The sequence below is a fragment of the Burkholderia sp. Tr-862 genome, from assembly GCF_011753085.1.
In the GTDB taxonomy this organism is placed as follows: Bacteria; Pseudomonadota; Gammaproteobacteria; order Burkholderiales; family Burkholderiaceae; genus Burkholderia; species Burkholderia ambifaria.
Map to the genome: position 1 here is coordinate 1 of NZ_VWWG01000010.1, position 83,788 is coordinate 83,788.

The 83,788-nt window shown below is 64.7% G+C and carries 68 protein-coding genes and 1 pseudogene; 43 read left to right on the forward strand and 26 right to left on the reverse strand.

Features of this window, described 5'->3' with window-relative positions:
* Positions 1-220, reverse strand: a pseudogene (locus tag F3J14_RS05580) (papd-like protein); the annotation flags it as partial.
* A 12-nt stretch (positions 221-232) separates the two neighbouring features.
* Positions 233-529 carry a hypothetical protein gene (locus F3J14_RS05585; RefSeq protein WP_166722151.1) on the reverse strand — a complete coding sequence of 99 codons (297 nt, stop codon included), beginning with the start codon at positions 527-529 and terminating at the stop codon, positions 233-235.
* Between the two features lie 1,013 nt (positions 530-1,542).
* Here F3J14_RS05585 and F3J14_RS05590 point away from each other — a divergent pair.
* Positions 1,543-3,444, forward strand: a complete 1,902-nt coding sequence (locus F3J14_RS05590) for a glycosyl transferase family protein (RefSeq protein ID WP_348771941.1) — start codon at positions 1,543-1,545, stop codon at positions 3,442-3,444.
* Positions 3,441-5,135, forward strand: a complete 1,695-nt coding sequence (locus F3J14_RS05595; RefSeq protein ID WP_166722152.1) for a tetratricopeptide repeat protein — start codon at positions 3,441-3,443, stop codon at positions 5,133-5,135. Before F3J14_RS05590 ends, F3J14_RS05595 begins: the two co-directional genes overlap by 4 nt.
* Before the next feature lie 41 nt (positions 5,136-5,176).
* On the opposite strand, the gene F3J14_RS05600 is transcribed toward F3J14_RS05595, so the two are convergent.
* Entirely contained in the window at positions 5,177-6,079 is a 903-nt protein-coding gene (locus tag F3J14_RS05600; RefSeq protein ID WP_166722153.1) for a hypothetical protein, read from the reverse strand.
* A gap of 528 nt (positions 6,080-6,607) precedes the next feature.
* Here F3J14_RS05600 and F3J14_RS05605 point away from each other — a divergent pair.
* The 5 genes from F3J14_RS05605 (at position 6,608) to F3J14_RS05625 (ending at position 12,233) form a co-directional block, all read left to right on the forward strand.
* On the forward strand, positions 6,608-7,843 hold the full coding sequence (locus tag F3J14_RS05605) for a cyclic nucleotide-binding domain-containing protein (protein WP_166722154.1): 1,236 nt from the start codon (positions 6,608-6,610) through the stop codon (positions 7,841-7,843).
* A 23-nt stretch (positions 7,844-7,866) separates the two neighbouring features.
* Positions 7,867-8,631, forward strand: coding sequence for a flagellar motor protein (locus tag F3J14_RS05610; RefSeq protein WP_006752608.1), 765 nt, complete (start codon positions 7,867-7,869; stop codon positions 8,629-8,631).
* Between the two features lie 18 nt (positions 8,632-8,649).
* Positions 8,650-9,330: an OmpA family protein gene (locus F3J14_RS05615; RefSeq protein ID WP_166722155.1), complete on the forward strand. Its 681-nt coding sequence runs from the start codon at positions 8,650-8,652 to the stop codon at positions 9,328-9,330.
* Positions 9,331-9,479: 149 nt separating this feature from the next.
* Complete coding sequence (locus tag F3J14_RS05620) at positions 9,480-11,342, forward strand: methyl-accepting chemotaxis protein (protein ID WP_166722156.1); 1,863 nt, start codon at positions 9,480-9,482, stop codon at positions 11,340-11,342.
* A gap of 102 nt (positions 11,343-11,444) precedes the next feature.
* Positions 11,445-12,233, forward strand: a complete 789-nt coding sequence (locus tag F3J14_RS05625; RefSeq protein WP_166722157.1) for a hypothetical protein — start codon at positions 11,445-11,447, stop codon at positions 12,231-12,233.
* Between the two features lie 126 nt (positions 12,234-12,359).
* Here F3J14_RS05625 and wecB read toward each other — a convergent pair whose 3' ends face one another.
* Positions 12,360-13,577 (reverse strand): UDP-N-acetylglucosamine 2-epimerase (non-hydrolyzing), encoded by a 1,218-nt coding sequence (gene wecB / locus F3J14_RS05630; RefSeq protein ID WP_166722158.1) that lies wholly within the window; start codon positions 13,575-13,577, stop codon positions 12,360-12,362.
* Between the two features lie 1,167 nt (positions 13,578-14,744).
* On the opposite strand from wecB, the gene F3J14_RS05635 reads away from it, so the two are divergent.
* Together F3J14_RS05635 and glmS are read left to right on the forward strand one after the other, a co-directional pair.
* On the forward strand, positions 14,745-15,833 hold the full coding sequence (locus F3J14_RS05635; protein WP_166722159.1) for a hypothetical protein: 1,089 nt from the start codon (positions 14,745-14,747) through the stop codon (positions 15,831-15,833).
* 47 nt (positions 15,834-15,880) lie between these two features.
* On the forward strand, positions 15,881-17,698 hold the full coding sequence (glmS, locus tag F3J14_RS05640) for a glutamine--fructose-6-phosphate transaminase (isomerizing) (protein WP_166722160.1): 1,818 nt from the start codon (positions 15,881-15,883) through the stop codon (positions 17,696-17,698).
* Positions 17,699-17,796: 98 nt separating this feature from the next.
* Here glmS and F3J14_RS05645 read toward each other — a convergent pair whose 3' ends face one another.
* A complete protein-coding gene (locus F3J14_RS05645; protein ID WP_166722161.1) occupies positions 17,797-18,774 on the reverse strand; it encodes a hypothetical protein in 978 nt (325 codons plus the stop codon).
* A 319-nt stretch (positions 18,775-19,093) separates the two neighbouring features.
* Between F3J14_RS05645 and F3J14_RS05650 the strand changes: the two genes are divergently transcribed.
* A complete protein-coding gene (locus F3J14_RS05650; RefSeq protein WP_166722204.1) occupies positions 19,094-19,504 on the forward strand; it encodes a TIGR02594 family protein in 411 nt (136 codons plus the stop codon).
* 66 nt (positions 19,505-19,570) lie between these two features.
* Here the strand turns inward: F3J14_RS05650 and F3J14_RS05655 are convergent, their stop codons facing one another.
* The 5 genes from F3J14_RS05655 to F3J14_RS05675 form a co-directional block, all read right to left on the reverse strand.
* Complete coding sequence (locus tag F3J14_RS05655) at positions 19,571-21,022, reverse strand: efflux transporter outer membrane subunit (protein WP_166722162.1); 1,452 nt, start codon at positions 21,020-21,022, stop codon at positions 19,571-19,573.
* A gap of 16 nt (positions 21,023-21,038) precedes the next feature.
* Complete coding sequence (locus tag F3J14_RS05660) at positions 21,039-22,613, reverse strand: DHA2 family efflux MFS transporter permease subunit (RefSeq protein ID WP_166722163.1); 1,575 nt, start codon at positions 22,611-22,613, stop codon at positions 21,039-21,041.
* A gap of 13 nt (positions 22,614-22,626) precedes the next feature.
* Positions 22,627-23,718 carry an HlyD family secretion protein gene (locus F3J14_RS05665; RefSeq protein WP_166722164.1) on the reverse strand — a complete coding sequence of 364 codons (1,092 nt, stop codon included), beginning with the start codon at positions 23,716-23,718 and terminating at the stop codon, positions 22,627-22,629.
* 64 nt (positions 23,719-23,782) lie between these two features.
* Positions 23,783-24,214 carry a MarR family winged helix-turn-helix transcriptional regulator gene (locus F3J14_RS05670; RefSeq protein ID WP_166722165.1) on the reverse strand — a complete coding sequence of 144 codons (432 nt, stop codon included), beginning with the start codon at positions 24,212-24,214 and terminating at the stop codon, positions 23,783-23,785.
* A 107-nt stretch (positions 24,215-24,321) separates the two neighbouring features.
* Complete coding sequence (locus tag F3J14_RS05675) at positions 24,322-25,242, reverse strand: LysR family transcriptional regulator (protein ID WP_166722166.1); 921 nt, start codon at positions 25,240-25,242, stop codon at positions 24,322-24,324.
* A 108-nt stretch (positions 25,243-25,350) separates the two neighbouring features.
* Between F3J14_RS05675 and F3J14_RS05680 the strand changes: the two genes are divergently transcribed.
* The 3 genes from F3J14_RS05680 (at position 25,351) to F3J14_RS05690 (ending at position 27,550) form a co-directional block, all read left to right on the forward strand.
* Positions 25,351-25,779, forward strand: coding sequence for a MarR family winged helix-turn-helix transcriptional regulator (locus F3J14_RS05680; protein ID WP_166722167.1), 429 nt, complete (start codon positions 25,351-25,353; stop codon positions 25,777-25,779).
* Between the two features lie 66 nt (positions 25,780-25,845).
* Complete coding sequence (locus F3J14_RS05685) at positions 25,846-27,093, forward strand: aconitase X (RefSeq protein ID WP_166722168.1); 1,248 nt, start codon at positions 25,846-25,848, stop codon at positions 27,091-27,093.
* Positions 27,086-27,550, forward strand: coding sequence for a DUF126 domain-containing protein (locus F3J14_RS05690; RefSeq protein WP_166722169.1), 465 nt, complete (start codon positions 27,086-27,088; stop codon positions 27,548-27,550). Before F3J14_RS05685 ends, F3J14_RS05690 begins: the two co-directional genes overlap by 8 nt.
* Before the next feature lie 58 nt (positions 27,551-27,608).
* On the opposite strand, the gene F3J14_RS05695 is transcribed toward F3J14_RS05690, so the two are convergent.
* On the reverse strand, positions 27,609-28,028 hold the full coding sequence (locus F3J14_RS05695; protein WP_166722170.1) for an ester cyclase: 420 nt from the start codon (positions 28,026-28,028) through the stop codon (positions 27,609-27,611).
* Positions 28,029-28,053: 25 nt separating this feature from the next.
* On the opposite strand from F3J14_RS05695, the gene F3J14_RS05700 reads away from it, so the two are divergent.
* Entirely contained in the window at positions 28,054-29,046 is a 993-nt protein-coding gene (locus tag F3J14_RS05700) for a LysR substrate-binding domain-containing protein (protein WP_247682137.1), read from the forward strand.
* A gap of 24 nt (positions 29,047-29,070) precedes the next feature.
* On the opposite strand, the gene F3J14_RS05705 is transcribed toward F3J14_RS05700, so the two are convergent.
* Positions 29,071-30,171, reverse strand: coding sequence for an AraC family transcriptional regulator (locus F3J14_RS05705; protein ID WP_166722171.1), 1,101 nt, complete (start codon positions 30,169-30,171; stop codon positions 29,071-29,073).
* Positions 30,172-30,246: 75 nt separating this feature from the next.
* Between F3J14_RS05705 and F3J14_RS05710 the strand changes: the two genes are divergently transcribed.
* Positions 30,247-32,280: an NADPH-dependent 2,4-dienoyl-CoA reductase gene (locus F3J14_RS05710; RefSeq protein WP_166722172.1), complete on the forward strand. Its 2,034-nt coding sequence runs from the start codon at positions 30,247-30,249 to the stop codon at positions 32,278-32,280.
* Positions 32,281-32,467: 187 nt separating this feature from the next.
* On the opposite strand, the gene F3J14_RS05715 is transcribed toward F3J14_RS05710, so the two are convergent.
* Positions 32,468-32,872, reverse strand: a complete 405-nt coding sequence (locus F3J14_RS05715) for a DUF2471 family protein (RefSeq protein WP_006750278.1) — start codon at positions 32,870-32,872, stop codon at positions 32,468-32,470.
* Between the two features lie 175 nt (positions 32,873-33,047).
* A complete protein-coding gene (locus F3J14_RS05720) occupies positions 33,048-33,941 on the reverse strand; it encodes a LysR family transcriptional regulator (protein WP_166722173.1) in 894 nt (297 codons plus the stop codon).
* 86 nt (positions 33,942-34,027) lie between these two features.
* On the opposite strand from F3J14_RS05720, the gene F3J14_RS05725 reads away from it, so the two are divergent.
* The gene (locus tag F3J14_RS05725) at positions 34,028-34,813 is read left to right on the forward strand and encodes an NAD(P)H-dependent oxidoreductase (protein WP_166722174.1); all 786 of its coding nucleotides are present in this window, start codon (positions 34,028-34,030) and stop codon (positions 34,811-34,813) included.
* Positions 34,814-34,823: 10 nt separating this feature from the next.
* Here the strand turns inward: F3J14_RS05725 and tssE are convergent, their stop codons facing one another.
* The 6 genes from tssE to tssK form a co-directional block, all read right to left on the reverse strand.
* Positions 34,824-35,246 carry a type VI secretion system baseplate subunit TssE gene (gene tssE, locus F3J14_RS05730; protein WP_105786623.1) on the reverse strand — a complete coding sequence of 141 codons (423 nt, stop codon included), beginning with the start codon at positions 35,244-35,246 and terminating at the stop codon, positions 34,824-34,826.
* Positions 35,243-37,951 (reverse strand): type VI secretion system ATPase TssH, encoded by a 2,709-nt coding sequence (tssH, locus tag F3J14_RS05735; protein ID WP_166722175.1) that lies wholly within the window; start codon positions 37,949-37,951, stop codon positions 35,243-35,245. Before tssH ends, tssE begins: the two co-directional genes overlap by 4 nt.
* A 94-nt stretch (positions 37,952-38,045) precedes the next feature.
* Positions 38,046-38,531: an Hcp family type VI secretion system effector gene (locus F3J14_RS05740; RefSeq protein WP_006750272.1), complete on the reverse strand. Its 486-nt coding sequence runs from the start codon at positions 38,529-38,531 to the stop codon at positions 38,046-38,048.
* A 94-nt stretch (positions 38,532-38,625) separates the two neighbouring features.
* Positions 38,626-40,389: an OmpA family protein gene (locus tag F3J14_RS05745; RefSeq protein ID WP_166722206.1), complete on the reverse strand. Its 1,764-nt coding sequence runs from the start codon at positions 40,387-40,389 to the stop codon at positions 38,626-38,628.
* 11 nt (positions 40,390-40,400) lie between these two features.
* Complete coding sequence (locus F3J14_RS05750) at positions 40,401-41,075, reverse strand: DotU family type IV/VI secretion system protein (protein ID WP_166722207.1); 675 nt, start codon at positions 41,073-41,075, stop codon at positions 40,401-40,403.
* Positions 41,076-41,155: 80 nt separating this feature from the next.
* Entirely contained in the window at positions 41,156-42,505 is a 1,350-nt protein-coding gene (tssK, locus tag F3J14_RS05755) for a type VI secretion system baseplate subunit TssK (RefSeq protein ID WP_166722176.1), read from the reverse strand.
* A gap of 579 nt (positions 42,506-43,084) precedes the next feature.
* Here tssK and tssB point away from each other — a divergent pair.
* The 14 genes from tssB (at position 43,085) to F3J14_RS05825 (ending at position 63,266) form a co-directional block, all read left to right on the forward strand.
* Positions 43,085-43,597, forward strand: coding sequence for a type VI secretion system contractile sheath small subunit (tssB, locus tag F3J14_RS05760; RefSeq protein WP_006750268.1), 513 nt, complete (start codon positions 43,085-43,087; stop codon positions 43,595-43,597).
* A gap of 73 nt (positions 43,598-43,670) precedes the next feature.
* Positions 43,671-45,221, forward strand: coding sequence for a type VI secretion system contractile sheath large subunit (gene tssC, locus F3J14_RS05765; RefSeq protein ID WP_006750267.1), 1,551 nt, complete (start codon positions 43,671-43,673; stop codon positions 45,219-45,221).
* Between the two features lie 79 nt (positions 45,222-45,300).
* Positions 45,301-47,640, forward strand: a complete 2,340-nt coding sequence (vgrG, locus tag F3J14_RS05770) for a type VI secretion system Vgr family protein (RefSeq protein ID WP_166722177.1) — start codon at positions 45,301-45,303, stop codon at positions 47,638-47,640.
* Between the two features lie 9 nt (positions 47,641-47,649).
* Positions 47,650-50,277, forward strand: a complete 2,628-nt coding sequence (locus F3J14_RS05775; RefSeq protein WP_166722178.1) for a glycoside hydrolase family 19 protein — start codon at positions 47,650-47,652, stop codon at positions 50,275-50,277.
* Between the two features lie 34 nt (positions 50,278-50,311).
* Positions 50,312-50,836 carry a hypothetical protein gene (locus F3J14_RS05780; protein ID WP_166722179.1) on the forward strand — a complete coding sequence of 175 codons (525 nt, stop codon included), beginning with the start codon at positions 50,312-50,314 and terminating at the stop codon, positions 50,834-50,836.
* Positions 50,837-51,164: 328 nt separating this feature from the next.
* Complete coding sequence (locus F3J14_RS05785) at positions 51,165-52,088, forward strand: hypothetical protein (RefSeq protein WP_166722180.1); 924 nt, start codon at positions 51,165-51,167, stop codon at positions 52,086-52,088.
* Positions 52,089-52,124: 36 nt separating this feature from the next.
* Positions 52,125-52,382 carry a PAAR domain-containing protein gene (locus F3J14_RS05790; RefSeq protein ID WP_105786631.1) on the forward strand — a complete coding sequence of 86 codons (258 nt, stop codon included), beginning with the start codon at positions 52,125-52,127 and terminating at the stop codon, positions 52,380-52,382.
* Positions 52,383-52,448: 66 nt separating this feature from the next.
* Entirely contained in the window at positions 52,449-53,621 is a 1,173-nt protein-coding gene (locus F3J14_RS05795) for a hypothetical protein (protein ID WP_247682138.1), read from the forward strand.
* Entirely contained in the window at positions 53,618-57,436 is a 3,819-nt protein-coding gene (locus F3J14_RS05800; RefSeq protein ID WP_166722182.1) for an ImcF-related family protein, read from the forward strand. Before F3J14_RS05795 ends, F3J14_RS05800 begins: the two co-directional genes overlap by 4 nt.
* An 8-nt stretch (positions 57,437-57,444) precedes the next feature.
* Entirely contained in the window at positions 57,445-59,028 is a 1,584-nt protein-coding gene (gene tssA, locus F3J14_RS05805; RefSeq protein ID WP_166722183.1) for a type VI secretion system protein TssA, read from the forward strand.
* Between the two features lie 9 nt (positions 59,029-59,037).
* Positions 59,038-60,852 (forward strand): type VI secretion system baseplate subunit TssF, encoded by a 1,815-nt coding sequence (gene tssF / locus F3J14_RS05810; RefSeq protein ID WP_166722184.1) that lies wholly within the window; start codon positions 59,038-59,040, stop codon positions 60,850-60,852.
* A 17-nt stretch (positions 60,853-60,869) separates the two neighbouring features.
* Positions 60,870-61,973 (forward strand): type VI secretion system baseplate subunit TssG, encoded by a 1,104-nt coding sequence (tssG, locus tag F3J14_RS05815; protein WP_247682141.1) that lies wholly within the window; start codon positions 60,870-60,872, stop codon positions 61,971-61,973.
* Positions 61,974-61,986: 13 nt separating this feature from the next.
* Positions 61,987-62,505 (forward strand): type VI secretion system lipoprotein TssJ, encoded by a 519-nt coding sequence (gene tssJ, locus F3J14_RS05820; RefSeq protein WP_166722186.1) that lies wholly within the window; start codon positions 61,987-61,989, stop codon positions 62,503-62,505.
* Complete coding sequence (locus F3J14_RS05825; RefSeq protein WP_211080327.1) at positions 62,502-63,266, forward strand: hypothetical protein; 765 nt, start codon at positions 62,502-62,504, stop codon at positions 63,264-63,266. Before tssJ ends, F3J14_RS05825 begins: the two co-directional genes overlap by 4 nt.
* 88 nt (positions 63,267-63,354) lie before the next feature.
* Here F3J14_RS05825 and catC read toward each other — a convergent pair whose 3' ends face one another.
* From catC to F3J14_RS05840, 3 genes are read right to left on the reverse strand one after another with little or no spacing between them, the layout of a single operon-like run.
* Entirely contained in the window at positions 63,355-63,645 is a 291-nt protein-coding gene (catC, locus tag F3J14_RS05830) for a muconolactone Delta-isomerase (protein ID WP_166722187.1), read from the reverse strand.
* Between the two features lie 43 nt (positions 63,646-63,688).
* Entirely contained in the window at positions 63,689-64,591 is a 903-nt protein-coding gene (gene catA / locus F3J14_RS05835) for a catechol 1,2-dioxygenase (RefSeq protein WP_166722188.1), read from the reverse strand.
* A 36-nt stretch (positions 64,592-64,627) separates the two neighbouring features.
* Positions 64,628-65,761, reverse strand: a complete 1,134-nt coding sequence (locus F3J14_RS05840) for a muconate/chloromuconate family cycloisomerase (protein WP_166722189.1) — start codon at positions 65,759-65,761, stop codon at positions 64,628-64,630.
* A gap of 91 nt (positions 65,762-65,852) precedes the next feature.
* On the opposite strand from F3J14_RS05840, the gene F3J14_RS05845 reads away from it, so the two are divergent.
* Positions 65,853-66,743, forward strand: a complete 891-nt coding sequence (locus tag F3J14_RS05845; protein WP_166722190.1) for a LysR family transcriptional regulator — start codon at positions 65,853-65,855, stop codon at positions 66,741-66,743.
* A gap of 331 nt (positions 66,744-67,074) precedes the next feature.
* Here F3J14_RS05845 and andR read toward each other — a convergent pair whose 3' ends face one another.
* Entirely contained in the window at positions 67,075-68,034 is a 960-nt protein-coding gene (andR, locus tag F3J14_RS05855) for an anthranilate 1,2-dioxygenase regulatory protein AndR (protein WP_166722191.1), read from the reverse strand.
* A 209-nt stretch (positions 68,035-68,243) separates the two neighbouring features.
* On the opposite strand from andR, the gene andAc reads away from it, so the two are divergent.
* From andAc to F3J14_RS05880, 5 genes are all read left to right on the forward strand, one after another.
* A complete protein-coding gene (gene andAc, locus F3J14_RS05860) occupies positions 68,244-69,515 on the forward strand; it encodes an anthranilate 1,2-dioxygenase large subunit AndAc (protein WP_166722192.1) in 1,272 nt (423 codons plus the stop codon).
* A 14-nt stretch (positions 69,516-69,529) separates the two neighbouring features.
* The gene (andAd, locus tag F3J14_RS05865; protein ID WP_105830064.1) at positions 69,530-70,018 is read left to right on the forward strand and encodes an anthranilate 1,2-dioxygenase small subunit AndAd; all 489 of its coding nucleotides are present in this window, start codon (positions 69,530-69,532) and stop codon (positions 70,016-70,018) included.
* 16 nt (positions 70,019-70,034) lie between these two features.
* Positions 70,035-70,361: an anthranilate 1,2-dioxygenase ferredoxin subunit AndAb gene (gene andAb, locus F3J14_RS05870; RefSeq protein WP_006756593.1), complete on the forward strand. Its 327-nt coding sequence runs from the start codon at positions 70,035-70,037 to the stop codon at positions 70,359-70,361.
* Positions 70,351-71,571, forward strand: coding sequence for an anthranilate 1,2-dioxygenase system ferredoxin--NAD(+) reductase (andAa, locus tag F3J14_RS05875; RefSeq protein ID WP_166722193.1), 1,221 nt, complete (start codon positions 70,351-70,353; stop codon positions 71,569-71,571). The genes andAb and andAa overlap by 11 nt, the downstream gene beginning before the upstream one ends.
* 181 nt (positions 71,572-71,752) lie before the next feature.
* Positions 71,753-73,039 (forward strand): DUF445 domain-containing protein, encoded by a 1,287-nt coding sequence (locus F3J14_RS05880; protein WP_166722194.1) that lies wholly within the window; start codon positions 71,753-71,755, stop codon positions 73,037-73,039.
* A 42-nt stretch (positions 73,040-73,081) separates the two neighbouring features.
* Here the strand turns inward: F3J14_RS05880 and F3J14_RS05885 are convergent, their stop codons facing one another.
* A complete protein-coding gene (locus F3J14_RS05885) occupies positions 73,082-73,381 on the reverse strand; it encodes an addiction module antidote protein (protein ID WP_166722195.1) in 300 nt (99 codons plus the stop codon).
* 3 nt (positions 73,382-73,384) lie between these two features.
* Positions 73,385-73,702, reverse strand: coding sequence for a type II toxin-antitoxin system RelE/ParE family toxin (locus F3J14_RS05890; RefSeq protein WP_166722209.1), 318 nt, complete (start codon positions 73,700-73,702; stop codon positions 73,385-73,387).
* Positions 73,703-74,028: 326 nt separating this feature from the next.
* Here F3J14_RS05890 and F3J14_RS05895 point away from each other — a divergent pair, with 326 nt between their 5' ends.
* The 7 genes from F3J14_RS05895 to F3J14_RS05925 all read left to right on the forward strand — a co-directional run.
* Positions 74,029-75,669, forward strand: a complete 1,641-nt coding sequence (locus F3J14_RS05895; protein ID WP_166722196.1) for an acetolactate synthase large subunit — start codon at positions 74,029-74,031, stop codon at positions 75,667-75,669.
* 28 nt (positions 75,670-75,697) lie between these two features.
* Positions 75,698-77,131 (forward strand): aldehyde dehydrogenase family protein, encoded by a 1,434-nt coding sequence (locus tag F3J14_RS05900; RefSeq protein WP_166722197.1) that lies wholly within the window; start codon positions 75,698-75,700, stop codon positions 77,129-77,131.
* Positions 77,132-77,384: 253 nt separating this feature from the next.
* Positions 77,385-78,968 carry a Na+/H+ antiporter gene (locus tag F3J14_RS05905; protein WP_166722198.1) on the forward strand — a complete coding sequence of 528 codons (1,584 nt, stop codon included), beginning with the start codon at positions 77,385-77,387 and terminating at the stop codon, positions 78,966-78,968.
* Between the two features lie 488 nt (positions 78,969-79,456).
* Positions 79,457-80,590 (forward strand): hybrid sensor histidine kinase/response regulator, encoded by a 1,134-nt coding sequence (locus F3J14_RS05910; protein ID WP_166722199.1) that lies wholly within the window; start codon positions 79,457-79,459, stop codon positions 80,588-80,590.
* A gap of 120 nt (positions 80,591-80,710) precedes the next feature.
* Positions 80,711-82,387 (forward strand): methyl-accepting chemotaxis protein, encoded by a 1,677-nt coding sequence (locus tag F3J14_RS05915; RefSeq protein ID WP_166722200.1) that lies wholly within the window; start codon positions 80,711-80,713, stop codon positions 82,385-82,387.
* Entirely contained in the window at positions 82,384-82,896 is a 513-nt protein-coding gene (locus tag F3J14_RS05920; RefSeq protein WP_166722201.1) for a chemotaxis protein CheW, read from the forward strand. Before F3J14_RS05915 ends, F3J14_RS05920 begins: the two co-directional genes overlap by 4 nt.
* Positions 82,893-83,788: protein-glutamate O-methyltransferase CheR (locus F3J14_RS05925; protein WP_166722202.1), on the forward strand; the 896-nt coding region annotated here is incomplete at its 3' end. The genes F3J14_RS05920 and F3J14_RS05925, both read left to right, overlap by 4 nt.

The following is an 83,788-nucleotide window of genomic DNA, read 5'->3' on the forward strand; positions in this document are numbered from 1 at the left end:
AGTTCTGTATCGGCACCAGGTCGACGGTCGTATTGAAGTGGCCGAGCAGGTTCCTCAACATGATGCTGTACATCAGCCCGAGCTTCGAGTACGGGTCGTTGGCCGGGTTGTCGTACAGCACGAGCGTGTGTGCGGTAGTGACCTGCGCATGCGCGGTGACCGGCAAGGTCATTTGCGCGAGTCCGGCAAGCAGGGCTATGACGATCAAGATCTTTTTCATGGCCGTTTCTCCCTATTCGCGTTCGACGTTGCCGCCGTTTCTCTTCACGAGGCTTCTGTTGAACTTCGGGCGCCCGGTCTCCTTGTATGCCTTGTCCCAATCCTCCTCGGACATGCCTGGCTTCACGATGGTGTTGGCCGAGCCGTTGGGTAAGGGAGGGGCCTTGATCTTGCCGTGAGACGACTGGTTCGTCTGCTGCGCACTCGCCTCCGGCGCCGTGCCGATGACGACGAGCGCGGGAACCAACGTCAGGACCAGCCCGGCGGTGCTCAACCCGATTCGAAAAGATTGGTAGAGATGCGAAGGCATGATTTTCATCCTTTGATATGCAAATTAAGTTTTTCCCCTTAAGAAACGAGCGCGTTGAATTGCCGATTGAAATCGGGTCGTTGTGTCGTGATTGTTTGCGCGCTTCTACCCGATAAAAAAACGAAACCGGATACCGTTGCTTCCAAGCTAGTTCCATACCATCTGCCGCTAATGGGCGTCGGGGCGAGACGTCGAAACCGGCACATCGCGACAGTCACAAATTGCTTTCGATAAACGTTTCATGCCTGCAACGCATGCGTTTTTTCGAATCCAGTCCGGCAAGCGCATCCGGCGTGGTCGGGAAAAGCCGGTTGCGTGCTGAATGTCGCACCTGGAACGCGGCAATCGAGTCGATCGGCGCGCATGTGCAATATCCGTTTGGATACGAGATTTTTTCGTGAGACGCCGATCCTTCCCTGCCCCGGTAGATAGCCGAACCGTGCGGCGATGCTCCGATCGCGTCGAACGGCACGCGGCGCCGACCTGTCAGGCTGCTTTCAGCGGATCGCTCACGTAGTGTTGCAGCGCTGAAACGTTTGGGCCGGATTCGAGCCGGCAATCGTGTGACGTCCGCCCGGGGACTCGGCATGCCAAGGGCTGCGCGGCGATGGCGCACGACTTGCTAGAACAGCAGTGCGCGGAGAAGACAGTGCCCGGGGCGCACTGCGAGGCGCCAGATCGCAACTTGGCTGCAAGCATCGGCGAATGCGGGGCGGCGGCAAGCAGTGAAATCGGCTGTCGAAAGTCATCCACTGAACACGTTGCGTTTTTGAGGATGTTACGTGGCCGTATCGATAGCGCTCGACGCGTGATCCGGGTCTGTCGAGAGCGGCGGGTGCGGGTGCGGCGCCGCATCGGGGTGGACATGACGGGGGCGACGGGGACGGGGAGAGATTCGTCTTGCGTTGGTTCGGCGGAGAGGAAGCGAAGGCGAACGATCGAAGAACGCGGAAGGGGTCATGGATAATATGATATGGAGTACGTATCTATACGCGATCAATATCGTCGCCATTGTGACCGCCATCGTCATCCTGGTCAGCACGCTGGATGACCTCACGCTGGACGCCTGTTACTGGTGGTTCGAACTCGGGCGGATCTTGCGTCGCGAGAAAGCGCAGACCGTCGATATCGGCATGCTGCGCGCGCTGGAAGAGCGCCATCTGGCGCTCATGGTGCCGGCGTGGAAAGAGTATGACGTGATCGCCAAAATGATCGAGAACACCCTGGCGACCCTCGAGTACGAGCGCTATGTCATTTTCGTCGGCACCTATTGCAACGACGCCGAAACCACGTCGGAAGTCGAACGGATGGTGCGCCGGTATCCGGGCAGGGTGACGCGCGCAACGGTCAGGAACGACGGGCCGACCTGCAAGGCGGATTGCCTGAACTGGATCATCGAAGCCATCCTGCGCTACGAGGAAGTCCATCATATTCGATTCGCAGGCGTCGTCATGCACGACTGCGAAGACGTCATTCATCCGGTCGAACTCAAGTACCTCAATCATGCGGTAGCGGAAAGCGACCTGGTTCAGCTCCCGGTCCTGTCGTTGCCGCGAAAATGGAACGAGTTCGTCGCCGGCTGCTATCTCGACGATTTCAGCGAAACGCACCAGAAGGACGTGCCGGTACGAGCCCGCCTGACCGGCGTCGTGCCGGGCGCGGGCGTTGCATCATGCTATAGCCGCCGTTCGATCGAGGCGGCGATGAAGGCGCGCAACGGTTCTCCATTCAACACGAGTTCGCTGACCGAAGACTACGACTTCAGCTTCCGGTTGAAAGATCTCGGCATGAAGGAAACATTTGCCCGCTTCGCGCTTTCGGACGCCGTGCACGATGCCGGCCCGGGGCGTGCGAAAGCCGGCGCCGGTAATCGAAATCTGCTGGCCACGCGCGAGTACTTCCCGAAGACGTTTCGCACCGCCTACCGGCAGCGCACGCGCTGGATCCTCGGCATCGCCTTCCAGGGCTGGGAGCAGCTCGGCTGGAAGGGCGACCTCCTCACCCGCTATATGTTCTTCCACGATCGCAAGGGCATCGTGACGTCGCTGTTTTCGGTGGTGGCCTATGGCGTGCTGCTCAACTTCGTGTTGCTTGCCTTTCTTCAGAAAAGCGGCGGCATCATCCCCGCCGGCGCTCACGTCGTAATGGGCGGTGCATGGGTGGCGCCGCTGCTGTGGGTCAACACCGCCATGCTGTTTGTCCGCGCCGGGCAGCGCTTCCACTTCGTCAGCAAGCTGAACGGCCCACTCCAGGGGCTGCTGTCGATTCCCCGGATGTTCGTGAACAACCTGATCAATTTCTGCGCGGTGAGTCGCGCGTGGCGCATCTATGTCGGCCATCTCGTGAACGGCAGGCCGATCGCGTGGGACAAGACCAGTCACACCTACCTGTCGAACGAAGAACTCGGGAAAGGGCGGCGCAAGGTCGGCGAGATCCTGGTCAGCTGGGGCGTCGTCTCCCTGGAGCAGCTGCAGGCGGGGCTCGAGAAACAACTGACATGCGGCAAGCGGCTCGGTGAACTGTTGCTCGAATGCACCGAGCTGTCCACCGAATCGCTGGCTGATGCGCTCGCCGAGCAGGCGGAGTTGCCGCGCGTGAGCCTGGGCAACGTCGCGGTCGGTCACTTCGCGGACTCGCTGGCATTCGAACTGCAGTACGCGTATCGCGCGGTCCCGTTTTCGACCGCGGACGACGGGACGCTCAATATCGCGGTCGGGCGCCCGCTCACGCCGGACGAACAGGACGTCGTGCGGCGCGGCGCCAGATCGAACGTTGCCTATTTCATCGCCTGCGATGCCGAGATTGCCACCGAACTCGCGCGGCACTCGCGCTTCGTCGACATCGCGCGGCTGCGCGACGGCGATGACGCGACGCCGGCATCTGCGGCAAAAAGGCCGTCGGGAGAACAGGCATGAAGCGCGCGACACGACCCATCGCGGCCGGCCTCAAGCGTTACGCACGGTTGAGCGCGCTGGCGCTCGCCGTGTCGCTTGCCTGGCAGGCGCCGGCATCCGCGGCCCAGCCGCTCACTGCGAAGGCCTACCGGCTCGCCGACGGCGCATACAAGGCGATCAACGCCGGCGACCTGCCGCGCGCGGACGAGTATGCGTCGCGTGCCGTCAAGATTCAGCCGGGGAGCGAGCAGCTCGCGCTGCTGCTCGCGGATGTGTACCGGCGCGAAGGAAAGGTCGACGAAGCGGACGCGCTGCTGGAATCGCTGAGCGTGCGTTTTCCGAAGAGCCCGGCGGTACTGGCGCAGCATGGCTACCTGGCGCAGCGGCAGATGCGCTACGACGTTGCGTGCCGCGATTTCTCGGCCGCCGTCGCGACCGGAAAATGGAGCCGCGAGCAGCAGCGCAACCTGCGTCTTGCATGGTCCGACAGCGCGCTTGCGGTGAATCGCCCGCATGAAGCCGGCATTGCACTGGCGCCGCTGGCCGATGAAAAATCGGCCGTGGTTCAGGTGCGTATCGCGCAACTGAGCCTACTGGCCGGTGATCGCGAAAGCGCTCTCCGCATGGCGGAGCTGGCGGCCAGCGACGCATCGACGGATGCGGAACGCAACATGGCTGCGTCGATCGCGGCGCAGGCGCGGCAAGTCGACGCGCCGCCGCAGGCGGCGGTCGACGATAGCGCGCAGCAGAAGCTGCAGCACGCCTATGACCTCCTGCGCGAGCACGACGATCGCGCCGCGCTGGACGCATTTCGGGAGGGCTTCGCCGGTGGCGCCGGCAACGCGATGAACTACGCGGACGCCGGCTATGCCGCGAAGCGGATCGGATTGAACGAGCAGTCCGTCCAGCTGTTCGAACACAGCCTCGACGCCGACGAAAACGAACACGCGTTCGATGCGCAGCGCAAGTTCGGCTATCGGCGGGAAGTGGAACAGCTGGAGCGCACTTGGGGTTTCGTGCTGAGCGCGCCATACCAGTCGGCCGCATTCGGCCCGCAAGGCACCATCAGCGTGCTTCAGCCGGGTATCGAGGCGTACTGGCAGCCGCCGAAGATCGGCTATCAGAACGGTCGCATCCTCCAGTTCTTCGTGCGCGGATACGGCACGGCCTACGACGGCTCGGGCAACGTGACCGGGATGCCGACCGTGCAAGGGTCGGTGGGCGCGCGCTACAAGCCGATACCCGACCAGAACGTGGTGTTGACCGCCGAGCGGTTGTTCCATGTCGGCCACCTGTCGATGACGGACTGGCTGATGCGCGTGGGCTATTCATCGGAGGGGGGCACCGACCTGCGCGTCACCGAACCGAGCTGGCGGAGCTGGCAGGCTTATGTCGAAGGTGCGTATTTCATCAAGGCGGGCCGCTACATCATTTATTCGGAGCTGCGTTACGGGCACACGTGGCGTTTGCCGGCGCTCAGCGACCGGCTGACCGTCTACCCCCACGTCGCGGTGGCAGGCGATCACGACAATCGTGAGCCGAACAGGACGGCAATCGGTGTGGGGCCCGGCGTCCAGTTCAGGTACTGGTTTCGCGAAGGCAGGTATACCGCGCCGGCAAGCTATCTCGACGTGACGGTGCAATACCGTTTCCCGTTGACGTCAGCGGCACGCGCACGTGGTCTCGTCGTACGCGCGACATTGTGGTTCTGAGCGACTGCGCTGACGCGGGAACGGCTCGCAGGTGAGCCCGATCAGTTGGGCGACTTCAGCGTGATGATGGTTTGGCGCAACAACTGGAAGTAGGAGCTCGTCGAATACGGGAGCATCTGTTCGGCGTAGTTCCACCAGAAGAATCCGCCGATGAAACGCGGATCGTTCATGCTGTTGACCATCGGATAATACGTCTTGATCAGGTTCTGCTGCACCGACGCCGGCGCGGAAATTTGCGACGTGCCGATTTCGCCGAAGCCGACCTTCGCATTCGGGAAGATGCTTTCGAGCGCCGCGAAATCGTTATTCCACGACGGATTCAGCCCCGGGCAATCCTGATACGGGTAGTAGCTGAACAGCGCGTAGTCCGCCTGCTGGCGCACCGTTGCCGGCAGGAAGGCCGTCGGCCAGGTCTTCCAGTAATCCTGGGGTTTCTCCCAACAGTTGTTACCCTTGCTGTCGTCGTTGTAGTACAGCGTGATCGCGGTCTTGCCGCCGTTCGATTTGACGATCGTGTTGGCCGCGGCGACCATCTGGCCGATCTGCTGCTCTTGCGAATTGACCACGGCATTCGTGCCGCTCGGGTCGTTGCGCAACCATTCGCCGTTGATTTCGTTGGCGATTTCCCACACGTCGACGGTGTTCTTCAACTGCGACACCAGTTCCTGCGTTCGCGCCTTGTACGTCGCGAGATCCGTCGGGAAATAGTACGAATCGTAGACCTCGCCCATCACATACGCGACCGCGTGCAGGCGCAGCAGCGGCGCGTAGTAGTCGGCGGCCGACGTGCCCGGATCGAACACGACACGCACGGTCGGTCGGTACGGCAGGTTCTGGAGCGACGCGACGATCGCATCGAGCTTCGTCAGGTCGTCGAGCGTGACGCCGTAGACGGGATTCTTCAACGGTGCGACCTGGGCGCTGGCCGTTTGGGACAGGGGCATCAGCCCCGCATACGCCACGCATGCGGCAACGGCCGTGCGCGAGATAGTTTTCGTCAGTTTAATCAAAACTTCATTCCATCCTAAGGTAAGAAGAAGCGCGATTTTAGACGAAAATAAAAGGTAATTATCTGACAATAAGCGAAGTAAAGGGGCCTAATGTCGCGCCGCAGCAGTCGCCCCAGCGGGGCTGTCGCGAGATAAAGGCAGCATCCCGAAGCGATCCTGACGGGCGACCGAACGGCGAATTCCGTCGTTGTACCGTTGCGCGTCCCACCCATCGTCGCGCTGTCGGTCGGCCGGGCGTACGGCCTGCGGACGCATCGAGGAATCTTCCGAAGGTGCGCATTCATTCGACGATGCGCATTCGTTCGCAAACGTTTCACCTTGATTTTCAGCAAAAACGAGCAGGAATTCGCTAAAGGATGCGCGGCCCGATGACGTTAAAACGGGCACGGGGACGACTGTCGATGGCATGCATGCGACATGCGACGTGCAGTCCGCAATAACCAGCGCAGCAGGGGAATCGACTTGAACCGTCAGCAATCATGGACGCGCACAGCCGCGCCCGGCGAGATCATCTACTCGGAGGGCTTCGCCGGCGAGCCCGTCATCTTTCTGATCGCCGACGGCAAGGTCGAACTGTCGACGCGCTGCGAAGACAAGCGCGTCGTCGTCGCGACGCTCGGGCGCGGCGAGTTCTTCGGCGAATCGGCGCTGCTCGCGGCCGAGCCTCGTGCGCATACCGCCAAGGCGCTGTCGTTCTGTCAGCTCACGGTCGTGCCGGCCGCGGTGCTCGATGAAGAGATCGAGCACGTGTCCGCGCTGCTTCGTCATGTCGTGCGCACGATGATCCGGCGCGTGAAGCGCAAGGACGATCAGCTCGCGACCTATACACACGCCGACTTCATGCCGGGCGTGCTGTCGTATGCGCATGTGCTGTCGCTGATGGCGGGCGCGGACACGCGCGCATCGGACGACGCGTGGTCGCGCCGGCCGATGCAGGCGCATGCGGCGGAAACGTCGGTGCCGCTCGCGGACGTGATCCGCCGCTGTCGCGCGATCGCCGGCCATTCGCGCCCGCACGTGCTCGCGATGCTGCACCGCATGGAGAAGCTCAATCTCGTCACGATCGAAGCCGCGCAGGCCGACCATGCCGGCGCGGCCGATTACGCGGGTTCGTCGGATGCGCGCCAGGTCGTCACGTTCGATGCCGCGCGCGTGATCGATCGCGCGCAGCAGGTCGCCGATCACGATCTCGACCTGTCGATCAACAGCGAGCTGGAGCTGATCGAGCTGGCCGATCTGGAAGCGCTGATCGGCGTCGACCGGAAGCTGCTGCTCAACAAGCTGTCGCACGGCGAAATCGCCGACGAGGTGTTCGCGTTCCGCAAGTCGAAGGTGCTCGGCTACGTCGAGCAGAAAGGCGTCGCGTATTTCTCGCGCCGCAGCCCGCGCGCCGGCGGCGACGTGCGCGCGCTCGAGGACATCGTGTGGATCGATCAGCGCACGCTGTTCGACGTGATCAGCGCATTCGACACGTACGATCTCGCGAAGCTGATCGCGAGCCTCGACGATCGCGCGGTGGCCGACAAGCTGTTCTCCGTGATGACGGAGGCGCGGCGCAACGAAGTGTCGTGGGTGATGCGTCGCGAGCTCAAGCTCGATCCGATCGAGATCGAGGAGATCGAGCGGCGCGTGCTCGATGCCGTGCGTATTGCCAAGGCGCCGGCGCCGTCCGCGCCTTTGGCTTCATCCGACGCGTAACACCCGATCCGACGGAGACGCATATGGACCTGTTGACCCTGGCCGGCGTGGTACTCGGCGGCGCGGCCATCGTATTCGGCTTCGCGCTGGAAGGCGGCCATTTCTCGATGCTGTTCCAGTTCGAAGCGCTCGTCATCGTGCTCGGCGGCACGCTCGGCGCGGTGATGATCCAGAACACGTGGGCGCGCTTCTTCGATGCGGTGAAGCAGTTGCGGCTCGCGTTCGTGCGCGCGCAGGAAGTCGATCGCAAGCACCTGACCGACCTGCTGGAGTGGGGCGATCGCGCGAAGCTCGACGGCTTGCTCGCGTTCGAATCGATGGACGTGAGCGGCATTCATCCGTTCGCGCGGCGCGGGCTGGAACTGCTCGCGAACGGCGTGTCGACCGCCGTGCTCGAGGACGCGCTGCACCGCGAGCTCGACGCCTACGAGCGCAGCCGGCTCGCGGCCGCGCGCGTGTGGCAGCAGGCCGGCGGCTATGCGCCGACGTTCGGCATTCTCGGCTCGGTGCTCGGGCTGGTCCAGGTGACGAGCCACATTCTCGAACCGGCGCAGCTCGGGCCGGGCATCGCGGTCGCGTTCATCGCGACGCTCTACGGCCTCGCGTTCGCGAACCTCGTGTTCCTGCCGCTTTACGGCAAGCTGCGTGCGCAGATCGACAGCGAGCTGCGTTTTCGCAAGCTGTATCTCGACGGCTTGCTCGCGATCTCCCGCAAGGAGTCGCCGCATACGATCGAAACGCGGCTGACCGGCGACGTGCGCGGCCGCGCGGCGGAGTCGCTCGCATGACGCATCGGGAGCTTCGACATGACGGCTCGAACTGACGGCGCGCGTGCGGCTTCGGCTGCGGCCGACCGCGACGACGATGAAGCCGAAGGCGCGCAGTCCGGACGCTGGCTGATTTCCTACGCGGATCTCATCACGACGCTGATGGTGTTGTTTCTCGCGCTGTACGTGCTGCAGCTCGCGAAATACAACGCGCTCGATGCGCGATATCAGACCCTCGCGCGGCACGACGGTGGCGCAGCGGCCGCGACCGGTTCCGCGATGCCCGAGCGCACGCCGGCGTGGCTGGCCTCGCTGGATGCGCTGAAGACGAACGGTCGCATCTCGCTCGTGCGGGCGGCGCACGGCATCGAGATCGGCATCGATGCGAAGATCCTGTTCAACGTCGGCGATGCGCGCCTGCTGCCCGACGCGGCGCCGGTGCTGAGCCAGATCGCGCGGGCGCTGAGCGAGCATGCGACCGGCGACATACTCGTCGAGGGGCATACCGACAGCGTGCCGATCGCGAACGCGAAATACGAATCGAACTGGGAGCTGTCCTCCGCGCGGGCGGGCAGCGTCGTGCGCTATCTGGCCGATCGCGGCGTCGCGCCCCACCGGCTCGCGGCGATCGGGCGAGCCGACACGCAGCCGCTCGTCGCCGGCGACGATGCGCCCGCGCGGGCGCGCAACCGCCGGGTGACGATCTTCGTCGCATATTGATCGCGCGACGCTCGGCGGGCCCGCCACGCCCGCCTGTCGACGACATATCGGATCCCGCATGACGGACATGTGAAATCGACGATGCGATTTCGCGTGTGCCTGCCGATAACCCAAGCTGGCTCAGACCGAGCGGTTATCGAGGGTTACCCATGCATTTCTGGCGCAAGCTGTCCATTCAGAACAAGCTGATTCTCAGCATGACGAGTTGCCTGCTCGTGTTCGTCGCGATCTCGAGCGGGTTGAGCGTCCGCCTGATCGGTCACGCGGTGCGCGATCGCGTCGTCCGCGAAGAGCTGCCGACGGCCGTCAGCGGCATCCGCGCCGACGTGCAGCGGCAGATGGCCGGACCGATCGCCGCGTCGCGCCAGCTCGCGCGCGATGCGTTCCTGCTGCAATGGGAAGCCGACGGCGAGCCCGATGCCGGCACGCGCAACTGGATCCAGCTCGCGAAGAACGTGAAGGACGAGCAGAAGGCGGCGTCCGTGCAGTGGGTGTCGGTGAAGAGCGGCAACTACTACAACGAAGGCGGCCTGCAGCGCAAGGTCACCGACCAGGATCAGTGGCTGACGAACTTCCTCGCGTCGGGCAAGGCCTTCGACGTGAACATGGATCGCGAAGTCACGCTCGGCGGCTACATGATGTTCATCAACAGCCGCGTGGAGCTCGACGGCGCGCCGATCGGCGCGGCCAGCATGAGCCTGTCCGTCGATGCGCTCGCGAAGGGCATCGCCGCGTACCGGATCGGCGAGACCGGGTTCGCGTACCTCGTGCGGCCGGACGGCGCGATCATGATGCATCGCGACACGTCGCTGATCGACGGCAAGCACTTCCTGAAGGACGAACCGGGCCTGCCTGGCGACTCGGCGTCGACGCTGCTGGCCGGCAAGCCGTATGCATACCTGAGCTACGACGGCGACGGCGGTGCGCGCTTCATCGCGACGTCGTTCATTCCGGAACTGAATGCGTACGTGGTCGTCGAGGTGCCGCAGGCCGAACTGCTCGGCCCGGTGACGCGCGCGATCCGCAGCGCGGCGCTGGTCGCCGCGGTGGTGGGCCTTGGCGTCGCGCTGGTCGTGATCTGGCTGGTCGGTCGCGCGATCGCCGCGCCGATCCGCCGCGCGGCGACGCTGCTGTCGGAGATCGCGAGCGGCCAGGGCGACCTGACGCGCCGGATGACGGTCGAGAGCGAGGACGAGATCGGCCAGTTGTCGGACGCGTTCAACCGCTTCGTGTCGTCGTTGTCGACGCTCGTCCACCGGATCCGCGCGGCGTCCGCGTCGATCGCGACCGGCTCCGCGCAGATCGCGTCGGGCAACGCGGATCTCAGCGAGCGCACCGAAGGGCAGTCGAGCAACCTCGAGCGCACGGCTTCGTCGATGGAGGAAATCACGGCGGTCGTGCGCAACAACACCGAAACCGCGACGACGGCCGCGAAGCTGATCACCGGCGCATCCGATACGGCGTCGCGCGGCGGGCAGGTCGTCGGCGAAGTCGTGTCCACGATGGAGCAGATCAGCGATGCGTCGCAACGGATCTCCGAGATCATCGTGATGATCGACAGCATCTCGTTCCAGACGAACATCCTTGCGCTGAATGCCGCGGTCGAGGCGGCCCGGGCCGGCGAGCAGGGACGCGGGTTCGCGGTCGTCGCTGCCGAAGTGCGCAACCTCGCGCAGCGCAGCGCGCAGGCGGCGAAGGAGATCAAGGCGCTGATCGAGCACAGCGCGGGCACGGTGAACACCGGGTCGCGGCTTGTCAGCGAGGCGGGGAAGGTGATGCGCGATGTCGTGTCGCAGGTGCAGGGCGTCAGCGCGATGATGAGTGAGATCGCCGAGGCGAGCCTGGAGCAGAGCGCGGGCATCGACCAGATCGGCGACGCGGTGCAGTCGCTCGATCAGATGACGCAGCAGAATGCGGCGCTGGTCGAGGAAAGCGCGGCGGCCGCGGAGAGCCTGAAGCAGCAGGCGGCGGAACTGACGCGACTGGTATCGGCATTCAAGGTAGATGAATGAAGCGCGCGCGACGTTAGAATGAAGCGTTTCTGAGGGACGGCTGCCGCGGGATGACGGCAGCCGTTTTCGCTGTCGGCGCGGGGTTCGGTAACGTCATAAAAAATGAAGCGCATATCAAGACTGAAGGTCGGTGCGGGAGTAGTGGTGGTCGCGGCGCTGCTCGCCGCGGTCGGGGCGAAGGTGATCGCATCACCGGCGGAGTCGTATCTTGCCTATCGGAACAAGGCTGCGGCGACCCTGGCGGCGGCGCGGATGGAGGATCGGGCGGCGCTCGACAAGCAGTACACGGCCGACGTGAATGCACGGCTCGCCAAGCTGATCGGCACGGTCCGGGCGAAAGGGTTTGCCGCGAAGGCGGAGGGCACCGTGCAGAGTGTCGGCCCCGTCGACGGGATGCCGCCGGGGCCGGACGGGTTGTCCTTCAAGTCGGAGGACGGCAAGACGAATCTCGTCGTGACGACGGTTGCGCTGCTGAAGGCCTGGGCGAGTAACGCGGATGCCGGCATCAAGCCGACCGACGATGTCGCCGCGATGTTCGACCATGAAACGCTTTACACGAACGTGTTCGGCGACGACGCCGCGGCGTTTCGCTTCGCCGAATTGCCGGTCAAGCGGCAGCCGGCCGACGGCGTCGTGAAGGCGTTGCTGCTGGGCGAAAGCCAGGACGGCGTGCCGGACGGGCCGAACACGCTGGCCGTGTCGGTCCGGCAGGGCCAACGGGTGTACATCCTGTGGAAGAGCGTGACGCTGCGCCCGATCGCGGCGTGCAGCGCGGCGCGCGTGCCCGACGATACGCGGCAGGCGTGTTTCGCCAAACAGGTGGTGTCCCAGCGGATTTACCCGCGGCTGATTGCGCAGGCCCAGGCGATGGCCGATGCCGTGATCCGATAGCGGACGGCGGCGCTCGCCGGTTGTACGGTGCGATTCGACGGCGATGGACGGTGGTTCACGTGTGACGAATGACGGCCGGCGACGTCACGCGTCGCCGACCGTCGGCATGCCGTCCAGTGATCGACGTCAGCGCGAGCGCAACGCCTGCAACCCCAGTGTGAGCGGGTTGAACGGCATTTCCGCGGCGCCCATCGAAAAGCTTGTCGCCTTCGCGGTCGCCCCCGGAATATGCATCAGTGCATGAATGATCCGCTCGCTTGCATGACCGTCGCCATACGGATTGCTCGCGTGCGACATTTCCTCATACGCGCGCTCGCTGTCGAATAGTCGCGACGCCTCCCAGATGATCCGTTCCTGATCCGTGCCGACGAGCCGCGCGGTGCCGGCCTGGATCGCTTCGGGACGCTCGGTCGTGTCGCGCGTGACGAGCACCGGCTTGCCGAGCGCAGGCCCTTCCTCCTGGATGCCGCCCGAGTCGGTGATGATGAAATGCGCGCGTGACATCAGGAATACGAACGAAAGATATTCCTGGGGATCGATCAAATAAATGTTCGGCACGCCGCCGAGCAGCGCGCGCGCTGGCTCGCGCACGTTTGGATTCATGTGCAGCGGATAGACGAACTGCGCATCGTGATAGCGGTTCGCGAGCGCGCAGAGCGCCTCGCAGAAATGCCGGAACGGCTCGCCGAAGCTTTCGCGGCGATGGCCGGTGATCAGCACGACGCGACGCGACGGTTCGAGAAACGGAAAGTGCGCGGCGACCGTGTCGTTGAGCTCGGCATTGTGATCGAGCATCCGTTTGACGTCGTGCAGCGCATCGATCACGGTGTTGCCGGTCATCACGACCGCACCCACCGGTACGCCTTCGCTGAACAGGTTGTCGCGAGCCTGGCCGGTCGGCGCGAAATGCCATGACGACACGGCGTCGGTCACGCGGCGATTCAGTTCCTCCGGCCACGGCGACCAGATGTCGCCGCTGCGCAAACCCGCTTCCACGTGTCCGACCGGCAGATAGCGATAGAACGCGGCGAGACTCACGGCCAGCGTCGTGGTCGTATCGCCGTGCACCAGGACGACGTCAGGACGGAAGTCGTCGAAAACGACTCCGATCGCCTGAAGAATGCCGGTCGTCACGTCGGTCAGCGTCTGGCTCTGACGCATCAGATTGAGATCGTAGTCGGGCTTGATGCCGAACAACGTCAGCACCTGATCCAGCATTTCCCGATGCTGGGCGGTGACGCATACCCTGGCGTCGACATCCCTGCGCGCCTTCAGCGCGCGGACGAGCGGCGCCATCTTGATGGCTTCCGGCCGAGTCCCGAACACAAGCAAGATCTTTTTCATCGTTATCCTCGTTGAGCTTCTTCGCGCCGGAGGACCCGGCGCCTGGCGTCAGGCATTCGTGCAGGCGAGTCGTCCCATGCCCGCATGTGATCACGCCGGCGGCACCTTGCATCGTCAATCACGTCATGAGCTTTCCTCGATGTGTTGATCGCGACGTCTGTCGGTCAGGTTGCGTACGTCACCGCGTCGAGGCGCACCGGTACCCGTCCCTGCTACGGATAGAGCAATATTCAAACCAGCGGCCCTGCGAGCGGGCCCGCGTCGCTTCGCAAACGCGGATTGCCGCGGAACGTTTCACAATTGCTACGAGCGCTACGAGCACGATCGCCGCGCGCTGCCCCGACGCGGGTAAACATCCGACCGTTCGCGACATCGATCCGGTCACGTCATTGGAAGCACGGCAGCTTGCGTCGCGCGACGCGCTGCCGATCGAAGCGCGGGCGACCTTGCGGGTCCCATGAGTTACTTTGAGTTGCGATTTCTGTATAGGAATGGGCAGGACGTCGTCGGCCCTCCTGCATAGTTTCCGCACGAAGGATTTCTCCGACGCATCGCGTCGTGCGCATCGTCAGACTCGGCGGGTGCGAAATGTTGCGCATCTGAAACGCACGCCCGGAGCGGGCTGACATATCGGCGCGATGGCTGCTCGATCTGCAACGCGAGGCGCACAGGTACTTGCCCGACCGTAGCGATGGATCGCCTGTCCGCAGCGATTGGCTTCCCGGAATGGCGCTGCGCGCGGTGCTCGTGTCTTGCAAGGGGGATCCCCGCCGGAGCGCGACCGTTGATTCGGCGGTGAATCAAAAACATGCGATCCGGATCCGCAGCGTGTCGATCGAGTACTCACGGGCCCTTGCGGGACGGGGCGCGGCGATTCATGGCTCGCCCCTTGCTAGTTTCAGGAGTGACACGCGTGTCCCGACGGCGGAGAGAGCGGTGACCGGATCGCGCTGGCGCAACGGCGCCGGTCCATGAACGGAACCGGGAGGCAGACGCGTCATGTGTGGAATCGTCGGCGCGGCCGCACAACGGGACATCGTTCCGAATACGACTCGGCGCCACGCGCACCAAGGTGCCCGAGCCACACGTCGATATGTTCGCCGGACGCGACGCGGCCAACGCCGCGTCCGACGATTGCGCAGGACTACCGCGCAGGAGCCCCACATCATGAACTGGCCCGCGCTTTTCCCGGCCGCACGCGCGTGCGTGTCGGCCACCGTCAGGCCGTGCCATGCGTGGCGCGTTGCCTGCTGCGTCGCTGCGTGCTGCTCCGTGCTGCACGCGGGCGCCGCCGAACTCCAGCTCAACGGGTTGTATCAACGCCCGGACGGCGCGATCACCGTGCGCCTGAACGGGGCCGGCATCGATCCTTATTTTGCGGCGAAGGCCCTGCTTGCCGCGGCCGATACGCGGATGGACGCCCGTCGGTCGGCACTTGCATGGATCGCATGGCTGTTGCCGCGCCAGCGTCCGGACGGCGGCTTCGACCGCTATTGCGTGAAGGACGGGCTGACGAACCGGTGCGCGGAAGCCGACGCGGACGACGCGATGATGGCGAGCTGGATCGAACTGCTCGCGCGCTTCGCCCCGCCCGACGGGATGCCGGCCGCGTGGGAGCTTAGCCTGAACCGTGCGGGCGCGCACCTGGATACGCTGCTCGACAAGACGAGCGGCGTCTATCAGATCTCGTCGTCGCCGCAGGTGGCGCTGCTGATGGACAACGTCGAGGTGCACAGCGCGTTCCAGGCCCTCGCCGCGTATTACGTGCGCCGCGCCGACGCCGTGCATGCGGCGCCGTGGAGCCAGCGCGCCGACCGGCTGTCGTCGGCGATCGTGAAGGTGTTCTGGCGCGGCACGCAATCCGGCTTTCGCGCGAGCACGCAGAAGGTCAGCGACGCGAGCTTCTATCCGTCGAAAGTCGCGCAGATTTTCCCGCTCCTGTCGGGCGTCCAGGTGCCCGACCAGTCGAACGACAGGATCTATGCGCAGTGGATGCAGAAGTACGGCAAGACCTGGATGCAACTCGCCGGCTCCGATTTCCCGTGGGGGTTGATCGCGCTGGTCGCATACAAGATGAATGACTGGAGCACCGTCGCCTGCTGGTATGCGCGCTCGGGACCGTACCGTCACGGCGCGCACTGGAATGTACTGGAGGAGGCACTGTACCTGGCATTCGAAAGCAGGATGACCGACCCGCTCGTGCCCGCCAAATGCGGGTTGACGACGGCGGAGGTCACGGTGACCGGATCGCGCTGACGCGATGGCGCACGGTTCATGAACGGACAAAGGGAAGGAGGCGTTTCATGTGTGGCATCGTCGGCGCGGTTGCGCAACGGAACATCATTCCGATTCTGATTGAAGGTTTGCGCCGCCTCGAATATCGAGGCTACGATTCATGCGGCGTGGCGACCGTCGTCGATGGCCACGCGCGCCGCGAACGCAGCGTGTCGCGCGTCGCGGATCTCGACGCGCACGTGCGCAGCGCCGGGCTGTCCGGCACCACCGGCATCGCGCACACCCGCTGGGCGACGCATGGCGCGCCCGCTACCTGCAACGCGCATCCGATCTTCTCGCGCGACGAAATCGCGCTCGTGCACAACGGCATCATCGAGAATCACGAAGCGTTGCGCAGGCAACTGTCCGACGAGCACTACGAATTCGACGGCCAGACCGACACCGAGGTCGTCGCCCACCTGATCCACAGCAAGTATCGCGGCGACCTGCTCGCTGCTGTGCGCGATGCGACGTCGCAGCTGCACGGCGCGTACGCGATCGCGGTGTTCAGCAAGCACGAGCCGCAGCGGCTGATCGGCGCGCGTGTCGGCTCGCCGCTCGTCGTCGGCCTGAAGGATGACGAATGTTTTCTCGCGTCCGACGCGCTCGCGCTCGCCGGCATCACCGATCGCTTCATCTTTCTCGAGGAAGGCGACATCGTCGAGCTGACGCCGGGCGGCGTGCGAATTCTCGAACGCGGCGGCACGCCGGTCGATCGCCCGATCCAGACCGTCTCGTCGACGCAGGGTGTGGTCGAGCTCGGGCCGTACCGGCATTTCATGCAGAAGGAAATCTTCGAGCAACCGCAGGCCGTGGCTGCGACCATTCCCGATGCGGGGCTGTTCGATCCGGCGGCCTTCGGCCCGGATGCCGCGCGGGCGTTCGAGCAGATCGACAACGTGCTGATCCTCGCGTGCGGCACGAGTCACTATGCCGGCCTGACTGCCCGCCGCTGGCTCGAGACGATCGCGCGCCTGCCCGCGCAGGTCGAGATCGCGAGCGAATACCGTTACAGCGACGCGCTCGCGATGCCGAATACGCTGGTGGTCAGCGTGTCGCAATCCGGCGAGACAGCCGACACGCTTGCCGCGCTCAAGTACACGCAGGCGCTCGGTCATGTCGACACGCTCGCGATCTGCAACGTGCCGACCAGCGCGATGGTGCGTCAGACCGGCCTGCGGTTCCTGACGCGCGCCGGCCCGGAAATCGGCGTCGCGTCGACCAAGGCGTTCACGACGCAGCTCGTCGCGCTGTTCATACTCGCGGTGACGCTTGGCCGGCTGCGCGGCTATGTCGACAATGCGCAGCTCGCCCGCTATGCGACGCAACTGCGACGATTGCCGGCTGCGCTCGAGGACGTGCTCGCGCTGGAGCCGCAGATCGAGCGCTGGGCGGTGGAGTTCTCGCGGTACGAGAACGCGCTGTTTCTGGGGCGCGGGCTGCATTACCCGATCGCGCTCGAAGGGGCGCTGAAGCTCAAGGAGATTTCCTATATCCACGCGGAAGCGTATCCGGCCGGCGAGCTGAAGCACGGGCCGCTCGCGCTCGTGACGCACGCGATGCCGGTCGCGACGATCGCGCCGAACGACGCGCTGCTCGAGAAGCTCAAGTCGAACATGCAGGAGGTGCGGGCGCGCGGCGGGCAGCTTTACGTATTCGCCGATGCCGATACGCGGATCGACAACGGCGACGGCGTGTCGGTGCTGAGGATGCCGGATTACTACGGGCTTCTGTCGCCGATCCTGCACGTCGTGCCGCTGCAGCTGCTCGCCTATCACGCGGCGTGCCTGCGCGGGGCGGATATCGACAAGCCGAGGAATCTCGCGAAATCGGTGACGGTGGAGTGAGGGGAAGGGGGGCGACGAGGCTGCTTCGGTGCGATGCGGAGCGGCCTCGGCATGGCGGCGGGCAAATCGACGCGATTCGTGCACGGCCGCCCGGTCCGTTACGATTTCGCGTCGTCAGCCGGACCGTCGTCGTCGATGCGGAATACGATCGGATCGCGCGGATAGTGCTTGATATCCGGCGACAAAGCGTACCTGCCCTCGGTCCAGTAATACACGAAGGAAACGATCAGGATCGCCAGCGAAAAGGGCAGCGACATGCGCCCCCATGCCCAAAAGGCGAGAAGCCCGAGCGCGCCGATGATCGAAAAAGCGATCATCGCCGGGCGTCGTGCTTTTGCGAGCGGCTGCCAGGTTTCAGGGTGAATCCCGGCGGCGATGAACGCCCGCGGATTGAAACGCAGCCCCTGATGCGCCAGGCCGCACAGCAGCGCGACGAGCAGTTCGTGATGATTCTTGAAGCGAACGCAGCGGATGGCACTGTCGGCGTCGTAATCCACGAGACTCCTGCGCAGCGTGAATCGCGTCGCCGGTTCGCGTTTGGCACCGCGTCGCCAGAACTGGAAACTCGCCGGCCTCATGGTCACTCGGGATGCCGTGTCGTATTCGACGTCGCAGCGCTGGTCCTGGCTGGGTACGACTTCATGCCATTCGATGTGCCGCTCCCGCTGCAGGGCTGCCGCATTCGAGCGCTTGCCGATGCCATATCGGAAGCCGGTTGCATCGACATGAAACCAGCCGCCGATATTCTTCATGGCTCGAATGACGATGGCCACTCCCCACGCGAGGCAGCCCAATATGCAGAGCCACAAAACGAATCCGATGAAGCCGGCTCGCGCGAAAGACGCATCTCCGATTGGTGCGGTGAGCAGCCCGACGAACATCGTGCCGAAAAACAGCAGGAAGCCGATATTGACCAGATAGGTATTGAACAGGTCGGGAATCCCTTCACACGAGGGAATCTGCCGAAGATGCGCCGGTAGCGTAATGACGCGCGGCTGTGCACCGGTGCCCTGTCTTGATTGGTTCGACGCGTCGGCGATGCCGGACGGCAAGGTGCCGTCTGAGCGGGTAGTCATGGCGCGTGGCCCCTTTCCGGAGGAGGTGTTCTGGAGATCGACGAATGATCAGATGGTAGTCGATCTCGCGGAATGGCCCGCATCCCGAATCCGGAATTCGCACGAAGGCGAAAGGCGAAAAAATCCGGCCCATTGTTCGAGCCTGTGTCGGAAATCGAGTAGACGAGGGCGGTCGGGTATCGCGGGATGCTCACGAAGCGCTGCGCTCACGCCGTCCCATTCGTGCGAACATTAACCCCTCCGTCCGACCACCGAACCCGAGACCGTCGTGATCCGATCGAACCCCGAGGGCAATCCGCAATCCGGTCATCCGCCCTGGATGGCCGTCGCGCTGGCCGAGCTGGGCATCCGCCGTTTCCCGCCCGGCAGCATCAACCCGCGCATCGTCGAATACAACAACCACACGAATCTCGTCGGCTACGACGACAAGATTTCGTGGTGCTCGTCGTTCGTCAACTGGTGCATGACGCATGCCGGCATCCGCGGCACGGGGTCGGCGCTCGCGCGTTCGTGGCTCGAGTGGGGGCGGCCGGTGACGCGCCCGGTGTACGGCTGCATCGCGATTCTCACGCGCGACGATCCCGCGAGCTGGAAGGGCCACGTCGGGTTCTATCTGCGTCATGACGACGAGCACGTGCATCTGTTCGGCGGCAATCAGCTGGACGAGGTGCGTGAACTCGCGTATCCGCTGAGCGAGGTGATTGGATACCGGTGGCCCGACGCCGCTTGATCGCACCGCCGGCCCGGCACCCGTGCATGCACGGGCCACGGAGCCGGCATCGCAGGGTGGCCGCGATCAGTTCTTCGCGGCGGCGGCGGCGGCCACGGCTTGCGTGTCCGTCCCGCCCGCCGCATCGTTCCTGCTCCACCCGCCGCCAAGCGACCGATACAACGCGACCGCGGCCAGCGCATGCTCGCGCCTGACCTGATTGAGCGCATCCGAGTCCCGCAGATACACCTCCTGCGCGGACAGCACATCCAGAAAATCCGTCGCGCCGCCCTTGTAGAGCTGATTCGCCAGCCCGAGCGCCTTGTCTGACGCCGCGAGCGCACTGTCGAGCCGCCGTGTCGCTTCATCGCTGCTGACGAGGTTCGCGCGCGCATCCTCGACTTCCCGCAGCGCCTGCAGCATCGTCTGCCGCAAACCGAGTTCCGACTCGCGCATCCGGCTTTCGCTCTGCGTGATGTCGGCCGTGATCCGCCCCGCGTTGAAGATCGGGCTGGTCGCGCTCAACGCCGCGCTGAACAGATTGTCGGTCAGCGTCGGCAACCCGAGGTACGACGCGGCAAGAATCCCGTCCGCCAGGTTCAGCGAGAACTTCGGATACCGCTCGGCCTTCGCGACGCCGACCTGCGCCGCGCGCCGTTCGACCTGCGCGTAAGCAGTGAGCACATCGGGCCGTCGCAGCAGCGCCTGCGAAGGCAGCGTGGTGGGCGACCCGGCTGGCGGCGCGGGAATCTCGCCGCCCTGCGCGAGCACGAGCCGGTCGACCGACTCGGGCGTGCGGCCCGAATACACGGCGATCAGGTTGAGCTGATGTGCGATCTGCGCCTGCGTCGGCGGAATCCGCGCTTCGAGCGCATCGAGCTGGTTCTGCGCGCGCGTGACGTCGAGTTCCGTCGACAGCCCGAACGCCTGGCGCTTGCGCGTGAGCTCGAGCGCATGCTGACGGATCGCCGCGTTGTCCTGCAGGATCTTCAGTTCCTGCTGCGCCCAGCGCAGGTCGACGTACGCGGACGCCGCATCGGCCGCGAGCGCGAGCCGTATCGCATCTTCCGCATGCTTTTGTCCGACCAGCTCGGCCTGCGCCGCGAGCAGGTCGAGCCGTTCGCCGCCGAACACGTCCGGCGACCAGCTCAGCGCGAGCCCGATGCCGGCCTGCCGCACGTAGCCGAGCGGCGGCGGCGTGTTCTGGCGCGCGTCGGACGCATGCGCGGTCGCGTCGAGTTCGGGCAGCAGCGCCGCGCGCTTCTGCACGGTCAGCGCCTGCGCCTGCTTCACGCGCTCGGTGGCGGCCTGCAGATCGAGGTTGCCGTCGAGCACGGTCGCGATCAGCCGGTCGAGCACGGGATCATGGAAGCGCGCCCACCACGCCGCAGCGTCGATGTCCGCGCGCGGCACGTCGGTGTCCCACGCGGCGGGCGCGAGCGATTGAACGGAATCGTGCAGCGCGGGATGCTGCGCGGGCTGCACCGCGCAGCCGGCGGCGAACGCGCTGACGGCCAGCGCGACGAGTAGCTTTTTCATGACGATGACCTCGGCTTCAGTGCGCGTCCGGCGGCGGCGCGTTCAGGGTAATGGGACGGGAAAACGCGACGGCGATCAGCGCGACGATGAAGCACAGCGACAGCGCGTAGTACGCATCCGCGTAGGTGAGCGTCAGCGCTTCGCGATAGATCAGGCGATGCAGGTTCGCGAGGCCGGCCTGGGCGGTATCCAGCGTGTTGCCGGCCACCGAGGTCCAGTACGCGGCCTGGCGATCGAGCAGCGACGCGACCTGCGGCTCGCCGGCGCTCACGTGCTCGTTCAGGCGCAGGTAGTGAAAGTTCAGCCGGTCGTTGAGTATCGTCGCGCTCACCGCGATGCCGATCGCGCCGCCCAGGTTGCGCATCAGGTTGAACAGGCCGCTCGCCGATTTCAGCCGCGACTGCGGCAACGAGCCCAACGCCATCGTCACGATCGGCGGCACGCTGAACTGCTGGCCGATGCCGCGCAGCGCCTGCGGCAGCAGCAGTTCCCGCCAGCCCCAGTCGTGCGTGATCGGCGTATACAGGTAGCAGCCGAGGCCGAAGCAGACGAGGCCGAACACGAGCAGCGCGCGCATGCTGAAGAAGCGCGCGGCGAACGCATATGCGCAGAGCGCGAGCAGCTGGAACGCGCCGACTGACAGCAGCGCGATGCCGATCTGCAGCGAACTGAAGGCACGCACCTGCGACAGAAACAGCGGCGTGAGGAACACCGTCACGAAGATGCCGATGCCCGTCACGAACGACAGCAGGCTGCCGATCCCGAAGTTGCGCACGGCGAGCGCGCGCAGGTCGACGACCGGATCGTCCGCGGTCAGCGCGTGCACGATGAACAGGAAGCCGCAGATGCCGGAGATCCACGCGCAGATGACGATCGCGTCGTCGCTGAACCAGTTCTTGCGCGGGCCTTCCTCCAGCACGTATTCGAGGCAGCCGAGGAAGCCCGACATCAGCGCGATGCCGAGATAGTCGCCGCGCTTGAGGAGGCTCGGGTCGGGTTCGTCGATATGCACGTAACGCGGCACCAGCACGGCCACGGCGATGCCTGGCACGAGGTTCAGGTAGAACAGCCAGTGCCACGACCATTGATCGGTGATCCAGCCGCCGATCACCGGCCCGATCGCCGGCGCGAGCGAGGCGAGCGCGCCGATCGTCGTCGACGCGATCAGCCGCTGCCTGCCCGGGAACAGCACGAACGCGGTCGTGAACACGGTCGGAATCATCGCGGCGCCGAGCGCGCCCTGCAGCCCGCGGAACAGGATCATCGAGTTGATGTCCCACGCGAGCCCGCACAGCATGCTCGTGATCGTGAAGCCGACCGCCGATGCGGTGAACAGCCAGCGCGTCGACATCACCTTCGACAGCCAGCCGGACATCGGGATCACGATGATCTCGGCGATCAGGTAGGCCGTTTGCACCCACGACAGCTCGTCCTGACTGGCGGACAGGCCGCCGCCGATGTCGCGCAGCGACGACGCGACGATCTGGATGTCGAGCGTCGCCATGAAGAAGCCGACGCACATCAGCGCGAACGCGAAGACGCGCTGCTTCGTGGGCTGCGACGCGGGGTCGCCGGAAAACGCGGTGGTCATGGTCGGCTCCGGTTCAGTTCGCGTGGTCGGTGTACACCGTCACGCCCGCGGACAGACCGGGGCGCAGCACGTGTTCGATGCCCGGCTGCGGATCGAGATGCACGCGCACCGGCACGCGCTGGACGATCTTCGTGAAGTTGCCGGTCGCGTTCTCGGGCGGCAGCACGCTGAAGGTCGCGCCGGTCGCGGGCGCGAGGCTGTCGACGCGGCCGTGCAGGCGCGTGCTCGACGCATCGAGCGTGACGTCGACGCGATCGCCCGCGCGCATCTTGCGCAGCTGGTCTTCCTTGAAGTTCGCGTCGATCCACAGCCCCGACGCGGGCACGACCGTCAGCAGCGGCACGCCGACATTCGCGAGCATCCCGACGCGGCTCGTACGGTTGCCGACGTAACCGTCGACCGGCGAGCGGATCGTCGTGTACTCGACGTTGAGCGCCGCGACGCGTTGCGCGGCGAGCGCCGTGTTCACGCGGGCCCGCGCATCGGCGAGCTGCGCGCCGAGCACGTCGAGCTGCCGCTTCGACGCGAGCAGCGCGGCGTCGCTGCGGGCGACGGCCGCATCCGCCTTCGAATAGTCGGCATCCGCGCGCTCGACGATCTGATTCGACACCGCATCGGATTTGACGAGCTCGCGGTAGCGCACGCGGTCGGACGACGCACGCGTGAGCTCGGCCGACGACGCATTGCGGTCCGCCGCGTGCTGGCCGATCACCGCGTATTGCAGCTGCTGCTTCGCTTCGAGTTCCGTCACCGCGGAGCGCGCGCTGTCGACTTCCGCGTCGGCCTGCGCGAGCTTCGCATCGTAGTCGCGCGCATCGAGCTGCACGAGCACGTCGCCGGCCTTCACGCGCTGGTTGTCGGTCACGAGGATCTTGTCGACGAAGCCGTTCACCTTTGGCGCGAGCACGGTGACGTCGCCGCCGACATACGCATCGTCGGTGCTTTCCTGGAAGCGCAGCACGAACAGCCAGTCGAGCGCGGCCGCGGCCACGACGACGACCACGGCGCCCACCGCGATGCGCATCCACGGCACGCGGCGCTGCTGCTTCGCGGGCGGGTCGATTGTGGCTGCTTCGCGGGAAGCAGCGGCTTGGGTCGTTTCCATCGATTCACCTATGTATATGCACTTATCAAAACGATCGACGATGTCGCATCGATCGGGAAAGGGGCTAGCGTTCCGGCAGGTTATGCGTGATCCGAAACAATTCGTCTCTGAGGCGGGCCGCCTGGGTGGACCCGAACCGCTGCTCGAACGCTTGCTGTGCGGCGAGCCAGTGCACATGCGCGTCGGCGATTCTGGCTTCGCCGTGCTCGGTCAGCGCGAACGTCTGGCGGCGGCAACGCGGCTCCATCCGGCCCGTCACGAGCGCGGCGCCGATCAGTGGCTTGAGCGCGCGCAGGAGCGCCGTGCGCTCGATCACCAGTACCGCCGACAGCGTCGCCATCGTCAGGCCCGGACGCTCCCGCAGCAGCGCGAGAATGCTGTACTGCGACGGCGTGACGCCTGCCCGCGACAGATAGCGCTCGTAGAACTGCGAGATTCGCCGCGCGGCCTGCCGGATCGCGAAGCAATCGTCATCGGTGAGGGTGGTCGTGTGCATGTGCACATATTAGGTGGCGAGGCGGCCTGAAGCGAGAGTCGGGGCGGGATCAGATTGGTGTCGTGGCTGTACCAATCGGCGGCCGGACGGCGCGTTTTTGCGCCGAGTCAGGCGGCGGCAGGAACAATCCGGCCTCCGCGGTCGCAATACGCGGCCGTGTAGTCGATGAACGCCTTGACCTTCGCGGGCAGCAGCGCGCGGTTCGCGTAAGCGAGCTTGATCTCCACGAACGCGTCGACCAGATCGGCGCCTTCGAGCAGCTGCACGAGCGCGCCCGACGCGAGTTCGGCCTCGACGAGCGTTCTCGGCACGACGCCGATGCCGAAGTCGTGCATCACCATTTCACGGTTGAAGACGGGGCTGTTCGACGAGATGTCGAAGCTCAACGGCACGGTCAGCGTGTCGCCGTCGACGCGGAACGACAGCGCGGGCCGGCGCAGCGACGGCGACAGCGGCACGAACGCATGATCGGCGAGCGCGGCCGGTGTCTCCGGACGCGGGTGCGCGCGCAGATACGCGGGCGTCGCGACGATCACCACCGGAATGCGTTCGACCAGGCGCACGACGGTCGTTTCGCTCGTCAGCATGTACGGCACGACGATGCCGATGTCGTAGCCTTCGCCGACGAGGTCGACCGGGCGCTCGGTCAGCGTGACGTCGAGGCGCACTTTCGGATGCGCGGCCTTGAAGCCGGCGATCAGCGGCACGAGCCGGTTCAGCGCGGCCGTCGTGTGCGCGACGAGGCGCAGCAGCCCCTCGGGCTCGCGCGTGTGCGACTGCGCCTGCGCTTCCAGCGAGTCGAGTTCGTCGAGCACGGCCGCGCAGCGTTCGTAGATGCGCTCGGCGGTTTCGGTCAGCGAGACCTGGCGTGTGGTCCGGTGCAGCAGGCGGCTGCCGAAGCGCGCCTCGAGATCCGCGACCGCTCGCGACACGACCGGCCGCGCGAGGCCGTGCATGTCGGCGGCGCGCGTGAAGCTGCGCATTTCCACCACCGACCGGAAGATCCGCAGCTTGTCGATGTAGTCCATGTTCGTCTCCTCGCGGCGATGGCGGCGCGCGGTGAAAGCGGCCTGCCCGGCCATGTTACGGCGGAGTGTACATTGACTTTATGCATATGCACATATAAATTGCCGATCATGAACGATATCGAGATCGCCCAGGCCTGCAATTGCCTCGCGCTGCGCCAGGCGGCGCGCTTCGTCACGCAACTCTACGAGCGGCATCTGGCCTCGGTCGGTGTCACGCCCGCACAGTTCTCGATCATGGCGAACCTGTCGCGCCGGCCCGGCCTGGTGATGAGCGAGCTTGCCGATTCGCTGGTGATGGACCGCACCACGCTGTTGCGCGCGCTCAAGCCGCTGCAGCGCGACGGATTCGTCGCCGCGGCCGCGTCCGAGCATGACGCACGCGCGCACGCGCTCAGCCTGACGAAGCTCGGCGAGCGCACCTTCGCGCAGGCGAAAGCCGCGTGGCAGGCCGCGCAGGACGAGTTCGAGACGCAGTTCGGCCGCGACCGGGCCAAGGCGCTGCGCGACGAACTGTTCAGCCTGACGGCGCAGCGCTAGCCGCAACGCGCGGTAGTATGACAAAAGCGATCCGGACTCGCCGGACGAGACACGAGGAGCACCCCCATGCTGCAGTTGAGCGAGCGCGACGACGCGATGTTGCGCGGCGCATTCGGCGACGGCGTCGCACGCGCGATGCGGATCGTCACGCGCACGGCCGAGGTCATGTCGGCGCCGCACCTGATCGATATCACGTCCGCGCATATCGACGGCTGCCTTTACCACGGCCAGACGAGCCTCGACTTCGTCGAGTATTTCGTCGACACCGGCGCGCGAGTCGCGGTGCCGACCACGCTGAACGTCGGGTCGCTCGACCTGATCCATCCCGAGCTGTATCACGGCGATCGCACGATCCAGCGTGACGCTCAGCGGCTGATGGAGGCGCACCTGCAACTCGGCTGCGAATCGAGCTTCACGTGCGCGCCGTATCAGCTGAAGAATCGTCCGCACCTGGGCGAGCAGATCGCGTGGGCCGAATCCAATGCGATCGTGTTCGCGAATTCGGTGCTCGGTGCGCGCACCAGCCGCTATGGCGACTTTCTCGATCTGGCCGCCGCGATCACGGGGCGTGCGCCGTATGCGGGCCTGCACGTCGAATCGAATCGCGCGGCGCGGATCGTATTCAACGCGCCGGAGTTCGGCAACCGGCCGTCGCGCGACATCTATTTCGCGGCGCTCGGGTTGCTGATCGGCAGGATCGCGGGCGCGATCGTCCCGGCGATCGTCGGGCTGCCCGCCGACACCACCGAAGACGAACTCAAGGCGCTCGGCGCGGCCGCCGCATCGAGCGGGGCCGTCGCGCTGTTTCATGCGGTGGGCGTCACACCCGAGGCGCCGACGCTCGACGCCGCGTTGCACGGGCAGGCGGCGCAGCAAACGGTCGATGTCGCGATGGCCGATCTCGACGAGATCCGCCGCACGCTGAATCATGGCGCGGCCGGCGACGCGCTCGTCGCGGTCGCGCTCGGCACGCCGCATTTTTCGCTGGCCGAATTCCGCACGCTCGACGCGCTGCTCGATCAGTTCGACGGCAAGCCGAAGTGCGATTTCTACGTGAACACGAGCCGCTTCATCCTGTGGGAGCTGGGCGAGCTCGGGCTCGCCGGAAAATTCGACGCGCGCGGCGTCCAGATCGTCGTCGACACCTGCACGTACATCACGCCGGTGATGAAACAGCTGTCGGGCCTGGTGATGACCAACTCGGGGAAGTGGGCGTCGTATGCGCCCGCGAACATCGGCGTCACGGTCGCGTACGGCAGCATGCGCGAGTGCGTGCGCTCCGCGTTCGAAGGAAAGGTGCGATTCGATGACTGAAGCAATGATGGGGCAACTGACGGGCGACACGCTCGTGCCGGGCAGCGCATGCGCGAACACGATCGTGCTCGACAAGCCGCTCAGCTTCTGGGGCGGCTACGACTCGGGCGCGGGGCGGATCGTCGATCGCGGGCATCCGCAGGCCGGCGCGAGCCTGGCCGGCCGGATCATGGTGATGCCGCACGCGAAGGGCTCGAGTTCGAGCAGCAGCGTGCTCGCGGAAGCGGTGCGCAACGGCACGGGGCCGGTCGGGATCGTGCTGAAGGAGCGCGACCTGATCATCTCGATCGGCGCGATCGTGGCGGCGGAGCTCTATGCGATCGCGGTGCCGGTGGTTTGCGTGACGGACGACGTGTATGACGCGATTGTCGCGTCCTCGGGGCCGGTGCGGATCGAGGCGGGCGAGGGCGCGGGCGGCACGCGAATCTACCTGGGCGACGCGGCGCGTTCGATCTGACCGGATCCGCGACGTGGCGGGCGCATCGGCTCGCCGCCCCGATTGTCGCTGCCCGGGTTTACGGTTGCGGCCCTTTCAGGCTGCGATGCACTTCGAGCGCGTTGCGCTCGACCCAGTTGTGCTGAAGCAGCCCATCGTCGCGCACGTGCCAGACGGCCGTGCCCGTCATGTCGATGGGCGACCGGCACGGCGCCGACCCCATGAACCCGTTGTTCGTCCCCGTCACGCGCCAGCGGCTCGCGACGCGGTCGCCGGCTTCGTTCTGGAACGTTTCGACGACCTCGAACTTGAAGTCGTCGATGCTCGTGAGAAAGGCCGCGACCCACTTCTTGAATTCCGCACGCGAGCGGATGACGACACCGCCCGACGTGATCGCGAAATCTTCCGCGACGAGGGCATCCACGGCGTCGGGGTTGCGCGACTGCCAGACCTCCCGCCAGAAATGCTCGACGATCTCGACCGAATTGCGTGTGCTCATCTTTCTGCTCCGTTGAAACGACGACATGGATACGCTTGCTGCCCCGGTTCACGATCGAATCCGGCAGGCCGAAGCCATTGTGCGAACTTGCGAACCAGAAGACAAACGAATAATCTTTCTTCCATCTAGAAGCGTTTCGAATGGATGGGGTGCGATGCTGGACCTGGATTTATTGCGGGCGTTCGTTGCCGTGGCCGAAACGGGCAGCTTCACGGCGGCGGCCAACGTCGTCGGGCGTTCGCAATCCGCGGTCAGCCAGAAGGTGCTGCGGCTCGAGGAAGCGCTGGACGTGCGCGTCTTCGAGCGGACGAGCCGCTCGCTGAGGCTGACGCAGGAGGGCGAACGCGTGCTCGCCGGTGGGCGTCGCCTGCTCGCGCAATACGACGCGTTCATGCGCGAACTGCGGGCGCCTGCGCCATTCGCGCGGCTGCGGCTCGGCGTATCCGAAAACCTCGTGCACGCGCAGTTGCCGCTGATCCTGGCGCGCTTCGGCGAGCGTTTCCCGTCCGTCCAGCTGGAACTCACCACCGGGTCGAGCCCGGAACTCGTCGACGCGCATCGCGCCGGCTTGCTCGACGTGGTGTTCGCGCGGCGCAAGCAGGAAGGCGCGCCGCTGCGCGGCCGCGTGATATGGCGGGAGCCGTTGGTATGGCTGGCCGCGAAAAACTACCGGAACGATCCGGCGCGCCCGGTGCGCCTCGTGATGATGCCGCCGCCCTGCGCGTATCGCGAAGTGATGACGGAAAGCCTGGAGGCGGCGCGGCGCGAATGGGCCGTGGGTTGCACGGCCAGCAATCTCGTGGGCGTGCAGGCCGCGGTGGCGGGCGGGTTGGGTGTCACCGTGCTGGGCAAGTCGTTCCTGCAGGCCGGCATGAAGATCCTGCCGACGTCTGCGCAATGGCCGGCGCTGCCCGCGTCCGAAGTCGCCGTGATCGGCGAGGATCCGGCAACGCAGTCGATCGTCGAGCCGCTCGTCGCGATGTTCGTCGACATCCTGACGGAGCGTTCGTCGACGTGAACCTATGCGCCCCGATCGAATCGGCTAGCGCGTGTTCCCCGAACTCGACACCGTCAACCCGGCCGCCGCTTCCCGGTAGGCACTTGGCGTCTGCCCGGCCCACCGTCGGAATGCGCGCGTGAAATTCGCCGGGTCGGTGAATTGCAGCCGCTCGGCGATCGTCTTCAGGTCGAGGTCCGATGCCGCGAGCAACTGCTTCGCATCGCGAAACCGCGCTTCGTCGAGCAGTTGCCGGTAGCTCGACCCGGCCTCCTCGAGCCGGCGCCGCAACGTACGCGTCGACACGAGCAGCGCGTCGGCGAGCGCCTCCGGGCTCGAATAGTCGCCGGCCGTGCGCGCCAGTTCCGCGCGCACGCGCTCGACCAGATCGCCTTCCTCCTGGCGTACCTGCGCATACTCGCGCTCGACCTGCACGAGCGCCTGCCGGTGCGCGACTTCGTCGGCGAGCGGCAGCGGCCAGTCGAGCACGTCGCGCGCGATCCACAGCGCATTCGCCGCGCAGCCGAATTCGACCGGCGGCAACTGGTCGCGATAACGCGCGAAATAGCCGGGCTCCGGCCACACGAAGCGCAGCGCGATCGGCGGCGACGCGCGCCCGGACCACTGCGAGATATTCTGCGCGAGCCCGGTCAGCACGAACTCGAACATCACGTGATGCTGGAGCACGGGGCTCGCCTGCACGCCGTGCAGTTCGAGTGTTGCGCCGTGTTCGTCCTCCGCGTAGGTCAGACGATATTGGCGATTGCGCATCCGGAAGTAGCGCTGCGTGACGACCAGCGCGTCGCGGATGTCCCGCGCGGTCAGCGTCGCATAGCCGAGGAAGCCGTGCACGGTCGGCTTCAGCAGCAGCCCGAACGCGAGCCCGATGCCTGGATCGCCGCCGATCTCGATCGCGTTGAGCACGAGCCGGCCCCATTGCGACGGCGCGACGCGCGCGTCCGGTTCGGCCAACACCGCGTCGCGTAGCCCCGTGCCTGCGCGCACCGCGGCGAGATCGACGCCGCGCGCGGCCAGCGCTTGCAGCAACAGGCGCGTATAGGCGACCGGAATCGTCGGCCGGCGGAGCCCGAGGTGATCCTTGCGTGACGGGGAGGTCATGTCGATTTGGCCGGAAATGACAAGCATTATGGCTGTTTGCCCCCTCACGTTCAAGGCGGCGCGCGCCTACGATGACACCCATCGCTTATCGGCAGACTCATCATGACGACCCCCTTTCCCCACTTGCTCGCACCGCTCGACCTCGGCTTCACCACGCTGAAGAATCGCGTGCTGATGGGCTCGATGCACACGGGCCTCGAGGACAGCCGCAAGACGCTGCCGCGGCTCGCCGACTATTTCGCCGAACGTGCGCGCGGCGGCGTCGGCCTGATCGTGACCGGCGGCTTCGCGCCGAACGTGGCCGGCTGGACCAAGCCGTTCGGCGGCACCCTGATGACGTCCGCCGGCGCGCGGCGCCATCGCGTGATCACCGACGCCGTGCATGCGGACGACGGCAAGATCGCGCTGCAGATCCTGCATACCGGCCGCTACGGCTACCACCCGTTCGCGGTCGCGCCGTCGAAGATCAAGTCGCCGATCTCGCCGTTCGCGCCGCATGAACTCAGCGCGCGCGGCGTCGAGCGGCAGATCCGTGCGTTCGTCCGCTGCGCGCAGCTCGCGCGCGAGGCCGGCTACGACGGCGTCGAGATCATGGGCTCCGAGGGCTACCTGATCAACCAGTTCATCTCGATGCATACGAACAAGCGCAGCGACCAGTGGGGCGGTTCGTATGAAAACCGCATCCGCCTGCCGATCGAGATCATCGAGCGCACGCGCGAAGCGGTCGGGCGCGACTTCATCCTGATCTACCGGCTGTCGATGCTCGACCTGATCCCGGACGGCAGCGACTGGCGCGAGACCGTGCAGCTTGCGAAGGCCGTCGAGCGCGCGGGTGCGACCATCATCAACACGGGGATCGGCTGGCACGAGGCGCGCGTGCCGACGATCGCGACGTCGGTGCCGCGCGGCGCGTTCGCGTGGGTGACCCAGAAGATGAAGGGCGAGGTCGGCATCCCGCTCGTGACGACCAACCGGATCAACCGGCCCGAAGTGGCCGAGCAGATTCTCGCGGATGGCTGCGCGGACATGGTGTCGATGGCGCGTCCGCTGCTCGCGGATGCCGAGTTCGTCGTCAAGGCCGCGCAGGGCCGCGCCGACGAGATCAACACCTGCATCGGCTGCAATCAGGCGTGTCTCGACCATGCGTTCAAGAACAAGATCGCGTCATGTCTGCTGAACCCGCGCGCCTGCCACGAGACGGAGCTGGTCTATACGCGGGCGCCGCAGCCGAAGCGCATCGCGGTCGTCGGGGCGGGGCCGGCCGGGCTCGCGTGCTCGACCGTGCTCGCGCAGCGCGGCCACCACGTCGACCTCTTCGACGCGGCCGCGGAGATCGGCGGCCAGTTCAACATGGCGAAGCGGATCCCGGGCAAGGAAGAGTTTGACGAAGCGCTGCGTTACTTCGGCCGCCAGGTCGAGCTGACCGGGGTGAACCTGCACCTGAACCGCCGCGTCGACGCGAGCGACCTGATCGCGGGCGGCTATGACGAGATCGTGCTCGCCACCGGCGTGGCGCCGCGCGACCCGAAGATTCCCGGGCAGGACGGGCCGAACGTGCTCAGCTATATCGACGTGCTCGCCGGCAGGCAGCCGGTCGGCCGGCGTGTCGCCGTGGTCGGCGCGGGCGGCATCGGCTTCGATGTCGCCGAGTATCTGGTGCAGGACGGCGAGTCGCCGACGCTCGATCTGGAAGAGTGGAAAGCGGAGTGGGGCGTGACCGATCCGGCCGCGACGCGCGGCGGCGTGACGCGTGCGCAGGTCGGGGCGCCCGCGCGCGAAGTGACGCTGCTGCAACGCAAGGCCGCGCCGCTCGGCAAGGGGCTCGGCAAGACGACCGGCTGGATTCACCGCGCGACGCTGAAGATGAAGCAGGTGAAGATGATCGGCGGCGTGAACTACGAATTGATCGATGCGCGCGGGTTGCACGTGTCGTACGGCGAACAGCGCACCGATCACGAACTGATCGAAGCCGACACGATCGTGCTGTGCGCGGGGCAGGAACCGCAGCGCGCGCTGCTGGTGCCGCTGCAGGCAGCCGGACGGTCGGTGCATCTGATCGGCGGTGCGGAACTGGCAGCCGAACTCGATGCGAAGCGTGCGATCGATCAGGGTTCGCGGCTTGCCGCGCGGCTGTAACGGGCAATCGTTCCGGGTGTCGGGACGGCGTGCGTCGCGCGGCGGTGCCCTGCCTGCGCGACGCATCGCGGTTTTCCGCCCCGTAATTCTCTAGGCCGGGGGCATGCCGACAGCGTGGAACCGAGGTGCCGTGTCGCCATGCGATGCGATTCCGGCACACAGCCATCCGCTACCGGCCCCGCGTGTGTCAGGCCGCTTCGGCCCGTTCCTCCTCTTCCGCTTCCAGCATCGCCTTGACGATCAGGTAGACGGCCGGCAGGTCGTCGTCGTCGCGACGCCAGTCGACCGGCTCCTCGACGTCCGCCGCGACCAGCCGGCTGTCGCGCAGGCGGATGAACGCGTCGACGACGGTCGGATCGTTGCGGCTCAGGAAACCGGCGTTCGAGAACGCGAGTTCCTCGACGTTCAGCAGCGCCTGCCAGCTCATCGTGCGGACGGCGGCCGGATGCGTGCGGCGTCGCAGGCCGAGCGCGCGCTGCGCAGGGCCGCCGACGACACGCTGCAGATCGACGACCGCGCGCTGCGCGGCACGCTCGAAGTGGCCGGGGTTGAAGCCGGGTTGCTCGGGATCGAATGCGGATGACTGGAACATGGTCGCCTCACAAAAGTCCGTCCGTCATGGGTGACGGAATTCGGGTCAAATGGTGCAAAAGCACTGTAAATATATACAGTGTTTGAGGCGGTTTCAAGTCCTGAATGAATACGCGCGTGTGCCGCGGCCCGTTTCGGACGATGGAAAGTGCGGTTGCGTTCGTGCCGCGAGCGATTCATAGCGACGCGGCGATCGTCTCCCGCAACCATCGATGCGCCGGATCGCGATGCACGCGTTCGTGCCACAGCATCGACATCTCGTAGCCGGGGACTTCGACCGGCGCTTCCACGACGCGTAATGCGGGCGTGTTGCGGACCAGCCGCTCCGGCAGCATCGCGACGAGATCGGTGCTGGCGACGGCCGACATCACGAACAGGAAATGCGGAACCGACAGCACGACACGCCGCGCAGCGCCCGATTTCGCGAGCGCTTCGTCCGTCACGCCGAAGAAGCCGCCGCCGTCGGGCGACACGATCACGTGTTCCAGCGCGCCGAACTGCGCGAGCGTCGGGCGCCGCTTCAGCTTCGGATGACCGGCGCGGCCGACGAGCACGTATCGCTCGACGAACAGCGGCAGGCGCCGCATGCCTTCCGGCGACGCTTCGGTCATATGGAAGGCCAGGTCGATGCCGTTGCGCTCCGCGTCCTGCTCGATGCGCGGCGGCACGAGTTCGACGACGGCGAGCCGCGCAGCGGGGGCGGCCGAACGCAGCGTGTTCAGCGCGGGCAGGACGATCGTCGATTCGCCATAGTCGGTGGCGGCCACGCGCCACGTGTTCGTTGCGGTCGCCGGATCGAACGGCGTCGCCGTCAGCACCGCCCGCTCGAGCGCGTCGAGCGCGTCCCGCAGCGGCTCGCGCAGCGTTTCGGCGCGCGCGGTCGGCCGCATCCCGCGCGGCCCCGGCAGCAGCAGAGGATCGCCGAACAGGTCGCGCAGTTTCTGCAACTGCACGCTGACCGACGGCTGCGACATGTTCAGTTTTTCAGCTGCCCGCGTGACGTTGTGCTCGGCGAGCAGCACGTCGAGCGTGACCAGCAGGTTCAGGTCCAGTCGTCTGAGATTGTTCATGGCTATACCAGGAATATCAGGAATTCATTTCCAATATACCGTTGGCGACGGCATCCTGCAGTCATGCAATCAACGGAGCAGTGAACATGAATGTGCTGATCGTTTATGCCCATCCCGAACCGCGTTCGCTCAACGGCGCGTTGCGGGACTTCGCGGTCGAGCATCTCGAAGCGGCCGGCCACGCCGTGCAGGTGACCGATCTGTACGCGATGAACTGGAAGGCCGCGTTCGACGCGCATGACGTGACCGACCGTGCGCCCGACGCGCGTTTCGATCCCGCGCTCGATTCGAAGCGTGCGTTCGAGACGGGCACGCAGCGCGACGACATCGCGCGCGAACAGGACAAGCTGAAGTGGGCCGACGCGGTGATCCTGCAGTTTCCGCTGTGGTGGTTCTCGATGCCGGCGATCATGAAGGGCTGGGTCGAGCGTGTGTATGCGTACGGCTTCGCGTACGGTGTTGGCGAGCATTCCGACCAGCACTGGGGCGACCGTTACGGCGAGGGCTCGCTGGCGGGCAAGCGTGCGATGGTGATCGTCACGACGGGCGGCTGGGAGTCGCACTACAGCGCGCGCGGCATCAACGGGCCGATCGACGACGTGCTGTTTCCGATCCAGCACGGGATTTTGTATTACCCGGGGTTCGACGTGCTGCCGCCGTTCGTGATCTATCGGACGGGACGGATGAACGACATGCGCTTCGACGAAACGCGCGCGGCGCTCGGCAAGCGTCTCGACGAACTGTGGACCGCACGGCCGATTCCGTTCCGGCGGCAGAATGCAGGGGACTACGAAATTCCGGCGCTGACGCTGAAGGCCGGGATCGCGCCGGAGAAGGTGGGGTTTGCGGCGCACCTCGCGCACGAGCAGTGAGGGTGTGCGATCACGGCCGGTCGATGCGCCGTTCGATGCGCAGGCGGCCCGGCGGTTCGAAGTAGGTGCCGAAGCGCACGAGTCCCGTGTTCTTCAGGTGGCATGTCATTTCGAAGCTCACCAGGATGCCGGGATCGCGGTTATCGACGATCCCGACGTCGATCGAACGGATGCGCGGCTCGTACTTCAGTAGCGTGGCCTCCATCTGCTGCTTGAGCAGATGCGCCGACGCGGGCAATGCCTTGTAGATGTTCGTGAGGTCGGGCAACCCGTAGTCGGGCAGGTGCTTGAGCGCGCCGGCCCGCGTATTGAGAATGCGTCGCACGTTCTGCTGCACGCTCAGGCATTCGAGCGTTCGGTCGTCGTAGGCGCCGATCGGCTCGCCGCCGATCTGGCCGAGCAGCATGTCGTAGAGGGAGGGGCCGGCGGTCATGGGCGGTTCGGTTGCTCGATGCGAGCCTCGATCGTGGCCGGGGCATCGACGAAATCGATCGTCAACGCACCTTCGACGCCGGTCGACAGCAGGATGTGTCGCGGCGTGACACCTGTTGCCATCCGGGCAAGCAGTTCGCGGGACACGACGGGCAGCACGCGCTGGTTCAGGAGCGCATCGACGCCGCGTGCGCCGGAATCCCGCGACACGCAGTGCTGCGCGATCGATTCGATCAGATCATCGTCGCACGTTAGCGTGACGGTGTGTTGCCGATGCAGGCGTTCGGCAATCTTGTCCAGTTTGATCCGCACGATCGATGCAAGCGCCGCGGCGTCGAGCGGCCGATAGACGAGCGTCTGGAAGCGTGCGAGCAGCGCCGGCTGAAAATGCGCGACCAGCTGCGGATGAATGGCTTCGCGCAACGCGACCTGCGTGATCGACGCGTTTTCGGCCGTCGCGTCGTCGATCTGCGCACTGCCGAGATTGGACGTCATCACGATCACGCAGTTGCGGAAATCGATCTCGCGCCCTTCGCCGTCGCGCATCGTGCCGCGGTCGAACACCTGATAGAAAATATCGAGCACGTCGCGATGCGCCTTCTCCACTTCGTCCAGCAGCACGACGCTGTACGGACGCTGGCGCACGGCTTCGGTCAGCACGCCGCCGCGTCCGTAACCGACATAGCCGGGTGGTGACCCCTTGAGCTGCGATACCGTGTGCGCTTCCTGGTACTCCGACAGATTGATCGTCGTCAGCGCCGCAGTGCCGCCGAACAGCACCTCGGCGAGCGCGAGCGCCGTCTCGGTCTTGCCGACACCCGACGGCCCGGCGAGCAGGAATACGCCGAGCGGCGCGTGCTCGCTTTTCAGGCCGGCCTTGGCGGTGCGCAGGCTCTCCGCCAATGCGCCGATCGCATCGTCCTGTCCGACCACGCGTGTCGCGAGCGTCGACTCGAGCGCGAGCAGGCTTCGCAGTTCATCCTCGACGAGATTGCCGACCGGTACGCCCGTCCATTCGGCGACCACGCGCGCGATCGATCGCGCATCGACGTCGGGGGAGATCATCGGCGCTTTGCACTGGACGGTCGATAACGCGTCGAGCGTGTTGGAAACGGCTACCGGGTCGGGCGCCTGATCGGTCGAGCCACGGAGCGTGCGCAGGATGCCGACGAGCTCGCGTTCTCGCATGTACTGGCCGAGCAGCGCATCGGCGGTGTGGCGCACGCCTTCGTGTTCCGCGCTGATCGCGATCTGCCGTCCTCCGACGTCGGCGATGCCGGCGCGGGCGTCCGCATCGAGTGCGGCACGCTCCAGCTCGAGCGCCGCCAGCGCCGCATGAGCCTGTTGCAGTTCCGCCGGCGGTACGTCGAGTGCCATCCGCACGCGCGCGGCTGCCGTATCGATCAGATCCACGGCCTTGTCCGGCAACTGGCGCGCCGGAATGTAGCGGCGCGACAGGCGGACGGCCGCGACGATCGCCTCGTCGCGGATGTGAACCTCGTGATGGGCCGCATAGCGGCCGGCGAGCCCGCGCAGCATCAGGCAGGCTGCTTCGTCGTCCGGCTCGTCAACCTTGACGACCTGGAAGCGCCGTTCGAGTGCCGCATCGCGTTCGAAGTATTGCTTGTATTCGGCCCACGTGGTGGCCGCGATCGTGCGCAACTCGCCGCGTGCGAGCGCAGGCTTGAGCAGGTTGGCGGCATCGGCGCCGCCTGCCGCGTTACCGGCACCGATCAACGTGTGCGCCTCGTCGATGAACAGCAGGATCGGTGTCGTCGAAGCTCGCACCTCGTCGATCACGTTCTTCAGCCGTTGCTCGAATTCGCCCTTAACACCGGCGCCGGCCTGCAGCAAGCCGAGATCGAGCGTCAGGATGCGCGTGCCGCGGATCGTTTCCGGCACGCCGCCGTCGATCACGCGCAATGCGAGCCCTTCGACAAGCGCGGTCTTGCCGACGCCCGGTTCGCCGACCAGGATCGGATTGTTCTTGCGGCGGCGCGCGAGCACGTCGATCATCTGCCGGATCTCGCGGTCGCGTCCGAAGACGGGGTCGATCTCGCCACGACGCGCCTTGTCGGTCAGGTCGAGCGTGAAACGCGCGAGTGCGTCGTGCTCGATCGCGCGCGTGGGGGCAGGGTGTGCCGCGGCGGCCGACGTCGGTGTTCCCGTTGCGGGCAGATCGCCGGCCGAGTCGGTTTCGGGTGCCGATACGGGGTCGTCAACTGCGTTTTCGCACGATCGCCGCCCGAGCCGGGGCAGCACGCGACGAATCTGCGCGCTGGAGACGGACAGCAGCGGCCACGCACGCTGGGTGCGCAGGACATGAGGGGCATCGACGATCGCTTGCAGCAGGTGGCCCGAACGAATCAAGTCGTCGGGATCGTCGGACGTCGCATGCGCCCACGCATCCTCCAGCACCGTGGCGAGTTGTCGCGACAGTGCCGGCATGCCGCGCAACGTGCGTGGCATGCGCTCGATCACGTCGATCATCGCATCCCAGACGGCGTCGATGTCGAGGTCGTAGTGGCGCAGCAGCGCGGGAATGTCGCCATCATCGGCTTCGATCAGCTTCAGCACCCAGTGCTCGACCGCGATTTCGTCCGCGAGCCGGGTCTGGCAAAGATTCGCCGCGGCTTCGAGTGCGCGCGTGCAGTGGGGATTGAGGCGACGAATGAGATGGGAAGCGTCCCGGAGCGGCGGCGTCATGTCGGTATCGGATCAGGAAGGGAAGAGGGCGGGCGCCCGGAAGAGCGGAATCCCGCCGCGCAAGCGCGACGGATTCCGCCAGCCGGTCAATCCATCAGGAACGTTCGTTCCAGGTGTCCTTGTGGATGATGTTGCCGTCCTTGTACGACCACGTGATCGTCTCGTAACGCAGTTCCACGTCTTCGAGATGGTTGTGCTTCTCGTAGTCGGGGTTCTTGATGTCGAGCATCTTCGGTTTCACCGCGACGATCTTCACGTTGTCGAGCTTGGTGTTGAAGTATTCCTTTTCCTTGCCCGCGTCGTCGATCCGATACCACTTGATCTCGACCGACTTCAGCGTCTGGCCGCTCGTCACGGCCTTGTACAGATACGGTGTCGACGCGTCGGTCTCCTTCGTCAGCGTGATCGGCTTGTGCACGCGCGTGCCGGTCAGCTTGCCCGTATTGCCGTCGGTCGGAATGTGCACGCCGTGATCGAACGCAACCAGTTCGACGCTACCCTCGCGATCCTGGACGGTTACCGAACCCTTGATGTCCGCGCCACCGTCGTCCTTGAGCCACATGTAGGCCGGAATTGCCATTTGTTCACTCCTTCTTCTTCGTACTGCGAATCGCCGGAACCGGATTCCGGCGCTGATAAACCCGGGGCGACTGCCCCGGGAACCCAAACGCGTGTTACTTCGCGGCGCCGGTCGGGACGGCAGGCACCGGTGTATCGGGCACGAGCGTGATCTCGACTCGACGATTCTTTGCCCGCCCTTCCGGCGTGGCGTTGTCGGCAACCGGCCGCGTATCGCCGTAGCCCTGGATCGCGAACCGTGTCGGCGGGATGCCGGACGCTTCGACGAGCCAGTCGCGCACGGCCGACGCGCGATCGATCGACAGCTTCAGATTGCGATCGGGCCGACCCTGATCGTCCGCGTAGCCGGCGACGAGCACGCGTTTGCCTGGATGGGACTTGATCAGTTCGAGCGCATCGACCATCGCGCGCGTGGTGCCCGTTCGGAGCCTTGCCTTGCCGCTGTCGAACAGCGACATGCTGTCCAGCGTGACGACGGCGGGCGGTGGCGGGGGCGGTTCGTACGACGCGATTGCGTCATTGAGGACGGGCAGCAGCGGTGCACCGCGATAGGTGCCGAACGACAGCCGGAGCGGCACGCCGACCCGTGCGTACCGGTCGAGCTGATCGCGGTCCGACGCAAGGACGCGGAGCGCGTCGCGTTTGGCTGCGTCGTGCGTGGCGGGGATACGGTTGTAGTGTTGAAGGTGCTCGCCGATGCGGGTCATCAGCGCATCGTTGTTCTTTGCGGCGCCGCAGATGGCGGCGATTGCGGCGCAGGCGACGATCGCGATGACGTGCGCGGCGGCGGTGATGCGCGGCGACCGCCACGATCGGCGCGGCATCGCGTCGATCAGCGGTTGCGGCAATGGCCATGGCGTCGGCGACGCAGGCAGTGCGGCCGGGGCGATACCTGTCAGGCTCCGGACTTCACGGTCCCACGGTTGGCCGGGGCCGCTCGCCGGGCCATGGTCGATCCAGCCGGCGCCGAACAACGGCCAGGGCGATGCGGGCTGGCGGCGATCCGTCAGCGTGTCGAACACGACACGTCGGGTCCACCCGATCATCGATGCGACGCCGGCGGCGCGTGCCGCGACCGCCGGACTTCCGTCGGCATGGAGCGCATCCGACTCGGCTGCGTCGATTGCGGTGTCGAAGCGATGCATGTCGACGATGGCCGATCCGGTCGACATGCCATACCACCGGGCCGCCGATTCGACGGCCGGCGGCGTCGCCGCGGCGTTTGCGTTCGAGAGCCGCTGATAGATGGCGACATAGCCCGGCAGCGCCGCGCCGAGCATGCGGGACGCATCCGCAACGGCCTGCCGGATCACGCGCAGCGACTGCGATAGCGTGTCGTCGTTCGCATGAAGGCCCGGCGCGACCGCCAGCACGACACAATCCGGCGCGTGACCGTCCCGCCATTGGCGGACCGCGACGGCAAGCCGGGGAAGATCCTGAGGGCTGTCGGCTCGCAACCAGATCGCGCCGTCGCCGACATGCACGAAACGCGACATGGCCGTATCGCGATCGAACAACGCGGACAGGCCGTCGCCGGTGACGAGCGCGAGCGGCATTCTCGTGCGCAGCGTGACGGGCAGGTCGGCGGTCGCCGCGCCCAGTTGTGCAATCACATGAACGTTTCGTTCCCGGGCGCGCGTCAATCCGCGCGAATGCAGCCAGACGACCAGCGTGGAAAGCGTGACGACGATCGCCACCCATCCCCACATGACGCCGCGCTCGACGGGTACAACCCATCCGACGACGGCCAGTGCCAGTGCCGCGGACAGCGTCACGACCGTTCGGAGCGGATAGCCCAGGCCCGACAACGCCGCGCGTGCCGCATTGGAATCGGCGTGGGTTGCCGCCGTTGGGAGCATGGTGCCCGAACTCACGGCCGTTTCGCTTGCTGGACGAGTTGGGCCAGTTCGGCATCGAGGATCCGATCCCACGCGAACCAGACGAGTACCGCGATGACGCATGCCGCGCCCGCGACCACCCATGGCGACACGTGCCTGAGCCGGTCGAGCAGTCGCGTGTTGGAGCAATCGGTGACGAACCCCGGGCGGCCCGCCGGCCTCAATTGATCGATCTGTGCAACCAGTTCGGCCATCAGTGCCTGACGTTTCGCCTCACCGTCATGGGTGCCCGCGGACGGGCCCGAGCGGGCGGCATACCGGCCACGGAATCCCAGGCCGAGAACGGCCGCATAGCACTCGAGCAGGTCGACGTTCGGCGCGGGTTCGCGCATCCGGTAGTCGAGCCGCTCGTAGATGCGCGTGCCTGCATCGTGCGTGCCGAATCGCTCGACCTGCAGCGGCGTGGATTCCCAGTTCGCCTTGTCGGAAGCCGGCAGATGCCGCAGTGCGGCCTCGTCGATCAGCCCGCACTGGGCGACGATGGCGTCGTCCCGTACGTCCGCGGCAATGCCTTGCGCATCGAGCGCGGTCGCGAACTGTGCGACCAGCAGGCGGCACTGCTCACGCAGGCCTGCGGCGTTGTCGACCTGGCCGCCGTTCGACAGGTGAGTGACGAGCAATGCGGTATCGCGCAACAGCGCGCGCATCGAGGATCGCAGTGCATGACCGGATGAGGGATCGTGCGCAAGCAGCGCGGTTTCGTGACGCATGGAGGCGACGGCATTCATCAGCGCAGCACCGCATAAAGTTCGAGCGACGCGTCGGGAATCGACGCGGGCAGGTAGATCTGGCAAGCGCGCGCGGCGAGCATCCGCGCATGCGCGGCGTCGTGCGCATCGAGCGCGAAATAGTGGTTGTCCAGCCGGACCGGTATGGCGCCGGGCACCCGCTGCACGGCTTTGAGCGGAATTCCCGCCACGGCGGAATTGACGATGTGCTCGACGTCGTCCGGTGCGCCGATCTTGCAGAGGCGCGGAAACTGTTCGACCAGCTCGAACGCCGGCAACGCGGCATTGACGGACAGATACCAGTCCGCGGCATCTTCGACGATGCGCTCGTCGCGGAACTGGCCGACCCAGGTCGTCGGCGTCGTATGCGAGAGCCCGATCGAGACGACGCGTGACGGAATGATCGCGTCGAGCAAATCGCGGATCAGCGATTCGAGCGCTGCGAACACGTCATGGGCGCTTGCATGGTCGTAGGGCGGAATGTCGGTCAGCGACACGCGCGTCGAGAACGTGATCAGCGAGCCGGCCAACTGGGCGAGCACCTGGTACAGGCGATCGGTCGGCTGCCCCGGATGCGACGCGAGGAAGCGCAGTTGCGGCCACGCCTGGTGAATGCAATGCAGGAGCCAGAACAGCTGGACATCGGCGACGCCGTACTCGGCCACCTGCTCGATGCGCTCGCTGCGGCGCGCACCGAGGAGCGCGCTTTTGGCGGCGAGGATGTCGGCGATCCGCCGAATACGCTCGATATGCAGCGTGTGACCCGATAGCGCAAGGCAGGGCGGGACGTATCGGCGATCGACCTGGAACTGTCCGCTCGTCGTGCGCGTCAGGCGTGCGATCGCGCATGCCGTGTCGTCGGCGTGCGATTCGAAGCCGAACAGCAACCGGACGGCATGACGCTCGGCGGCAATTTCGGTTTCGGCCGAGCCGTTCAGGTCCGTCACCTTGACGAACTCGCGATACGCGCGGCGCGGGCGGGCCAGCGCCGTTTCGTCGAAACGGCAGTTGCTGCCGTTCGCGTCGGGTAGCGCGAGCGCGGCGAGCACGTCGACGGTCTGGGTATCCGCGGGAATTTCGCCGACGAGGTCGCGCGCCGGCGGCAACGCGTCGGCGACGGTCGTGTCGATCGGCGTGCCGTCCGGGAAACGCAGTTGCAGCCGTGCAAGCTTCAGGCGGCCGGAGGACAGTGCCTCCTCGTCGATGTCGACGTTCAGCGTTCCCCATGGCGATACGGCGACAGCCGACGCCAGTTGTTGCAGCGCGAACCCGTTCCAGCGCTCCTGCTGCTGGAAATGCTGCTGCGTAAGAATCAGCCCTTCATGCCAGAGCGGTTTGTCGATCCGCATGGTGTGGTCAATACCGATGTAGGAATTATGAGGCGCCGATTCTATACATCGTTTTCCGATTTCGTATACCCCGTTTTATTCGAATTTGTTGGAAAGTGTCTCGAATAAATTGAGATAAATGGGGTGTTTATTTTGAGATTTATTGGGTGCGGGGTGTTTCTCCGGTGTGAGTGGTGTCGAGTGGAATTTTTATTGAGATTTTTTGTTCCGTGTTTTTTGTGGAAATCGCATATAAATCAAGTGGTTGTGGGATTGTCGTGAATTTGTTTGATAGTGATTTATGGGCGAGCGTGTGGGATTGGGACGGCGTGTCTGGAATGCATCATGGGATCGGACTAGTCTTATTTGCAAAAAACCTTGTGTCGTTAATTTTCAATTTTCCGTGTTTCGGGTTTACTCGCTGACAAAGGGCGTGATATTTTCTGCCGCCTGAGTCGGATATCGGGCCGCGAATATCCGGATGGGCCGTTCGTCGATGCACGTTGCGGGGTTGGCATGGGCAGTACGGACGGCGATGCACCCCTGACTTGCGGGTGCGTGTCGCGGAGTCTTCAAGCTTCCTGAGATAAGGAGAACGAATTGGATAGCTTTCAGCGAGAGATCCCGAAGAGCCGGGTGTCGATCACGCTTGACCTGCATACGGGTGGAGCGCAGAAGAAGGTCGAGTTGCCCCTGAAGCTGCTGGTCGCCGGCGACTTCAGTGCCGGCCGTGAGCAGGCGCCGCTTGCCGAGCGCAAGAAGGTGAACATCGACAAGAACAACTTCGATGCCGTGCTGGCCGACTATGCGCCGGATCTCAGGATCGCCGCGGACAACACGCTGGCCGGCGACGGTTCGGAGCTGCCCGTCAACCTGTCGTTCCGCTCGATCAAGGATTTCGCGCCCGAGCAGGTCGCGCGCCAGATTCCCGAGCTGCAGGCGCTCCTCGCGATGCGCAATCTGCTGCGCGACCTGAAATCGAACCTGCTCGACAACGGCACGTTCCGTCGCGAGTTCGAGAAGGTGCTGAAGGACGATCGCCTGTCCGCGAAGCTGCGCGGTGAACTCGCGCAGATCGCGACCGCCGCGACGCAGCCGGAAGGGCATGCGTGACACGCGCTGGGCAAAACGCGCGTTCAGCGCATTCCGCAACATCGTAGCGATTCGATCGCAGACAGGACACGCCATGAAATCCACTGAAACGCAGCACGCCGGCGCGAGCGAAACCGTCGTGCTGGACGCCCCGCACGGGGATATCGACAGCGTCTATGCGTCGCTGTGCAGCAAGATCAACCTGAAGCCCGTCAGCGAAGCGCGCCCGCTCGAGGCGTTCCGCGACAACGACATGCTGTCCGAGGCGTCGGCCGACGAGCGCATCGCGCGCGGGATGGGCGCATTCCTCGAACTCGTTGCGAACGCGAGCCAGCCGGTGGACCGCCTTGACAAGTCGCTGCTCGATTTCCATATCGGCCAGATCGACCGGCAGATCAGCCGCCAACTCGACGCCGTGATGCATACGCAGGAATTCCAGGCGCTCGAGGCACGCTGGCGCGGCCTGAAGATGCTCGTGAGCCGCACCGATTTCCGCAAGAACGCACGCATCGAAGTGCTCGACGTGTCGAAGGACGCGCTGCAGCGCGACTTCGAGGATACGCCGGAACTGATCCAGAGCGGCCTGTACCGCCTGACGTACATCGAGGAATACGACACGCCGGGCGGTCAACCGATCAGCGCGATGATCAGCGACTTCGAGTTCGCGAATTCGCCGATGGATGTCGCACTGCTGCGCAACATCTCGAAGGTGGCGGCCGCCGCGCACATGCCGTTCATCGGCTCGGTCGGGCCGGCTTTCTTCGGCAAGCAGTCGATGGAGGAAGTCGCCGCGATCCAGGATATCGGCAACTATTTCGATCGCGCCGAGTACATCAAGTGGAAGAGCTTCCGCGATACCGACGATGCGCGTTACGTCGGCCTGACGATGCCGCGCGTGCTCGGCCGTTTGCCGTACGGCAAGGATACGGCGCCGGTACGCGCGTTCAACTACGAGGAGGCCGTCAAGGGCCCCGACCACGACAAGTACCTGTGGATGAATGCGTCGTTCGCGTTCGCGGCGAACATGGTGCGCAGCTTTGTCAGCAACGGCTGGTGCGTGCAGATCCGCGGGCCGCAGGCGGGCGGCAAGGTCGAGGATCTGCCGGTTCACCTGTACGACCTCGGCACCGGCCACCAGCCGAAGATCCCGACCGAGGTGCTGATCCCCGAAACGCGTGAATTCGAGTTCGCGAATCTCGGCTTCATCCCGCTGTCGTTCTACAAGAACCACGACTTCGCGTGCTTCTTCTCCGCGAACTCGGCGCAGAAGCCGGCGCTGTACGAGACCCGGGAAGCGACCGCGAACAGCCGCATCAACGCGCGGCTACCGTACATCTTCCTGCTGTCGCGCATCGCGCACTACCTGAAGCTGATCCAGCGGGAGAACATCGGCACGACCAAGGATCGTCGCCTGCTCGAGCTCGAGTTGAACAACTGGATCAAGGGGCTCGTGACCGAGATGAAGGATCCGGGTGACGAGCTGCAGGCGTCGCATCCGCTGCGCGAGGCGAAGGTCACGGTCGAGGATATCGAGGACAACCCGGGCTTCTTCCGGATCAAGCTGTTCATCGTCCCGCACTTCCAGGTCGAAGGGATGGATATCGGGCTGTCGCTCGTGTCGCAGATGCCGAAGTCCAAGAACTGATCTGACGTCGTTCTGCAAGCCGCCGGGGTGGTGAGGTTTGCCCCGGTGGTGCCGCGTGTTTGCGCAACCGAGAGAGTCCATGTCGATGATTTTGCCTACGCAGGCTTATGAATTGAAGCTGGCGCCGCACCCGGCGCCGACGTCAGTGCTCCGCTTCACGGGCCGGGACGCCGTGAGCGAGTTGTACCGCTACGACATTGAATTCACGAGCCCGGTGGTCGGTATTCCAATGGATCAGGTGGTCGGTCGCCCGGCAAAATTCATCGTCGCGCCGGTCGATCCGAACATGGACTATCTGCGCAGAATGTTCGGCGAGAACACGGAGCAATTCAGCAAGATGCCGCCGACCTATACGATCCACGGCGTCATCACGGAGTTCGACGAGCTCGACACCTCGGCCGATCAGACACACTATCGGGTCCGGCTGGAGCCCAAGCTCGCTGATTTGAACAGGGGCGTGACGAGCCGGTTGTTCCAGAAGCAGTCGATCGAGGAGATCGTGACCGACACGCTGCGCCATTATGGCTACCGGGCCGGGGTCGATTTCCAGTTCCAGTTGCGCGGTCAGTACAAGCGCCGCGAGTACGTGACCCAGTATCACGAAACGACGTTTTCCTTTATTCAGCGAATCTGCGCCGAGGAAGGGCTCTGGTTTCGCTGGGAGCAGCAGAAGGATTATGCGGTGCTCGTGTTTGGCGACGATCTGGACGCCTATGCGCGCAAGCAGCGCACCGTGTCGCACCGGCGCGACTCAGGGCTCGAGAGTTCGGGCATGGACGCGATCAAGACGCTCGAGAAGCGGACTCGGCGCGTGCCGGAAGCCGTACGGTTGCACGATTACAACCACCGTGAGGCGGGTGTGTCGCTGCTAGTCGAGGAAAATGCCGCACGCGACGACAAGACGACGAGCGGCATCTATTACCAGTGGGGCGAGCACTACGAGACGCCGGAAGAGGGCAAGAGCGTCGCCCGTCGGCGCCACGAGGAATACCTAGCCAATCAGATCACCTTCAGAGGTACCGGAAATCCGTTCTGGCTCGAGGCGGGCGAAGTCATGCGGCTGGCGCCGCATCCGGTCGATGCGAAGCACGGGATTTTCGTCACGGCGGTGGAGTCGCAAGGCGGGCGCAACCAATCGTACTGGGTGACCTTCGAGGGGATTCCGTCAGACCGCGTATGGCGCACGCCGGTTGCATCGATCGAGCAACCGGTCATCGACGGTATCCTGCCGGCCCGGATTACGTCACCTGGCGATTACAAATACGCGTACCTGACCGAGCAGGGCTGGTATGTGATCAAGCTGCCGTTCGATCTCGATGAGTGGAGCCCGGGCGGCACCAGCCGGCCGGTGCGGTTCGCGAAACCGTATAGCGGCGACAACTATGGGCATCACTTCCCGCTGATTGACGGTGCGGAGGTGGCGGTTGTCTTCACGCAGGGGGATCCTGACCGACCCGTGATCATCGGGGCCATGCACGACAGCCTGCATCCCGATCTCGTCACCAGCCAGAACCATACCCGGAATCTGATCCGCACCGCCGCGCAGAATGAACTGCGGATGGAGGACAAGGAAGGTGTCGAGCACGTCCATCTGACGACGCCGTTTGAGGCGAGTGAGCTGAACCTCGGTCACATGGTCGACGGAGATCGCAAGGATCGCGGGCGGGGTGTCGAGTTGCGCACCGACGGGCCAGCGGCAATTCGGGGATCGAAGGGTGTGTTGGTGACTGCGGAGGGACAGCCCGGCGCCGCGGGACAGCAGCTCCACATGCAGGACGCCGACACGACGCTCGAGCAGGCCGAACAAATCCTGAATGCGCTGAACGACTCGGCGAACGCTGCGAAAGCGCTGCAGGCTGACATCGATCAACAGCGCGTACTGATCCAGCAAAAGCTCAAGCAGCTTCAGAAACCCGTCATTGTTGCGACAGCTCCCGATGGCGTCGGGATTGTCAGTGGTCAGCAGATGCAGCTTGCCGCCCGCAAGCAAATGTTTGTGACCGCCGGCGACGGGCTCGACATCGGCGTCATGAAGCGTATCGCGGTAGCGGCCGGCGAGGCGATCTCGCTTTTTGCGGCAAAGCTCGGGATTCGAATCTTTGCCACGAAGGGCAAGGTCCAGGTACAGGCACAGTCCGACGCGATGGAACTGATGTCGATGCAGGACATGGCAGTCAGTTCGTCGGATGGCGAAGTAATCATCACCGGCCGCAAAGGTGTCACGCTCGGCGATGGATCGGGCGCCTACATCAAGTTGTCGGGCGGCAAGATCATCCTCGGTAGTCCGGCCGGAGAAATCGAGGCCAAGGGAAATCTGACGATCGACGACCCTGACGGCGGTAGTTTCAAATTTCCGACTTGGGCCGCGGCGCCCGTCAGCGATGTGCAGACTGCAACGAACTTCGGATTTTCGGAATAACGAACAACCATGGCAAACCCACCCGCACCGAAGAAGCCACAATCCCCCACGCCGGCACCGGCCAAGCTGAAGCCGTTACCGTTCGCCTTTCCATTCCTGCGAAAGGGAAGGGGAAAGACCGACGCTTCCGTGCAATTCACAGGCGAGCACGAAATCTATCGCCTGCTTGCCGAACGTGAGCCGTCAGGGGCGTATCTCGTGAGCCGTAAGGGAATGTGGCATGGCGGCATTCACGTTACGGAGGCGTGCGCCGGACAATCGCTCGATCTTGACACGGGCTTGCGCTGCATCGCCGACGGCACACTGATTGCATTTCGCGCCAACAAGACTTATCCGATCAGCGAAATCGGTGGGGCGGGAAGTGAATCACCGGTTCAGGCACCGTACAGTACCGGCTTCGCACTCGTGCAGCACACGATGGAGTTCCCACAGGGCGCGAAGCTGACGTTTTACAGCCTGTACATGCACCTGATGTCATTGGAGGACTACGCCAATTTCCCGAAGCGGAGCAAGCCGGCGTACTGGCCGCGGCAGTGGCGGGTCACTCAGCATGCGCAGGACAAACCTTCGTCTGGTCGAAACGGTCAGGTTCCGGATTCGTCGCAGCAAGGGTTACGGGTTCGTAAAAGCTACCCACGTGGCGAGATCGTTGGCATCCTGCCGCAGGGGGCAAGCGTTAGCATCGGCAAGCGGGAGAAGAACTGGGGCCAAGTAACCGATCTGCACGGAGCGTCACTGGTTCCACCCGAAGCCGGTGGCTATGCCGAGCTGGTCCGAGCCGTTGGTGGCTGGGTTTTTATGGGCCAAGACAACGGCGGACCAACCGTCGAGGAGGTCATCGAGGATTCGATGTTCGACCGGGTGATCGTCACGATAGAACAGACTGGTCAGTCGGGAGATTCGCGAGGAATCAGAGGCGGGATCCCGCTCAAAGCTGGCGACCCGATCGGCCACCTCGGTCGCTACGATTCGCTGAGCGAATGCACGTCCGGCACAAGGATGGCGCACATCGAGGTGTTCTGTGACCACGGTATCGAGTCGTTCCTCGAGCAAGGTCGAGCGTGGGTCAATCAACACGGTCCGCACAAGGAAGACTGGTCGGTATTGGGTCTGCCCTCCGAGCCGACGATTCTTCGGGTTGCACCGGGTACGGTGCTATATCAACGCCAGGACAAGAAATTTGTTCCTGGAGTTGACCCGCAGTCAAGAAAGACCGACACAGTTCAGGTGTATTCGCTTGCCGAACTGGCACGCAAATCAGAACGACGAGTCGCCGAGCCGAAGCCAAACCCCAATCCAGGCTACCCGGTGAACTGGTGGCACGTCGAGGGTGTGAATGCTCAAGGTCAACAAATCGACGGCTGGGTTTGCGACTTCAACCACCCGAGCGGCCGGGTGACGCGGGAATTTGCGCAGAAGTGGATCGACTTCGAGTGCCTGGCGGACGCCCATGATCCGGCGCATACGATCTTTGCGACAACCCCGAAGTGGGTTGATTATGCGAGCGGCGCCAACGTTGCCGACGTCTCTTCGCGTTCGAATCTTAGCCCATTGATGCTCAAGGTGTATGACGCTTTGTTCACGAAAGGCGATGGCAAGAAAGCGGCTGACGAACTATGCACGCTGTCGCGAACGGAGCGCGACGGGTATCCGTGGTTGATGCTGGCGGCATCCCGGCTGATCGTCAAGCACCAAAGTGAGTGGGCTAATCCGTCGAAGTGGAAGCAGTTGATCGCCGAACTGGAGAAGCAGACGGGCCTCAAGCCGCAGCACGAGGAAGAGCAGAAGCGGATCGATAAGCTTGCATGGTGGGATGACTTGAAGGCCCATGTCCCAGGTTTTCCTGCCCCCGATGTATTTCATGTCAATCCAATTGGCTTAATCGCGAATTTTTCACTCGAACTGGGAATTATCACACTTGAGATGCTTGCGGCGGTTGATCCACGTGGCAGTCAAAATTATCATAGGCAGATCCTTCCTGCACTCAATAAGTACGCGAAAGGATATCGGGTCACTACGCCAAAGAGAATTGCTCATTTTCTCTCGCAAATCGCCGTCGAGAGTAGTTTTAAGAATATCGAAGAAGGACTTTCATATTCTTCAAAGCGAATGAAGGAGATTTTCGGATGCAATCCTGCTCCCAAAGGCAAGGAAGCGTATAGCGAAGTATCAGGCGATATTGTTTGCAATTTCGGTCGGCGGCGGGAGAAATTGTGGACTGAAACAAGCAAGTACGAAAGTAATCCAAAAAATCTTGCCAGCTATGTTTATGCTGATCGATATAAAAATGGAAACGAGGAGTCCGGAGACGGGTATAAATATCGCGGCAGAGGTCTTATACAGACGACATTTAAAAGCAACTACATGATGCTTACGGATGAGCATAATCGCCGCTTCCCGGATGATCAACGTGACTTCGTGGAAAATCCAGATCTCGTTCTTAGCGATTTGGAGTATGGGATCGAATCTGCTTTTGTTTACTGGGCCGTCACTAAAAATGTTAACGGAATTGCGGATTCTGGGAATGTCCTCGCGGTTTCGAAAGCGGTAAACGGCGGGAAGATCGGGTATTCAGAGCGCTTAACAGCCTACAACAACGTGGCGCCAATTCTTGGGCTACAAAAGGAGGTGGCGTAAAATGTTTATTTCTAGGTTGGTAGTGGCGAGCGTGATGTCGCTCTTTCTCTCGCTTAACGCATATGGAGTTGAATCTATCTCGGGTTGCCCGCCGGCAAATACTAAGAAAAATGTGTTTGATGCGTCGGTATTGGAAGGAAATTCGAGAGTTTCCATCGAAAACGGCACGGCCGAATATCCGCTCGTTCTTGATTTCTATCGACCGATAAAGGGTGGGTGTAGAAAAATTGAATTCGCTCGATATTCGATTGAAGGAGGGGTGCCGACAGTTGATTCGATATTTTTTATGGCTCTTCATGGTCGCGTTAATGTGTTCTCCATTGTTGCATGGGATATAAACAATCGCGGCGATGGTACTTATGGGCGACTCTATCAGGTGTACGCCTATTTCTTTAATAACGATGGAATGTTAGTTGAAAATAGGCGCATCTCTGAAGACAGCTCAATGACCGGGATTGAGGGATATGCCCAAGGCACGGAGTCGAAATTTAGATATAGAACGGCTTCTGATGTTAAGAAATACTGGCGAAGTCGACTGGGCAAACCTGTCAAACAATGACTAGAGAGAAGTATAGATCAATTGATGCGCGCTAGGAGAAGGAGAGGGGATATTATTTAGGCTGCACGCAGCAGGTGCCGCACTACTTGTTTTTTGCACTCCGTGGCTATGGGGCTGAGGAGGCAATAGTTGTCTGGTATCAAAGGAAAATAGTAACGTCGTCGACGCATCGCAGATCTATGCGAATTCGTTAATATTCATTGAGAATGGCACGGGAAAATATCATTCAATTCCCGCTTTGCATCAGCCAGGAGATGGAGGGCGCGAAAAATTCGAGTTTGCTCGATAACGTTGTAACCAACTTCGCGATCTGTGATGGGACTCCAAAATGATTAATAAGTCAATATTGATGCTCTTGGTAGTACTGTCTGCCTGCGTTCTGGCCCAGGAAAGTGTGTTGGGTGAATCAAGTGTTTTAGAGTATGCCAATGGTGGGCACAACGTCTACCGATCGCTACGCTTTAAACGCCCAGATGGCACGATGTTTAGCCCCTTCGATGAGGGATTGAGATTTTACAAGCCCGGCGCCAACAGTCTGTCTCCGGACAGGCGGTACTCGATCGTGAGCTTTTCTGCCGAAGGAGATCTCGACGATTCCAGCGGCGTGTCTGGGCATACCGAGTATCTGTGTGCGTTCGTACGTATGAAGGACGGTTGCGTTGTGCATGTGGCGCAGGATGCCGTCTGTGGTGGAGAGTGGCACCCGCCTCACCAGTGGTCCATCAACATTGAACCGATCTTCGATAATCCACCTAATGCAGCCGACATCTATGCTGTTTACGCATCGAAATATAAAAGTGGATACCAAGTTTCACAGCCACCAATCCTAGCCTATCTGGCGGAAGGTACCACATTTGACAATCTGCTTGCGTGCGACCCACCGAATGCAGGTACCAGAAGCGCTTATTCGAAACTACTTGTCCAATTACGGGGGGATGGAGACACCGAAAACGCCGCCAAACTGAAGAAGATCCTGAGTGGTGACGGGAGTGGCACATCTATCCACGTAGCGCCAGTTGAGTCGGGCGCCTGGGCCGTCCATGCAGTGATTTCCAAGAAGGCATATCTCTATGGAAGACCCGATAAATCATCAGTTACCAGATCCTACCTTGTGCAAGGTGATTCGGTATTGGTGAATAAATCTAGCTTGTCGCAGGGGTTTATGGCGTTAAGGTATCGTCAGAAGAACGGAAATATTATCGAGAGATGGATTCGTTGCGAAGATGTGAATGCGTGCTCCACAGGTAATTGAATCGTCGATTTTTAATTTCTTATCTAGGTATTCAAGGTGAAAAATCTCGCATATGAAGGTGACACAACGAGCCACGGCGGCACGATTCTGACCGGCTCCGATCGCATCAAGGTGAAGGGTCGGCGGGCCGCCCGTATCGGCGACAAGGTTTCATGCCCAATCCACGGCGACAACGAAATCGTCGAAGGCAGCGGCCGAATGAAGGATGGCACCACGCCGCTGTCGCGCGACGGCGATCACACGCGGTGTGGGGCGGAACTCATTGCCTCGTCCAGCGGAGCCCGGGTTCGGTAAGCGATGCCTGTCGATTTCAATCGCGTGCCGCCACGGGGCGAGGTCCCGCCTCCACCTCAGATCTCTATGATTGTCTGGACGATCCTGCTGGCGCTCGTATTGGGCGCGGGAACTGGTTTGACGATCATGCTTTGGCCTGCGGGTCTTCCGACCAACACGCTATGGTTCTGGTTTTGCATCGCAGGTTATCCCCTTCTTGCTTGGGCTTTTTTGCTCTTCGCCTGGCTAGGCTACGGTTACGTCCGTCGCAATCAGGCGATTGCGACGAACCGCGTCAGCGATGAGGCAGAACACGCACGACATGCATTAGCGAGCAGACCATTGGCGATACTGGGTCATGCGTGGTGTTTTGCCGTGGACGATTCGGAGAACTCGCTCAAGGGCATTCTGAACGGCACCGAACTTTCGACACGGCCAAGTGGTGCAGTCGCGGATAGTGAAGTCCATGCACGTTGGCTCGATATCCCCGATCAGCCTTTTCACCCCGGCAACGAAGTTGCGGAACATGCCCGCCATCATGCTGTATGTATGTGGCTGATTGAACGGCTGCTCGACGCGCTCCTGCCGCAACTCAGCGCTCTTCCGCAGCGAACGAAGCTCCAGGTCGAGTTTCATCATCAATCCAGGTTGAAATCCGAGGCGGTCGAAACGCGCATACGGGAATCGATTGCTGAACGGGTGCCTTCTCTAAAGATCGACCTGAAGCCGGGTGAGCATGCGCCCTCGCTTTTTAGAACGGATGCGTGGCTTGATAAGCCGGACGTCAATACGGTTCACCTGCTCATCGCCGTTGTACTTCGCGACGCCATTAGTGCTGTCCTGTCAGGAGGTGTAGCAGAGGCGGGCGTGGCCCTGCTCGTGGGGCAATCGCGACTTGCGTCACAGGTAAATTCCTTCGGGCTGTGGCTGCATCGTCCTGCCAAAGACTCGTTCGATGCTGCCACCCGGACGCTCGGACTCGCTGCCCGTTGGGGGCACGCTTCGCGTGACTGTTTGCGCACGGTGTGGACACACGGCCTGACCGATGACAGCGTAGGTGCGGTTCGGCGAGCCGCATCTTTTTCGGACGAGATGCGCTGGAACGTACTTGAGACGTTAGTGGGCGATTGTTCGGGTGCGGGACCCTGGCTGGCCGTCGCCCTTGCCGCGGAAAGTGCCGGTACGACGGGTGATACGCAAATGGTGCTGTGCGGTGAAGGTCAGGATCTGATCGCCCTCGTTTGCAGAAAACAGACATGAACGACAACACGAACGACAACAAGACACGATCGGCAGGCCTCTTCATTGGTATTGCTGCCGTCATCGTGTTCCTCGCGCTCGGTATTGCGGTATGGGTGGAGGGCCCTCGTTACGGGTGGTCTCGCGACACCCGGATCATCGTCGAGCTTTCGCTGTGTGTGGCCATGCTGGTGGTGGTCCTGCTGGTCAAGTACTTAGAAGGGGTACTGCTGTGGATCGCGTCGTTGAGAGCTTCGCGTTGGTTTGCCCGATACGACGCCGCCCGGCACGCAGCGTCTGTAGACCACGACGATCAAGACCCGCTACCGGAACAAACCGACCGTGCTGCTGCGCTCCGCAATGCTCTACAGGATCGCCACGGCCGGCGATGGCGCTATCGCGAACGATGGGTGCTGATCGCCGGCGATGAACCGCTCGTGAAGCGTCTGGCGCCGGGTCTGGTCGACACCGGCTTTGCGATCACCGGCGACACGGTCCAGCTGTACGCGAAGCAAACGAGCAGTATGCTCGATGGCGACTGGCTCGACCAGATTCGCCGCTTGCGCCGTCGTCGTCCGGTCGACGCGATTGTCGCGATAACGCGTAACCGCGGTTCGTCCAATACGCCGTTCGACACCGACAATCTGTCGCAGCGGCTCGCGCGCCACGCGCGCGCGTTGCGCTGGGCCGCGCCGGTCTATCTGCTCAATGTGACGGATTTCGGCCGTGACACGTCGAGTCCCGATGAGGCGATCGGTTTCACCTGGTCCAACGCGTGCGTCAGCATGGAAGCAATCGACGCGTCGTTGCAGAACCTCACCGACTACCTGGCCGATTCCGGTGTCGTGCGCATGACGAAGGATGCAGGCGACCGTTATCCCGCGGAGCTGTCCCAACACATTTCGAACTTTCGCAACGTGTTGTCGGGTCTGGTGCTGCAAACCTCGCGGTCGCGTACATGGCGGCACGCAGTCCACGGCCTCCTGTTCGCGCCGCTGTTCACGGAACGGGAACTGGCACCGCAAGTACCCGCCGACGCGAATGATGGCGGGCAACCGGCCGACCCATCACACCGCACGATCTGGCATACAGTCGCCGAGCACAGCCGAAAGATTCACGGCCGCCGCGTCGGCTTTTCACTGTCGACCACGGCAGCCTGGATAACGGCCGCCCTGATCGGCTGCGGGTTCGTCGGCACGACGCTGTCCGGCTTCGCCAACCGTGCAACGATCGGAAGCGCAACGGATACGGTTGCGAAGCTCACCGGGCCCCTAAACCCGACACAGTCGCTGCAAACGCTCACCGATCTCGACCGGCAAATGGACACGCTCGAAATCCATCAGCGTACCGGTGCGCCGTTGGCTACCCGTTTCGGCCTGAACCGCGACCACGCGCTACTCGATGCCCTGTGGCCTTACTACGCCGATGCCGCGAACCGCATCCTCGTCAGTCCGATTCGCCAGAAGCTCGAAGCGAGACTGCATCAGCTTGCGTCCCTGTCCGACGCGGAAATCGCCAGTGGAGGCGATGCTCAGGTACAGGCTGCCTACGACACGCTCAAGACCTACGTGATGCTTGCCAAACCCGAGCGGGCGGCCGCCGCATTCCTGATACCGCAACTCGTCGCGACGTCTGCACCCGAACGCCCGACCAATTCACCACTATCGAAGGGCAGTTGGGAGGACCAGCGTCAGCAAGCGATCGCGTTCTTCGCCAATCACATTGGACGTGGCGCTGCATCCAGTCAGGCCGCATTGGCGATTGTCCCGGATAGCAACCTGATCGCATCTACCCGACAGACGATCATCGGTGTCCGAGGCATCCAGAACTCCGGAGACGCGATCTACCAGCAGATCATCGACGAAGCGACACCGAAATATCCGCCGCTGTCACTCGCGACGTTGCTCGGCGACGCGGCGTCGCAATCATCTTCTGGCGGTGCGACGAGCCGGGGCCTGTTCGGCACGACCGCCACGGTACCGGGCGTATTCACGCGCGCAGCATGGGAAGAGCGCATCTCGAAGGCAATCGACGAAGCCGGCGAGCAACGCGATGTGGCGAGCGACTGGGTACTCTCCGACACCAAGGTTGCCCGTGCATCTGCGTCGACATTGAAGGCCGAACTGCGTCGGCGCTATTTCGACGATTACGCGCGTGCATGGGCGCTTTTCCTCAACAGTCTGCGTTGGCAACCTGCACCGACGCTATCAGCTACAGCCGACCAACTCACGCTACTAGGCGATCCGCAACGCTCGCCGCTCGTCGCGTTAATGAATGCGATCGTGTATCAGGCTGGAACGGGAGCCAACGCCCAATCGTTGTCCGACACGCTGATCAGCAAGGCACAGCAACTGGTCGGCGCTGACGAGAAAGATCCGTCGAAGCAGGCCAAACCGCAGCTCGCACCGCTGGCCGCCGCATTCGGCCCGATCCTGCGCCTGACCGGCAGCGACCTCGCGTCGGGAATGCCGACGAACGGCAAGGTGGCCACCACGCAAATGGCAGCGACCGGCGACCTGAGTCTGGCCCGCTATCTGGAGCGCATCACGGCCATGCGCCTGAAGACCTCGCAGATCGTCTCCAGCCCGGATCCGGACGCGATCGCACGTCTGGCCGCGCAATCCGTGCTGCAAGGCAAGACGTCCGATATCGCCGACAGCCGCGATTACGCGAGTCGTGTCGCCGCGAGCCTGGGTGAACAGTGGTCCGGGTTTGGCGCGTTGTTCCGCGCGCCGTTCGATCAGTCGTGGCAGGTCATCGTGCAGCCGGCCGCATCGAGCCTGAACGAGATGTGGCGCACCGCAATCCTCGCCGACTGGAACAAGACCTTCGGCGGCCGCTATCCGTTCGCGGATTCCGACAACGACGCGTCGCTGCCCGAGATGGCGCGCTTCATGCGTCCGGATAGCGGCGTGATCGCGCAGTTCGTGACGTCGCAACTGGCCGGTGTCGTCGAACGGCAGGGGGACCGGTGGGTCGCCGCACAGGGAGCCGATTCGGGCGCATTGACGATCGATCCGGCTTTCCTCAACGGTCTGAACAAGCTTACGCGCACGTCGACGGTCCTGTTTCCGTCGGGCGACGCGCGCGTGCGCTATGAACTGCGGGCCGAGCCGACGCCGGGCGTTACCGACATGAGATTCGTGCTGTCCGGCCGCGAACTGCATTACTTCAACCAGAAGCAGGAGTGGACCCCGTTCGAATGGCCGGGACAGTCGCTCGAGAACCTGTCGCATATCGAATGGCAAACGGAGCAGGGCGGTTTGCGTACCGCGCTCGATGCGCAGGGGCGTTTCGGCCTCGTCCGATTGCTGGAGCGCGCGAAGATCACACAGCAGGACAACGCCCGCTATCTGCTGACCTGGACGCCCGACACGAGCCAGGGCATTCCCCTCAAGGTGCAATTGCGCAGCGAAGCCGGCGGCGGTCCGCTCGACGTTCTTCAGTTGCGCAATTTCACGTTGCCGATCCGCGTTTTCGTGACGGGCTCTCAGAACGCAGGGCCTCGGGTGTCGTCGATCGGCCCGCCGCCGTTGCCGGCGTCGGCGATTGCGGCCGCTAAGCATGCGGCTGTGCCGTTGCCGCCGGGGCTACCGGGCGGGAGTTCCTTGCCGGACGACACCATGCGGGCAACGACGGAGCGGGCCTCAGGGCAACGCACCGCGCTCGGCCTTGCTCGGGCGAAAGCGCGAACCGCCGAGCCTGGCCCGGCCAAACAGACGAGCACGCCCAAGGCTGCGATTTCGCCGTTGGCGACCACGTCGGGGCGCGCCGATTCCTCCCCCCGTCCGTTTGGGCATGCCCTCAGGCTGCCGGGCGACGTATTCGTTTTTTGAGACCTGCCATGACGCTAGCCAATTTCGTGAAGACACTCGTCGGGGGTCCCCGCATCGATTCGCTCCGGAAGGCGCGGACGGATACCTGGGCCGCATGGGTCGCGCCGATACCCGGCGATTGCGCATGCGGGCGCGACCCCGGCTACGAAGACGCGTTCTTCGAACTGAAGGATGAAGCCGGCAAGCTGTCGGGAATCGATGACGGGCTGATCGTCCGCGTGTGCGAACACCTGCTCAAGGAGACCGGCAAGGATTTGCGCGTCGCCGGCTACTACGCGTTCGCACGCCTGCGGCAGGACGGCCCGGCCGGGTTCGCCGACGGGCTTGAACTGGCTGCCGCGCTCGTCGACCGGTTTGGCGAAGCCGCTTTGCCCGCCCGTCACGAAGCGAAGAAGGCAGCGCTCGAAATGCTCGCGACTGCGCGCGTGATCGAGATGTTGGATAGTCGGGGTAACTTTGCGCCGGTTGATCTCGAACGCGCGTTGGCCGCGCTCGATGTGCTCGTGACGCATACGGCGGCGTGGCCCGAGGCTGCTCGCCCGAATCTGCAGTCACTCGTTTCCCGCTTCGAGAAAAAGGAAGGGCCGGCACGCAGTGTCGATGCCGGCGTCGCGATGCCGCCTGTGACGGCCGCAGGTAAGGCTTCAGCCGGATCGATCGCGTCGACGCGCGATCTGCTCGATCAGGCGCGAGCGATGTCAGCGTGGCTCAGGGATCAGGAAAACGGCTATTTGCCGTCGGTGCGGCTCGTGCGAAGCATTCGCTGGGACACGGTGCACGACGTGCCGCCGTCGGATGCCGCGTCGCATACGCGTCTGGCGCCGCCACGCGCCGAGTTGCGACAGCAGATGAAACGCCTCGTTCTGCAAAAGCACTGGCACGAGCTGCTGGAGCGTGTCGAGGGTGCGTTCATGGAAGGCGTGAATCACCTGTGGTTCGACCTGCAGTATTTCCAGCACGTTGGGCTCGACCACGTCGGCACACCGTACAGCGCGTGGCGTGAATTGCTGCGCACCGACTTTGCGCTGTTTCTCGAACGACTGCCGGGCATCGAACGGCTGGCATTCAGCGACGGCACGCCATTCGCCGACGACACGACGCTCGAATGGATCGCCCGGCATGCGGTCGTGCGCGACCTGGAAGCGGGCGAGACAGTCGCGCCGCTGCCCGTTTCAGCGGATAGCGCAAGCGATGCGGCGGGCGACTGGCCGGAGATCGAAGCCCAGGCTCGCGAACTGGCTGCCCGTGACGGCATCGAAACGGCCTTTGCGTGGCTCGAAGCGCTGCCCGGCATGAAAACCGATCGACATCGCTATTTACAGCGGCTCGTGATGGCCCGCCTGGCCGACCATGCCGGCCGTCACGATGCGGCGCTCGCACTCCTTGCAGAACTCGACGGAACGTCCCGTTCGCTGACGCTGATGCGCTGGGAGCCGGCGCTGACGTTCGAGGTCAAGCAGCAACTGATCAAAGCACTGAAGGCGATAAGCAGCCGCAAGGACGCCGACAAGCAGGCGTTCGCACGCCGCATCGGCGAGCTGCATGCGGAACTCACAGTACTCGATCCCACCCGCGCGTTGACCCTTTCGTAACGGATTCCCATGGACAACAACGATCCCATCCTGCGCTACTACGAAGCGGAAATGCGCTATTTGCGCGAATCCGGCAAGGAATTTGCGAAGGCGCATCCCGATCGCGCGCGCCTGCTCAATCTCGACCGCGTCGGCGATCGCGATCCGTATGTCGAACGCCTGTTCGAAGGCTTTGCGTTTCTGACGGGACGGCTCCAGCAAAAACTCGACGACGAACTGCCCGAACTGACCGAAGGGCTCGTCAGCTTGTTGTGGCCGCACTATCTGCGGATGATTCCTTCGCTGTCGATCGTCGAGCTGACGCCATTCGCGGAGAAACTGCAGAAAACGGTAGTCGTACCGGCCGGCGTGCCGGTGCGCTCCGCGCCAATCAACGTGCCGTCCGCGGGCGGCGCGGAGGGCGCGGCGCCGCTGACCGTGAGATGTCTGTACCGGACCACGCAGGAGGTTGCGCTGCAGCCGGTCTCGCTCACGCATGCCGGGCCGGCCGTGCGACACGACGGGCGCTCGGTGATCCGTTTCGGCTTCGCGTTGCAAGGATCGGCGCTGCGCAAGGAGACGGATCTGTCGCGGCTGCGGCTGCATTTGAACGCCGATTTGCCGACTGCATTCGCGATGCATCTTGCGCTGACGCGTCAGGTCGACGCCATTCACTGGCGCGTTCCGGAAATACGCGATGGCGAATCCGTGCCGCTGCCGGGCGTCACGATCGAGCCGGCGGGATTTTCGACGGAAGAACGGCTGTGGCCCAAAGCCGATGCGGCGTTCTCCGGATATCAGTTGCTGCTTGAATACTTCACGTTTCGCGAGAAATTCCTGTTCGTCGATCTGTGCGGACTGGACATCACGAAGCTGCCCGAAAAATCGACCCGCTTTGAACTGGAGATCGTTCTGAAGGATGCCTATCCGTCGGATCAGCGATTCAGCGCGGACAACGTGCGGCTGTTCTGTTCACCGGTGATCAACCTGTTCGAACTGGATGCCGAGCCGATCGAGATCGACCATCACGAAACCGAGTATCGCGTCGTGCCGGCCGGTCATCAGGGCGAGCATGTCGAAACGTATTCGGTCGATGCAATCGCGACGTTCGATCACGATACGGCCGAGCGATACGAATACGTGCCGTTCACGACTTTCCGGCACCGCGGCGGCATGCTGCGGCATGAGGCGCCGGAGCGCTATTTCCATACACGCGTGCGTCCCGGCGTATCGGGGCTGCACGAAATGTGGGTGATTCTCGGCGGTCATGCGTGGGAAACGATGGATACGCTGCCGGAGGAAAGCCTGTCGCTGCGCGTGACGGGCACGAACGGACTGCTGCCGCGCAAGGGGCTGCGGGAGGCGAGTCTCGACGAGCTGGCGGCCAGCACGCCGAACGTCGCGAGCGTGCGCAATCTCGTGTCGCCGACGTTGCCGCTCCATCCGCCGACGGAAGATCGTTTCCAGTGGCGTGTGCTGTCGCATCTCGCGCCCAACTTCCTGTCGATGATGAACGCGGAGGTGCTGCGTGGCGCTTTGGCGCTGTACGACTGGACGAACGACGAACTGAACCGGCGGCGGCTCGCCGGCATCCTGCATGTGTCGCAGGAAATGATCGAGGAAGTGTCGGGCGGGGCGGTCGAGCGCGGCGTGCTGATCGAGGTCACGCTCGATGCGCATGCGTTCTCGGGCGAAGGCGACGTGATGCTGTTCGGCGAGTTGCTGCACCGGTTCTTCGGCGCATACGCGGAGATCAATCTGTTCACGAAGCTGGCGATCGTCAGCCTGCCATCGCGGTTGCGGACGGAGTGGCCGCGCAGCAAGGCGCGGCGGGCACCGCTATGAGTGCATCGATCGATCGGATGAGTGCCGAAGCCACTGAATCGAACGGCCTGTCGGCCGTGGCGGCCAGGCTGTTCGAACGGGCGCCGAAGATGACTTTCATGCAGTTCTGTCGTCTTTTGGAGGCATGTGCGCCCGAACGTCCCGGATTCGGCACACGCGACACGCCGGAGCACGAGCCGGTGCGATTCAGGCCGCGTCCTCGGTTGGGGTTCCCGGCGGGTGAGGTGGCCGCTGTCGAATTCGACGACGAGCATCCCGATGCGCCGCCGACCGTACGTACCACTTTCATGGGCCTGTACGGCGTTGATGCCGCGATGCCGTCGCATACGATCGACGAGATCGTGCTGCGCGAAGAGGGGCATGAAGCGGTCGAGGCCTTTCTCGACCCGTTCAATCACCGCATCGCGACGTTGCTGTATCGCGCATGGAAGAAGTATCGCTACCCGGAGCGTTTTCGGGCCGGCGGTGTGGACGATTATTCGCAGAGCCTGTTGTGTCTGCTGGGGTTCGGATGGGGCGACAAGCCTTTGCGGGCAGGCTTGCCGGATTCGCGGATGCTCGCGTTGTCGGGGCTGCTGATCCAGCGCACGCGTACGTCGGAAGGCCTGGCCGGGGTGGTGGCACTTGCCGCGCCGGGGGCCGGGGTTCGCGTCGACGAGTTCTGGGCGGTGACGACGAGTACCGGTCGGCCGAAGCCGTTGACGTCGACGAAGCCGGCTGCAGGCGGGCTGCAGGACGGCAAGCGCAACGGGCTCGGTGGCGGTTACGTGCTCGGCAGGCGTCTCGCGTATCGCAGCCGGGCCGTGCGCGTGACGTTGCGGCCAGCTGATGCGCAGCAAGCTCAGGATTTGCTGCCGGGCGCATGGCTGCATCGAGAGGTGATGGCATTCATCCAGCTGTATGTCGGCATCAAGGCCGATGTGTATTTGCGGATGGAGGTGTCGTCACGGTTCGTTCCGCATCCGTCCGTCGGGATCGAGCGTGCCGGCCCGGCGCCGCGTCTCGGCTGGACGACGGTGTTGCCGTTTGCCGACGAACGGCTGATCGATATTGCCCTGGGTGCCTACGAGGCATTGCCCGCGCCGCAATCCAACCCGCATCTCGTGCCGCGCACGATCTGATTCCGGAGTCTTCATGTTCTATCGAATGAGTGCGGCTACTGCTGCCGCCGCATTGGTGCTGTCGGGGTGTGGTGCCTGGCAGTCGGTATCGGATGCGTCGTCGAACGCATATCGCGCGGTGTTCTTCAAGCAGGTGAAGGTGCTTGACGTCGATCTGACTGCACGCGCGGCGCTGAACCCGGACGACGCGGGGCGACCGACGTCGGTTGCCGTGCGCGTCTACCAGTTGAAGGATCGCAAGATGTTCGATGCCGCATCGTATGACGATCTGTTGAAGAACGATCGGACTGTGCTGGCCCAGGATCTGCGAGCGGATATGTCGGCTGTCGTGAGCCCTGGGGCTTCGTCGAGCTTGTCTCAACCGATGCAACGGGAGACGGAGTATGTGGCGATCGTCGCGTTGTACCGCGTCCCCGGAGCCGCCGAAGACTGGAAACGAGTCGTCGAGAAAAAGAAGCTTGATCCGGATAAGCCTCTACGTCTCGGTTTGACGTCGAATGGATTACGGATGACGGGGGATAGGTCGAAATGAAAGTCATGCAACCAATTCGGAGCGGGAATAAGCCATTCACGCTGTCTAAACAACTCAGGCTGGCAGTTTTGCTTGGCGTTATCGTGTCCGCTCACGCGGTGGCTCGAGATGTGCCGTCTCCATCCATTGCGCCGCTCGCTGGAAAGCCAGACGGTTTCGTTCCCAAAGGCTGGAAGCTGGAATTTCAGACGAAGGGCGACCTGAACGGCGATGGCCGCGACGATCTTGTGCTGGTCTTACGTGACAATGATCCGGCGAACGTGGTATCGCATGATGGCATGTGCGAGAACCCGTTCGACGCGAATCCGCGCATTCTTGTCGTTGCCTTTGCGCAGCCGGATGGCCGGTACGCTGTCGCGTTGCGAAACGATACGCTCATACCGGTCCGGGAATCCCCCTGTCTCGCGGATGCTCTGGAAGAGGGGAACGTGATTGTCGACCGGGGCGCGTTGCGGGTCACGCTGAGTCGCTTTGCCAGTGCTGGGAGTTGGGAAATGGGATCCACCACCTATACATTCCGGTGGCAGGACCGAAATTTCATGCTGATCGGCTATGACAACTTCTCGACGATGCGCAATACGGGCGTCGTACGAAACCTCAGTGTGAACTACTCGACAGGCAAGGCCAAGATATCGATCGGAAATGTGTCCGACGACCGCGAGCGTACACGATGGGTAAAGCTGCATGCGCAGCGTCGCTGGACGCTGGACCAGATTGGCGACGGCTTCGAGTTTTCCCGGTCGCTGCCGAGCGTCGAATAGTCGTAAATGCTGGCGTGCATGGCGTCACCACGACCCCATGTCCCGCGACCCATGCGCCGGCCCCCCGGCGTCATGGGCCGCACTGGGATCACCGATCGTCTTCCCGCACCGAAGAAGGATGCCGGCACAGCGCCCGCACTTCCATCTCCATATACGGAAACAACGGCAGCTGACTCAGCACATCATGCAGCTGCTGCACGCTCTCGACATCGAAAATGCTGACGTTCGCATACTGCCCCGCGATCCGCCACAGATGCCGCCAGATCCCTTCGTTCATCAGGCGCTGGCACATCGCCTTTTCTTCCGCCTTCAGCGTTGCCGCCTTGACCGGATCCATGTCCGTCGGCAGACGGACGGTCATTTCCACATGAAACAGCATCCTGTACTCCTTACGTTATCGATTCGTCGAACCGACCGGCCGCTCAGGCTTGCGCCCGCGCCCGCTCGACTTCGCTCGCCGGCACGTCCTGCTTGTCCTTGAGCAGCGAAAAATCGAAGTCGATCAGCGCGAACTGCCCGTCGACGCCGTACGGCTTGCCTTCCGCGCCCTCGGCCTGCTTGATCTTCGGGATCAGCCCTTCGCGGGTCGCGAATGCGAAGTCGTCCCAGATGTGCGGATCGCCTTCGATGTTGATCTGCGTCGTCAGCTTACGATATCCGTCCGCGGAAACGAAGAAGTGGATGTGCGCCGGACGATGGCCGTGGCGGCCGAGCTGGTCGAGCAGCTGCTCGGTCTTGCTGCCCGGCGGTACGCTGTAGCCGACCGGCAGCACGCTGCGGAAGCTGTAGCGGCCGTCGGCATCGGTGCGGATCGAGCGGCGCAGATTGAACGCGGGCTGCGATTGATCGAAGTACGAGTAGTTGCCGAGATGGTTCGCGTGCCACACCTCGACGAGCGCATTCGCGATCGGCGCGCCGTCCTGACCGAGCACCTGGCCGCGCATGATCAGCGTCTGGCCCGGATCGGTGCCGTCGTCGAGACGCGCATGGCCGACCGATTCCGGTGCGCCCGCGACATACAGCGGCCCCTCGATCGTGCGCGGCGTGCCGCCCTGGAAGCCGGCCTTCTCCTCGGCCTCGTCCATCCGCACGTCGAGGAAGCGCTCAAGGCCGAGGCCCGCGGCGATCAGCCCGAATTCACGCCCGGCTTCGTTCAGGTAGTTGAGCGCGGTCCAGAACTCGCTCGGCTGCACGTCGAAGTCCTCGATCGTGTAGCAGATGTCCTTCACGACCCGGTTGACGATCGCGCGTACGCGCGGGTTGCCGGGCTTTTCCGCGGCATCGTCGAAGGTCTTCAGCAGGGCGTCGATGGCTTGCTTGTTCATCTGTGTCTCCGGTTTCGGTTGTCGTGTGGGGTGGGATCAGCGGGCGCCGCGTCGCATCCGTTCGATGCGGGCCCAGTCGAAGGTGATGCCGAGGCCGGGCGTCGCCGGCAGGTGCAGCTTGAAATCCTGGTAGCGCAGCGGCTCGACGAGAATCTCCTCGGTGAGCAGCAGCGGGCCGAACAGCTCGGTGCCCCATTTCAGCGAGCCGAACGTGCTGAACAACTGCGCGGACGCCATCGTGCCGGCCGCGCCCTCGAGCATCGTGCCACCGTACAGGTCGATGCCGGCCGCCGACGCGATCGATGCGACGCTCGCCGCGCCGAGCAGGCCGCCCGATTGCGCGATCTTCACCGCGAACACGTCGGCCGCGCGGTCCTGCGCGAGCGCGAACGCATCGACGGGGCCGTGCAGCGCTTCGTCGGCCATGATCGGAATCCGCGCGAGCTGCGTGAGGCGTTTCAGCCCCGCGCGATTGGTCGCGGCGATGGGCTGCTCGACGAGGCTCACGCCGGCGTCCGCGAGTCGCGCGCCGGCCCGGATCGCGTCGGTTTCGGTCCATGCCTGGTTCACGTCGACGCGGACGTCGCCGCGCTCGCCGAGCGCGCGCTTGATCGCGATCACGTGCGCAACGTCGTCGTCGACCGCGTTCGACCCGATCTTCAGCTTGAATGCGCGATGGCGGCGCGCGTCGAGCATCGCCTCGGCTTCGGCGATGTCGCGCTGCGTGTCGCCGCTCGCGAGCGTCCATGCGACGTCGACCGCGTCGGTCGTGCGGCCGCCGAACAGCTCCGACAGCGGCACGCCGAGGCGGCGCGCCTGCGCGTCGAACAGCGCGGTTTCGATTGCGCACTTCGCGAACCGGTTGCCCTGGAACAGCTTGCGCGCACGCGCCATCGCGGCACCCGGGCGTGTGGCGTCCATGCCTTGCAGCAGCGGCGCGAAGTAGGTGTCGATGTTGACCTTGATGCTCTCGGGGCTCTCCTCGCCATACGCGAGACCGCCGATCGTGGTCGCCTCGCCGACGCCTTCGATACCGTCCGTGCATCGAATACGGACCAGTACGAGGGTCTGGCAATTCATCGTGGCGACCGACAATTTGTGGGGCCTGATCGTCGGCACGTCGACGAGCAGCGTCTCGATGCGCTCGATGGTGGCGGCAGTTGCTATCATGCGATTCCTCCTGTTGGTGCACATGGTAGGAATTCCCGCCCGGCGTCGTCCAACACTCTTTCCGACTACTTCCATACCTTTGAGGCATGAAATGGAATTGCGTCAGCTCCGGTATTTCATCGCCGTCGCGGAGGAAATGAACATCACGCGGGCGGCGGAGCGGCTGCACATGACGCAGCCGCCGCTGAGTCGCCAGCTTCAGGCGGTCGAGGACGAAGTCGGGTTGCCGCTGTTCGAGCGCGGGGCGCGGCCGCTGAAACTGACCGACGCGGGCCGGGTGTTCTATGCGCAGGCGAAGCGCGTCGTCGAGCAGGCCGACGAGCTCGGCCCGCTGACGCGGCGGCTCGCGCAGTTGTCGGAGCGGGTCGTGATCGGCTTCGTGCCGTCGACGCTCTATGGCGCGCTGCCGGACGTGATCCGCGCGTTTCGCGAGGCGCAGCCGAACGTCGAGCTGTCGCTGATCGAAATGTTCACGCTCGAACAGCTCGGCGCGCTGAAGGGCGGGCGGATCGACGTCGGGTTCGGCCGCCTGCGCTTCGACGACGACCAGCTCGTGCGCGAGGCGCTGATCGAGGAAAAGCTGATCGCGGCGCTGCCGGTCGGGCATCCGCTCGCGGATCCGGAACGGCCGCTGACGCTGGCGGACATCGCGAACGAGACGCTGATCGTCTATCCGAGCACGCCGCGGCCGAGCTTCGCGGATCAGCAGCTGTCCGCGCTGCGCGACGGCGCGCTGGTGCCGGCGGCCGTTCACGAGGTGCGCGAGCTGCAGACGGCGCTCGGGCTCGTCGCCGCGCAGGTGGGTGTGTCGCTGGTGCCGGAAAGCGTGGAGGGCGTGCGCGTGAGGGGCGTCGTCTACCGGCGGCTGCCGGAACCCACGGCGACGTCGCCGATCATCATGAGCCGCCGGCTGCACGGCGAAAGTGCGGCGACGACCGCGTTCTGTGCAATCGCGCGGGAGATGATCGTGCCGGCGGTGTAAGGGCGGGCACCGTTTGCGCGTCGACTGCAACTAACGGTCGGTTTCGGCCCGCCCCGCCGAAGGTTGAGACGGCGTCGCGATGCGATGTGGTTCGCCGCTGACGCAGGCGGGCAGCGAGCCGGCCTGCCGACCAGCCGACCAGCCGACCAGCCGATCTAGCCAACCAGCCAACCAGCTAACCAGCCAACCAGCCAACCAGCCAACCAGCCAACCAGCCAACCAGCCAACCAGCCAACCAGCCAACCAACCAGCCAACCAGCCAACCAGCTGACCAGCTGACCCAGCAACCCAACCCAGCCGGCAGCCGGCAACGCAACGCGCCAGCACCCGCCTACCGCTTTCCGTCGAGCGTCTCCGACGGCGATTCGCCGAACTTCTCCCGATACGCGAGCGAGAACCGCCCAAGATGCGTGAACCCGCAATCGAGCGCGATATCGGCGATCCGTCGATCGGACACCGACCCGCGCAGCAGGTCCCGCGCATGGTCGAGCCGCGTCGCGCGCAGGTATTGCATCGGGCTCATCCCGCGGAACTGCAGGAAGGCGTCGCGCAGCGTCCGTTCCGGCACGTTGGCGGCCTGGACGATATCCGAGAGCTGCAGCGGCTGCGCATAGTGCGCATTTACGAACTCCTGCGCGCGCCGCACGAAGCCCGGCGCCGGGTCGCGGTGCGATGCGCGCAGCACGGACGGCGGGTGGCCTTCGATCAGCAGGTCGATCAGCAGGTGCTCGAGCTGCGACGCCACGCGCGGATTGGCGTTCGCGCGTTCGAGCAGTTCGGGCGAGCGGGCGACGAGCATCAGCTGCTGGCGCCACGCGGCGAGCGCGGCGTCGCTGATGTGCAGCACGGGGTCGAGCGTTGCGCGCGGGTCGCCGGTGAGCGAGCCGACGGTCGCCGCGTCGATGCGCAGCACGAACTGCTCGCAGTCGGCGGACAGCACCGCGTCGAAGCGCTCGCCGGGCGCGCACAGCACGCCGGTCTGTCCGTCGACGCCGAGCTGGCGTCCCATCGCGTGGACTTCCGCCTGCCCGGACAGGCAGAACATCAGCAGGTAATAGCCGTCGACGGCGTCGACCTGCACGCGCATCGCGTCGCCGAATGCGATGGTGCCCATCCCGAGCCCGCCGAGGCGGACGAAATCCATGTGCGAGGCGCCTTGCACGCGGCCGCTCGGCAGCAGCGCATGCGGCTGCATCACGCGCGAGATCCGCTCGCGCGTCTCGTCAAGGTCGCGGGATTCGAACAGCCGGTGCGCGCGCAGCGCATACGGCTCGAACGACGTTGGGGACATGGGCATCAGCCTTGGTGTGGACGCGCGCTTCGATCCGACGAATGGGTCGCGATCGTGCGCGGGTCGCGTGTGTCGCCATGCTAGCGCAGAAATCCGCCGAAAGTGGATATTGCGCCGCCGCAATCGCACTTTCCGGATAGACGGCGAATATTAGCTTTTCAAAAATGGGCTCCATGCAATCAACGAACCGGAACCACAAGGAGTCCGACATGGAGCAGACAGAATCGCCCGTCGTATTCGCCGCGCGTGACGACGCGTCCGATGTGCGTTTTCCGCACGACGACGGCTCGCGCGTGCCATACAAGGTGTTCAGCTCGCGAGCGGTCTACGATCGCGAGCAGGAACGCATCTTCCGCGGGCCGACATGGAACTTCGTCGCGCTGGAAGCGGAAATCCCGAAGGCCGGCGACTTCAAGAGCACGTTCGTCGGCGACACGCCGGTCGTCGTCACGCGCACCGAGGACGGCGCGCTGTCCGCCTGGGTGAACCGCTGCGCGCACCGCGGCGCGCAGGTCTGCCGCAAGTCGCGCGGCAACGCGAGCTCGCACACGTGCGTGTACCACCAGTGGAGCTTCGACAACCAGGGCAACCTGCTCGGCGTGCCGTTCCGGCGCGGCCAGAAGGGGATGACCGGGATGCCGGCCGACTTCGACCCGAAGCAGCACGGGCTGCGCAAGCTGCGCGTCGACAGCTATCGCGGGCTCGTGTTCGCCACTTTCAGCGATGAAGTGATGCCGCTGCCGGATTATCTCGGCGAGCAGATGCGGCCGTGGATCGACCGGATCTTCCACAAGCCGATCGAATATCTCGGCTGCACGAGACAGTATTCGAAGTCGAACTGGAAACTGTACATGGAGAACGTGAAGGATCCGTATCACGCGAGCATGCTGCATCTGTTCCATACGACCTTCAATATCTTCCGCGTCGGGATGAAGGCGCGCTCGATTCCGGATGCGAATCACGGGCTGCACAGCATCATCACGGTGACGAAGACGGGCGACGACACGTCGGCCGCGTACAAGCAGCAGAACATCCGCTCGTTCGACGAGGGCTTCCATCTGGAAGACGAGTCGATCCTCGATCTCGTGTCGGAGTACGACGAGGACTGCACGAACCATATCCAGCCGATCTTCCCGCAGCTCGTGATCCAGCAGATCCACAACACTCTGGTCGCGCGCCAGATCCTGCCGAAGGGGCCGGACAACTTCGAGCTGATCTTCCACTTCTTCGGCTACGTGGACGACACGCCCGAGCTGCGCGCGCTGCGCATCAAGCAGGCGAACCTGGTCGGGCCGGCCGGTTACATCTCGATGGAGGACACCGAGGCGACCGAACTCGTGCAGCGCGGCACGGTGCGCGACGCCGATGCGACGTCGGTGATCGAAATGTCGCGCGGCAATCCGGACCAGCAGGACACGGTGATCACCGAAAGCCTGATCCGCAAGTTCTGGGTCGGCTATCAGAAGCTGATGGGCTATTGAAGCGGGAGCGCGGAATGATGGAAAACCTGACGGAAGACATGAAGACGTGGTTCGAGATTTACATGCTCCAGAACCGCTACATCGGCCACCTCGACAACGACCGGCTCGAACACTGGCCGGAAATGTTCACCGAGGATTGCACGTACGAGATCGTGCCGAAGGAGAACGCGGATCTCGGGCTGCCGGTCGGGATCGTCCACTGCACGAACCAGCGGATGCTGCGCGATCGCGTGGTGTCGCTGCGGCACGCGAACATCTATGAAGAGCACACGTACCGGCACATGACGTCGGGTCTCACGATCGTCGCGGAGCGCGACGGCGAGATCGACACCGAGAGCAACTACGTGGTCGTGCAGACGCGCAGCAACGGCGAATCGAACGTGTACCAGGCCGGCAAGTACTACGACACGGTCGTGCGCACGCCCGACGGGCTGCGCTACAAGACCAAGCGCGTGATCTACGACACGTCGCGTGTGCAGACGCTGCTCGCGACGCCGATCTGACAGCCAAGGAAACGACATGACCGAAGCAACGCTCGCCGAATGGCATCCGCTGGGCGCATTCGACGAATTCTCCGAAGACGAACCGGCGGCACGCGTCGCCGGCCAGAAGCCGATCGCGGTGTTCCGGATCGGCGACGAACTGTTCGCGATGCATGACCTCTGTTCCCATGGTCACGCGCGCCTGTCCGAAGGCTATGTGGAGGACGGCTGCGTCGAGTGCCCGCTGCACCAGGGGCTCATCGACATTCGCACGGGTGCGCCGAAATGCGCGCCGATCACCGAGCCGGTGCGGACCTATCCGATCCGGATCGTCGACGGGCAGGTGGAAGTCAATGTCGACTGACCCGTTCGTGATCGTCGGCGCCGGCCACGCGGCACGGCGCACGGCCGAGGCGCTGCGCGCGTGCGACGCCGATGCGCGCATCGTGATGATCGGCGCGGAGCGCGAGCTGCCGTACGACCGGCCTGCGCTGTCGAAGGACGCGCTGCTGAGCGACGGCGGCGAGCAGCGCGCGTTCGTGCGCGATGCCGCGTGGTACGACGCGCAGCGCGTCGAGCTGCGGCTCGGCACGCGCGTCGATGCGATCGAACGCGATGCGCGGCGTGTGCGGCTCGACGACGGCGCGACGTTGCCGTACGCACGGCTCGTGCTCGCGACGGGTTCGCGGGTGCGTGCGTTCGGCGGCCCGGTCGACGACGGCGTCGTTCCTCATTACGTGCGTACCGTTGCCGACGCGCGCGCGTTGCGGGCGCAACTCGCGCCCGGGTGTCACGTGGCGGTGCTCGGCGGCGGCTTCATCGGCCTGGAAGTGGCGGCCGCGGCGCGCCAGCGTGGTTGCGACGTGACGGTGATCGACCCGGCGCCGCGCTTGCTGCAGAGAGCGTTGCCGGAAGTCGTCGGCGCGTATGCGCGGCAACTGCATGACGCGCGCGGCGTGAACTTTCAGATGGCGACGCTGCCGCGCGCGATTCGCCGTGCGGCGGGCGGCGGTGCGATCGTCGAGACCGATCGCGGCGACGTGCCGGCCGATATCGTCGTGGTCGGGATCGGCGTCGTGCCCAACGTCGAGCTCGCGCAGGCGGCCGGCCTCGAGGTCGACAACGGGATCCGTGTCGATGCGGGCTGCCGCACGGCCGATCAGGCGATCTTCGCGGCGGGCGAGGTGACGATGCACTTCAATCCGCTGCTCGGGCGTCACGTGCGGATCGAGTCGTGGCAGGTCGCGGAAAACCAGCCGGCCGTCGCGGCCGCGAACCTGCTCGGCGCGGACGAAACCTATGCCGAGCTGCCGTGGCTGTGGTCCGATCAGTACGACTGCAACCTGCAGATGCTCGGCCTGTTCGGCAGCGAACGCACGACCGTCGTGCGCGGCGATCCGGCGAGCGGGCCGTTCACGGTGTTCGGACTGGGCGACGATGGCAGGATCGTCGCGGTGGCCGCGGCGAACCTCGGGCGCGACATCGGCGCGTCGCGCCGGCTGATCGCGGCAGGGGCGGTGCCCGACCCGGTGAAGCTCGCCGACCCGGCGGTGAACCTGAAGACGTTCCTCTGACGCAGCGCGCGAACGCGGCCCGCGTGGCCGGGTTCGCGTCGGCGTCCGGCGGCGGGCGGTCGAAAAGTAGATCGAAGGAACGCCGTTCCGGACAACCTTCCCGGCGCGCGCAATGCGCGCGGGTTTGTCGCGGGCCGGCGATCGGTGCATATTAGCGGCATTGCCGTTTCACCGGTCGCCCATGACGCCAGACAAAGCCCTCGAACTGAAGCGCAGCAAGCGCCGCGCGCTATGGCTGCTGCTGGCCGCCGTCGCGGTGTTCGTCACGACGATCCTGCTGCCGCGCGGCCCGTGGGTCGACGGTTTCAAGGCGGTGGCCGAGGCCGCGATGGTCGGCGCGCTGGCCGACTGGTTCGCGGTCGTCGCGCTGTTCCGGCGCGTGCCGATCCCGTTCGTGTCGCGCCACACCGAGATCATTCCGAAGAACAAGGACAAGATCGCCGACAACCTCGCGGTGTTCGTGCGCGAGAAATTCCTCGGCCCCGACGCGCTCGCCGCGCAGATTCGCCAGCACGATCCAGCCAGCAAGCTCGGCGCATGGCTCGGCGAACCGGCGAACACCGACGCGCTCGGCGGCTACGTGACGAAGCTGATGAGCTTCGCGCTCGACATGACCGACGATGCGCGGATCCAGTCGTTCGTCCACGATGCGTTCCGCGCGGTGATCGACCGGATCGACCTGTCGCAATCGGCCGGCGTGATTCTCGACACGCTGACGAAGGACGGCCGGCACCAGGCGCTGCTCGACGACGCGATCGAACAGGTGGTCGACGTGCTCGACAAGGAGGAGAACCGCGAAGTGATCGCGGGCTTCATCGTCGAATGGCTGAAGACCCAATATCCGAAGGTCGAGAAGATCATGCCGACGCAGTGGTTCGGCGAGAACGGCGCGCGCATGCTGGCGAGCGCGGTGAGCCGCGTGCTCGAGGGGGTGGCGGCCGATCCCGAACACGAGCTGCGGCAGCGCTTCGACCGCACGGTCGTGCGGCTGACGGAACGGCTGAAGCATGATCCCGTGTTCATCGCGAAGGGCGACGAGATCAAGCGCTACATCCGCGACGGCGACGCGTTCAACGACTATGCGCGCGATCTGTGGGACCAGTTGCGCGCGTGGCTGAAGGCCGATCTCGCGCGCCCGGATTCGTCGCTGCACCGGCAGGCCGCGACGCTGGGCGGCTGGCTCGGCGCGCGGCTCGCGGAAAGCCCGGCGTTGCGCGCGTCGATGAACGAGCATATCGAGAAGGCCGTGCACGAGATCGCACCGGATTTCGCGGATTTCCTGATGCGTCACATCCGCGATACGGTTCGCAACTGGGATGCGCGCGAAATGTCGCGGCAGATCGAGTTGAACATCGGCAAGGACCTGCAGTACATCCGCATCAACGGAACGCTGGTCGGCGGGTTGATCGGGCTCGGGCTGTACCTGGTGTCGCTGGTGCCGCATTGGGCTGGCGGATGGCTGCATTGACGCGGCCATCGTGTACCTGGCGCGCCCGCGCGCGCCGGCGAATCACGCGTGCGCCTTCGCGCCGTGCAGTTGCAGGCCGAGCGCCTTGATCACTTTCAGGATCGTGCCGAAGCTCGGATTGCCGTCGTGCGACAGCGCCTTGTACAGCCCTTCGCGCGACAGGCCCGCGTCGCGCGCGACCTGCGACATGCCGCGCGCGCGGGCGATCACGCCGAGCGCATGCGCGATGAAGGCCGGGTCGTCGCCGCCTTCCTGCAGACAGGCCTCGAAGTAGTCGGCCATGTCATCGTCGGTTTTCAGGTGTTCGGCCGAATCCCACGGCCGGGTCTTGATCTTGTCCATCGATCACTCCAGGTCGAGCCGCGCGAACATCGCGTGCGCGGCGCCGATGTCCGCCTGTTGCGTCGACTTGTCGCCGCCGCAGAGCAGGATCACCCATATCGTTCCGCGCCTGACGTAGTAGACGCGATAGCCGGGCCCGTGATCGATACGCATTTCGACGACGGGGGAGCCGGCGGATTTCCAGTCGCCCGGGTTGCCCATCGACAGCCGGTCGATGCGCGCCTGGATGCGGCGCTTCGCGACGCGATCCTGCAGGCCGGCAAACCACGCGTCGAAGACGTCGGTAGTCCGGATACTGAATGTAGGTGCACTGTATGGCATGGATCGCAGCATGTCAACCATGGTTCACAGGTTCGATGAATGGAATTCGGGTGCCCCTACAGTAGGGCCGCGCGCGCCGCTTGACGTCGAATTGGCCGTCAGGCCGACCCTGTCGCGAGGCCGGCCCTGGCCATTCGGTCGAAGTCGGGATTGCGCGAATCCGTCTACAATCAAAAGCGTCCTTGTCGACCGCGCGTGCTTGCCGCGCGCGTGCCGTGTCGTGGTTTGTGTCCAGTAGGTAAAGCGTCCGCGTGCCGTAGGCCGGCGCGCGTTCTGAACGTCGCGCGCCCGTAAGCCGGGCAGGCGGCATCAACCGAGAGTCCCCCATGAAAGCATCGGATCTGTTCGTGAAGGCGCTGGAAGCCGAAGGCGTCGAGTACGTGTTCGGCATTCCCGGCGAGGAAAACCTCGATTTGCTCGAATCGCTGCGGCGATCGAAGATCAAGCTCGTGCTGACCCGGCACGAGCAGGCGGCCGGATTCATGGCCGCCACCTACGGCCGCCTGACGGGCCGCACCGGCGTATGTCTCGCGACGCTCGGGCCGGGTGCGACCAACTTCGTGACGGCCGCCGCGTACGCGCAGCTCGGCGGCATGCCGATGCTGATGATTACCGGGCAGAAGCCGATCAAGTCCAGCAAGCAGGGCCACTTCCAGATCGTCGACGTCGTCGACATGATGCAGCCACTGACGAAGTTCACGCGGCAGATCGTGTCGATCGGCAACATTCCGTCGGCGGTGCGCGAGGCGTTTCGCCGCGCGGAGGAGGAGCGTCCGGGCGCCGCGCACCTCGAACTGCCGGAGGACATCGCGCACGAGGAGGGTGACGGCAAGCCGATTCCGCGCAGCTACAGCCGGCGGCCGGTCGCCGAGGAGAAGGCAGTCGCGCACGCGATCGACGCGATCCAGGCCGCGCGCCATCCGCTGTTGATGATCGGTGCGGGCGGCAACCGCAAGACGACCTGCAAGATGCTGCTCGAATTCGTCGACAAGACGGGCATCCCGTTCTTCACGACGCAGATGGGCAAGGGCGTGATCGACGAAACGCATCCGCTGTGGCTCGGCAACGCGACACTGTCGGACGGCGACTTCGTGCATCGCGCGATCGAGCATGCGGACTGCATCATCAACGTCGGCCACGACGTGATCGAGAAGCCGCCGTTCTTCATGCGCGCGGACGACAAAACGGTGATCCACGTGAACTTCCTCGGCGCGCAGGTGGATCCCGTCTATTTCCCGCAGATCGAGGTGGTCGGCGACATCGCGAACGCGGTGTGGCAGATGAAGGAAGCGGTCACGCCCCAGCCGCACTGGGATTTCGAGCGCTTCACGATGATCAAGGAGCATTTCGACGCGCACCTGCAGAAGGGCCAGCACGACCCGCGCTTCCCGATGTATCCGGTGCGGATCGTGAACGACCTGTACAACGCGCTGCCGCTCGACGGGATCGTCTGCCTCGACAACGGGATGTACAAGATCTGGTTCGCGCGCTACTGGCGTGCGCACGAACCGAACTCGCTGCTGCTCGACAACGCGCTCGCATCGATGGGCGCGGGCCTGCCGTCGGCGATCGCGACGAAGATCGTGCATCCGCAGCGCAAGGTGATCGCCGTGTGCGGCGACGGCGGCTTCATGATGAATTCGCAGGAACTCGAAACGGCCGTGCGGCTGAAGCTCGACCTCGTCGTGATGATCCTGCGCGACGATGCGTTCGGGATGATCCGCTGGAAGCAGGAGAACATGAATTTCCCCGATTTCGCGATGACGCTGAAGAATCCCGATTTCGTGTCGTATGCGCAGAGCTACGGCGCGCATGGGCATCGCGTCGAAGCGGCCGACGATCTCGAGCCGCTGCTGCGCGACTGCTTCGCGACGCCGGGCGTGCACGTGATCGACGTGCCGATCGACTATTCGGACAACGAGCGCGTGCTCAACCGCGAAATCAAGCGCCTGTCGGCGCAACTCTGAATCCGCAGTTCACCGGAAGGAGCGTTCCATGTTGAAGGATACCTATCCGTATTACCTGGCCAACGAAGCCGTCTACGCGAACACCGATCTCGACGTGACCGACAAGTTCAGCGGCAAGGTCGCGACGCGCGTCGCGCTCGCCGACGCGAAGGCGATCGATGCGGCCATCGGCGCGGCGGTCGATGCCGCGAAGCCGATGCGCGAGTTGCCGGCCTACAAGCGGCAGGCGGTGCTCGATCACTGCGTCGCGCGCTTTCGCGAGCGTTTCGACGAGCTGGCCGAGGCGCTGTGCATCGAGGCCGGCAAGCCGATCAACGATTCGAAGGGCGAAGTGACGCGGCTGATCGATACGTTTCGCGTCGCGTCCGAGGAATCGGTGCGCATCGACGGCGAAGTGATCAACCTCGAGATCTCGGCGCGCGCGCAAGGCTACACGGGCTATACGCGGCGCGTGCCGATCGGCCCGTGCTCGTTCATCTCGCCGTTCAACTTCCCGCTGAACCTCGCCGCGCACAAGGTCGCCCCCGCGCTGGCCGCCGGCTGTCCGTTCGTGCTGAAGCCCGCGAGCCGCACGCCGATCGGCGCGCTGATCATCGGCGAGGTGCTCGCGGAAACCGACCTGCCGAAGGGCGCGTTCTCGGTGCTGCCCGCGCATCGCGACGGCGCCGACCTGTTCACGACCGACGAGCGCTTCAAGCTGCTGTCGTTCACGGGCTCGCCGGCCGTCGGCTGGGCGCTGAAGGAAAAGGCCGGCAAGAAGAAAGTCGTGCTCGAACTCGGCGGCAACGCGGCGGCGATCGTCGACGCGGATCAGCACGACCAGCTCGACTACGTGGTCGAGCGTCTCGCGTTCGGCGCGTATTACCAGTCGGGCCAGAGCTGTATCGGCGTGCAGCGCATCCTCGTGCATGCGGACCTGTACGTCGCGCTGCGCGACAAGCTGATCGCGAAGACGCGTTCGCTGAAGATGGGCGATCCGAAGGATCCGTCGACGTTCGTCGGCCCGATGATCTCCGAATCCGAATCGCGCCGGCTGTCCGGCTGGATGGATGCGGCCGTCGCGGCGGGCGCGAAGATCATCGCGGGCGGCAAGGTCGACGGCGCGATGTTCGAGGCGACGCTGCTGGAAAACGTCGGCCGCGAGCAGGACCTGTACCGCAAGGAGGCGTTCGGCCCGGTCGCGATCCTCGAGAAGTTCGACCGCTTCGACGATGCGCTCGCGCGCGTGAACGACAGCGACTTCGGGCTGCAGGCCGGCGTGTTCACCGATTCGCTCGCGCATGCGCAGCGCGCGTGGGATGAACTGGAGGTGGGAGGCGTCGTGATCAACGACGTGCCGTCGTTCCGGGTCGACAACATGCCGTATGGCGGCGTGAAGGACTCGGGTCTCGGCCGCGAAGGGATCCGCTACGCGATCGAGGACATGACCGAGCCACGGCTGATGGTCGTGCGGCGCCGCTAGCGCGATCGCAGGCGGCAAGACGGCACGCGGGCGGGCGATCGCGGGATCGCGCCGGCCCGCGTGCCGTTTTTCATTTCGACACCTGCGGACGTGCGCGGCGACTCCTCGCCGTGTGGTATCGACGCGGCACCGCGCGCCGCGCCTGCCGAACGCGCTCGACTCCCGGCATCGCATCGTGATGTAATCGCGCGAAATGGCCAACCAGGGTACGACACCGGTTGGCGTGCGCATTCATTCTTCACGAGGTCGATTCATGTCCCCCGTCTCGGCGTTCAAGCTGGTTCTGTTGTCGTTTCTCGCGATCGTCGCGCTCGAATGCATCGCCAAGCGGTTGCGGTTGCCGCCTGCGGCCGCGCTGCTGATCGGCGGCATCGGCATCGCGTTCATTCCCGGTCTGCCGCCGATCAACCTCGATCCGGAGCTCGTGCTGCTCGTGTTCCTGCCGCCGCTGCTGATGGACGGCGCGTATTTCTCCGTATGGGAGGAGTTCAAGCGCAACGTCGGCGGCATCCTGATGCTCGCGATTGGCGCGGTGGTGTTCACGACGTTCGCGGTCGGTTTTGCCGTGCACTGGGTCGTGCCGTCGCTGCCATGGGCCGCATGCTTCGCGCTCGGCGCGATCGTGTCGCCGCCCGACGCGGTGGCCGCGAAGGCGGTGCTCGAACGCGTCGCGCTGCCGCGCCGGCTGATGGTGCTGCTCGAAGGCGAAAGCCTGTTGAACGACGCGGCCGGCCTGGTGCTGTTCCGCTTCGCGGTCGCCGCCGCGCTGACGGGGGCGTTCAGTTTCGAGCACGCGGTCGTGCGCTTCGCGGAGCTCGGGCTCGGCGGCGTCGTGGTCGGCTACCTGGTCGGCAAGCTCGTCGTGTGGTTCCTGAAGCTGCTCGATGACGACTATCTGGTGATTACCGTCGCGGTGATCGCCGGCTGGATCGCATACATCGCGGGCGAGATGCTCGAGGTGTCGGGCGTGATCGCGACGGTGACGGCCGGCATGATCGTCGGCTGGCATCAGCACGAGGTGTTTTCGGCCGCCGTGCGCACGCGCGGCACCGCATTCTGGCAGGTCATCGTGTTCCTGCTCGAGGCGATGGTGTTCGTGCTGATCGGGCTGTCGCTGCGCGGCGCGATCCACCGGCTCGGCGGTTTCGAGCAGGTGCTCGCCACGATGGTGCCGCCGGTGCTCGCGGTGCTGGCGGCGGTGGTCGTGTCGCGCTTCGTGTGGATCTATGCGGTCGAGGCGCTGAAGCTGCCGGTGCGCGGGATCGTCGGGCGCGGTTTCGCACCCGACTGGAAGGCCGCGACGATCATGAGCTGGGCCGGGATGCGCGGGGTCGTGACGCTGGCGATCGCGTTGTCGTTGCCGGAGGCGATGCCGGGCCGCGACGTGATCCTGGTCGCGTCGTTCGCGGTGATCCTCGTCACCGTGCTACTGCAGGGCACGACCATCGGGCCGCTGATCCGGCTGCTGCGCCTGCCTCAGCACGAAGCGCGCGCCGCGCATCACCTGACCGAGCCGATGGCGTGGGCGCACATCGAGGCGGCGCAGCTCGCGGCGATCCAGCCGCTGGTGCGCGACGAGAGCGGCAACGTGATTCACCCGCGCCTGCTGGAGCAATACACGTATCGCGCGCAGCTGACCGAGCGGGCGAAGAACGAGCCTGCGTATCCGGCGGAGGTGCGCACCGCGCACTACGACGTCGTGCTGGCCGCGATCAAGGCCGGACGCGCGGAATTGTTGCGCCTGCATCGTTCCGGCCGCATCCACGACGAGATGCTGCACATGCTCGAGCGTGATCTCGATCTGCAGGAAGTATCCGCGCAGCACGCGCGCGGGTAGGCTGCCGCACGGCCCTCGCGGTTGCGGTTGCGGGTTCCGGCCGGCCGCGCTCCGGGCGTTCGCGTCGCGGCTGATCCGGTCGCGGCGCGCTACTTTTCCCCTCCCTCTCCCCCGATTCCGTCGCATCGGAGTCCGGCCCCAATACCTCCGACACGCGAGCCTTGCAGCGCATGCAAGCCTCGTGGCACCGGCCTCGCAAACGTTATCGTCTTTCGCGTCCGGAAATGATCTGATTTAACTGAATCCCTCTCTTTCACCATATTTGGCAAAACTAAACCGGAAGGAGATAGATGCTGTGTTCTAATTTCATTTAGAATCAGCCGGTTATCTTTATTGAGAGAAAGCCCGCGGAGGTAATACGACCGTCGTCGGGGGAAAATCGGCGCTCGGATCCCCGTGAGGCAATGCCGACAGGCCAAGTCGGCAACAACAGGCGGATTTCTCAACCGCTAAATTAAGATGGCGTCCAAGTCGGATAAACAACTCCTATGAAAGAATCAATTGGAGATTTGGCGTTTGAAACGGTATTTATGAAAGAATCGAGCGGTGAAAATGCGCCGGATTGTCTCGAATCGGGGCTATCGGTTCTGCTCGTCGACGATCAGCCGTTCGTCGGCGAGGTGATCCGCCGCGCGCTGCGCAGCGAGCACGATATCGACCTGCATGTGTGCACCGACGCACACCGGGCGATGGCGGTCGCGCGCGACGTGAAGCCGACGGTCATCCTGCAGGATCTCGTGATGCCGGAAATCGACGGCCTCGACCTCGTTCGCGCGTGGCGCGCGGACGCCGACACCGCACGCGTGCCGATCATCGTGCTGTCGGCGAAAGAGGAGCCGATCGTCAAGCGCGAGGCATTCATCGCCGGCGCGAACGACTATCTCGTGAAGCTCCCGGACGCGATGGAGCTGACCGCGCGCATCCGCTATCACTCGAATTCGTACCTGATGTCGCGGCAGCGCGACGAAGCGCTGGATTTCCTGTCGCACGACATGCGCTCGCCGCAGACGTCGATTCTTGCGCTGCTCGAGGTTTACCGGACCGAGCACGGCGACATGCCGGCGATCATGGAGCGCATTGCCGGCCATGCACGGCGCGCGCTGGCGCTGGCCGACGGCTTCATCCACCTGACCCGCGCGCAGTCGGAACGCCGCGCGCACGAGGTCCTGAGTCTCAACGAGATCGTGCTCGACGCGGTCGACCAGCTGTGGGAAAGGGCGGCCGGCTTCGGAAGCCGCGTCGTGGCCCACGTGCCCGACACCGAGTGCGTGACGATGGGCGACCGCATGATGCTCACGCGCGCGGTCGCGAACCTGATCGACAACGCGCTGAAATACGGTCCGGCCGGCACGGACGTGCATTGCACGCTGGGCGACGACGACGGTGCCCTGCTGATCGGCGTCGAGGATGCCGGCAACGGCATCGCGCCCGAGCAGCGCACGGCGGCGACCGAGTCGTTCGTGCGGCTCGAATCCGTGCACGGCGCGGCGCGCAGCGGCTTCGGCCTCGGGCTTGCATTCGTGCGCGCGACGGCCGCGCGGCATCGCGGCCAGATCCTGATGCGCAATACGGCGCGCGGCTTCATGGTCGCGCTTCGGCTGCCGGCGCAAGCGGACCGGTGATTTCGCGGCGCGGCCCGCCGGTGCCGTGCCGCCCGCAGACGATGCGCTCGTGGCGCGCCGTGCGGCGTGCAGGCGGGCGCGGTTTTTTTCAACGCTGATTTTAGAAAGCCCATAACGAACATGGCCACCGTGACGCCCCGCGCGACCAATGAAAGCCTGCATCCGACGATCGGCGCTGGCCGGCTGACGCTCGGCAACCGCATCCTGCTCAGCTTCGGCGTGCTGTTCGTGCTGATGCTGGTGACCGCCGGCGTGTCCTACGAGCGTCTGCATGCGATCAACACCGAAGCCATCAGCATCGAACGCGACTCGTTGCCCGGCGTCTATCTCGCGGCGTCGCTGCGCGGCTCGGTCAACGAATCGTTCGCGATGCTGCAGCAGGCGACGTTCGTCGATACCGATCCCGAACTCGTGCAGCGCGATTTCGCGAAGATTGCCGAGGCGCTCAAGGAGGTCGAGTCGTTGTCGGTCGACTACCAGAACACGACGTTCCGCGATGACGACCGGCAGCGTTTCTCGACGTTCCGCGGTTCCTACGACCGCTACGTACCGCTGCTCAACGATGCGATCCAGAAGAGCCACGTGTCGCGCGAGGAAGCCGTCGCAGCCTACGCGCGGACGCTGCCCGTGTGGACCGAGGTCGTGCGCAACGCGAACGTCCTGGTGCAGGAGAACCGCAAGTTCGCCGACAACTCCGCGAAGCTGATTCGCCAGTCCGTGCAGGACACCGAGGTCGTGCTCGCGCTGGCGCTGGGCATCGTGCTGCTGTCCGCGCTCGCGCTCGGCTACGGGCTGTTCCGCGCGGTCACCGTGCCGATGGCGCGGCTCGTGGAAGTGCACGACGTGATGCGCACCGGCAACCTGACGCGCCGCCTCGACCTGCGCCGCCATGATGAGTTCGGCACGCTCGAGACGGGCTTCAACCGGATGGCGGACGAACTGACCGAGCTGGTCGCGCGCGCGCAGCAGTCGTCGCTGCAGGTGACGACGTCGGTTGCCGAAATCGCGGCGACGTCGCGTGAGCAGCAGGCGACCGCCAACGAAACCGCGGCGACGACGACCGAGATCGGTGCGACGTCGCGCGAGATCTTCGCGACCTCGCGCGACCTGCTGCGCACGATGAACGAGGTGGCCGGCGTGGCCGAACAGTCGGCGACGCTCGCGGGCGCGAGCCAGAGCGGCCTCACGCGGATGGGCGAGACGATGCGCAGCGTGATGGACGCGGCCGGTTCGGTGAATGCGAAGCTCGCGATCCTCAACGAGAAGGCGCTGAACATCAACCAGGTCGTCGCGACGATCACCAAGGTGGCCGACCAGACCAACCTGCTGTCGCTGAACGCGGCGATCGAGGCCGAGAAGGCCGGCGAGTACGGCCGCGGCTTCGCGGTCGTCGCGACCGAGATCCGCCGCCTCGCCGACCAGACGGCGGTCGCGACCTACGACATCGAGCAGACGGTGAAGGAAATCCAGTCGGCCGTGTCGGCGGGCGTGATGGGGATGGACAAGTTCTCCGAGGAAGTGCGCCGCGGAATGCTCGACGTGCAGCAGGTCGGCGGCCAGCTGTCGCAGATCATCGCCGAGGTGCAGACGCTCTCGCCGCGCTTCCAGATGGTCAACGAAGGGATGCAGACGCAGGCGAACGGTGCGGAGCAGATCACGCAGGCGCTGTCGCAGCTATCGGAAGCCGCGCAGCAGACGGCCGAATCGCTGCGCCAGTCGTCGCAGGCGATCGATGACCTGACGCTCGTCGCGAACCAGTTGCGCACCAGCGTGTCGCGCTTCAAGGTCGACGCGTGACGCGCGCCGAGTCGCACGGCGGCGCGCATGCGCTGTTCCTGATGTTCGAGCTCGACGGCGAGCGCTATGCGCTCGACGCGGCCGACATCGACGAAGTGTTGCCGCTCGCGACCACCAAGGTCGTGCCCGGCGCGCCCGACTGGATCGCCGGGCTGCTGATGCGGGGCGGTCAGCCGGTGCCCGTGATCGACGTGCCGATGCTGGCGCTCGGGCGGCGCGCGCATGCGCTGCGTTCGACGCGGCTGGTGATGGTGCGCTACCGCGTCGAGCCGCTCGACCGCGAGCGCGTGATCGGCCTGATCATCGAGCGCGCGACGCAGACGCTGCGAATCGACCGCACGGCATTCCGCGCCAGCGGCGTGTCGACCGCGCGCACGCGCTGGCTCGGGCACGTCGCGAACACGCCCGACGGAATCGTGCAGCAGGTGTCGGTATCCGATCTGATCGACGACGTTGCGCGCCTGTATCTGTTCGACGGCCTGCCGGGCCACGGAGGGGAGTCCGCATGAAAGAGTCCGATTCGCGATTTCGCGGCTGGCTGCTGCGCGAGACCGGCATCGACCCCGATTCGCTCGGCAACGATTTCCTGAGCCGCGCGCTGACCGAGCGCGTGCATGCGCTGCAGGGCGACTGCGAGCGGCTGCCGTCGGCGGCGCGGCCGCCCGTCACGCCGGAAGCGCTCGACGCCTACTGGCAGCAGCTCAACGCGTCGGCCGACGAACGGCGCGCGCTGATCGAGCTGTTCGTCGTGCCGGAGACGTGGTTCTTCCGCGATCGCGAGGCGTTCGTGACGCTCGCGCGGCTTGCGCTCGAGCGGCTTGCCGCGACGCCCGGGCGCGTGATCCGCGTGCTGAGCGCGCCGTGCTCGACCGGCGAGGAGCCGTATTCGGCGGCGATGGCGCTGCTCGACGCCGGGCTCGATCCGGCCAGCTTCATGATCGACGCGATCGACCTGAGCGCGCGCGCGATCGAACAGGCGCGGCTCGGCTGCTACGGGCGCAATGCGTTTCGCGGCACGGCGACCGAGTTCCGCGCCCGCTACTTCACGCCGGCCGCCGACGGCTGGCTGCTCGACGAGCGCGTGCGCGCGCGCGTCCAGTTTCGCCAGGCGAACCTGATCGAGCCGGGCGTCGATACGGGCATTCGCTACGATTTCGTGTTCTGCCGCAACGTGCTGATCTACTTCGACCGCGACGCGCAGGACCGCGTGATCGGTTCGCTCGAAAGCTGGCTCGCCGACGACGGGATGCTGTTCGTCGGTCCGGCCGAAACGGGCGTCGCGATGCGGCACGGGATGCGTTCGGCGCGCGTGCCGCTGGCTTTCGCGTTTCATCGCGAGCATGGCGGCGCGGCGGCGGACGCGGGCGCGGCGCGGCATGCGGCACCGACGCCCGCGGTTGC

Excerpts from the sequence above, each read along its gene's own strand:
- F3J14_RS05585 (WP_166722151.1), bottom strand. The coding sequence starts at position 529 with ATGCCTTCGCATCTCTACCAATCTTTTCGAATCGGGTTGAGCACCGCC.
- F3J14_RS05595 (WP_166722152.1), top strand. The coding sequence starts at position 3,441 with ATGAAGCGCGCGACACGACCCATCGCGGCCGGCCTCAAGCGTTACGCA.
- F3J14_RS05600 (WP_166722153.1), bottom strand. The coding sequence starts at position 6,079 with ATGCCCCTGTCCCAAACGGCCAGCGCCCAGGTCGCACCGTTGAAGAAT.
- F3J14_RS05610 (WP_006752608.1), top strand. The coding sequence starts at position 7,867 with ATGGACCTGTTGACCCTGGCCGGCGTGGTACTCGGCGGCGCGGCCATC.
- F3J14_RS05615 (WP_166722155.1), top strand. The coding sequence starts at position 8,650 with ATGACGGCTCGAACTGACGGCGCGCGTGCGGCTTCGGCTGCGGCCGAC.
- F3J14_RS05620 (WP_166722156.1), top strand. The coding sequence starts at position 9,480 with ATGCATTTCTGGCGCAAGCTGTCCATTCAGAACAAGCTGATTCTCAGC.
- F3J14_RS05625 (WP_166722157.1), top strand. The coding sequence starts at position 11,445 with ATGAAGCGCATATCAAGACTGAAGGTCGGTGCGGGAGTAGTGGTGGTC.
- wecB (WP_166722158.1), bottom strand. The coding sequence starts at position 13,577 with ATGAAAAAGATCTTGCTTGTGTTCGGGACTCGGCCGGAAGCCATCAAG.
- F3J14_RS05635 (WP_166722159.1), top strand. The coding sequence starts at position 14,745 with ATGAACTGGCCCGCGCTTTTCCCGGCCGCACGCGCGTGCGTGTCGGCC.
- glmS (WP_166722160.1), top strand. The coding sequence starts at position 15,881 with ATGTGTGGCATCGTCGGCGCGGTTGCGCAACGGAACATCATTCCGATT.
- F3J14_RS05645 (WP_166722161.1), bottom strand. The coding sequence starts at position 18,774 with ATGACTACCCGCTCAGACGGCACCTTGCCGTCCGGCATCGCCGACGCG.
- F3J14_RS05650 (WP_166722204.1), top strand. The coding sequence starts at position 19,094 with ATGGCCGTCGCGCTGGCCGAGCTGGGCATCCGCCGTTTCCCGCCCGGC.
- F3J14_RS05655 (WP_166722162.1), bottom strand. The coding sequence starts at position 21,022 with ATGAAAAAGCTACTCGTCGCGCTGGCCGTCAGCGCGTTCGCCGCCGGC.
- F3J14_RS05660 (WP_166722163.1), bottom strand. The coding sequence starts at position 22,613 with ATGACCACCGCGTTTTCCGGCGACCCCGCGTCGCAGCCCACGAAGCAG.
- F3J14_RS05665 (WP_166722164.1), bottom strand. The coding sequence starts at position 23,718 with ATGGAAACGACCCAAGCCGCTGCTTCCCGCGAAGCAGCCACAATCGAC.
- F3J14_RS05670 (WP_166722165.1), bottom strand. The coding sequence starts at position 24,214 with ATGCACACGACCACCCTCACCGATGACGATTGCTTCGCGATCCGGCAG.
- F3J14_RS05675 (WP_166722166.1), bottom strand. The coding sequence starts at position 25,242 with ATGGACTACATCGACAAGCTGCGGATCTTCCGGTCGGTGGTGGAAATG.
- F3J14_RS05680 (WP_166722167.1), top strand. The coding sequence starts at position 25,351 with ATGAACGATATCGAGATCGCCCAGGCCTGCAATTGCCTCGCGCTGCGC.
- F3J14_RS05685 (WP_166722168.1), top strand. The coding sequence starts at position 25,846 with ATGCTGCAGTTGAGCGAGCGCGACGACGCGATGTTGCGCGGCGCATTC.
- F3J14_RS05690 (WP_166722169.1), top strand. The coding sequence starts at position 27,086 with ATGACTGAAGCAATGATGGGGCAACTGACGGGCGACACGCTCGTGCCG.
- F3J14_RS05695 (WP_166722170.1), bottom strand. The coding sequence starts at position 28,028 with ATGAGCACACGCAATTCGGTCGAGATCGTCGAGCATTTCTGGCGGGAG.
- F3J14_RS05700 (WP_247682137.1), top strand. The coding sequence starts at position 28,054 with ATGGATACGCTTGCTGCCCCGGTTCACGATCGAATCCGGCAGGCCGAA.
- F3J14_RS05705 (WP_166722171.1), bottom strand. The coding sequence starts at position 30,171 with ATGCTTGTCATTTCCGGCCAAATCGACATGACCTCCCCGTCACGCAAG.
- F3J14_RS05710 (WP_166722172.1), top strand. The coding sequence starts at position 30,247 with ATGACGACCCCCTTTCCCCACTTGCTCGCACCGCTCGACCTCGGCTTC.
- F3J14_RS05715 (WP_006750278.1), bottom strand. The coding sequence starts at position 32,872 with ATGTTCCAGTCATCCGCATTCGATCCCGAGCAACCCGGCTTCAACCCC.
- F3J14_RS05720 (WP_166722173.1), bottom strand. The coding sequence starts at position 33,941 with ATGAACAATCTCAGACGACTGGACCTGAACCTGCTGGTCACGCTCGAC.
- F3J14_RS05725 (WP_166722174.1), top strand. The coding sequence starts at position 34,028 with ATGAATGTGCTGATCGTTTATGCCCATCCCGAACCGCGTTCGCTCAAC.
- tssE (WP_105786623.1), bottom strand. The coding sequence starts at position 35,246 with ATGACCGCCGGCCCCTCCCTCTACGACATGCTGCTCGGCCAGATCGGC.
- tssH (WP_166722175.1), bottom strand. The coding sequence starts at position 37,951 with ATGACGCCGCCGCTCCGGGACGCTTCCCATCTCATTCGTCGCCTCAAT.
- F3J14_RS05740 (WP_006750272.1), bottom strand. The coding sequence starts at position 38,531 with ATGGCAATTCCGGCCTACATGTGGCTCAAGGACGACGGTGGCGCGGAC.
- F3J14_RS05745 (WP_166722206.1), bottom strand. The coding sequence starts at position 40,389 with ATGCTCCCAACGGCGGCAACCCACGCCGATTCCAATGCGGCACGCGCG.
- F3J14_RS05750 (WP_166722207.1), bottom strand. The coding sequence starts at position 41,075 with ATGCGCGCGCTGTTGCGCGATACCGCATTGCTCGTCACTCACCTGTCG.
- tssK (WP_166722176.1), bottom strand. The coding sequence starts at position 42,505 with ATGCGGATCGACAAACCGCTCTGGCATGAAGGGCTGATTCTTACGCAG.
- tssC (WP_006750267.1), top strand. The coding sequence starts at position 43,671 with ATGAAATCCACTGAAACGCAGCACGCCGGCGCGAGCGAAACCGTCGTG.
- vgrG (WP_166722177.1), top strand. The coding sequence starts at position 45,301 with ATGTCGATGATTTTGCCTACGCAGGCTTATGAATTGAAGCTGGCGCCG.
- F3J14_RS05775 (WP_166722178.1), top strand. The coding sequence starts at position 47,650 with ATGGCAAACCCACCCGCACCGAAGAAGCCACAATCCCCCACGCCGGCA.
- F3J14_RS05780 (WP_166722179.1), top strand. The coding sequence starts at position 50,312 with ATGTCGCTCTTTCTCTCGCTTAACGCATATGGAGTTGAATCTATCTCG.
- F3J14_RS05785 (WP_166722180.1), top strand. The coding sequence starts at position 51,165 with ATGATTAATAAGTCAATATTGATGCTCTTGGTAGTACTGTCTGCCTGC.
- F3J14_RS05795 (WP_247682138.1), top strand. The coding sequence starts at position 52,449 with ATGATTGTCTGGACGATCCTGCTGGCGCTCGTATTGGGCGCGGGAACT.
- F3J14_RS05800 (WP_166722182.1), top strand. The coding sequence starts at position 53,618 with ATGAACGACAACACGAACGACAACAAGACACGATCGGCAGGCCTCTTC.
- tssA (WP_166722183.1), top strand. The coding sequence starts at position 57,445 with ATGACGCTAGCCAATTTCGTGAAGACACTCGTCGGGGGTCCCCGCATC.
- tssF (WP_166722184.1), top strand. The coding sequence starts at position 59,038 with ATGGACAACAACGATCCCATCCTGCGCTACTACGAAGCGGAAATGCGC.
- tssG (WP_247682141.1), top strand. The coding sequence starts at position 60,870 with ATGAGTGCCGAAGCCACTGAATCGAACGGCCTGTCGGCCGTGGCGGCC.
- tssJ (WP_166722186.1), top strand. The coding sequence starts at position 61,987 with ATGTTCTATCGAATGAGTGCGGCTACTGCTGCCGCCGCATTGGTGCTG.
- F3J14_RS05825 (WP_211080327.1), top strand. The coding sequence starts at position 62,502 with ATGAAAGTCATGCAACCAATTCGGAGCGGGAATAAGCCATTCACGCTG.
- catC (WP_166722187.1), bottom strand. The coding sequence starts at position 63,645 with ATGCTGTTTCATGTGGAAATGACCGTCCGTCTGCCGACGGACATGGAT.
- catA (WP_166722188.1), bottom strand. The coding sequence starts at position 64,591 with ATGAACAAGCAAGCCATCGACGCCCTGCTGAAGACCTTCGACGATGCC.
- F3J14_RS05840 (WP_166722189.1), bottom strand. The coding sequence starts at position 65,761 with ATGATAGCAACTGCCGCCACCATCGAGCGCATCGAGACGCTGCTCGTC.
- F3J14_RS05845 (WP_166722190.1), top strand. The coding sequence starts at position 65,853 with ATGGAATTGCGTCAGCTCCGGTATTTCATCGCCGTCGCGGAGGAAATG.
- andR (WP_166722191.1), bottom strand. The coding sequence starts at position 68,034 with ATGTCCCCAACGTCGTTCGAGCCGTATGCGCTGCGCGCGCACCGGCTG.
- andAc (WP_166722192.1), top strand. The coding sequence starts at position 68,244 with ATGGAGCAGACAGAATCGCCCGTCGTATTCGCCGCGCGTGACGACGCG.
- andAd (WP_105830064.1), top strand. The coding sequence starts at position 69,530 with ATGATGGAAAACCTGACGGAAGACATGAAGACGTGGTTCGAGATTTAC.
- andAb (WP_006756593.1), top strand. The coding sequence starts at position 70,035 with ATGACCGAAGCAACGCTCGCCGAATGGCATCCGCTGGGCGCATTCGAC.
- andAa (WP_166722193.1), top strand. The coding sequence starts at position 70,351 with ATGTCGACTGACCCGTTCGTGATCGTCGGCGCCGGCCACGCGGCACGG.
- F3J14_RS05880 (WP_166722194.1), top strand. The coding sequence starts at position 71,753 with ATGACGCCAGACAAAGCCCTCGAACTGAAGCGCAGCAAGCGCCGCGCG.
- F3J14_RS05885 (WP_166722195.1), bottom strand. The coding sequence starts at position 73,381 with ATGGACAAGATCAAGACCCGGCCGTGGGATTCGGCCGAACACCTGAAA.
- F3J14_RS05890 (WP_166722209.1), bottom strand. The coding sequence starts at position 73,702 with ATGCCATACAGTGCACCTACATTCAGTATCCGGACTACCGACGTCTTC.
- F3J14_RS05895 (WP_166722196.1), top strand. The coding sequence starts at position 74,029 with ATGAAAGCATCGGATCTGTTCGTGAAGGCGCTGGAAGCCGAAGGCGTC.
- F3J14_RS05900 (WP_166722197.1), top strand. The coding sequence starts at position 75,698 with ATGTTGAAGGATACCTATCCGTATTACCTGGCCAACGAAGCCGTCTAC.
- F3J14_RS05905 (WP_166722198.1), top strand. The coding sequence starts at position 77,385 with ATGTCCCCCGTCTCGGCGTTCAAGCTGGTTCTGTTGTCGTTTCTCGCG.
- F3J14_RS05910 (WP_166722199.1), top strand. The coding sequence starts at position 79,457 with ATGAAAGAATCAATTGGAGATTTGGCGTTTGAAACGGTATTTATGAAA.
- F3J14_RS05915 (WP_166722200.1), top strand. The coding sequence starts at position 80,711 with ATGGCCACCGTGACGCCCCGCGCGACCAATGAAAGCCTGCATCCGACG.